Consider the following 111,317-nt stretch of genomic DNA (forward strand, 5'->3'; position numbering starts at 1 on the left):
CATTACGATTGATGGCTTCAAGTTCAACGGCTACCGGTTGTTTTGGCATCTTGTGCCTCCTCTTGGGGTAAGGGGTCACTCTCCACACGATAGCCGTGATGGATGCAGGCACGCTGCAGGTCACTCATAAAGCTTCCCAGCACGCGGGGCTGCTCAGAGAGTGGGACGGCTCCTGCCTGGCTGCGCCAGAAACAGCGACGCTTAGGGTCCACACAGATTTCATCCACGGGCTGGCTCATGGTGTGCCAGTCCTCGGCATTGGTGAGGGAGAGCAGTTGCCACTGCACGCCAGACCAACGCACTTGCAAGGTGACTGTGCGGGCTGGTGGGCTATCCGGTGTCAGGTGCAGCAGCCAGCGCTGACTACTGCGGGTAGGGGTTATCTTGGCGTTGGCGGCAACTTGTCCCAACCATTGACGTGAGTAGTGGGAGAGCGCTAATTCTTGGCTCATCGTGTCCTCCTAATCTCCTGCGACCGTGACGCTGAAACACTCCAACCGGCAGCAGGCAATGAAGTTGCTCTGCCAGATATCGAACAGCTCCCGCGCTTCGGCCAGTCGCAGTGGTCCCCAGCCCAACATGGTGTGTTCCCCATCGAGGAAGTTGAAATCGAGCTCTTTGCAGAGCTCGGCATCCTGGGCGAGCCCTTGGTAGCTGAAGTCGGTGACGTAATCGAACAGCCAGCCATCGAGCCCGCGGATCAGGCGGATCTCGACCGGGTGCACGCCGCCTTGCTCGGCGCTGTAGCCGGGATTGCGAAAGTTGAAGGTCAGTTGGGTTAAGCGCTCAAGATTGAGCTCGGTTTTAGCGACTTCCTGGTTAAGCTGAACCAGCAATGCTTGTGCAACGGGCATGGCAAAGCCGTCCCGGAAAAAGGGAATGGTCATGGTGTACTCCTTGTGGGGGTTAATCTTGGCCGAACAGCTCGCGCATTTTTTTGGCAACACGGGCACGGATCTGTTCATCAATAAAGGCGGTAATACTGGCGAGTGCCGCACTTAGCACCGCGATGTCATCGGTGAGCCCCATCGGCAACACGTCCGGGATCGCATCGATCGGTGAGATAAAGTAGGCCAGCGCACTGTAGATCAGCAGTTTGGCCCAGAGCGGTAAGTCATCCTTCTGGCTGGTGTAGTAGAGCAGCAAGCAGGTCTCGATAAAGGGCCGACCGGCACGTTTGGCAAAGGCCCAGAGTTTGTGCCAAAAGCCTGGGTGATCGAACGGCTCGCATTCAGGGGGAATGCAGGGGGGCATAGTGTGTCTCCTTCACAGGTGGGTGAATGGCAGAAATGAAAAGAGGAGGCAAATGCCTCCTCTTGGATGGGAATGGATGTGAGCTATTGGTCCCACATCAAGCAGTCAAACTCAGGGGTATTAGTGGCGGGCAGTACAGATGCGACCTCTTTGGTTGGCAGTGCCAGTTGCTTGCCGTCAGCCGTTAAAATGCTGATCGACTTGGCCTTGCGCAGCTTGCCCCACATGTCGAAGAAATTGTTCTCACCGACACGGGACTCGGTCTCATAGGGCGCATCGTATTGGCTGCCATCGACGATGATGGTGAAAGCCTGCCCAGCATAAGAGCCGTACTCCTTGCCCTGCACGGTAGCCGTCATGCTGACCTTGCGGGTGTCATTACAGGCGATATAGAGGTTGTTTTGCTCGTTGACCACCGCCGTGTATTCGCTGGTGCCCTGACCCCAGCCACTGCTCCAGCGTCCGGCCTCGCCATACGCAAAGGCGTTGCCGCACAGCAGCAGTGCTGTTGAGGTAATGAAGAGTTTTTTCATCCCTGTGACTCCTAAAGGCTCAAGGATTTAGATGAGCCATTAACGTGGTTATTTTTTGTAAAGCACGCTGAGTGAGTTATCCACCAAGTGCTTAACGATTTCATAGTCTGGATTGTAAGTGGCGAGATTATGTGCCGCGATAGTGACGGCAGATGCGATCCCGGCTAGACCGGTAATACCGCCAAAGACGCTGGCCCCTGCTGCGGCGATCCGACCCTTGGTATAGACCCGGCATTTCAGCCCAGCAGGTTCGATGCTGTTTTCAAGTTTTGTCACAGCGGCGCTCATTCGCCCCGATAGCCCCACGACTTCGAAAGATTTTCGTGCACGGATCAGTGAGGTCAGCTTGTCAGTACCCAGATCTTCATAAGTCAGTCTTTCCATGTTTTGTGTCCTTGGTCGTGTAGTAAGAGCGTCTTATGGAGCCCACCTGTTGCGAGTTAGTCACGATGGTTTATTGGCTGAGGGCCTCGCATCCGTGTCAAATCAGCATCAATTGCTGTCTGGTGGACTCATTAAGTCTTTAGTCTACCTTTTGAGTCCTTATCGTCAATGGGTCCATGGTCAACCATAGAGGTTGACTGGAGGACCCATGACAGATATCAACCTTGAGCTGTTAGCCAAGAGCGTTGGCAAGGCGATCAGCCACAAGCGTACTCAAGCCGGATTCACGCAAGAGCATGTGGCTGAACACCTCAATATCGGCATGGAAGCCGTCTCCCGGATGGAGCGGGGGATTGTGGTGCCGACCGTGGTGCGGCTGGCGGAGCTCGCTCAACTGTTTGGCTGTGAGCTGGCGGATTTCCTGCGCGAGACCAGTAACCGCCCGACCGAGCAGGGCATTGTGCTGAGCCAGCAACTGGCTCGGCTCGATGATGCTGACCGAACCCTGTTGCTGGAAACGGTAGAACGGTTGGTGGAGCGGTTGGCGCGTCCCAGCTGATCATCCACCATTCACTGGGGAGGTTATGGGTTCCCTTTCCCCAATTTATTGGTGAGTGGGCTCCTTCTTGGTTGCGGCCTCTGTGACGCTATGGTTGCTTGGCTTTGCGGTGCGTTACGCGAGGTAGCCGCCTCTGCCCCTGCGTTTCCATTCGCCGTCTCGTCGCTGTTGGCTTCGGGATAGAACTCCTCCAGCAGCATCGGCACCTCTTCATCGATATCCTCAAATTGGCCATTGCGCAGCAGGTCGCGAGCGGCCTGCTCCATCTGGTCGATGGCGAGCCCCGCCTCTTGATCACGCCGGGCGGCCTCCAGTGCTTGCCTGACTGCCTCAGTCAGGTTGGTTTCTTCCCGCAAGGTCAAATCCACGTAGTAGACCGGTGTGCGGTACGACTGGGTGGTGCTCTTGGCCCGCAACCGCAGGGTGAGCGGCAGATAGCGGGTATGGCCCCCGCTCACTGCCTCCAGGTACTTCAGTCGAGCCGCCAGAGTGCGCACCGAGTTGTAGCCGGTGGTGCGGAAGATAAAGCTACCCAGCTCATCCCCTTGCCCCTCCACAAACAGGTTCAGTCGTCCGTACAGCTTGCAGCCCTGTTGCCCTGCAAAGGCGCAGCGCTCTGGTCCAGGGCAGCTGACTTCCTCCATGCCTTGCGCCCCCACACGTCTCGCCACCTCCCCATTCCCGACACAGAGCGGCCTGCCGGTTTGCCGGTCAAAGGCGCTGTATTCCGCCCGCAGATTCAAGTCGCTGTCGTTGAACAGCACCCTCACTGGAATGGCGCGGATCTTGGTCTGCTCCTGCCCTTGGCCACTCTTTTGCGATGAGTAGTGTTGATGCAGGGGATGGAGCAACCATCCCCCCTTGTGCTGTATCTGGGTGGTGAGGGTGAAGCTGTCGTCCTTCTCCGGTACCCACTTATCCTGTTTTTGCACCAGCTTGCCGATGCAGATCCGCCCGATCACGGGCGGGGTGATCGCCAGTCCTTTGATCATGGTGTTTGCCTCAAGGGTTGAATGGTGAAACGGCGCACGCCGGGCACCGGTTTGACGTAACGGGTGAGCAGGTCGGGATGATCCTGACCGAGCTTTTCGAGATCCGGTGCTAGCCGGTCTTTGCTGCGCTTCCAGGTGATCTTGCCATCGGCAAACAGCCCGGCTGTCGCTTCACCCAAGGTCGCTTGCAGCCGCTGTTTGAGTTGTGACTCCTGCAGCTCGACAGCTTCCTTTTGCTGACGTAAGCGCAGTAGCTCCCCAAACAGCTGGTTAAACTCGGGAGAATCCGAGAGATCCAGCGTCTGACCATCATCGCGGGGAAAGAGCCAGCTCAGGGCATTGGCGGCATCGCTGGAGCCGTCAGGATCGGGCTGCTGGTCTTGTTGCACCATCTGCCAGAACTGCGCTTCCCGCTCGGTGAGATCCTGGATCTTCTCCTCATCGCGCTCGATGCGGTAAATCCGAAAATCCTGGCCGCCGATCAGCACTGCCACCTCAGCCCAGGCATGGCCGGTAACCGCCAATTGATGCAGTACCTGACACTGATAAGCCACCGGCACACCTTCCTCCCACTGGGGGGCGCTGTGATAGCTGGCGGTCTTGATCTCCAGAATGCCCGGCCCATCGGGATGGCCGACTACCTCCCGATCGAGGTTGGCGAGCATGAAGGGTTGCTCGGGGTGTTGCAGCACAGCATTGACCCGTCGCACACGAAAGCCGGTGCGTTTGGCATAGACCTGCGCTAACACAGGCTCCAGCTCAATGCCCCACAGCACGGCTTCCTTGTGTGAGATATCCTCCGGCTCCTTGCGACCGGTCTTCTCCAGCCAGAGGCTGAGCGGGCATTTGTAGGGGGAGAGCCCCACTGCGACGGCGGCATCGGAGGAACCAATGCCGAGTTTACGGATAGCGAGCCACTGCTCGCGGGTTAACTGGGTAGTAGAGGCTAGCCGCAGGGCTTGGCCATATTTGGCTTTTGCTTTCATGACTATTCCTTGTTGACGGCATAAATGGCTACGCCCGGATTGGCTTGCGCCAGTCCGGGTGAGGTCGTTATGCGATTTGAATGGGGAAGCGTAATTACTGCAGCAGAGTGAGTGCCTGATTCAGGGCTTGGGATTTGAGTTGGGCCCCCTGACCAAACCAGGCGGAGTCGAGCCGGTGATCTTGGCTGCGGGCACGGCGGTGGTGATCCACGTATTCAGTGACCGCATTGACCAGCCCCCAGGCGGTATTGCGGGAGCTCGCAAGTTCTGAGCCCATGCCTGCGCCCTGATAGAGCTCATGCAGCCGTTGTACCGGCTTGGTGAGAATGATGTTCTCCTCATCGAGCGGTTGCGCCAGCAAGTCGCTGAAAAAGCGCAGCGCCTCTTCGGGGGCTACGGGCCGCTGTGCCAGCGCCTTGGTCTGGATTTTGAACTCATCCCAATGGGAGAGCCCCAGCCCAAGCGACTCTTTGACAGCAGCGGCGTCGAACTGAGTGGAGTGGGGCACCTTGATGGCGCCGGTAGCGCCACGCAGTGCCATCTGCAGGGTGTTATTGCAAACCACCCGCAAAGAGGTGAACTGCGCCGTGGTGCAGAGCGTGCCGTCGCAGCTGGTCGCCAGCAGCAAATAGGACTTTACCAAGTCATTGCCTTTGAGCTTTAGGTCCTGACCTGTTTTAGCCAGAGCCCACAGCTTGCGGCCGCCTTTAAGCGAGCCTGCTGTTTCCAGCTCAAAGCCACCGGCTTCTACCAGATCTTGATAGAAGTGCAGCACCTCGTGAGGCTGTACCACGTTGTAGCGACTTGAGACCACCGATAGGGGGGCGAGGGTATCGGAGCGATACAGCACCTTGCTATCGCTGTAGGGACGGATATGCAGTGCATCGGAGGCGACGTTAAACATTACGTCACTCTGCTCAATGGTCCAATTCATCCCGGCTGCCTGCAGCCAGATATCGAGAGATTGTTGCGGGGGCAAGACATTGCCAAGGCCATGCCAAGGGGTTTGGCCGGTGTAGGCCATGGTGTCGATCAGGTGAGCCATATCTCCTCCAGGAATTGTGAAATGCAGACATCAGCCTGCTAACTCATGGAGGTGATGTAGGTTTGAAAGTTTATTGAATAGGATGTAGTCGTGTTTTTATTTGTGTGTGCTGTTAAGCAGCATACAGGTTGTTATGTTTGGACAATGCCCTTCATTGGAGATGTGGGTGCAGGATTGGTAAAAGAGGCTCAATCATGAAGGGTGTTTATAGCGTAGGCTAAAGCGTAGGCAGGTAAATAAATTTCAAAAAAACGCATTAAAATCAACATGTAAATACCCTTGCATCATGGGGGTGTGGGCGCTCAAGTTGGCGCCTGGCGCTTGGTATTGTGCTGTCATGTGCTATTCCAGAAGGTGCTCTTGCGGGCAAACGTCTGCCGTCATGGGTCTGAATCTGGGGGCCATTCTACATGCTCGAGGCAAGATGGTGAGGAGGAATCTCCGTCTTGGGGGCAAAGCCGGCGTCCCGTCGCGGATCTGTGCATCCGGCTGATGCTGACCAGAGTGGCCTGGGGGGAGCCTGGCCGAGAAGAGGCATGGGGGAGGAGAAATAGCATCCCCGCACGGATGCGGGGATGGGAGAGACGGGGAGAGTGTCGCCCTCAGTACATGGCTTCGTCGCCGCTCAGCATCTCGTGCAGTTTGGCTTTCTGCTCGGGCGTCAGCACCCGGCTCACCTCGAACAGGTAGTGGGCGCGATGGTAGCGGGCCTCGGCCTGTACGTCGCTGATGGTCTGCAACTGCTTTCTCGCCGCCACTTCATCCCATTTGCCGGACTTGATCATGTTGACGATGACGTCCTGGCCGATTGCGTCGAGCTTGATTGAGCCCAGCTCCCTGGTGGCCTGCTCGCGCAGCCCCTTGATCTGCTCCACCTGTGCGCTGGAGAGGTTCAGCTCCTGGGCCAGGGTGGTCTCGCTCTGCAGCTCGGCGGTACCCTCGGTGGCAAAGGCATGGGTGGCGATACACATTGCGAGGGCTGTCATGGCGACGTTGAACGGATGCTTCATCCGGCTTTCTCCTTGGTCTGATGGGATGGAAACCGCATGCATGGCGGTGTTGGAACATGATAACGAGCAGCCATGTACTGGAGCTTAAGCGACGACAACTTGCTGACGCAGTGGCCCCGGGGTCGGTTGCCCGAGGGGCGGGGCAACTGCATAATGAGCGCCATATTTCGCCTGGAAGAGGCCGGAAGAGGACGCGATGATGGGACTTGAAGCAGAGATCTCCCGCTTATCCCGGGAATTGGGCGAGGCACTGCTGGCCAGAGGCTGGCTGGCCGCCACGGCGGAATCCTGCACCGGCGGCGGGGTTGCCACTGCCATCACGGATACTGCCGGCAGCTCTGCCTGGTTCGATCGCGGTTTCGTGACCTACACCAACGAAGCCAAACAGCAGATGCTCGGCGTCAGCATCGACAGCCTGTTGCGCCACGGCGCCGTCAGCGAACCCGTGGTGCTGGAGATGACCCGGGGCTGCCTGGCCCGCTCCGATGCGGGTATCTGCGTGGCCATCAGCGGTATCGCCGGGCCTGGTGGTGGCAGAGAGGAGAAACCGGTCGGCACTGTCTGGTTTGCCTGGGCAGATCGTACCGGTCGTCACCACTCCCTGCTTGCCCGTTTCGATGGGGATCGCCATCAGGTGCGCCAGCAGGCGGTCAGACAGGCCTTGTCCGGACTCCTGGCACTGCTCAAATAAATTGGGCTTGATACTGTATGCATAAACAGTATACTTAGCCCAACTTCACTTCTTACTCACGATTCCCAGCGGAGATTGGCATGGATCAGAACAAACAGAAGGCACTGGCGGCTGCGCTGGGCCAGATCGAAAAGCAGTTTGGCAAAGGCTCCATCATGCGTCTGGGCGACAGCAAGACCATGGATATCGAAGCCATCTCCACCGGCTCTCTCTCTCTGGACGTGGCGCTGGGGATCGGTGGTCTGCCGTGCGGTCGTATCGTCGAGATCTACGGTCCGGAATCCTCCGGTAAAACTACGCTGACCCTGCAGGTGATCGCCGAAGCCCAGAAGAAGGGCAAGACCTGTGCCTTCGTCGATGCGGAGCACGCACTGGATCCTATCTATGCCGCCAAGCTGGGCGTCAACGTTGACGACCTGCTCATCTCCCAGCCGGATACCGGTGAACAGGCACTGGAGATTTGCGACATGCTGGTGCGCTCCAATGCCGTCGACGTCATCATCGTCGATTCCGTGGCGGCCCTGACCCCGAAAGCGGAAATCGAAGGCGAAATGGGTGACTCCCACGTCGGCCTGCAGGCTCGTCTGATGTCCCAGGCGCTGCGTAAATTGACCGCCAACATCAAGAACGCCAACTGCCTGTGTATCTTCATCAACCAGATCCGGATGAAGATTGGCGTCATGTTCGGCAGCCCGGAGACCACCACCGGTGGTAACGCGCTCAAGTTCTACGCCTCCGTGCGCCTGGACATCCGTCGTACCGGCGCCATCAAGGAGGGTGACGAAGTGGTCGGTAACGAGACCCGCGTCAAGGTCGTCAAGAACAAGGTGGCGCCACCCTTCAAGCAGGCTGAGTTCCAGATCTTCTATGGTGCCGGCATCTCCAAGGAGGGCGAGCTGGTGGATCTCGGCGTCAAGCACAAGCTGATCGACAAGGCGGGTGCCTGGTACAGCTACAACGGCGAGAAGATCGGCCAGGGCAAAGCCAACGTGATGAAGCTCTTCTCCGAAAACAAGGCACTGGCTGCCGAGGTGGAAGTGAAGCTGCGCGAGCTGCTGCTCTCTGGCGCCGCGCCGGTGGAAGAGAAGGCCACGGCTGCCGAATACGACGAGTTTGAAGCTGAAAACGAACAAGAGTTCGAATAAGGAATGAGGAAAGGCCGGGTTGATACCCGGCCTTGTTGTTTATGGCGGATGAATCTGTGAACGGAACGGGCGAGCCCGTCGAATTGGCCTTTGAAGAGCAGCTGGCGGCCGCCCGTGCCTACGCCATGCGCAGCCTGGCCCGTCGCGAGAGTGCCGAGTCGGAGCTGGCCAGACGCCTGCGTCAGAAGGGATTCGAGGAGGAGGTGGTTGCCGTTGTACTCGACCATTGCCGTGGCTATGGCTGGGTCAATGACGAGCGTTACGGTGCCATGGCGGTGCGTGCTGGTGCGGCCAAAGGCCATGGTCCGCTCAGGATCCGCTTCGACCTGCGTCGCAAGGGGCTGGATGACACCCAGATCGAGGCTGCCCTGGATCAACCCGAGCTCGACTGGTTCGAACTGGCGCTTGCGTTGTTGTCGCGTCGGGCAAAGGCGACCGACCTTGCCGACTTCAAACTGCGCATGAAGTGGCTCAAATATCTGATGGGGCGTGGTTTTACCCAGGAACAAGCCCGTTACGCCCTATCAGCCATGCAAGGTGAGCAATAGTGGCGCGCCGAGGTTGAACACCTATAGCAACTGGCGTGCGGTACGGCTGGTGGGGAATATCAGCCCTTCGCCGGGTCTGTCGATGGCGGCCCTGTGGTCGAGCGAGGCATCCTGAAGCCCCCCTGTTGTGACGTCCTTGCGGGTGCTGCTGCCAAACGCTGGCCCCTTGGGGGCTATTTCACCCGCCAAGGGTCCCCACGTTTTACTTTACCCTGCAGAAAACTTACATTAATGCGGTTAAAAGTCCGTATTCGAATCAAGCAGGATTTTCCATGTACATGTCCACGTCAGAGATTCGCGCTGCGTTTCTCGAGTATTTCCGCACCCAGGGACACCAGGTTGTCTCTTCCAGCTCGCTGGTACCGCACAACGATCCGACCCTGCTGTTCACCAACGCAGGGATGAACCAGTTCAAGGACGTGTTCCTTGGCGCCGACAAGCGTGCCTATCACCGTGCCACCACGGCCCAGCGTTGCGTGCGGGCTGGCGGCAAGCACAATGACCTGGAAAACGTCGGCTATACCGCCCGTCACCATACCTTCTTCGAGATGCTGGGCAACTTCAGCTTCGGTGACTACTTCAAACAGGACGCCATCCGGTTTGCATGGGAATTCCTGACCGGTACCCTCAAGCTGCCCAAAGAGCGCCTGTTGGTGACCGTCTACGCGACTGACGACGAAGCCTTCGACATCTGGGAAAAAGAGGTCGGCGTGCCGGCCGATCGCATCGTGCGCATCGGTGACAACAAGGGTGCTCCTTATGCATCCGACAACTTCTGGGCCATGGGCGATACCGGCCCATGCGGTCCCTGCACCGAGATCTTCTACGACCACGGCGATCACATCTGGGGTGGCCCTCCCGGTTCACCGGAAGAGGATGGCGACCGCTTCATCGAGATCTGGAACGTGGTCTTCATGCAGTTCAACCGTCAGGCTGACGGCACCATGGAGCCGCTGCCCCGTCCGTCCGTGGATACCGGCATGGGTCTGGAGCGTATCTCCGCCATCATGCAGGGGGTGCACTCCAACTATGAGATCGACATCTTCCAGGCGTTGATCAAGAAGGCGGCCGAGATTGTCGGCACCACGGATCTGAGCAACCAGTCCCTGCGCGTCATCGCGGACCACATCCGTTCCTGCGCCTTCCTGGTGGCTGACGGAGTCATGCCCTCCAATGAAGGTCGCGGCTACGTGCTGCGCCGCATCATCCGCCGCGCCGTGCGTCACGGCCGCAAGCTGGGTGCTACCGACGTCTTCTTCTACAAACTGGCTGCCGAGCTGGCCGTGCAGATGAAGGATGTGGCGGCGGAACTGATCGCCCAGCTGCCGCTGGTCGAGCGTGTGCTGCGCATCGAGGAGGAGCAGTTCGTCCGCACGCTGGACAGAGGTCTGCTGCTGCTGGAAGACGCCCTGGCCAACCTCGGTGATGCCAAGGTGATCCCGGGTGAAGTGGTGTTCAAGCTCTATGACACTTACGGCTTCCCGGCCGACCTGACCGCCGATGTGGTGCGCGAGCGCGAGATCGGCATCGACGAAGAGGGCTTCAAGGCCGAGATGGAAAAGCAGCGCGCCCGTGCGAAAGAGGCTTCCAGTTTCGGCGTGAACTACAACGACGTGCTGAAGCTCGATTTCGAGACCCCCTTTACCGGTTACAAGCAACTGAGCCAGAACACCCAGGTGGTCGGTATCTACAAGGATGGTGTCGAGGTCAATGGCCTCATCGCCGGTGAAGAGGCCGTGATCGTGCTGACGGAGACCCCCTTCTATGCGGAGTCCGGCGGTCAGGTGGGTGACAGCGGCATCCTCAAGGTGGATGACGGCATCTTCGCCGTCACCGACACCCAGAAAGCGGGCAAGGCGATCATCCACAAGGGCTATCTGGAACTGGGTACCCTGGAGAAGGGAGCCGAGGTCGAGGCCGTGGTCGATGGCGACCGTCGTCAGGCCATCGCCCTTAACCACTCCGTGACTCACCTGCTGCACGCGGCCTTGCGCCAGGCGCTGGGTGAGCACGTGACCCAGAAAGGATCCCTGGTGGGCGCCGAGCGCATGCGCTTCGACTTCTCCCACTTCGAAGGGCTGACCATGGCGACTATTCGCCGGATCGAGGAGCTCGTCAACGCCCAGATCCGTGCCAACCACGAGGTGGCCACCCAGCTGATGGGGCTGGAAGAGGCCAAGTCAGCCGGTGCCATGGCGCTGTTTGGCGAGAAATATGAAGACGATGTGCGTGTGGTTCGCATGGGCGACTACTCCACCGAGCTGTGCGGCGGTACTCACGCCAAGCGCACCGGTGACATCGGCTTCTTCAAGATCATTGCCGAGAGCGGCATCGCGGCTGGCGTGCGTCGTATCGAAGCGGTCACCGGCAAGAGCGCCATCGATCTGATGCACCAGCTGGGTGAACAGATCGAAGAGGCCGCCGCGTTGGTGAAGGGCGATCAGTTCTCCATCGCCGACAAGGTGCGCCAGGTACTGGACAAGGCCAAGATGATGGAGCGCGAGCTGGAACAGCTCAAAGCCAAGCTGGCGGCGCAGGCGGGTAACGACCTGCTGAGTCAGGTCATCGACATCAATGGCCAGAAGGTGCTGGTTGCCGCCCTGGAAGGGGTCGACCCCAAATCCCTGCGCGGCATGCTGGACGAGCTGAAGAACCAGATGAAATCCGGTGTCGTGCTGCTGGCAACCAGCAGTGATGGCAAGGTCAACCTGATCGCGGGCGTGACCAATGACCTGACCGGTAAGGTCAAAGCTGGTGAGCTGGTCAATCTGGTGGCCCAGCAGGTGGGTGGCAAGGGCGGTGGTCGTCCCGACATGGCACAGGCGGGTGGTACCCAGCCTGAGGCGGTGCCGGCGGCGCTGCAATCCGTTCACTCCTGGCTGGAAGAGCGCCTGTAAGCGGGCGAGGTGATCTGTGGCACTCTATGTACAGAAGTACGGTGGCACCTCGGTCGGCACGCTGGAGCGGATCGAGGCAGTTGCTGAGCGGGTTCAACTGACCCGTGCCCAGGGACATGACGTGGTGGTGGTGGTCTCCGCCATGTCGGGCGAAACCAACCGGTTGCTGGGCATGGCCCAGCAGCTGGACCAGGATGCCAACCGGCGCGAGATGGATGTGCTGATCTCCACCGGCGAGCAGGTCACCATTGCGCTGCTGGCGATTGCGCTCAACAAGCGCGGTTGCCCCGCAGTCTCGATGACCGGTGATCAGGTCCGCATCCACACCGACTCCGCCTATGGCAAGGCGCGCATCACCCGTATCGACACCGAGCAGGTGGAAGCCGCACTCGGTGCCGGCAAGGTGGTAGTGATTGCCGGTTTCCAGGGGCGCGATGAGCACAATGCCATCACTACCCTGGGCCGAGGTGGTTCGGATACCACCGCGGTGGCCGTGGCTGCGGCCATCAAGGCCGATGAGTGCCAGATCTTTACCGATGTGGACGGGGTGTATACCACGGATCCGCGCATCGAGCCCAAGGCGCGTCGCCTCGATACCATCACCTTCGAGGAGATGCTCGAGATGGCGAGTCTCGGTGCCAAGGTGTTGCAGATCCGTTCGGTCGAGTTCGCGGGCAAGTACCGCGTGCCGCTAAGGGTGCTGTCGAGTTTCGTCGACGGAGAGGGAACCTTAATCACATATGGAGGTGAGAGGATGGAAGCACCCCTGGTATCCGGCATTGCGTTCAATCGCAACGAGGCCAGCCTGACCATTCTGGGTGTGCCGGACAGGCCGACCGTGGCCGCGCAGATCCTGAATCCGATCAGCGACGCCAACATAGATGTCGACATGATAGTGCAGAACACCATGGGGGATGGCACCGCCGATTTCACCTTCACGGTGAATCGCGATGATTATCGCCGGGCCCGCGCCTTGCTGGAGGAGACCGCCAGCGAGCTGGGGGCCGCCTGCGTGCAGGGCAACGGAGAGATCGCCAAGGTCTCCATCGTCGGGGTCGGCATGTGGAATCATCCTGGTGTAGCACGCACCATGTTCAAGGTATTGGGTGAGGAAGGGATCAACATGCAGCTGATCTCCACCTCTGAAATCAAGATATCCGTGGTGATTGACGAGAAGTACCTGGAGCTGGCCGTGCGTTCGTTGCACTCGGCGTTCGGGTTGGATCAAGAGCCTCATGAGCAGCCCTTGGGAAACAATCCCTGATTGATTTAGTTTCAACCATTTACCATATCGGTATCTTTGTAAGATAATGGCGCATATCGATATAAATACAAAACAGGATACAGGAGCAAGCGAATGCTTATTTTGACTCGTCGTGTAGGGGAAACCCTGATGATTGGTGACGAAGTAACCGTTACCGTACTGGGCGTCAAAGGGAACCAGGTTCGTATCGGTGTGAATGCACCGAAAGAGGTTTCCGTACACCGCGAAGAGATCTACATGCGGATACAGGCCGAGAAAGTCCCGGGCCAACCGAATTTCTAAGCCATTTCATGGCTGCCTGAAGGCGACATCCTGGATGTCGCCTTTTGTTTTTCAGGGGCCTGCAAATCGGCCTGCAGAGCGCGAAACTACTGGGTAAGTGTCGATATTGCTTGAATATTCCACTCTTTGGCCAAATGCTGAGCGAACGCTCTGTTTTCTCCAAAAAAGTGTTTGACTAAAAATCCCTGTGAAGTATTATCAGCCCCGCAAACGGAGAGGTGGCCGAGAGGCTGAAGGCGCTCCCCTGCTAAGGGAGTATGCGGCTTATACCCGCATCGGGGGTTCGAATCCCCCCTTCTCCGCCATTTTGCGCCCGTAGCTCAGCTGGATAGAGTACCTGGCTACGAACCAGGTGGTCAGAGGTTCGAATCCTCTCGGGCGCACCACATTTGACTCTTGGAGTCATGTGTTGACCATAAGCAAGTCGGCACTAAAGAAGGCTTACTGTTGAGTAAGCTTTTTTTATCGTTTGAAAACAGGGCGCCCGTAGCTCAGCTGGATAGAGTACCTGGCTACGAACCAGGTGGTCAGAGGTTCGAATCCTCTCGGGCGCACCATTTCAAGCAATACAATGATTTATGAGCGCCCGTAGCTCAGCTGGATAGAGTACCTGGCTACGAACCAGGTGGTCAGAGGTTCGAATCCTCTCGGGCGCACCATGTTTCAAGCAGTGCAACAATTTATGAGCGCCCGTAGCTCAGCTGGATAGAGTACCTGGCTACGAACCAGGTGGTCAGAGGTTCGAATCCTCTCGGGCGCACCATATTTCAAGCAGTGCAACAAGTTGTGAGCGCCCGTAGCTCAGCTGGATAGAGTACCTGGCTACGAACCAGGTGGTCAGAGGTTCGAATCCTCTCGGGCGCACCATACAGACAGCCTCGACGTCAGTCGGGGCTGTTTTTTTATGGGCGATATTCTCCTCCTCATCATGGGGTTGTCTCTCTCGTGTCCTTCTCCCTGACCCCCCCCACGGGGGACGGTTCCCCCTGGCTGCACGTGCCCCTGGGTAACCACTCTCCACGTATCTTGCCTGGCAGGCTGCTGACGCATCCCGTGGCCGTGCCTGTGGATCTGGGTGCCCTTACCATAACGCACTATGCTGTGCGGGGCTGGCGCCCTCTGGCGGCCTGCTGAGGCATTTGGCGGGCAATAAAAAAGGATGCCGCGGCATCCTTTCATGTCTTCGTGGAAAGAATCAGCTTTTCAGCCACTTGCGGATGCGGTTGGCATCCCCGACAGGGGTGCGTTTGCCCACCGAGTTGAGCAGTACGATGGCGAGCTCCTGACGATCCGGTTTGGCACGCATCAGCAGGCAGCGGCCCGCTTCGTCGGTATAGCCTGTCTTGGAGAGGCGTACATCCCAGTCCGGGTTCTTCACCAGCGGGTTGGTATTGTTGAACATCAGGCTGTAGGCCGGCTTGTGAAAGCGCATCTCCCTGCTGGTGTCCTGGGTGAATTCACGGATCAGCGGCTGTCGATAGGCCGCAGAGAGAAGCTTGGCCAGATCCTGGGCGGTGGAGACGTTGCGGGTGGAGAGACCGGTGGAGTCATAGTAGCGGGTGTTGCGCATGCCGAGCTGTCTGGCCTTGTTGTTCATGGCGCGGATGAAGGCCTGGCGACCCCCCGGGTAGTGGCGGGCAAGCGCCGAGGCCATGCGGTTCTCGGAGGACATCAGCGCCAGATGCAGGGCGTCGCGGCGGCTGACCTGGGTGCCCATGCGCACCCGTGAATAGGTGTGCTTAATGTTGTCCCTGTCGTTCTGATCGATGGTCAGGGTCTGATTGAGGTTCTGGCGGGCATCCAGCACCACCAGCGCCGTCATCAGCTTGGTGAGGGAGGCGATGGGGCGCACCCGGGTGGGGTTTTTCTGATACAGGGTCTTGCCGGTGTTGACGTCCATCACCAGGGCACTGCCCGATTTGAGCTGCAGCTTGGCCGGGTCGGGGGCCGCCAGGGCTGTCTGCGAACCCAGCAGTCCCATCAATCCACCTACCAGCGCGATTGCGCGAATCCAACACCCCATACAACCAACTCCATCCACAGCGAAAAAAGGCGCTAGATTCACTCATTTTTGCCCCTGCTTTACAAGAGCGAGCAGGGAGAATTCGCCACTATTTTCCATAAAAAAGGGCCGCCTGTGGGCGCAATGCTGATCAGTTAAGGATCCATTGACCGATCCTTCTGCTGTAGGACAATCCGGAACCAATCACTAGTTCCGGATTTTTTATGTCTATTGCAAACGATCTGAACGATGTTGTTGAGGCATCTGGCGACATGCTGGCTCGGCTGGCCATTTTTGCCGACCATATTCCCGACGAATGGATTACTGCCGCTGCCGCCTTGTCTGAAAAGGCCACTATCCGCCGACGCCGCTTACCTTCTGATATGGTCTTGTGGCTCGTCGTGGGGATGGCCTTTTTCCGCAATGAGCCCATCTCCGAGGTCGCTCGGCGCCTCAACATCTGTGCAGAAGGGTTGGCCAATGATGCCTTGCTCGCGGACAGTGCCCTGTCTCAGGCCCGTCAGCGACTCGGCAAACAGCCGCTCGAGTGGCTGTTCAAACAGTGCGCCGATGTGTGGGGGCGGGAACGTTATCCTGAAGACCATTGGCACGGTTTACAGGTCTTTGCCATCGATGGGGCCCTGTTCCGAACCCAGGATATACCTGAACTCAGAGCACATTTCGGCTCGGGTAACACCTCAACCAACCGGCAGACACCCTACCCGATGCTGCGGTTGGTCACGCTCATGAATGTCCGCTCGCATGTCATTGCCAACGCGGCCATCAGCCCGTACCGCAAAGGGGAAATCCCCCTGGCCTGCGAGTTCATTCACTCATTGCCGGACAAGTCAGTGACCCTGCTGGATAAAGGCTTCTTCGGTGCCGACCTGTTGCTGCGTATTCAGGCCGAAGACACCGACCGTCACTGGCTCATCCCGGAACGCAAGGGGCTGGTATACACGGAACTTGAGCGCTATGGCGACGGTGACCGTCTGTTGCAAATGACGGTCTCGCCTCAGGCTAGCAAGAAAAACCCGGCGTTGCCGACACACTGGCAAGTTCGCGCAGTGACCTATGAGGTGGCAGGCAAGGAGAAAACGGTCTTTACCTCCCTGCCCGTGGCGCGATTCAGTGCAGCTCAGGTGGCGACCCTGTACCACGAGCGCTGGGAAATCGAGCTGGGATACCGGGATATCAAAAGCGCGATGCAGCACAACGCCATCACGCTGAGAAGCAAGAAAGTGAACTTGGTCTATCAGGAGCTGTGGGGATTGCTGCTTGGATACAATCTGGTCAGGCGGGAGGCCAGCCAGGCCGCCGTAGCCCATCAGCGAGCGCCCAATGAGGTGAGCTTTAAGTTTGCCTGTCAGTTCATCGCGAACCAGATGGCAGTGATGGCGGGCGCGTTATCGCCAGCCCATACGCCACGGAGGTTGGCGGAGTTGCGGGGCTGCATAGGCGTCATGTTCATAGAAAAACGCCCCAGGCCATCGAGACCCAGGGCGGTGAAGATATCAAAGACCCGTTTTCCGGTAAATCGCAATGCGGCTCCGCTTAAGTGAACAGCATTGCGCCTGTGGGCGACCCTGTGGTTTGTCTCACTCTCTGGAGACGCCGGGCTTGCGTCTGCTCCACCAGCGCCAGACCAGAGCGATGAGGCCGCCCACCAGCAGCATGACCGGCAGGTAGATAATGACGCTGAGAAATTGGGACTCATACTGCGCGGCCAGCTTGGTGTGGCTCAGGTAGTAACCCAGCCCGACCAGGGGGCAGATCCACATGATGGAGCTGATCAGGTTGACCACCAGGAAGCGCCCCTGGGGGATCTCGTTGGCGCCGACGATATAGGGGTAGGCGGTACGCACGAAGGCGATGTAGCGGGCGGTGATCAGGGTGATGATGCCGTACTTGTTGAGCAGGTAATGCACCTTCTCCTTGTGTTTGTCATCGAGGTGGGACATCAGCCTGTGATACATCCGGGTGTGGCCGAGGAAACGCCCCTGCATGTAGCCAAGCCAGGTGCCGACGAAGGTCGCCATGATCAGCAGCGGGACCACCGCCATCGGCAACACCCCCTGATAGATCAGCACGCCGGTCAGGATCAGCAGGGTATCCCCTGGCAGGAAGGCGGTGGGGATAAAGCCATTCTCGAGCACCAGGAAGGTCAGCAGGACGACATAGACCATGAAGACCATCTTGGGATCAGAGAGTGTCGCCAGATCCTGATGCATAAAGGCGTGAGCCAGGTGGTAAAACTGCTCCATACATGCAAACTCCGCAGGTTAGCTGGGTTGGTCGGTCAAGGGCATGGCAAGCACCTTGTCGATACGCAGGCCGTCCATATCCACGATTTCCAGTTGCCACTGTTCCAGGGTGACCAGGTCTCCGGTCTGGGGAAGGCGGCCAAGGAGCAGCATGATAAGCCCTCCAAGGGTGTGATAGTGATGTTTTTCTTCTTCCGGCAGACGAACCAGCTCCAGACAGTCCTTCAATTCTGGCAGCGGAATGAGGCCGTCGAGCAGCCAGCTGCCGTCGGCGCGCTGGAAGGCCCAGTTGTCTTCCCCATCTTCCTGCTGGAAGTCGCCGGCCAGGGTTTCCAGCAGATCCTGCTGGGTGACCAGCCCCTGCAGCTCGCCATATTCGTCCACCACCAGCACCATGTGCTCGGAGTGGGTACGGAAGTGGTTGAGCAGCTCCAGGCCGTTGAGGGTCTCCGGCAGCAGGCTGCCGTCCTGGGTCAGCGCCGCCAGATCGATGGGCTCTCCCTTGATGTAGGCGTGCAGCACCTTGCTGACGTTGAGGATGCCCACCAGATCCGACAGGCTGCCGTCACAGACAGGGAAGAAGCTGTGGCGATACTCCACCAGACGTTGGAGGTTCACTTCCAGCGGCAGTGACAGGTCCAGATAGCGGATGTCGCTGCGCGGCACCATCAGGGAGGCCAGGCTGCGTTCGTCGAGGCGGAACACGTTGCGCAACATAGTGTGCTCATGGTCCTCAATCACCCCCGCTTCGGAGCCCTCCACCAGCATGGCGTGGATCTCCTCCTGAGTGACGTTGTTGCTGCTGCGCTGATCGACCCGCAGCAGCCGCAGGCTGGCGTTGGTGGAGGCGGAGAGCAACCAGACGAAGGGACGGGTCAGGGTCGCCAGCCAGAGCATGGGGCGGGCTACCAGACAGGCAATGCGCTCGGCGCTGAGCTGTCCGAGGCGTTTGGGCACGAGCTCCCCTACCACGATGGAGAGATAGGTGACCAGCACGACCACGATGACGGTGGCGAGCAGGCTGCTGCTCTTGGGGGAGAGCCCCCACTCCTGCAGCCAGAGAGCGAAGGGCTGGGCCAGCAGGGACTCGCCATAGATACCGTTGAGCAGACCGATGCTGGTGATGCCGATCTGCACGGCGGAGAGGAAATGGGTCGGATCTTCCCCGAGCTTGAGGGCGATGGCGGCGGAGCGGCTCCCTTCGCTCGCCATTTTGGCGAGGCGTGCCTTGCGTGCCGTCACGATGGCGATTTCCGACATGGCGAAGACGCCATTGAGCAAAATCAATCCAAACAGGATCAATATTTCCATACTGCAGCAGCACTCCCGATAGAAAAGACCGCTGGCAGTGTAATGAATTTGCGGGCTCTGCGCTTGTGAAAGGAGGTGATTTGGCTCGTGAATTTTTGAATATCGTCCCGGCGGGAGGGATAAAACTGCGGGGCAGGAGAGGGAGAACTGAACCCATGACATGAAAGAGCCCCCGATAAACGGGGGCTTGTCATGTTGCGCAGTGGCTTAGAGCGCTGCGATCTCGGCCTGCTGGGCTTCCAGCTTGGTCAGCTGGAGACGGTAATCTTCCAGCTTCTCGCGCTCCTTGATGATGACCGCTTCCGGCGCCTTGGCGACGAAGGCTTCGTTGCCGAGCTTGCCTTCGATGCGGCCGCACTCGCCCACCAGACGGGCAACCTCTTTGGCCAGACGGACCAGCTCGGCATCCTTGTCGATGAGACCAGCCATGGGGATCATCAGCTCGGTAGCACCGATCAATTTTTTGACCGACAGCGGGGCGGTTTCACCGTCCGCCAGTACGCGGATGGATTCCAGACGGGCCAGCGACTTGAGGAAGGCCTCGTTGCCCTGGGCGCGCTGGGCATCCTTGGCATCGCACTGGAGCAGCACGTTGAGGGGGACGCTCGGGGCCACGTTCATCTCGGCGCGGATGTTGCGGATGCTGACGATGAACTCCTTCACCCACTCCTGATCCGCCATCGCGGCTTCGTCCACCTTGGCGGCGTCGAATTCCGGGAAGGCCTGAATCATGATGGTGTCGGCGTGTACGCCGGCCAGCGGGGCGACCGATTTCCAGATGGTCTCGGTGATGAACGGGATGATCGGGTGAGCCAGGCGCAGCAGGGTCTCGAGGACGCTGACGAGGGTGTGGCGGGCAGCGCGCTGCTCGGCCTCGGAACCCTTGGTCAGTACCGGCTTGGTCAGCTCCAGATACCAGTCACAGAACTGGTTCCAGATAAATTCGTACAAGACGCCTGCCGCGATGTCGAAGCGGTAGGTATCGAGGGCGGTACGGAAGTCCCGGATGGCAACTTGCAGCTGGGACTGGATCCAGCGATCCGCCAGGCTGAACTGCATCTCGCCACCGGCAAAGCCGCAATCCTGATCTTCGGTGTTCATCAGCACATAGCGGGAGGCGTTCCACAGCTTGTTGCAGAAGTTGTTGTAGCCATCCAGGCGCTTCATGTCCCAGTTGATGTCACGACCGGTAGAGGCCAGCGCCGCCAGGGTGAAGCGCAGGGCGTCGGTGCCGTGGGCATTGATCCCTTCCGGGAACTGCTTGGCGGTGCGCTTGGCGATCTTCTCGGCCATCTGCGGCTGCATCATGTTGCCGGTGCGCTTCTCCAGCAGGTCTTCCAGGGAGATGCCATCGATCATGTCGAGGGGGTCCAGCACGTTGCCCTTGGACTTGGACATCTTCTGGCCTTCTTCGTCACGGATTAGGCCGGTGATATAGACGGTCTTGAACGGGACTTGCGGCTGGCCGTTCTCGTCCTTGATGAAGTGCATGGTCATCATGATCATCCGGGCAATCCAGAAGAAGATGATGTCGAAGCCGCTCATCAGCACGTCGGTCGGGTGGAAGGTCTTGAGCGCCTCGGTGTTGTTCGGCCAGCCCAGGGTGGAGAAGGTCCACAGGGCGGAGCTGAACCAGGTGTCGAGCACGTCTTCGTCCTGACGCAGCACGGTCACGGACGGGATGCTGTGCTTGGCGCGCACTTCCTCTTCGTTGCGGCCCACGTAGACGTTGCCGGCATCGTCATACCAGGCCGGGATGCGGTGACCCCACCACAGCTGACGGGAGACGCACCAGTCCTGAATGTCGCGCATCCAGGAGAAGTACATGTTTTCGTACTGCTTCGGCACGAACTGGATGCGGCCATCTTCCACCGCCTCGATGGCGGTCTTGGCCATGGGGGCCACGCGCACGTACCACTGGTCGGTCAGCATGGGCTCGATGGGCACGCCGCCGCGATCGCCGTAAGGCTGTTGCAGCACGTGATCCTTGATCTCGGCCAGGAGGCCCAGCTCGTCCAGCTTGGCGACGATGGCCTTGCGGGCGGCGAAGCGCTCCATCCCGGCGAACTCGGTCGGCAGGGCGGCGTCATAGGCGGTGCTCGGGTTGCCATTGGTATCGACCACTTCGGCCTCGGCACGCACGTGGGCGTCAAGGGTGAAGATGTTGATCATCGGCAGGTTGTGGCGCTTGCCCACTTCGTTGTCGTTGAAGTCGTGGGCCGGGGTGATCTTCACGCAGCCGGTGCCCTTCTCCATGTCGGCATGTTCGTCGGCAACGATGGGGATCAGACGGTTCACCAGCGGCAGCAGGATATGCTGGCCGATCAGCGCCTTGTAGCGCGGGTCTTCCGGGTTCACGGCCACGGCGGTATCGCCCAGCATGGTTTCCGGACGGGTGGTGGCGACGATCAGGTGATCCTGGCCTTCGGCGGTCTTGGCGCCGTTGGCCAGCGGGTAGCGAAGGTGCCACATGTGGCCCTTGATCTCGCGGTTTTCCACTTCCAGGTCGGAGATGGCGGTGTTGAGCTTGGGATCCCAGTTCACCAGACGCTTGCCGCGGTACATCAGGCCGTCTTCGTACAGGCGCACGAACACTTCCTGGACGGCGGCGGAGAGGCCCTCATCCATGGTGAAGCGCTCGCGCTCCCAATCCACGGAGTCACCCAGACGGCGCATCTGACGGGTGATGGTGCCGCCGGACTCTTCCTTCCACTGCCAGATCTTGTCAATGAAGGCTTCCCGGCCGTAATCGTGGCGGGTCTTGCCCTCTTCTGCGGCGATCTTGCGCTCAACCACCATCTGGGTGGCGATACCGGCGTGGTCGGTACCCGCTTGCCACAGGGTGTTCTTGCCCTGCATGCGCTTGTAGCGGATCAGGGTGTCCATCAGGGTCTGCTGGAAGGCGTGGCCCATGTGCAGGCTGCCGGTGACGTTCGGCGGCGGGATCATGATGCAGAAGGAGTCTTTGCTGGTGTCGCCGTGGGGCTTGAAGTAACCCTGGGCTTCCCAGTGCTGGTAGAGCGCCTGTTCGATGGCGTTGTGATTAAAAGTCTTTTCCATGGTCTCGCCGTATTCTGGATGGATGGAGTCTGGTGTTGATTCGTCGTGGATCGAGGGTGGCACAGTCAGGGCTGCGCCGGATCCGGTGCGGCAAGGACGGGCTGATCCCTCATCTCGAGGGTATGGCCCGCCTGGCGATAATGCTTGTAGCGCTCGCGGGCTTGCTGCTTTTGCGTTTCGTCAGTGGGGACAAAATCTACCACTTGAGCGAAGTGTCCTGCAAACAAAGGTGTCTGCCGGGCCAGGTTGATGAGGCAGGCATAGCGCCGCCGTGGCTGCTGATGGCCTATCTCCACCGGGGCCTGACCGCTCTCCCCCTGCAACTGGTGCGGCACGAAGCGATCGGGCGGCAACTGCCACAACAGCTCGTCCAGACGCAGGGCCTGGGCCTCGTCCTCGCACAGCAGATAGAGGTGGCCTGCGCTCCAGCCATCGGCCGCAAGCTGGCAGGCGAGGCGCTCGACGGCGGAGGCATCCGCATCATCGGGCTGGCTCATCAGGTAAAAGGTCACTTGGCTCATCAGGTCGGTCCCGTTTGGCTGTGACGGACAGCGATTGGCCGTCTTCGGGAGCCGCGTCTGGCACGGACTTCCCGGATTCTCTCAATGAAACAAGGAAGAGGCAGGCCTCTTCCTTGTGATACAGGGTAACGCCTTCTCGCATCGCTCTTCGAGTCGATGGGGAAGGGGATCACTCCTTGTCTTCGACGTCCGCCACGCCGGCCCGGTTGAGCAGGAACTGGGTCAGCAGGGGCACAGGACGGCCGGTGGAGCCCTTCTCCTTGCCGCTCTTCCAGGCGGTCCCTGCGATATCCAGGTGAGCCCAGTTGTATTTCTTGGTGAAGCGCGACAGGAAGGCGGCGGCGGTGATGGTACCGGCCGGACGGCCACCGATGTTGGCCATGTCCGCGAACGGGCTTTCCAGCTGCTCCTGATACTCGTCGAACAGGGGCAGGCGCCAGGCGCGATCGCCGGCCTGTTCGGAGGCGTTGAGCAGCTCGTGGGCCAGGGGGTTGTGGTTCGCCAAGAGGCCAGAGGTATGGTGGCCCAGGGCGATGATGCAGGCACCGGTCAGGGTCGCCACATCGATCACGGTCTCGGGATCGTAGCGGTCCACATAGGTGAGGGCATCGCACAACACCAGGCGGCCTTCGGCGTCGGTGTTGAGCACCTCGACGGTCTGGCCGGACATGGTAGTGAGGATGTCACCGGGGCGGTAGGCGTTGCCCCCCGGCATGTTCTCGCAGCCCGCCAGCACGCCGATGACGTTGATGGGCAGCTGCAACTGGGCCAGGGCGTGCATGGTGCCGAGCACGGAGGCGGCGCCACCCATGTCGTACTTCATCTCGTCCATGCCGTCAGCCGGCTTGATGGAGATGCCGCCGGAGTCGAAGGTCAGCCCCTTGCCCACCAGCACGATGGGCTTGGCGTCGGCGTTGCCCTTGTACTCGATGATGGCCATCATGGCTTCGTTCTCGGAGCCACGGGCCACTGCCAGGTAGGAGTTCATGCCGAGCTCGGCCATCTCCTGCTCCCCTACCACCCTGGTGGTGATGTTGTCATAGGCATCCGCCAGACGGCGGGCCTGGGAGGCGAGGTAGGCGGGATTGCAGACGTTGGGCGGCATGTTCGCCACGTCGCGGCAGATGCGCACCCCTTTCGCCACGGCCAGGCCGTGGTTGATGGCGCGCTCGCCTATGGTCAGTTCCCGACGCGTCGGCACGTTGAAGACCAGCTTGCGCAACGGACGGCGCGGTTCGGCCTTGTTGGTCTTGAACTGATCGAAGCTGTAGAGGCCCGCCTTGGTGGTTTCCACCGCCTGACGCACCTTCCAGTAGGTATCCCGACCCTTGACGTGCAGCTCGGTCAGGAAGCAGACCGCTTCCATGGAGCCGGTTTCGTTCAGGGTGGTGATGGTCTTGTTGATGATCTGCTTGTACTGGCGCTCGTCGAGTTCGCGCTCCTTGCCGCACCCGACCAGCAGTACGCGCTCGCTGAGCACGCCCGGTACTTGATGCAGCAGCAGCATCTGGCCCGGTTTCCCTTCCAGGTCGCCACGGCGCAGCAGCGAGCTGAGGTAGCCGTCGCTGATCTTGTCCAGCTGTTCGGCAACCGGAGAGAGGCGGCGGGGCTCAAAAACGCCGACCACGACGCAGGCACTGCGTTGCTTCTCAGGACTGCCACTCTTTACACTGAACTCCATGGAATCTCCTACATCCTAAAGACAAAAGGCACCATTTATTGAATAATGCGGTGCTTGTTGGGGTATCAGAGGCGGAGCGAACAGTCACAGGCTCCGCAGTTCAAACTGGTAAAAATCCAATATAGGGCCCTATTTTTCAGGCATTCGACTAAAAACACAAGTTTACTTGGGAATGACTGTGATCGTTTTCCGATATTTGTTCAGGGAGACCCTGAAAACCCAGCTGGCGGTGCTGTTCGTGCTGCTGCTTATCTTCGTCAGCCAGCAATTTATCCAGATCATTGGCGATGCCGCCGATGGTGAGGTGCCGACGCGCCTGGTATCCACCCTCCTGCTGCTCAACCTGCCGAATATGGCGTTGTTGATGCTGCCTATCAGTCTGTTTTTAGCCATTCTGTTTGCTCACGGCCGTTTGTACGCGGAAAGCGAGATGACGGTGATGCATGCGGTGGGTTTCAGTCACCGTTTCATCATGGGCAGCGCTCTGGTGCTGGCCTTGCTGACCGCCGCCGTCGCGGCGTTCAACACCGGCTGGGTCGCCCCCCAGGCCAAGGAGCGGGAGTACCAGGTGATCGACGAGTTCAAGGCCGATCCCGGTATCTCTTTCCTGCAGGCCGGCCGCTTCATGGAGCTCGACAAGGGGCGCCTGGTGGCCTACATCCAGGATCTGAACGACAAGGGGTCGGAGTTGCAGAAAATCTTCGTGCTGCAACGGGCCGAGGGTGGCTCACCCCCGTCAGTGGTGGTGGCCAACGAGGGGCAGGTGACCGCCGACAGCAACGGCTTGCAGTGGCTGACCCTGAAGGATGGTTCGCGCTACGAGGGGCATTTCACCGGCAAGCAGTTCCAGGTCTCGGAGTTTCGTGAATACAGCCTGGTGATCCGCCAGCAGGAGATGGAGCGATCCAACCGCAAGGCGGCGGCCAAGCCGACCCTGGCATTGCTCGGCACCCAGGACAACCAGCTGATGGCCGAATTGCAGTGGCGCCTGTCGCTGCCCCTCTCCATCCTGGTGCTCACCTTCCTGGTGGTGCCGATGGCGCGGGTCAATCCCCGTCAGGGGCGTTACGCCAAGCTGCTGCCGGCCATCCTGCTCTATCTCTCCTATTTCCTGCTGCTCAGTGCCGCCCGGTCGGCCATCGACAGCGGGCGTCTGCCCCATTGGCCCGGGATGTTCCTGGTGCCCCTGGTCTATCTGCTGCTGATAGGGTTGCCTCTCAACCTGCAGGGCACCAGCTGGTGGAACGGGGTCAAAGGGCAATTGTTCAAGAGAAAGTCAGCATGATGCTGCAACCTGGGAGTCTCTGCTGATGTTCGGCATTCTCGATAGATACATAGGCAGGGTCATCTTCATGTCGATCCTGCTGTGCGAGCTGACCCTGGTCGGGCTGGCCGCGCTCATCAAGTACGTGGAGCAGTTGAAGGCGGTCGGGGAAGGCAACTACGACATGCTCAACGCCCTCTACTACGTGCTGCTCTCCATGCCCAAGGAGGCGGTGCTCTTCTTCCCCCTGGCGGCCCTGCTCGGTGGCCTCATCGGTCTGGGCCAGCTCGCGACCAGCTCCGAGCTGGTGGTGATGCAGGCGGCGGGACGCTCCAAGATCAGCATCGTCATGGCGGCGCTCAAGACCGCCATTCCCCTGATGCTGCTGGTGGGGCTGATGGGCGAGTACGTCGCACCGGCCGCCAAGCGGATGGCGGATGACATCAAGGCGGGGGCCATGTCGGAAGGGAGACTCACGGTCTCGGCCTACGGGGTCTGGGCACGGGATGGCAACAACTTCGTCAACATCAACGGGGTGCGCAACGATGGCGCCCTGACCGGCATCACCCTCTACCGCTTCACTCCGTCCCGCAATCTGATCGACGTGGTGCAGGCGAAGGAGGGGGTGTTTGAGGATCACCACTGGCTGCTGAAACAGGTGCACATCACCCGGTTTGACGATCCCACCCGGATCCAGGACGAACAGCATGCCCAGATGGCCTGGCAATCCGAGCTGACCCCCAAGCAGCTCGGGGTGGTCAGCATCGATCCCGAGAACCTGCCCATCTCGGGGCTGCGGGACTACATCGGTTATCTGGATGCCAACAAGCAGGATGCCGGACGCTACAAGCTGGAGATGTGGCGCAAGCTGCTCTCACCGCTCTCCGTGGTGGCCATGATACTGCTCGCCTCCTCCTTCATCTTCGGCCCGCTGCGCTCGGTGAGCATGGGGGCGCGGATGCTGATGGGGATCATGACCGGCTTCGCGGTCTATGTGAGCGACAGGGTGTTCGGCCCGGTCAGCCTGGTCTATGCGGTCCCGCCCATCCTCGCGGCCATCGCACCCAGCCTGCTGTTTGGCGGCATCTCCTTCTATATCCTGAGCCGCAAGCAGTAGCGGCCTGAAGGACGGCGGGCTGCTGACAAAAGGCGGCCATTGCTCTCGATGCACCGTTTCCGTCAAGGTTCTGGGCTGCAAGCAGTCAGTTCTGGTCAGCAAAAAGGGCACCTCTGGGTGCCCTTTTTCGTTGCCGCCTTGGGATCAGCGATTGAGCTGCTCCAGGTTTTCCGCCTTGCCGAGCACCACCACCTCGCACTCGGCCCAGATGTCCTGGAAGGCGCGGGGGCGGGCGCGATTGAACACACACAGCAGGTTGCCCAGGCCAAAGGCCGAGGTGGCGAGCCGGATCAGGGCCTGGGTGACGCGAATGTTGCTGCCGTCCAGGTTCTGGATGCGCAGGCGCCAGGCCCGCATGCCAATGGTCTGGCCGGCGCGGACCCAGAACCAGGTGTAGAAACCGCAGATGACGAAGGCCAGCCAGGCGCTGTAGAGGGGGCTGGTGAGCAGCCAGGCGGCATCCTTGCCCTCGGGAACGTGCGCCATGCCGGTGGCCAGCAGCAGGTGGGCCACCCCCATGCCGATGAAGCCGGCGATGATCAGCAGGGCAATCACCACCAGATAGTCATAGAGCAGGGCGCCGAGACGGCGCAGCAGACCGGCAGACGGATGCCGGGGAGCAGGCTGGAGAGGGGAGGGGGTCTTGCGCTTGGCCATGATGATTATTCCATTAATATGATGCGGGCATTCTATGTAACTGGCTTGGCATCGGCAAGGCGTTGAATAAATGAGCAAACAACGGTGGGCGCAAGAAAAACACCTTGCATGGCCAAGCGCCATTCGTATAATCCCTCGCAGCTGCCCGGGTGGCGAAATCGGTAGACGCAGCGGATTCAAAATCCGCCGTAGCAATACGTGTCGGTTCGAGTCCGACCCCGGGCACCATCAGATTCCATGACAAAAGGCCATCCTCGCGGATGGCCTTTTGTTTTTCCGGGCGGTGCGAAGAGGTGTACCCTCAGACCTTCAGACCTTCAGACCTTCAGACCTTCAGACCTTCAGACCTTCAGACCTTCAGACCTTCAGACCTTCAGACCTTCAGACCTTCAGACCCACAGGCTCTCAGGCCATCAGCCTCTCGGACTGCCATCCCCTCAGTCGATGTTCTGTGCGATGCGCCACAGCACGCCGGCGGGATCGTACAGACAGAATTCCTTCATGCGCCACGGCTGGGTGACGAGCTCCGTGACCCGGACGCCGTAGCGGGCGGCGATCTGGCTCGCCTCCACTTGGGCCCGCCAGGCGGCCACGTCCTCCACCAGGAGGTGCATCATGAGCTGCTCGGCCAGCCCCGGGGGGTTGCCATCCTGCAGCAGGAAGCTTGCGTTGCCGAGATGAAAATAGGCCACGCCGTCGCCATCGGAGGCCAGGGTAAAGCCGAGATCCTGATAGAACTGCTTTGACAGCGTGAAATCCCGGGCAGGCACGAAGGCCTTGATTTCGGTCACGTTGAGATTGGGCATGGGCTCCTCGCGGCGCTGGGAACAGGGGAAGATGGCTTGCCAGTATGACCGGGCATTTCGGGGCAAGCCAGACGAATGGCACGAGTTTGCACTCTTATCGTGCTTGTGCCCCTCGGGTGGGGGGATATTGGCCGTCAGCCTCATTTGATTTCACCATGGTATGGCCCATTTCATTTATTTCATAAATACCTTAGCGGGATAGATAAGCCTGCCAGGGTGACATCACCACGGGTTCGCCCTGTCATTGTGAGGCGATTGGGTCATCCTGGTGCATTTTCCCGGCAATGCACAGCCAAAGTGCGATTTTCCCCCTGTAACCGGGCATCGTGCGCCAAGATGGTGCGTGTTGAATGTGATAAAAACATAAATCAATGAAATAAAAGGATTATTTTTCTTGGCCTGCTTTATGCTTTCCCCATGTCATGTCGCCATGATGTCTCCGTGAGCCACACAGGTGCGGTGGGCAGGTGGCCAGGTTGGAAATGCATATCAGGAAATGGACCCGGATGCCGGGACGACAAGGAGAGGGCTGTATGTTCAAGAGACTCGTAATGACTGGCCTGCTGGCGCTGGCCGCCACCATGGCCGCCCCGGGCTGGGCCGAAGAGGTGGCCGCGCAGGCCGATGTGGTACAGGCGGCCGCGACCGTGACCATCAACAAGGGGGACAATACCTGGCTGATGGTGGCGGCGGCCCTGGTGATCCTGATGTCCGTGCCGGGCCTCGCCCTCTTCTACGGCGGCCTGGTGCGCGCCAAGAACATGCTGAGCGTGCTGATGCAGGTGTTCACCCTGTTCTGCCTCATCACCGTCCTCTGGGTGGTCTACGGCTACTCCCTGGCCTTCACCGAGGGCGGCGCCTTCTACGGCTCCTTCGACAAGGTGCTGTTGATGGGGGTGACGCCGGATTCCATCGCCGCCACCTTCAGCAAGGGGGTCGGGATCAGCGAGTTCATCTACGTGGTGTTCCAGGGTGCCTTTGCCGCCATCACCTGCGGGCTCATCGTCGGCGGCTTTGCCGAGCGGATGAAGTTCTCGGCGGTGCTGCTGTTCGCGGTGATCTGGTTCACCTTCGCCTATATCCCGATGGCGCACATGGTGTGGTACTGGGCGGGTCCGGATGCCTACACGGATGCGGCCGCCGCCGAAGCGGCCGGTGCCACCGCAGGCTATCTGTTCCAGCACGGCGCTCTGGACTTCGCCGGCGGCACCGTGGTGCACATCAACGCCGCGGTGGCCGGTCTGGTTGGGGCCTTCATGGTGGGCAAACGGGTTGGCTATGGCCGTGACCCCATGACCCCCCACAGCCTGACCATGACCATGATCGGGGCCGCCCTGCTGTGGTTCGGCTGGTTCGGCTTCAACGCCGGCTCCTCCCTCGAAGCCAACGGCACGGCGGCCCTGGCCTTCGCCAACACCTGGATCGCACCGGCCGCTGCCGCCCTCTCCTGGACCTTCGCCGAGTGGGCGATGAAGGGCCGTCCCTCCCTGCTTGGCGCTGTCTCCGGTGCGGTGGCGGGCCTGGTCGCCATCACCCCTGCCGCCGGTTTCGTCGGTGTGGGGGGGGCCCTCATCATCGGCCTGCTCAGCGGTGTGGCCGGTCTGTGGGGCGTGCACGGTCTCAAGCGTCTGCTGGGGGCCGATGACAGCCTGGACGTGTTCGGCCTGCACGGGGTGTGCGGGATCCTGGGTGCCGTGCTGACCGGGGTGTTCGCCAGCCCGGATCTGGGCGGCACCGGGGTGTGGGACTATGTGACCAACCAGGTGGCCGAGGGATACTCCATCCTGGCCCAGGTCAAGGTACAGGTCATCGGCGTGGGGGTGACAGTGGTCTGGACCGCCCTGGTCTCGGCCGTGGCCTACAAGCTGGTGGACCTGCTGATCGGTCTGCGGGTGAAGGAAGATGCCGAGCGCGAAGGGTTGGACGTGACCAGCCACGGCGAGAAAGCCTACAGCCATTGATCCTGCTGCCATGAATGTCATACCGCCGGCCCCGTCCGGCGGTTTTTTTATTGGGGCGGGCTGGCTAGGCTGCCCGGACCGGGCCGCTGGTGGCCGGGGTCGCTATTTGTGTTTGCAGGGTCTTTTATGCCTGCATTTTGGGCGGATCTCCGCTAAACTCTGCCACCCTTTATTCGGGGTCGCCGGGTCTGCCCCGTCGTCACCCTCTCTTTCATGCCTTCGGAGCCGCTCATGCCGTTAGTGGGACACCAACATCAGATCGATATTCTGGAACTGACCGACAAGGGGGATGGCAAGGGTCGCCTGTTCGATCGCCCCCTGTTTGTCGAGGGTCTGCTGCCCGGTGAGCAGGCGCTGGTCGAGTTGACCGAGGTCAAACCGAACTACCTGCACGGCAAGCTGGTCGAGTTGACCCAGCCCTCTGCCGATCGGGTGGCCGATTTTTGCCCCAACACCGAATGTGGTGGCTGCCAGGTGCGCCCGCTGGCCTATCCGGCCCAGCTTGCCCTCAAGCAGAGCCTGGTGCAGAGCGCACTGGAGCAGGTCGGGCTGGGTGAGGCCGTGGTCAACCCCATCCTCGGCATGGAGACGCCGTTTGCCTACCGCAACAAGGCCCAGTACGCGGTGCGTGGCAGCGAGGCGGGCGCCGAGATCGGCTTCTACCGCAAGCACTCCCATGACCTCATCACCGCCGATGACTGCGCGGTGCAGGACTCCCTGCACGTGGAGCTCAATGCCCGGGTACGCAACTGGATGCGCGAGCACGACATCGCGGCCTATGACGAGGTGGCCCACACCGGCTGCGTGCGCAACCTGATGACCCGCAAGGGCTTCAAGAGCGGCGAGCTGATGGTGGTGCTGGTGACCCTGGGCGAAGCGCTGCCGTTCGAAGCCGAGCTGCTGGTGGCCCTGGCGGATCTGCCGGTCACTACTCTGGTGCAGAACATCAACGAGGCGCGCACCAACCGCATCCTGGGTGACAAGAACCGGGTGCTGCTGGGCAGCGGGGTGATCCGCGACAAGATCCACGAGCTCGAATTCGAGATCTCGCCCCTCTCCTTCTTCCAGAACAACCCGAGCCAGACCGACGTGCTCTACTCCAAGGCGCTGGAGTATTGCGAGCTGACCGGCAGCGAGACGGTGTTCGACATCTATTGCGGCATCGGCACCATCTCCCTGTTCCTGGCAGGCAAGGCCGCCAAGGTGGTGGGGATCGAGTCGGTGGAGAGCGCCATCAGCGACGCCCGTCGCAATGCGGCCCTCAACGGCATCGAGCAGACCGAGTTCCACGTGGGCAAGGCGGAGCAGCTGATGCCTGCCCTGCATGCCGACGGGGTGAGTGCCGACGTGGTGGTGATGGATCCGCCCCGCAAGGGCTGTGACAAGGCGGTATTGCAGACCCTGGTGGCCATGGCGCCGCGCCGTCTGGTCTATGTCTCCTGCAACCCCCAGACCCTGGCCCGTGATCTCGCCTGGCTGGTCAAGCAGGGCTTCGTGCTGGACGAGGTGCAGCCGGTGGACATGTTCCCGCACTCCATGCACGTGGAAGCCGTTGCTCGCCTGAGCCTGCCAGCGAAAGCCTGATCGGGCCGAGGGCGTGGCGTTAGCCAGATGGCTCTGATAAAAACGACTCCTGAGGGAGTCGTTTTTTTTATGGTCGTGGTCGGCAGAACCACCAGGCAGGGAGGTCGGCGTGATGATTCGTATGGCAGGGGTGGAGGATGCGGCGGCGCTGGACAGCTTCTTCGGGCAACTGGACAGGGAGACCCGCTTCATGCTGTATGAAGCGGGAGAGCGCCCCTCGGACATCGAGGGGCAGCGCAGGCGGCTCGAGGCCATGGCCGCGGCCCCCAATCAGGCCATGTGGCTGCTGGAGCTGGCGGGGGAGGTACAAGGGTTTGCCGCGCTCCTTGGTGGCGGCCTGGCACGCAACCGCCACTGCGCCCTGGTGGTGATGGGGCTGCGTTCGGGGGCGCGCGGGCAGGGATGGGGGGAACGGTTGCTGCGTACCCTGATCGCGACCGCGAGGGATCTCGGTATCCACCGGCTGGAGCTGGGAGTGATGGCCCACAACGAGGTGGCCCACGCCTTGTATCGCAAGTGCGGGTTCGTGGAGGAAGGGGTGAGACGGCAGGCCTATCGGCTGGACGAGGGCTATGTGGACGAGATTTCCATGGGGCTGCTGCTGCCGCTGGACAGGCCATGACGCCGCTGGCCCCGAGATGCTGGTCTGGGGCGCTGGATTGGGGCAGGCTTGTGGGGAAACCATCAAGACAAGGAGGCGCCCATGAAGGGGATATTGCTGCGTTGGCTGGCTCGCTACGATGCCTGGTGCCAGGAGTGGGGACTCACACCGGAGAACCGGCGCTGCTGCGCGCCGGTACGCCATGATGAAGACGAGAAGCGCCCGGAGAAGGGCGACGACCTCACTGGAACTGGCGGGTCACGGCGCCAGTGACGCTGTTGTAGTCGAACGAGAGCCCGTCGGGGTATGCCGGGAAGCGGCCCACGGAGCTGCGCAGGGTATAGCGGCAGTTGTCGTGACGAAGGGCGCCGTCAGCCTGAGCGTCTGCCGGGATGAGCCGGGAGATGTAGTCACTGTCCGAATCCTGGTGCAACTCATCGGCCACCGTCAGATCGGTATCGAGCAGGGCGCCAAACAGGCTCTCGCAGTCGTCCCGGCTGCTGACGGAGATCTGATCGCTGTCGCCACCGGGGAAGACGGTATCGGGCCCCTGACCTCCCTAGTCCTCCTTGGTGCCAACCGGCCAGCCATGGCTGTTGATGTCGAGATCCTGCCTGCCCATGCCGCTAAAGTTGTAGAGTGCCAGGGGCTCCCCCTTCACCTTGACCGCCCAGCCGGCGTGGGCGAGCCGGGCGGCACTGGCAAAGCTGCCCGCCGTGGCCGAGACGCTGCTCTTGAGCCCGTCGTCCTGGATGTTGATGAAGCGGGGCTGGGCGGTCACGGCCAGGATCCCCAGCACGATGATGACCAGCACCAGTTCTATCAGGGTAAAGCCTCGGGAAACGTGTGTTGGCATGGAATGAACCCATTGAGTACGACAGACAGGTAAGCGCGACATGGAATTGATAGACACCCACTGCCACCTCGATTTTCCGGTCTTTGACGCCGATAGGGAGGCGCTGCTGACCCGGTGGCGCCAGCTGGGGGTGGGCGAGTATATCATCCCCGCCGTGGGAGAGGAAAACTGGGGGCGGGTGATGGCGCTGGCCGAGCGCCACGACGACATCCGCTATGGCCTGGGGATCCATCCCTGGTATGTGGGCAAGCAGCCCCGGGATGCACTGACCCGGCTGGAGACCCTGCTGGCGAGTCGGCCCCGTGGGCTGGTGGCCGTGGGGGAGTGCGGGCTGGATCTGCGCTCCCATGTGCCGCAGGGGGGGCAGGTCGAGATGTTCGAGGCGCAGGTGCGGCTGGCCATGGCGCATGCGCTGCCCCTCATCGTCCACTCGGTGCGTGCCAACGACACGGTCGCCAAGATCCTGCGGCGCTTCACTCCGCCACAAGGGGGGGTCATTCATGCCTTCAGCGGCTCCCTGCATCAGGCGGAGGTGTTCTGGCAACTGGGTTTCAGGCTGGGGATCGGGGGGGTCATCAGCTATGAGCGGGCCAACAAGACCCGGGAGGCGATACGCCAGATGCCGCTGGAGGCCTTGCTGCTGGAAACCGACGCTCCCGACATGCCGCTGCAGGGCCAGCAGGGGGAGGTGAACACGCCGGCCAGCCTGCCGACCATAGCCCGCTTGTTGGCACAATTGCGGCAGCAATCGCTGGAGGATGTTATTTCGGTGTTACATGACTCCACCCGGCGGCTGTTCCCCCCGGGAAATCATGAAATTAACATTTGATCATCAAATGATGACCGAGTGATAAAAAACAGGGCCCATAAAAATCGTTTGCGGTCTAATTAAACGATGTTCAGGCCGTTTGTGGCTTATAAAATGTGACCAGTATTCTATTTTGTCGCACCGTAATTAGTATAATGCGCACCCTTGATTAGCGGCTTCAATACACAAATCGTTAACAAGCTGGCAGGTGCTACTAAAGAGGAAGTGTTAATAATGAATCTGATAATGGGTCTGGTAGGGATGGCGACGCTCATCCTTATTGCGGTGCTGTTCTCCAGCAACCGCAAGGCAATCAAAATTCGTACCGTAGGTGGCGCCTTTGCCATCCAGGCCGGTCTGGGGGCCTTCGTGCTCTACGTGCCGGTCGGTCGTGACATCCTGGTGGGCGTGTCCGACGCCGTCTCCAGCGTCATCGGTTATGGCCAGAACGGCATCGAATTCCTGTTCGGTGGTCTGGTTGGCAACAAGATGTTCGAAGTATTCGGTGGCGGTGGCTTCGTCTTCGCCTTCCGCGTCCTGCCCGTCATCATCTTCTTCTCTTCCCTGATCGCGGTACTCTACTACCTCGGCATCATGCAGTGGGTGATCAAGCTGCTGGGCGGCGGTCTGCAGAAGGTGCTGGGCACCTCCCGTACCGAATCCCTCTCCGCCACTGCCAACATCTTCGTCGGTCAGACCGAAGCCCCGCTGGTGGTACGTCCCTTCATCTCCAAGATGACCGACTCCGAGCTGTTTGCCGTCATGTGTGGTGGTCTGGCTTCCGTTGCCGGCTCCGTGCTGGCCGGTTACGCCTCCATGGGCGTCAAGATGGAATACCTGATCGCCGCCTCCTTCATGGCTGCCCCGGGTGGTCTGCTGTTCGCCAAGCTGCTGGTACCGGAAACCGAGACCCCGAGCTACGACGAGAACACCGCAGAAGGTGAGCTGGACGACAAGCCGGCCAACGTGATCGACGCCGCTGCCGCCGGTGCCTCCGCCGGTCTGCAACTGGCCCTGAACGTGGGTGCCATGCTGCTGGCCTTCATCGGCCTCATCGCCATGATCAACGGCATCTTCTCCGGTGTGGGCGGCTGGTTCGGTTACCCGCAACTCTCCCTGGAGCTGCTGCTGGGCTGGCTGTTCTCCCCGCTGGCCTTCCTGATCGGCGTGCCCTGGAGCGAAGCGGTCGTGGCCGGTTCCTTTATCGGTCAGAAGCTGGTGGTCAACGAGTTCGTGGCCTACCTGAACTTCGCTCCCTACCTGAAGGATGAAGTGCTGATCAACGGTGTGGCCATGTCCGAGCACACCAAGGCGATCATCTCCTTCGCCCTGTGCGGCTTCGCCAACCTGTCCTCCGTCGCCATCCTGCTGGGTGGTCTGGGCTCCATGGCACCGAACCGTCGCGGCACCATCGCCAAGTTCGGTCTGAAGGCCGTGCTGGCAGGTTCCCTGTCCAACCTGATGTCTGCGACCATCGCAGGCTTCTTCCTGGCGCTGTCCGGCATGTAACATCGCCTGACTGACAGGATAAAGACGAACGCCACAGCGATTTGCTGTGGCGTTCTCGTTTGGGGTGGTGACAACCGTTTTCCTGTCAAGACTAATAATAAAGTGAGTCAAATCGGAGGTTCTATGAATGAAGTGCTACTGGCTATGGCGGCCGGCTTTATCGTTGGGGTGTTGTTTTCTTTCCTCAAGTTGCCGATACCGGCGCCGCCCGTCCTCTCCGGCGTCATGGGGATCGTGGGGGTCTATCTGGGGGGCATTGCCTACTCCTGGATCCTGACCCGCTTCTTCTCTTAAGCGCCTTCCAGCGCTGGATTTGCCGGGTGTGAGGTACCTCTGAAATTGGCAAATCCGGCTTGCAAACACGGGGTATCTCGGCTGAAATAGGCGATGCCAGCAGGGTGCTGGCATTGACTAATGCCCGGTGAATCCGGGTGTTGGCGGTCAAATGGAATTGATTGGGAAGTCGGGTCTGCGTAGTCGGCCTTTCTCAAGTCTTCATGGAACCAAGTCCGCACTTTTGTAAGAAAGTGACAGGGCTCTTGCCTTATTTGCAGCCGTATTGCCTGTGCATTTGCGCTGCAATTCCATATCCCGTTGCTCCGGGAACGTCTCTGCCGACCCTTGGTGTTCGGTGAAGCCGATCGCGGGTGATGGGGCTTAACAAGACTTTGGAGACATAGCATGACTGATCTGAAAGTGGCCGCCCAACGCGCCCTGAACCTGATGGACCTGACCACCCTGAACGATGACGACACCGATCAGAAGGTGATCGACCTGTGCCACAAGGCCAAGTCTCCGGCCGGCCTGACCGCCGCCGTCTGCATCTACCCCCGTTTCATCCCCATCGCGCGCAAGACCCTGCGTGACATCGGCGCCGCCGACGTGCGCATCGCGACCGTGACCAACTTCCCCCACGGCAACGACGACATCGAGATCGCCGTGGCCGAGACCCGCGCCGCCGTGGCCTACGGTGCCGACGAGGTGGACGTGGTCTTCCCGTACCGTGCCTTCATGGCCGGCAATGAACAGGTCGGCTTCGATCTGGTCAAAGCATGTAAGGAAGCCTGCGGCGCCAAGGTACTGCTGAAAGTGATCATCGAGACCGGCGAGTTGAAGGAAGAGGCGCTGATCCGTCGCGCCTCCGAGATCTCCATAGACGCCGGTGCCGATTTCATCAAGACCTCCACCGGCAAGGTGCCGGTGAACGCGACCCCGGAAGCTGCCCGCATCATGATGGAAGTGATCAAGGCCAAGAACCCGAAAGTGGGCTTCAAGCCGGCCGGTGGCGTGAAAGACGCCGCCGTGGCGGGTCAGTACCTGGCCATGGCCGAAGAGATCCTGGGCAAGGACTGGGTATCCGCCCGCACCTTCCGCTTCGGCGCCTCCAGCCTGCTGGCCAGCCTGCTGGCGACCCTGGGGCATGGCGACAAGCCTGCCAATACCAGCGGTTACTAAGCGGTGGCAGGGGGCGGTGCGCCGCCCCCTTTCGGATCTGGTTCGGTCTGTGTTCGTGCGTGATGCACGGAGGGAATGAAAGATGTTTTTGCCTCAAGAAATTATTCGCAAGAAGCGCAACGGTGAAGCGCTCAGTACCCAAGAGATTCAATTCTTCGTCCAGGGCATAACCAACAACACCATCGGCGAGGGGCAAATTGCGGCCCTGGCGATGGCGGTCTACTTCAAGGACATGACCATGGATGAGCGGGTTGCCCTGACCTGCGCCATGCGCGACTCCGGCATGGTATTGACCTGGGACCACCTCAACCTGGGCGGCCCCATCGTCGACAAGCACTCCACCGGCGGCGTGGGTGACGTTGTCTCCCTGATGCTGGGCCCCATGGTCGCTGCGTGCGGCGGTTTCGTGCCCATGATCTCCGGCCGTGGTCTCGGCCACACCGGCGGTACCCTGGACAAGCTGGATGCCATCCCCGGCTACCAGACCTCGGTCGACAACGATCGCTTCCTGAAAGTGGTGAAAGAGGCGGGGGTCGCCATCATCGGCCAGACCGGCGATCTCGCACCGGCCGACAAGCGTATCTACGCGGTACGGGATATCACCGCCACCGTCGAGTCCATTGCCATGATCACCGGCTCCATCCTCTCCAAGAAGCTCGCCTCCGGGCTGGAAGCGCTGGTGATGGATGTGAAAGTGGGCTCCGGCGCCTTCATGCCGACCTTTGAAGCCTCTGAAGAGCTTGCCAGGAGCATCGTCGCCGTGGCCAACGGTGCCGGCTGCCGCACCTCTGCACTCCTGACCGACATGAACCAGGTGCTGGCCTCCAGCGCCGGCAACGCCGTGGAAGTGCGCGAAGCGGTGCGCTACCTGACCGGTGAGTATCGCAACCCGCGCATCCACGAAGTGACCATGGCCCTGTGCGCCGAGATGCTGATCTCCGCCGGTCTTGCCAGCGATGACGGCGATGCCCGCACCAGGTTGCAAGCGGTGCTGGACAACGGCAAGGCAGCCGAGATCTTCGGGCGCATGGTGACCGGCCTCGGTGGTCCCGCCGACTTCATGGAGCGCTACGACGCCTACCTGCCCAAAGCCGCCATCGTGCGCCCCGTCTACGCGGCCCACAGCGGATTCGTCACCGCCATGGACACCCGTGAACTGGGCCTGGCCGTGGTCGCCATGGGCGGTGGTCGCCGCGCCGCCGCCGACAAACTCGATTATGCGGTCGGTCTGACCGACTTTATCCGCCTGGGTCAGAGCGTCGATGCTGACAAGCCGCTCGCCCTGATCCACGCTCAGACAGAAGCTCAATTTGCCGAGGCTGCCCGCATGGTGCAGGCTGCCGTGAAGATCGGCGACACCCGACCAGAGGCGCTGCCCGAGGTTTACCGTCGCATCGGTCTGGCTGATTTGTAACAAGGGGAAGTCCCATGAAACGTACCTTTATTCTGATGATGGACTCTTTCGGTATTGGTGCTGCCGCCGATGCCGACAAGTTCGGCGACGTGGGTGCCAATACCCTTGGCCATATCGCCAAGGCGTGCGCCGCCGGTGAGATCGAGGGCCGTGGCGCTCTCAACCTGCCAAACCTCAGCAAGCTGGGTCTGGGCCACGCGGGCGAACTCGCCAGCGGCGCCTTCCCGGCCGGACTGAACAAGGATGTCGAGGTGATCGGTGCCTACGGCTTTGCCCAGGAGCTCTCCTCCGGCAAGGACACCCCGTCCGGTCACTGGGAGATTGCCGGCGTGCCCGTCTTGTTCGAGTGGGGTTATTTCCACGACCATCACAACAGCTTCCCGCAGGAGCTGCTGGATGCCATCGTCGAGAAGGCCGGTCTGCCCGGGTATCTGGGCAACTGCCACGCCTCCGGCACCCAGGTGCTGGACGATCTGGGCGAAGAGCACATGCGCACCGGCAAGCCGATCCTCTACACCTCCGCCGACTCCGTGTTCCAGATCGCCTGCCACGAAGAGACCTATGGCCTCGAGAAGCTCTATGAGCTGTGCCACATCGTGCGCGAGCTGCTGGAGCCCTACAACATCGGCCGCGTCATCGCGCGTCCGTTCGTGGGCAGCGGCAAGGGCAACTTCAAGCGCACCGGCAACCGCCACGACTACTCCGTGCTGCCGCCGGCGCCGACCGTGCTGGACTACATGAAGGAAGCGGGTGGCCAGGTGGTCTCCATCGGCAAGATCGCCGACATCTATGCCCAGCAGGGCATCACCAAGCAGGTGAAGGGGACCGGTCTGACCGAGCTGTGGGACAGGACTCTGGAAGAGGTGAAAGCGGCCGGTGACCAGACCATCGTCTTCACCAACTTCGTGGACTTCGACTCCTCCTACGGTCACCGCCGTGACGTCAAGGGCTACGCCGATGCGCTGGAGTACTTCGACTCCCGCCTGCCGGAGCTGTTCGACCTGCTGCAGGATGGCGACGTGGTGGTGCTGACCGCCGACCACGGCTGTGACCCGACCTGGAGCGGTACCGACCACACCCGCGAATACATTCCGGTACTGTTCTACGGCAAGCCGGTCAAGGCGGGCTCCGTCGGTCGTCGCGAGACCTTCGCCGACATCGGCCAGAGCATCGCGGCCTACCACGGCCTGCCCAAGCTGCAATACGGTACCAGCTTCCTGTGATGGTGACCCCGGGCCGGTTCGCCTGCCCGGGGTGCCACTGGGCCCCGGTTTCCTGTAATGTACCGCCGCCGCGCAGGCAGCGGACAATCCATAAAGACAATAAAACTCAACCTAGTGTGAAGGAATAAAGAGAATGGCAACTCCTCATATCAATGCGAAAGATGGCGCCTTTGCTGATACCGTGCTGATGCCGGGCGACCCCCTGCGTGCCAAGTACATCGCCGAAACCTTCCTGGAGAACGTCGAGCAGGTGTGCGACGTGCGCAACATGTTCGGTTTCACCGGCACCTACAAGGGTCGTCGCATCTCCGTCATGGGCCACGGCATGGGCATCCCGTCCTGCTCCATCTACGCAAAAGAGCTGATCACCGACTACGGCGTGAAGACCCTGATCCGCGTGGGCTCCTGCGGTGCCGTGCGTGAAGACGTGAAACTGCGTGACGTGGTGATCGGCATGGGTGCCTGCACCGACTCCAAAGTGAACCGTCTGCGCTTCAAGGACCACGACTTCGCCGCCATCGCCGACTTCGACCTGGTGGCCAATGCCGTTCAGGCCGCCAAGAACAAGGGCGTGGCCGTGCGCGTGGGCAACATCTTCTCCGCCGATCTGTTCTACACCCCGGACCCCTCCATGTTCGACGTCATGGAAAAATACGGCATCCTGGGTGTCGAGATGGAAGCCGCCGGTATCTATGGCGTGGCCGCCGAGTACGGTGCCAAGGCGCTGACCATCTGCACCGTCTCCGACCATATCCGTACTGGTGAGCAGACCACCTCCGAAGAGCGTCAGCTGACCTTCAACGACATGATCGAAATCGCGCTGGACTCCGTCCTGCTGGGTGACAACTGATCCCCCTCGCGCATAAAAAAACGGCGGCCCTCGGGCCGCCGTTTTGCATTTTTGCGAAGCACGGTCAGAGATCGAGGGCGAAGCGCCCCTTGCCCGACTGCTTGGCCCGGTACATGGCGGCATCGGCCCGGTGCAGCAGATCGTCGATGTGACAATACTGGCCCGAGTGGCAGAGGGCGCCTCCTATGCTGCCGGCAAGGGGCAGCCGGTGACCGGCCACGTCTCCAGGAACCGCCATGGCCGCCAGCAGCCGCTCGCACAGGGCGGGCAGCTCCAGTTCCGGCTGGCGCAGGGCGGGCAGTATGATGGTGAACTCGTCGCCGGCCAGGCGCGCCACCATGTCCCCCGGGCGCACCTCGGCACTCAGCACCTGGGCGAAGCGTTGCAACAGGGCATCGCCGACGTGGTGTCCCAGCCTGTCGTTGATCCCCTTGAAGCCGTCGAGATCGAGGAACAGCAGGCCCAGGGGTTCGGCATTCTGGCGCACCCGCTCCAGCTCCCGGGAGAGGCGCAGGGTGAAGGCGCGCCGGTTGGGCAGGCCGGTGAGGGGGTCGTGAGCCGCCTCGTGTTCCAGCTGGCTTTGCAGCGCCTTGAACTCGGTGATGTCGCTGCCGAGGATGTAGACCCCGGGCTCGTCGCCCCGGCTCGGGATCATGGTGATCCTGAGGTCACGCTGGCCTATGGGCAGATCGAAGCGGCGCTCGAAACTCACCTGTTCACCGGCGAGGGCCTTTGCCACATAGGCCATGGCCCTGTCGTGGGCCTCCTCGCCGATGACGTCCCGCACGCTCATCTCCCGTATCTGTTCGGTATCGAGCCCGAAGTAGCGGCAATAGGCCTGGTTGGCGAAGAGGTAACGCCCCTCGGGTGACACCATGCTGATGGTGACCGGCAGGCCATCGGTGATGGCCCGCAGCCGGGCCCGGCCACGCTCGATCTCCGCGAGCACCTGGCGGCGGGCGGAGATGTCATGCAGGAAGAGGGCGAGGCGCACCTTGCCGTCGAACTGGTAGCGCTCTGCGATCACCTCGACCGGGATGTGCCGGCCTGTGCGGGTGATGATGTCGCATTCCAGCCGCCGTGGCGGACTCTGCGGGTTGCCTGACAGGCTCAGCAGGGGGTGATCGGCGCCAAGCAGCCCTGAGAGGGAGCGGCCCAGCATCTCGTCGGCGTGCCAGCCGAGCAGGGTGGTGGAGGCCGGGTTCCAGCCTGTGATGATAAAATCGGCATCGAGCTCGAGGAAGGCATTGCTGGTGTGCTCCAGCATGTGCTGCAAGCGGCGCTGCTCCTGCCACAGCTGCTGCTGCATGGCGCCGCGCTCGCGCATCTCCTGATGCAGCTGTTCCACCGTGCGGGAGAGCTCCCGGGTCCGTGACTGCACCTGCTGCTCGAGCCCTTGCTGCAGCCGCACGAGTTCGGCTTCGGCCTGTTTGCGCTCGGTGAGGTCGGCAAACACGGCGATCATGTGGGGGGCCATGGTGCGGCTCTGGCAGAGGGTCACGCTGAGCTGGACCCAGCACTGGGTACCATCGGCCCGGATCATCCGCTTCTCCAGCCGGTAATCCTGCCGTTGCCCCGCGATCAGGGCATCGAACAGGGGCTGCTCCCGTTGCAGATCTTCGGGATGGGTCATGGCGAGCCAGGTCCGGCTCAGCATCTCATGCTCGCTGTAACCGAGCAGCCGCTCCAGCCCCGGGTTGGCTCTCAACCATTTCCCCTCGAGGGAGGAGAGGGCCATGCCCACCGACGACTGGTTGAAGGTGAGGGTGAAGAGATGCTCCTTGTCTTCCAGCACCTGGTTGAGGGTGCGCACCTGGTGGCGCCGCTCCAGATCGTGCAGGGTGTTCTCCACCAGGCGGCCGAAGTCGTCGAGATCCCGGCAGGCATCTTCGTCGAGATGGCGCGGCACATGGTCCACCAGGCAGAGGGTGCCGAGCACCACGCCATCCAGCGCCCGCAGGGGGCGGCCGGCGTAGAAGACCACACCGGGATCATCGGTCACCAGCGGATTGTCGGCAAAGCGGAGATCCCGTCTGGCATCCGGTACCTGCATGATGTCGGGGCGCAAAATGGCATGACCGCAGAAGGAGTGCTCCCGGTTGATCTCGCACATATCGACCCCGGTGCGGGCGAGAAACCACTGCCTGTTCACGTCGGTCAGGGAGACCATGGCGATGGGGAGTGCGAAATGGCGGGTGATGAGCCGGGTGAGGCGATCAAGCTGATCGATGGGCTCGTGGTCGAGCAGGCCGAGGATGCGCAGTCGTTCCAGTCGACTGTGTTCATCCAGCGGCAAGGGGGGGGCAATCATGTGGCTCTCCTGCCAGTGATCTTGCCAGTGTTATATACAAGCCGGAGGATGTGATCCACTCCCGCTTATTGCGGAGCGGCGGGTTTGCTCTGTTTCTTGTGCTTGCGCACCCGCATGTAGTTGCGACGCACCCCGTAGGAGATGAGCAGGCCGGCCAGCAGCATCACCAGCAGCATCAGGCGCTGTTTCTCCTGGTTGACCTTGAGATGGGTATCTTGTGCGGCCAGCAGTTTCTGCTCTTCCAGGGTGATCCTCAGATAGCCCAGGGTCAGGTTTCCGTCCTGGATCTCCTGGACGAACTGGATGCGCCCCTTGCCCTGCTCCGGCAGGGATTTGTTGTCGCTGCCGATGGGCAGCAGACTGTCCAGCGGCAGGGCGTTGTCCGACTGGGCGAGGGGAATACCGCGGGCGTCATAGAGGGTGACATCCAGAATGTCAGGCTCGGCGGCCAGATCCTGCGCCAGTCTCTCCAGTTCGCTCTCCTTGTCCTCCTTGATCCAGCGGCGCATGTCCCGGGCGGCATAGGCGACCAGCGCCTGTGCTCTGTCCCGTGCCGCCGCGTGCAGGGCGGCCTGGCTCTCTCCCTGCATGTGAATGAGCAGCACCAGCACCCAGAGACCGAGCAGGACTCCCGCCGCCAGGCTGACAACACGTTTGATGGGAAGATGACGCACAGAACCGGGCCTCTGGTAATGGATGAGCGGGGCTGGCTGGTGCCCCGGTGTCGCGAAGCGGGAAACTGGGGGGTCTGTTTCCATGTCTGCCCGCACCGCAGGCGGGATCTTGGCGCTTGCCTGTACAAAAAGCAATACGCTACTCTGGGCCCGCATGATGAACCCCATGATTTCCAAGGAAGGCGTCTCTCTTATGTTGTTGTCCCAACTTCCCCGCTCCCTGCACGACTGGTCCGGGGCCCTGAGCTGTGCTCCCTGCTGGCAGCTCACCAACGAAGCCCTGCTGCCCGCGGCCAACGCCCACGACAGCGCCTGGATTGTCCTGTTTGGCAAGGGGCTGGAGGCCGGTCATCTGGCCCGCCTGGCCCAGCAGCTGGATGCCCTGGGGCTTGAGTCAAGCCTCTATCCCGCAGGGGAGCAGGCCGGTATTCCACTGCTGCTGCTTGGCACCAACCGCTTCTCCCCCGAGCTGGTGCAGGCGCTCAAAGCCCAGGAGTGGGACATCGACCTGTGTCATCTGGCCGCCCTGCCCACCCTGAGTGAGCCCGGTCTGCTGGTGATGGACATGGATTCCACCGCGATCAGGATAGAGTGCATCGACGAAATCGCGCGGCTGGCCGGGGTCGGTGAGCAGGTGGCGGCCGTTACCGCGGCGGCCATGCAGGGCAAGCTGGAGTTTGCCGACAGTCTGCGTGCCCGGGTGGCGCTGCTGGAAGGGGCGTCGGTCACCATCCTCGACGAGGTGGCGGCCGACATGCCCTGGATGCCGGGCCTGCCACTCATGGTCGATACCCTCAAGCAGGCTGGCTGGAAGGTGGCGATCGCCTCCGGTGGCTTCACCCGCTTTGCCGGCGAGTTGCAGCGTGCTCTGGGTCTGGATGCCATTTTCGCCAACGAGCTGGCGGTGGAAGGGGGCTTGCTGATCGGCAAGGTGAGCGGCCCCATCGTCGATGCCGCCGCCAAGGCCGAGGCACTGCAACAGCTGGCCTCGGAGTACGGGGTGGTTGCATCCCAGACGGTCGCGGTCGGCGATGGTGCCAACGATCTCAAGATGATGGGGGTGGCGGGGCTTGGCATTGCCATTCATGCCAAACCCCTGGTTCGTGCCCAGGCGGCGGCGACCCTCAATCACCACGATCTGGAAGGGGTGCTCTGCCTGCTCGGCGCCCTGGCTTGTCGCGACCGACGCTGGTGCTGATCCCGCTCAAGGAGGAGCCGATCACGAGATGGAACTGTTACAGCAATCCCTGTTTGTCCCCTGCGGTGAGCATCGACTCCATGTGCGCCATATCCAGCCCGGTGTCGCGGTGCATGCCGACCCCATCCTGATGGTGCACGGGGCCATCGAGAACGGCCGCATCTTCTACACCGAATCGGGCAAGGGGCTGGCCTGCTTTCTGGCTCGCCACGGGTATCAGGTCTATGTGGCGGATCTGCGTGGTCGGGGTCTGAGCACACCGACCATCGCCGAGCGGGCCGGCCACGGCCAGCATGAGCTGATCACCGAGGATCTGCCCGCCTTGCAGCGCTGGGTATCGACCCGCCATGCCGGTGCCCGGGTGCACTGGATGGCCCACTCCTGGGGCGGCGTCATCATGGCCTCGACCCTGGTGCGCTTCCCCGAGCTGGCGGAGCAGGTTGCCAGCCTGGTGTTCTTCGGCACCAAGCGGGGGGTCTCGGTGCAGAACCCGGAGCGCTGGTTGAAGGTGGATCTGATCTGGAACCGGCTCGCCCCCTGGCTGGCGCGCCGCCAGGGGTTTCTGGCCGCCCGCCGGTTGAAGATAGGGGCCGATGATGAGCCCCTGCGCTACCTGCAGGAGACCATCCCCTGGGTCAAGTGCGGGCCCTGGCAGGATCCCTTTGACGGTTTCGCCTATGACGAGGCGGCGAGCCGGGTCAACTGGCCCCCGCTTTGGATGATCTCCGCCAAGGCTGACAAGGTACTTGGCCACCCCGTCGACGTGCGCCGCTTCAGCGACGAGATGGGCTCGGCCGCCCGCCACACCCGCCTTGGGCGGGACAACGGCAACCGGCTCGATTACGACCACATCAACATGCTGACGGCGCCCCAGGCACAGGAGGATCACTTCCCCGACATCCTCGCCTGGCTGCGCAACCCCCAGGCTGCCTGATAGACAAAAAACGGGCACTTGCGTGCCCGTTTTTTGTTGTCTCCCTGCCCTGCTGGCTAGCGGGGCCCGGATGGTATGCCAAGGCGGAACAGGGTCGCCTCGGTGGTATCGGTCAGTTCACCCACGCCCACGACACTCCAGAGCTCCTCTTCCAGCTTCTTGGCCTTGTGAATGGCGAACTTGGCGATGTAGTCCAGTTCACCCGCGATGAAGCTGGTGTCCGGGCGGCCGGTGCGCGAAATACCCACCAGTACCGAATAGAACTCGCCCTGTTGCCGGGCCAGCTCGATGAAGCGGCGCTTTTGATCCGGTGAGCTGAAGCTGCTGGCCAGGTGGCTGCGAAACAGGGGTGTTCCCCCCTGGGAGTGGAGGGCGGCGATGTAGACCTCCTCCTCTTCCGGCTTGTCTTCCCGCTCGATGGCGCGCAGGGGATTGAGCAGCAGGGCCTTGAGCAGTGCCCCCTGGAACAGGGGATACAGGTTCAACTGCTGATCCTGCTCGGCACAGATGCGCAGCAGACGGGAAAGGCTGCGTGGTTGTGGCGAGAGGCCGGCCGCGGCCAGTTTCGGGGCGGCCTTGAGCTTGTTCACATAGACGGGGGTGTTGAACAGGTGGTGGGTGTAGAGGTTGCGCAGCGCCCTGGCCATGCCGCGATAGCGATTGAACTCCCGGGTGGTTTTGAGCTTGTTCTGGTTGCTTTCGATCAGCAGGCTGAAGAACTGGTGGCCGGTATGGCGCTCGGCCGTCCCCTCGATGCACAGATGCAGCACGGTTCTGCTCAGGTTGAGGCTGACCAGCCGATAGGGCAGGCGTTGCAGGTCCATGTTCCTGGCGAGTTCCTGCAAGCGGGGCAGAGCCACCGTGATGATGCCTCCCTTCTCCCCGTCGAACGGCTCCTCCAGCTCGATTTGCATGCCGTGGGCCGAGATGTCTCGGGTCCAGCCGACCCAGGATCGCTCCTTGTGATGCAAGACGATGGCCGTCTTGTGCATGTAGCGCGCCTCCTTGCGCAGTTGCACATAGTGCAGCGTCTCTATCTCGAAGGGGGCGGCATGGATGTCATGGCCAAAGCGCTGCAAGGCGTTGGCGTTGAGCGGCTCCTGACCCGTCTCTCGCTGGAACTCGTCGCGCTGGTTGTCCAGGTTTATCTCCTGCAGCATGCCCACGTATCCGAGCTGGGCCAGGCGCTCGCGCAGCAGCCTGTCCTGCAACTGGCTCGCCCCGCCCTGGGGGTTGTCGAGGTCGGCCTCCCGCAGGGTGCTGGCTTCCATGCTGAACTTGTATACCCGCCAGCTGGGGCGGCGGGCGCCGATCTGGAAGAAGAGCGCGGTCAGTCCGCTCTGTTCCAGCTCCTCCCGGGTCGCGGAGAAGAAGTAGAGGTGGCTGCGTACCGCATGGGTAAAGCTGTAGATCAGCGTCTCGCGCAGCCCCTCTTTGCCCGGGAGCAACGAGGGCATGCGGGCAGCGGTGAAGAGGCTGGCGAGCATGTCGCGGTTCTTGGCGTCGCGCCAGTATTCGAGAATGTGCTGGTTGTTCTCGGTGCGCAGGGCGATCTCGAGGGCGGGGATGCTGCCCTTGCCGAAATAGAGGGGCATGCCGGTCATGCGCGGCAGATAGAACTGCTCATACCCCTTGATGACTGCGGCGGAGAGCAGGTAGTCGACGCTGACGCGATAGCGGCTGCGGTTGCGCTCGATGAAGTCGCGCAGGAACTCGTCGAACACCGGATGCTCGCCGTTCTTGAGCAGCCTGAGCCAGAATTTGTCCTCTTTTCTCTCCTCCCCCAGGATCTGGTAGCTGACGGGGTCACGCAGCAGGGGATGGGGATGATCGCGTTCCAGTCCGGTGAAGAAGACGGCTATCAGGTCGCCTGTCTGGTAGTCGGGCAGATAGGGCACGGATACCCGGATGCCGCCGAGGGAGATGTCGGAGCTCTTGGCGAGGATCTTCTCGCCGTTGGCGAGCTGGAGCACCATGGGAGAGCTGAAGTGCATGCGCTCTTCCTGTCGCCCGTAATGGCTGGCGAAGGGGATGGCACTGACATCGAACGGACGAAACGGGCTGATGGGCAGTGCCAGATTGTCGCTGCGCCCCTGGTTGAGTTTGTACCAGGCTTGCAGCGCCTCGTAGACCCCCAGGGTGTAGCTGTCCCGGTAGAGGTAGCACTGGGATTGAAACAGCTCGATGGCCTCGGCGGGCATGAAGTGGGTCACCCCGTCGAACTCATGCACCTGACAGAGGGTGCCCAGCTCGTTGCGCATGTCGATGACGCGCCGACAGGGGGTGCACTTGCGTTTGAGTTCCATCTTCAGCAGGAACCGGCTGTTGGTATTTTCGTTCTGGGTCAGACGGTTGAAGATTTCGTCGAAGTCCTTTTCCCGGAGCAGGGGGACAAGTTGTTCTATCAGATGTAGTGGTTGTTCTGAATCCATGTATTCCTGCCGCGGAAAGTCACTTTTCCGATTCTGGGTTTGATCTGCCGGTCGCAAACAAGTATATCAAGCAGGAATTCATCCTGTCCCCGAGTTATCCATGGCCAAAAACAAAACCGCCTATGTTTGTTCCGAATGTGGAGCCGACTTCACCCGCTGGCAAGGCCAGTGCAGCGAGTGCAAGGAGTGGAACACCATCACCGAGGTGCGACTGGGGGTGACGACACCCGGCAAGAGCGCTCGTTATACCGGTTATGCGGGCGCCGTCGGCAGCCAGGTGCAGACCCTGGCGGAGATCGCCACCACGGAGATCCCCCGTTTCAGCTCGGGCTTCAAGGAGCTGGACCGCGTACTCGGTGGCGGCGTGGTCCCCGGTTCGGCCATTCTCATCGGCGGCAACCCCGGGGCCGGCAAGTCGACCCTGTTGCTGCAGACCATGTGCGGCCTGGCGCAGCGCATGAAGACCCTCTATGTGACCGGTGAGGAATCACTGCAACAGGTGGCGATGCGGGCCGGTCGGCTGGGTCTACCCACGGACAAGCTGCGCATGTTGTCCGAGACCAGCGTCGAGCAGATCTGCCTCATCGCCCAGCAGGAGCAACCTCAGATCATGGTCATCGACTCCATCCAGGTGATGCACGTGGCGGATGTGCAGTCTGCGCCGGGGTCCGTCTCCCAGGTGCGGGAGTCGGCGGCGCTGCTGACACGCTATGCCAAGCAGAATCATGTGGCCATCTTCATGGTGGGCCACGTCACCAAGGACGGCACTTTGGCGGGTCCCAAGGTGCTGGAGCACTGTATCGACTGCTCCGTGCTGCTGGATGGCGGGCACGACTCGCGTTTTCGCACCCTGCGCTCCCACAAGAACCGCTTCGGTGCGGTCAACGAACTGGGGGTCTTCGCCATGACCGGGCAGGGAATGAAGGAGGTGAGCAACCCTTCCGCGATTTTCCTCAGCCGCGGGGAGGAGCAGGCTCCGGGCTCAATCGTCATGGTGATCTGGGAAGGCACGCGCCCCCTGCTGGTGGAGTTGCAGGCGCTGGTGGATTACTCCCAGCTCTCCAATCCGCGCCGGGTGGCGGTGGGGATGGACCACAACCGTCTCGCCATGCTGCTGGCGGTGCTGCATCGTCACGGCGGGTTGCAGATGGCGGATCAGGATGTGTTCATCAACGTGGTGGGTGGCGTCAAAGTCGAGGAGACCAGCGCGGATCTGGCGCTGCTGCTGGCCATGGTGTCGAGCTTCCGGGATCAGGCCCTGCCCAAGGATCTGGTGGTCTTTGGTGAGGTGGGACTCTCCGGCGAGATACGGCCCGTGCCCTCGGGTCAGGAGCGACTGCAGGAGGCGGCCAAGCACGGTTTCCGCCGAGCCATCGTCCCGCATGCCAATGCGCCCAAACATCCCATCGAGGGGATGGAGGTGGTGCCGGTGAAGAAACTCTCCGATGCCCTCGAGGCCCTGTAACCAACCATGAAAAAGGAGCGTATGAACGCTCCTTTGTTTTTCTGCCCGCCCGCTCAGGATTCGGGGGGGACGTGGTCTCGGTGCTCTTGCAGCAACTGCTCCAGCTCGCGATGGAGCAGTTGCTCCTCTCCGATGTTCAGCTCGATCATCCGCTTGAGGTGAGTGGCGCTGTCGATGTCGATGTGGTGGCAGTAAAACCCCAGCTTCTTGCTGGCTTCGTGGGTCAGCTCGACCTGCATCTTGATCTCGATGTCGCTGCCCCCGAGCACGAAGCAGATTTCGTACTCCTTGTCCTCGCTGGCGACCCAATCCTCGGGTCTGAGCAGCAGGGCTCCCTGCAGGGAGACATCGACCAGCTGGGTGCGCCACTGGTGTTCACCCTGGGTGAGCTTGGCGGCGGTCAAATAGAAAATCCGAGTAAAGTGGCGGCGCTCGGCCATGGTCGTCTCCGGTCTGCGTGCGAGCAAGATGCTCATTCTTCATGTTGCAGAGTGTAATCCAGCTGGCACGCCAGGATATTGAACTGGCTCCGATATTGAATATCAGACCTGCTGATGGCTGAGGGATTCCACCACCTGCAGCGCCTTGACCAGCCGATCCTCCTGTTTGAACCTGTCCTCCAGCACGGGGCCGAGTTGGTTCAGATCCTCGTCCAGTTGCAGCAACTGGGCTTCGTCGGCGTTGCTGTACTTGTCGTTGAACTCCAACGCGAATTCGGTACAGGCACGGATATGGGGGTAGATGCGCTTGGCCAGCTCCAGTTTGTCGCCGCTGGCTTGCTCAAAGGCGGTGACGACGTGGTTGTAGATCTCGAAATGGCCTGCGCTGACGTAATCGACCAGTTGTTCGCAAAAACGTTGCAGTTCGACGTGACCTGGGAGGGTGCGTTGCTTGCACTTGGCGGGCATGAGGCCTGCCAGTCGCATGTACTCGACCAGCAACGCCTGTCTGGCATCCAGCCAGTCATCTATTGCTCTGTGCTTGCCTGCCAGTGCGCGCTTGGTTTTTTCCAGTTCAGTTAACATAGTCCCTCCATGGGTATGGCATGCGGCACTCGCGTCGCACGCCTCCGGTCATTCTCATCGACTGACGACACTCCTATAACTAGGGAAAATCCAGTTGACCGTCAATAGGAGTGTAGGGATATTGTTACATCAGGCGGGGATTTGCATGCCTCTCCCCACCTGTACTTCGCATCCTGTCGCCCATCCAGGGGACAAGGGGGCGATATATGTGACTATTTCCGCAGATCTTGATGAAAACCCCAGCATTCAAGCCAATCCGGCTGATAAAGCCTTTGCCTGAGTGTTTTTTTTTGAATAGAGTGGCCCGGTGCTAAATGCCCGATCATAAAGGAAATGTTATGAACAAAGCTCAACTTGTCGATGCAATTGCCGCCAAAGCAGACCTGAGCAAAGCTCAGGCCAAAGTCGCTCTGGAAGAGATCATCAATGGTATTACCCAGAGCCTGAAAGAGGGCGATGCCGTTCAGTTGGTGGGTTTTGGTACCTTCAAGGTCAACCATCGCGCGGGCCGTACCGGTCGCAACCCGCAAACCGGTAAAGAGATCCAGATTGCAGCTGCCAATGTGCCGTCCTTCGTGGCTGGCAAGGCGCTGAAAGACGCCGTCAAATAAGGTCGTCTTGTAATCAAATGAAACCCGGCTTGTGCCGGGTTTTTTCTTGCCATCTTCGTCAAAATTTGTTTCAGATACACTCAGGATATGGCATGCGCTGTAGCGAGGTGGATATGGAACAGAAAAATGCCATTCGGCAGGTAGCCGTCCCCTGGGCTCCCTCTCGTCAACTCCCTCCCGGCCTGGTCGTGGCCGAACTGCACCAGGATATCTGGAGCGACACCCTGACCGTCATGTTGGGGCGTGCTCGCAGCATCGATCTGCCTCCGTTGCCCCTGTGCCGGGTGAGTTTTCGCCACATCTTCGCGGTGCGGGTGATGGAGGATTGCGATCTGGCGGAGGGGCGTGACAGCCACGTCATCGAGGAGCAGATCCAGCTCATCACCCCGTCCCGTTTCGCCAGCTGGTTCCATCAGGAATCCGATGGGCTGCACCTGGATGAAGATTTGCAGCACTACCGCATCTCGACCTGGGATTACTGCGCCGATGTGCTGACCTCTTCTCCCCCTGAACTCCAGTTCATGGTTCAGGAGGAGTAAGCCAGACTGTCGGGTCGCCTTCGTGGTGACAAAAAAGCCGGCGCAGGGGGCCGGCTTTTTCTTGTTCGGGAGAGGTGGCGTTCAGCCCAGGATTTGGTCCCGGTGCAGCCCCAGCACGATCAGCAGCCCGATGAAATAGAAGGCGCTGAGCTTGATGCCGAGAATGGTGAGCAGGCCGGCGCACAGACGCACCAGGCCTTGTGCAGCCAGGATCCGGTGAAGCGGTACATGATCACTCCACCGCGTCGGCCGGCGCGAACTCCGGCACCTTGGCCATGGCGTCCAGCACCACTTGAATGTCGGCCCCCGGTTTGCAGGCATTCTCGCTCAGATGGCGACGCCAGGCGCGCGCCCCCTGCATGTTCTGGAACAACCCCAGCATGTGGCGGGTCATGTGGGAGAGGTAGTTGCCCTTGGCCAGCTCCTGTTCGATGTAGGGCAGCATCATCCGCACCACCTCGTGGCGGCTTGGCACGGCATGGTTCCCGCCGAACACCAGATTGTCCACCTGGGCCAGAATGTAGGGATTCTGGTAGGCTTCGCGGCCCATCATGACCCCGTCGAGGTGCTGCAGATGTTCAAGAGTCTGTTCCAGACTGGTCACCCCGCCGTTGATGGCAATGGTCAGATCCGGGTAATCCTGCTTGACCTGGTAGACGCGAGGATAATCGAGGGGCGGGATCTCGCGGTTCTCTTTCGGACTCAAGCCGCTCAGCCAGGCCTTGCGGGCATGGACGATGAAGGTATCGCAACCGGCGTCCCTAACCTGCTCGATGAAGGCCTGCAAGAACTCGTAGGAGTCTTGCTCGTCGATGCCGATACGGGTCTTCACGGTGACCGGAATGTCGACCACGTCGCGCATCGCCTTGACGCAATCAGCCACCAGCGCGGGTTCGCCCATGAGGCAGGCGCCGAAACGGCCGTTTTGCACCCGATCGGAAGGGCAGCCGACGTTGAGGTTGACCTCGTCATAGCCGCGCTCCTCGGCGAGCCTGGCGCAGCGGGCCAGGTCTGCCGGGTTGCTGCCACCCAGTTGCAGGGAGAGAGGGTGTTCCTGCTCGCTGTAGCCCAGATAGTCGCCCTTGCCGTGGATGATGGCGCCCGTGGTCACCATCTCGGTATAGAGCAGGGTCTGGCGGGTCATCAGACGGTGGAAATAACGGCAATGCCGATCAGTCCAGTCCAGCATGGGGGCAATCGAGAATGTCTGGCGGTGGGCAGGCTTGCCAGATATGGCCTCAGAGCCTGATTTCACGGGATTTTCACTGATTTGTTTCTGAGTCATTTGCGGGTGTTTCCAGACATTTGTTGATTGAACCTGCCCCATATCTGCCCCACCATTTCATGGGGCAGGTGTACTCCACGAGGTATCTATGGCCGGCTACACAATAGAAAAACGTAAGACCAGCAAAGGCGAGTTACGCTATCGCTCTACCGTCAGGGAACATAAAGGCGAAGAGGTAGTATACCGAGAATCCCGAACCTTTGGCAGACAGTCCGACGCCAAGAGCTGGGGAATGCAGATGGTGGCGATGATAGGGAAGGTGCGAACAAGTCCCTGATATGAGATCATGTTTGTCATCTGGAGCCATGGAACAGGGTTCATCATGAGTCATCAACTTACCTTCGCCGACAGTGAATTCAGCAGTAAGCGCCGTCAGACCAGAAAAGAGATTTTCTTGTCCCGCATGGAGCAGATTCTGCCATGGCAAAACATGGTGGAAGTCATCGAGCCGTTTTACCCCAAGGCTGGTAATGGCCGGCGACCTTATCCGCTGGAAACCATGCTACGCATTCACTGCATGCAGCATTGGTACAACCTGAGCGATGGCGCGATGGAAGATGCTCTGTACGAAATCGCCTCCATGCGTCTGTTTGCCCGGTTATCCCTGGATAGCGCCTTGCCGGACCGCACCACCATCATGAATTTCCGCCACCTGCTGGAGCAGCATCAACTGGCCCGCCAATTGTTCAAGACCATCAATCGCTGGCTGGCCGAAGCAGGCGTCATGATGACTCAAGGCACCTTGGTCGATGCCACCATCATTGAGGCACCCAGCTCGACCAAGAACAAAGAGCAGCAACGCGATCCGCAGATGCATCAGACCAAGAAAGGCAATCAGTGGCACTTTGGCATGAAGGCCCACATTGGTGTCGATGCCAAGAGTGGCCTGACCCACAGCCTAGTCACCACCGCGGCCAACGAGCATGACCTCAATCAGCTGGGTAATCTGCTGCATGGAGAGGAGCAATTTGTCTCAGCCGATGCCGGCTACCAAGGGGCGCCACAGCGCGAGGAGCTGGCCGAGGTGGATGTGGACTGGCTGATCGCCGAGCGCCCCGGCAAGGTAAGAACCTTGAAACAGCATCCACGCAAGAACAAAACGGCCATCAACATCGAATACATGAAAGCCAGCATCCGGGCCAAGGTGGAGCACCCATTTCGCATCATCAAGCGACAGTTCGGCTTCGTGAAAGCCAGATACAAGGGGTTGCTGAAAAACGATAACCAACTGGCGATGTTATTCACGCTGGCCAACCTGTTTCGGGCGGACCAAATGATACGTCAGTGGGAGAGATCTCACTAAAAACTGGGAATAACGCCTTAAATGGCGAAGAAACGGTCTAAATAGGCTGATTCAAGGCATTTACGGGAGAAAAAATCGGCTCAAACATGAAGAAATGAAATGACTGAGCCAGCCGAGAAGAATTTCCCCGCTTATTCGCACCTTCCTTAGAATACCACCTATGGGCAGTTGATCTCTCGCCACCTACTCAACCATGAGTGGTGCACTTATTATCTGAATTTGCGGTTAAAAACTGGCCTAACTCTTGTATTGCTGCTAGAGTATTAGATAGCTATCTAATGCATTGTTACAATAATAATAGGAGTTTTAAATGGCTTGTTGGCGCTTTATTAGTAGTTTTTGGAGGGGTTATGGCTGGATATCGTAAACTCTGGTGGGTATTAATCACCGTTTTAGCAATTACCTTTGGTGTGCTGGGTTATTTTGGTGCAGAAGTTTACCGCTCTGCTCCACCTATTCCGGCGAAAGTAGTTAACCAAGATGGTAAGGTGTTAATGACCAATGAAAGTATTTTAGATGGTCAAACTGCCTGGCAATCTGTCGGGGGTATGCAGCTAGGCTCTATTTGGGGTCATGGTGCTTACCAAGCACCAGATTGGACTGCAGATTGGTTACATCGTGAATTACTGGCTTGGTTAGAGCTTGCCGCTCAAGATCAATATAACAAAGCTTATGACAGTTTAACGCCAGCTGAGCAAAATGGCTTACAGTTTGCGTTAAAAGAAGCTTATCGTACTAACACTTATGATAAAGCCACTGACACCCTAGTGCTGTCAAGTCGCCGTATACAGGCCATTGCAACAACTGCTGATCACTATATTAAATTATTTGGTAATGATCCGTCGTTAAGCGAAACCCGTGCTAACTATGCAATGAAAAACAACACCCTGCCTTCACTAGAGCGCAGAGAGCAAATGGTACAGTTTTTCTTCTGGACGGCTTGGGCTGCTTCAACTGAGCGTACTCCAGATGCAGCCACTTATACCAACAACTGGCCCCATGAGCCGTTAATTGATAATAAGCCTACAGCTGAAAATTTAATTTGGTCTTTAATTAGTATTATTTTATTAATTGCTGGTGTTGGAGCCTTAGTTTGGGCTTGGGCATTCTTACGCAAACACGATGACGAAGAGCCGGTGTCACCAAAGTTCGATCCTATAGCTAACCTTAAACTTACCCCCTCACAAAAATCGTTGGGCAAGTATATTGTAGTGGTAGTTGCACTATTTACCCTGCAAGTGTTCTTAGGTGGCTTTACTGCTCACTATACCATTGAAGGTGATGGTTTCTATGGTTTAAATACAACCGAATGGCTACCCTACAGCCTAGCCCGTACATGGCACTTACAAGCGGCTATGTTCTGGATTGCGACGGGCTTTTTAGCCGCAGGTTTATTTTTAGCACCTATTATTAATGGCGGTAAAGATCCTAAGTTCCAAAAGCTTGGCGTAGATATTTTATTCTGGGCCTTAGTGGTTTTAGTGGCAGGTTCATTCGCCGGTAACTACTTTGCCATTATGCAAATTATGCCGCATGAATATAGCTTCTGGTTTGGCCATCAAGGTTATGAATACATTGATATTGGTCGCTTTTGGCAAATCATTAAATACATCGGCATTTTATTCTGGTTAGTGCTTATGCTACGCGCCATAGTGCCCGCCTTTAAAGCCCCAGGTGATAAAAACTTATTAGCTTTATTTGGTGCTTCGGTTATCTGTGTTGGTTTGTTCTATGGCGCCGGTTTATTCTACGGCGAACGGACTAACTTATCGGTAATGGAATACTGGCGCTGGTGGGTAGTTCATTTATGGGTAGAAGGCTTCTTTGAAGTGTTTGCTACTGTATCTTTAGCCTTTATTTTCCATAGTATGGGCTTAGTGTCACGCACTATGGCAACTAGTGCTAGCTTAGCCTCGGCATCCTTATTTATGCTAGGCGGTGTTCCTGGTACTTTCCACCACTTATATTTCTCGGGTACCACTACCCCGGTTATGGCCGTTGGGGCAACTTTTAGTGCCTTAGAAGTAGTGCCTTTAGTGGTATTAGGTTATGAAGCCTTTGAACAGTGGCGGATGAAAAACCGTGCGCCTTGGATGGCAGATTTAAAATGGCCATTAATGTTCTTTGTTGCCGTGTCATTTTGGAATTTGTTAGGCGCTGGCGTGTTTGGCTTTATGATTAACCCACCTATAGCGCTGTATTATATTCAAGGCTTAAACACCACGCCAACTCATGCTCATGCCGCATTATTTGGTGTTTATGGCTTCTTAGCCTTAGGCTTCTGTTTATTAATATTGCGCTACATTCGGCCACAGTTGCAGTTTGACGAAAAGCTAATGAAGACCGCATTCTGGTGGTTAAACGTGGGCTTAGTATTAATGCTATTCACTAGTTTATTACCAATAGGCTTTATCCAGTTTTATGCTAGTGCCACAGAAGGCTTATGGTATGCACGAAGTGAAGCCTTTATGCAAAGTGATTTACTGCATACACTACGTTGGATCCGCACTATAGGTGACGTGGTCTTTATCATAGGTGCCTTAGCGGTAAGCTGGCAAATTGTTAAAGGGGTGTTTGACACTAAAGCAGCTAAGCAAATTAGCAGCTAAGTTAAACAAACTAATAAAAAGCACTACAGCTTTGCTGTGGTGCTTTTTTCGCTTTAGTTCGAACTGAATTTAGTTGTTCTATGCTTAATCGTTATTCAGCGCTTAACCGATAATCTACCTATTAATGGTTGCATCGCTCCCCCCAAGATGGTCAATGTAAACCACAAATAGGTTTGATAAACTAAACAAAATAGTGATAGAGCTTGTTAAATATGAATATTGAATCTTATGCCGACTTAATCCGCGAAGCAAACGCTCAGACTGAGCCACAACGCTTAATGTTTGTGTTCGCCAAAGCAGAATTACCTAAAGGCTACACTGAAGAGCAACAGCAAAGGTTCCCCCGGTGTCAGAATAGTTGTCGCCTAATCTGAATAATCTAAATGTGAAGACCGGGGGCGGATAAAGAGTGTCGAATGGCTCGTTATTCAAGTGAGCGCAAGGCTGCTTTGCTCAAGAAGCTGCTGCCGCCCATCAATATGTCGGTGGCCGAGTTGGCTCGGCAGGAAAACATCAGCGAGGTCACTCTGTATAATTGGCGCAAACACGCCAAAGACGGAGGGTCTCCTGTGCCCGGGGACAACAAACTGACGGCGTTGTTGATCAAATCCGTCGCTGGATGGCCGTTCCCCAACCCGTTGATACCACTCAATTCACTGGCTGGCGAACAGGCATACCAAGCCCTATCAGCTTGTTCATCACCTTCACGCCAGCCAGGATTTCGCCCACCTGGGCGTTGTAGTTCCGCAGGCTCAGCGTTGGCCCGATGAGTTGCTTGAACCGGTACATGGCGGTCTCGGCTATCGAGCGCTGGTGATAGCCGGAGTCTTTCTTCCATTGCTTCAGTTCACCGGCCTTGAGCGCCGTCACCGCCTCGTTGCGGGGATGGTCTTCCTCCCACGGTGCCGCATTTTTTCTCGGCGGTATGGTGGCTTTCGCCCCCTTCTTCTTCAGTAGCGCATGACAGGCCTTGGTGTCATACGCACCATCGGCGCTGACCTGTTTTATCTTGCGTCGTAAGGGGTTGAGCAGCAGAGAGAGAAAGAAGTGCGTAGGCTAACTGCGATCACGAAGATGGAGGCTCGAAGATAAGCTTCTGGAAGGGCAAGCCCGCGAATCGCGGGCTTTTTTCATTTTTGGTCTTTGTCAGTGGCCTGGGTCAGGTGGTAGACGCTCCTGCTAGCACAGCAAACAGCTCAAGGAAGGCACATAGGCAGAACCGTATGATGCTGCTGCTACCCATGTTCCCTCCTATTCGCTCTTAAGATCTGGAGTGGGTATAATCAAATGGTCATCAACATAACCTGTTGATGATGTTGATTTTTGTCTTTAACGAACAAAGTTGTTGGGACATATTCGCAGAGTAGACAAGAAGAGTTGAAAGGCTTGAGAAAACCCCTGATTAAAGCCGTTTTGGCAGCCACCTGCCCCATATCTGCCCCATGGAAATTGAAGGCCACGCCTGGTAAGGGCTAGAGAAAAAATCTCACCAATCCAGCATGGGGGCGATGGAAAAGCGCTGCGCCTGCATAAAAATCATCCGGGTTGGCCAAACAAGGGGCGGGATTCTATCACAACGTGAGACAGCCCCAGAAAATGAATTTTGTCGCCGCGCACTGGGGGCCCTGTGATAGTATCCGGCTAATTGACAGGGTATCTGCGTGAACATGAATCAAGACCAACTTCTACAACGAGCGGAACGCCTCTGCGAGCAGCGAGGGATCCGTTTCACCCCGACACGGCGCCAGGTGTTCCGGCTGCTTGCCGCCCACGGCAATGCCATCAGTGCCTATGATTTGCTGGCCCAGTTGCAGCAGACCGAGGCTCATGCCAAACCGCCTACCGTCTATCGGGCGCTCGACTTCCTGCTCGAACAGGGCTTTGCCCACAAGGTGGAGTCGCTCAACGCCTTCATCTTCTGCTGCCACTTCGACCATGCCCACCCGATGCAACTGCTGATCTGCGATCGTTGCGGTGAGGTAGTGGAGCTGCACGATCCCGCCATCGACGGCGCCTTTTCCGAGCAGGCTCATCAGCATGGTTTTACTATTACCAACAAGACCATAGAAGCCCATGGTCAATGTGCCCGCTGTTCCGTTACCGTAGGAAGTCAAGATGAAGGCTGATTTTGTAAACCCGTTCCTGCTCTCCCTGCTCAACGTGCTCTCCACCATGGCACAGCTGGAACTCAAACCGGGCGCGCCCAAGCGCAAGACGGACGAGCTGGCTCGGGGAGATGTCTCCGGCCTGATTGGCATGGTGGGTCCGCAGACCCGGGGCTCCCTCTCCATCAGTTTCGAGAAGGGGCTGGCATTGGAGATCATGCGTCGCATGCTGGGGGAGGCGCCGGCCACCATCAACGAGGAAGTGACCGACATGGTGGGCGAGATCACCAATATGGTGACGGGCGGCGCCAAACGCATGCTGGGGGAGAAGGGCTATGAGTTCGACATGGCGACCCCGGTCATCGTCTCCGGTCCCAATCACACCATCACTCACCGGGCAGACGGCGCCAAGATCATGATGCCGTTCGAATCGGAGTATGGCCGTGCCACCATCGAGATCTGCTTCGAGTAATCGCCATGTGGAAGATGCTGAAATGGAGTGTCATCGGTGGGGTGGTGCTGCTTATCCTGTCGGATATCGAGATCAGCACCTCTCTCTACAAGTACGAAGACAACCGCGTGGAGATCAACTTCCCGCGCTGGCAGGCTGACCAGCCCTGGTGCACCCTGCGCTGGCATGAGGGCCGGTTTGAGCATCACTGGTACGGTCTTGCAGGCAAACCCAAGCCAGCAACCGTCCTCTGAAGAGCGCTCTCCACAACGGATGAACCAGATTGCACCAACAAAAAAGAGGCCAGCAAATGCTGGCCTCTTTTTTGGGTCAAGATCTGTTATCAGGCCGCTTCTGCAGCCAGCTTGCCATTGCCACGCACCATGACACCGAGGCCACAGGCCAGCAGGGTCGGCAGCAACCAGGCCAGGCCCTTGTCAAACAGCGGCAGGAAGGCGAAAGCATCCATCTTCATGCCGGCGGCGCCCAGGCCGTCCAGGCAGCCGAACAGGAAGGCGACCAGCAGCACGGAGCGGAACACCAGGCGGGGGCGACCGAAGTAACCCTTCAGGAAGGTGACCAGCACCAGCGCCACGGCAACCGGGTAGATGGCGACCAGCACCGGAATGGAGAGGCTGATGAGCTGGCTCAGGCCCACGTTGGCCACGACGCCGCAGATGACACCCAGCAGCACGACCAGCTTCTTGTAGCTCATGCCGGTCAGGTTGTGGAAGAAGTCGGAGCAGGCGGAGATGAGGCCGACGGCCGTGGTGAAGCAGGCCAGGGTGATGATGGCAGCCAGGATGAACTGACCCGGTTGGCCGAACAGGCTCAGCACGTAGGCGTTGACGATGGCACCGCCGTTGCTCACGTCGGTGGCGACGCCGGCAGCGGTGTTACCCAGCTGGAACAGGGAGACATAGACCACGGAGAGACCGATGGCGGAGATGATGCCAGCGATGGCCAGGTACTTGAACTGGCTCTGGTAGTCATGGATGCCTTTCTGGCGCAGCAGGTCGACGATCAGGGCGCCGAACATCAGGGACGCCAGGGTGTCCATGGTGTTGTAGCCTTCCAGAATGCCCTTCACGAAGGGGGTGCTTTGGTAGTCACCGGATGCGGCAGGCATGCTTCCTTGCGGTGCGACGAAGACACCGGTGGCCAGGGTCAGCAGCAGCAGCATCAGCAGCGGGGTCAGGTACTTGCCGATGGCATCCATCAGCTTGCCCTGGTTCAGGGAGACCAGGATGGCCACGCCGAAGAACAGTACTGTATAGGCAGCCAGACCGGATGGTCCCATGTCGCCAAGGAAGGGCTTGAGGCCCATCTCGTAGGCCACCAGGCCGGTACGGGGGGCGGCGAAGGCCGGGCCGATGATGATGTAGATGGCGACGGCCAGTGCGGTGGCCACGCCGGCCGGCAGCAGCTTGGTCATGCCGGCCCAGCCGTTGCCAGCCTTGGCGACGGCGATGATGGTGATGAGGGGCAGGCCCACGGCGGTGACCAGGAAGCCCAGCATGGCCAGGGAGAGGTGCTCACCCGCCATGAAGCCGGCCAGGGGCGGGAAGATGATGTTGCCTGCGCCCAGATAGAACGCAAAGGTCATGAAGCCCAATCCGAGTACATCGGACAATGTGAGTGATTTCGTCAAGTTCAACCTCGTCTGTCTTGTAAACTATTGCTTGTTATAGTTTTTTATTTGTCAGTGACCGGCACTTTCCGGAGGTAAAAAAAAGAGCCCCGCTGGTTTTTTCATCGCGACCAGTGGTTTGAACTGGTCTTGAGCGGGCGCTCATTTAGCAGTCAGCATAATGATGTGAAAAAATAGTTCAAGGCAAAATTTACATCTTCAAATAGAAGGGGCTGGTTAGTTGGATATATCTGTCGGAATAGCCTCCTGTGGCAGAATGGATCACAATTTCACCCCTCTCGCACTTGTTTAATCCTCTGCCAAGCAGCAATAAAACACGATTTGCCTCTTTCCCATCTCTGGTGGTAACAGCCAGATAACAACGTTCATACAGATCATAACTCGACGAAATGCATAAAATTTCATCCGCCATCGCCGTGGGCAGCACCAGGGCCAGTTGCCCGGTACGGCTCAGCAGGCGATCGCTGGCGGCCAGCAATCCCCTTGGGTCGAGCCCCCCGGTATGACGGGCCAGAGCCCTGGCCGGATCGCGAAGTGTCTGGCCTGCCGGGAAATAGGGCGGGTTGGAGACGATGAGATCGTAAGGGGGGGCGAGGTGATCCTGAATGGCGCTCTCTATGATGGTGACCCGCTCACGCCAGGGGGAGGCCGCCACATTCTCCTGGGCCTGCATGGCTGCATCCTTATCCAGCTCCACCCCGTCTATGTGGCAGTCGTTCGTGCTGCGCTGGGCCAGCATCAGGGCGATGAGGCCGCTGCCGGTGCCGATGTCCAGCACCCGGCGGGCGCTGTCGACCGGCGCCCAGGCTCCCAGCAGAATGCCGTCCGTACCGACCTTCATGGCGCAGCGGTCGTGATCGATGTGAAATTGCTTGAACGTGAAACCGTTGTTGCGCCCCATTCGGCCCTCCTCCTGTGCCTGCCCGCGGAAAATGGCCGGCGATTATAGCGGCTAAGCCACAGTCACCATAGGAGCCGGCGGCATAATCGCCTATAATCTGCCGCTTCCTTAATGACCGAGTATTGCCATGAGCCAGTCCTTTGATGATTTCGACCTGAATCCAGCCCTCAGTCGGGCCTTGGCCGAGATGGGATTCACCCGCCCCACCACCATCCAGCAGATGGTGCTGGAGCCAGCCCTGGACGGCCGCGATATTCTGGCTTCTGCGCCGACCGGAACCGGCAAGACCGCCGCCTTCCTGCTGCCCGCGATGCAGCACCTGCTGGACTTCCCGCGTCGCAAGCCGGGTCCGTGCCGCATGCTGATCCTGACTCCGACCCGCGAGCTCGCGCTGCAGGTGAGTGCTCACGCCAAGGCCCTGGCGGTGCACACCCATCTCAGCATCGAGACCATCATCGGTGGCGTCAGCCATGAAGAGCAGCTGCCTGCCCTGACCAAGACCACCGACATCGTGGTGGCCACCCCGGGCCGTCTGCTCGAGTACATCGAGAAAGAGGAGTTCGAGAGCCACGACATCGAGGTGCTGGTGCTGGATGAAGCGGACCGGATGCTGGACATGGGCTTCATCAAGGACGTGAACCGCATCGTGGAAGAGGCGCGCTACCGCAAGCACACCATGCTCTTCTCCGCCACCCTGGAAGGGGCCGGCCTCGAGAAGTTTGCGAGCGAGATCCTCAAAGACCCGGTTGAGCTGCACGCCGAGCCGCCCCGCAGCGAGCGCCGCCCCATCACCCAGTGGATCCACCTGGCCGATGATGCCGCCCACAAGTTGGCTCTGCTGGTGCACATCCTGAAAAACCCGGAGACCCAGAAGGCCATCATCTTCGTCAAGACCCGTGAGCGACTGGCGGAGCTTTCCGGCCAGTTGCAAGCGGCAGGCGTGCCCTGCGCCTGGATCCGTGGCGAGATGGAGCAGGCCAAGCGCATCGAGTCTATCCGCAAGTTCCATGAAGGGGAGGTGCCCTTCCTAATCGCCACCGACGTGGCCGCCCGCGGCATCGACCTGCCGAACGTCAGCCATGTCATCAACTACGACATGCCCTACGGCGCGGATGTCTATGTGCACCGCATCGGTCGTACCGGTCGTGCCGGCAACCGTGGCTGCGCCATCAGCCTGGTGGAAGCTCACGACATGGCCATGGTCGCCAAGATCGAACGCTACACAGAGGAGCGCCTCAAGCGTCGGGTGATCGATGAGCTGCGCCCCAGACACAAGGAAGCGCGGGTGCCGGTGAAGAAGAAAAAGCCGAAGGATGCCAAGAAGTCGGCAAAGAAGAAAAAGAAGTAATGCCCCCGAGCACAGTTGAAACGGCCATCCCAGGATGGCCGTTTTGCTGTCTGCTGCCTGGGGAGTGGCCTGAGAGAGGCGCAGAAAAAAGCCGACGCAAGGACGTCGGCCAACAAAAAGTGCTTACAACAGAGGATTCACAGAGTCAGACCCGAGGATCTCCGACTTGGTTCCCTTGAATGTGTAATTAATTTTCAGCGCGCTTGAACATCAGGGTATTGGCGTCGGACTCTTCCGGTACGAAGTAGTAGCCGTCGGCATTGAAACCGGTCAGCTGTTCCACCCGGGTGAGCCGATGCTTGATGATGTGGCGTGCCATCATGCCGCGGGCCTTCTTGGCGTAGAAGCTGATGATCTTGAACTGGCCGTTCTTCTCGTCCTTGAACACCGGTGTGATGATGCGCCCCTGCAGGGCTTTCGGGCGCACCGACTTGAAATACTCGTCGGAGGCGAGGTTGATCAGCACGTCGTCCCCCTGGGCCGCCAGCGCCTTGTTCAGGTGCGCAGTGATGATGTCGCCCCAGAACTGGTAGAGGTCCTTGCCGCGCGGGTTGTCGAGGCGGATCCCCATCTCCAGGCGGTAGGGCATCATGAGGTCAAGCGGCCGCAGCACGCCATAAAGGCCGGAGAGCATACGCAGGTGGGTCTGGGCGAAGTCGAGGTCGGCCTCGCTGAAATCTTCTACGGCCAGACCGGTGTAGACGTCCCCCTTGAAGGCCAGCAGCGCCTGGCGGGCGTTGGCCGGCGTGAAGTCAGGCTGCCACTCGGCAAAGCGGGCGGCGTTGAGGCCGGCGAGCTTGTCGCTGATCTTCATCAGGCTGGCGATCTGGTCCGGGCTCAGTTGACGAGCCCGGGTGATCAGTGCTGCGGAGTGGTCCAGCAGTTCGGGTTGGGTGAAACGGGGGGTCACCAGGGGTGACTCGTAATCCAGCGTCTTGGCCGGGGAAACCACAATCAGCATAACTGTCCTTTACTAGCGATGACGCACGCCCCTCATTCATCCAGGGTCACGTTGTCGAGAGTGCCTGCGCCCAGCTGCTCGCGACCCGACAGCTTGATGAGCAGTCGCAGGTCGTTGGCGGAGTCGGCATGGGCAAGGGCCTCACTGTAGCCAATTTGGCCGGTGCAGAACAGGGTGAACAGCGCCTGATCGAAGGTCTGCATGCCAAGCTCGCCGGATTTGGTCATCACCTCCTTGAGTCTGTGCATCTCTCCCTTGCGAATGATGTCGGTGACGAGCGGGGTGTTGAGCAGGATCTCGAAGGCGGCGACCCGGCGCTGCCCGTGAGCGGAGGGGAGCAGCTGCTGGGCGACGATGGCGCGCAGGTTGAAGGAGAGATCGAACAGGAACTGGCGGTGCTTCTCCTGGGGGACCAGATGCAGGATGCGATCCAGCGCCTGGTTGGCATTGTTGGCGTGCAAGGTGGCGAGGCAGAGGTGCCCCGTCTCGGCGAACTGGATGGCGAACTCCATGGTCTCCTGGGAGCGGATTTCACCGATGAGGATGACATCCGGGGCCTGGCGCAGGGAGTTTTTGAGGGCGACATCGAAGGATGCGGTGTCGATCCCCACCTCCCGCTGGGTCACCAGACAGCGATCGTGCTGATGGACGAACTCCACCGGATCCTCCACCGTCAGGATGTGGCCGTCACCGTGCTGGTTGCGAAAGCCTATCATGGCCGCCTGGGTGGTGGACTTGCCGGCGCCAGTGGCGCCGACGAAGAGCACCAGCCCGCGTTTGGCCATGGCGACCTCCTGCAGGATGGGAGGCAGCACCAGCTCGTCAAAGGTGGGGATGCGGGTCTCGATGCGGCGCAGTACCATGCCCGGCATATCCTGTTGCCAGAAGGCGCTGACCCGAAAGCGCCCCAGCGAGCCTCGCTGGATGGCGTAGTTGGCCTCGCGGGTGTGCAGGAAGCGCTCGAAGTGGGTCTCGTCCAGGCTTTCTCTGATCAACGCCAGCGCCGTCGTCTTGTCGAGGGGAGCCGGCCCGAGCGACACCAGACGCCCGTTGACCTTGAGGGTCGGGGGAGCATCGACCGTGATGAAGAGATCCGAGCCCTTTTGTTCAACCAGTGCGGCGAGCAGAACATCTATGTTCATGGCGACTCCTTGGGTGTGCGAGCTTAAATGGTATTGGGATCGACCGCCTTGGCCTTGGCATCGAGGGAGGCGACGACCCCCCGGTTGACCAGCTGCTTGAGGCTCTGGTCCATGGTCTGCATGCCGTGGGTCATCCCGGTCTGGATGACGGAATAGAGCTGGGCCACCTTGTCTTCCCGGATGAGGTTTCGCACCGCCGGGATCCCCAGCATGATCTCGTGGGCCGCCACCCGGCCGCCACCGATACGCTTGAGCAGGGTCTGGGAGATGACCGCCCGCAGGGATTCGGAGAGCATGGAGCGCACCATGTCCTTCTCCGAGCCGGGGAAGACGTCGATGATACGGTCGATAGTCTTGGCGGCCGAGGAGGTGTGCAGGGTGCCAAACACCAGGTGACCGGTTTCAGCGGCGGTCATGGCGAGACGGATGGTTTCGAGGTCCCGCATTTCACCTACCAGGATGATATCCGGGTCTTCCCGCAGGGCCGAGCGCAGGGCGTTGCTGAAGCTCTTGGTGTCGCGGTGTACTTCCCGCTGGTTCACCAAGCAGCGCTTGTTCTCGTGCACGAATTCGATGGGGTCCTCGATGGTGAGGATGTGGTGGTGGAAGTTGTCATTGATGTAATCGACCATGGCGGCCAGGGTGGTGGATTTGCCCGAGCCGGTGGGCCCAGTCACCAGCACCAGGCCGCGAGGGTACTCCGCTATCTTGCGAAATATCTCTGGCGCCCCCAGATCGTCCAGGGTCAGAACGGTGCTCGGGATGGTACGAAACACGGCGCCCGAGCCGCGCGCCTGCTGGAAGGCGTTGACCCGAAAGCGTGCCATGCCGGGTACTTCGAAGGAGAAGTCCACCTCGAAGTTCTCCTCCAGCTCCTTGCGCTGGTGGTCATTCATGATGTCGTAAATGAGAGCATGGACTTCCCGGTGATCCAGGGCGGGCAAATTGATCTTGCGAACCTCCCCATCAACCCTGATCATCGGGGGGACCCCGGCCGAGAGGTGTAGATCCGAGGCCTTATGCTTTACACTGAATGCCAATAACTCTGTGATATCCATAGATTTGTTATTCTCCCATCACAAGATTACGAACGAAATATGAGCCAGATTGCCCAGCACCTGCTTCAGGTAAAGGAACGTATTGTAGAGGCTGCCCGGCGTGTTGGCCGCAGCCCAGATCACATCCAGTTGCTTGCTGTCAGCAAAACCAAGCCGCTGGGGGACATTCAGGCTGCCTATGCCGCCGGTCAGCGGCGCTTTGGCGAATCCTACGCCCAGGAGGCCGCGCTCAAGATTGATGCCTTGCGCGAGCAGAACGCCTGTACAGACATAGAGTGGCACTTTATCGGCCCGCTGCAATCGAACAAGTCCAAGCTGGTGGCGGAGCGGTTCGACTGGGTTCAAAGTGTCGATCGCGACAAGCTCATCGAACGCCTCAACAACCAGAGACCGAGTGGGCTCGCGCCGCTAAATATCTGTCTGCAAATCAATATTAGCGGAGAGAGCAGCAAATCCGGTACGTCGGAGCAAGAGATTTTCCACCTGGCCTCCCTGGTGGCCCAAAGCGAGCGGCTGCGGTTGCGCGGTCTGATGGCCATCCCCGAGCATACCCGCGACGAGGGGGTGCTGGCGGCCCAGATGGCGCGCATGCAGGCTCTGTTCACCGAGCTTGCGCAACAATACCCGAGCGTCGACACCCTTTCGATGGGGATGACCGAGGATCTTGAGCCTGCCATTGCCCATGGCAGCACCATGGTGCGGGTCGGGACCGCCATCTTCGGGGCCCGTGACTATTCATGAGCAAGAGCCGGGGCGAGAAACACCCCGGTCGTGCTTTTTTCAGGTAAACAGGCGCGTGTGATGCTGTCAGCCCGCACAGGCTGGGTCGGCATCCGCTGCGATGTCAGTAACAGGAGTGTTTGATGCAGCAGAGAACCCTCGCCTTCATCGGGGCAGGCAACATGAGCCGCAGTATCATTGCCGGCCTCATCCAGGCGGGTTACCCGGCAGAGCGTATCATCGCCGCCAATCCCAGCCGCCCCAAGCTGGACGAACTGGCCAGCCAGTTCGGCATCCGTATCACCCAGGACAACGCCGAGGCGGCCCGTGAGGCCGAGGTGATCGTGCTGGCGGTCAAGCCCCAGCTGATGGCGGGCATGCTGACGGCGCTGGTGGCCGAGCTTGGCTCGCTGGATGGCAAGTTGCTCATCTCCATCGCTGCCGGCATTCGCGTCGTGCGCTTGCAGGAGATGGCGGGTGGTCACGATCGCATTATTCGTACCATGCCCAACACCCCCTCCTTGCTGGGGCTGGGGATGACCGGGCTCTATGCACCGCCCGCCATCGGGCAGGCCGATCGGGCGGTGGCCGAACAGATGATGCAATCCGTGGGCAAGACCCTCTGGGTGGATGAGGAGGCCGGCATCAACGGCGTCATTGCGGCGGCGGGCAGTGCCCCGGCCTACTTCTTCCTGTTCATGCAGGCGATTGCCGAGGAGGCCGAGGCCATGGGCTTTACGCCGGAGCAGGCCCGCCTGCTGGTGCAGCAAACCGCCCTGGGAGCGGCCGCCATGGTGGAGCAGAATCCCGAGCTGTCGCTGCAGACCCTGCGCGAGCAGGTGACCAGCAAGGGCGGGACCACGGCCGAGGCCGTCAAGACATTCCAGGAGCAGGGGCTGATGCCGCTGACCGCAAGAGCCATGCAGGCGGCCGTTACCCGGGCCGGCGAAATGGAAACCCTTTTCTGAATCCCTTTTAGCAAGGAGCCCGGATGAACACGGCTTACTTTTTGATTAACACTGTCTTTGATCTCTACCTTATGGTGGTGCTGCTGCGGGTCTGGCTGCAGTGGGCGCGGGCCGACTTCTACAACCCCATGAGCCAGATGGTGGTCAAGCTGACCAACCCGCTGGTGGTGCCCCTGCGCCGCGTCATCCCGGGTTTTGGCGGGCTGGACATGGCCTCTGTGCTGCTGGCGCTGCTGATCGCCTTTGGCAAATTGGTCCTGCTCAAGAGCATGAATGTGCTGCAGGCGGACTGGCTCACTCTCTGTCTGTTTGCGACGCTCACCGTGTTGAAGAAGGCGGGTTCCATGATCTTCTGGATCCTGCTGATCCGCGCCATCCTGAGCTGGGTCAGCCAGGGTCGCAACCCCATTGAATACGTGATGCACCAGCTCACTGAACCCTTCCTGGCCCCCATTCGCCGCATCCTGCCTGCATTGGGCGGGCTGGATCTCTCCGTGCTGGTCGCCTTCATCGCGCTGCAGGCCATCAACTACCTGATGGGGGATCTGTTCGGCCAGTTGTGGTGGATGATCTGATGCCCGCCGTCCTGCTGGAAAGGGACGAGCTGGTGTTGCATCTGATGATCCAGCCCAAGGCGAGCCGGGATCAGATCATCGGATTGCACGGTGACGAGTTGAAAGTGGCCATCACGGCGCCGCCGGTGGATGGTCAGGCCAACAGTCACCTGATCAAGTACCTGGCCAAGCAGTGCAAGGTGGCCAAGGGGCAGGTTCGCATCCTGCGGGGGGAGCTGGGTCGGCACAAGACGGTCGCCATCGACGCGCCAAAGCAGATCCCCGCCGAGATTGCCGCTCTGCTCGATAATCAGGGTTGATACGAGAGGGATGACATCATGAAAACAGCCTGGATGAGTTGCCTGCTGGCACTCCTGATGACGCTGCCGCTGCGGGCTGAGCAGATGCAGGAGCTGGGCCCCTGGAAAGTGCACTACAGCGCGTTCAACTCCAGCTTCCTCACCCCCAAGGTAGCCAGGACCTATGGCCTGGAGCGCAGCCGCTATAACGGCATCGTCAATATCGCGGTGCAGAACAAGCAGGGGGTGGCACAGGCGGTGGGGATCAGCGGCGAAGCCCGCAATCTGACCGGCACCCTTCGCACCCTGAATTTTCAGGAGGTGAAAGAGGGGAATGCGATCTATTACCTGGCAGTGCTGCCCTATCGCAATGAGGACACCTACCAGTTCACCCTGAAGATCATGGGGGAGGGGCAGCAGCAGACGCTGACCTTCCAGCAGACCTTCTACGTCGACTAGATTGCAGGGTGAATGCAGATGCCCTGCCCCTACGGGGGCGGGGCATTTTTTTGCCCGGTGAACCGGTACTCGACGTCAGTGGCTGGCCAGGGGATAGGTAAACAGGGCCAGGTGGGCGAAGTTGAACAGGAAGTGGAGCAGGATGGCGATACTGAGGCGCCCGCTCAGCTGGAACGCCAGGCCATAGCAGGCCCCCGCCAGCGCGGCGAACAACACCAGCAACGGGCCACCGGCAAGATGGGCTGCGCCGAACAGCAGGCTGGCGACCAGGAGACCTGCCCAGGGCGTGCTTCGGCTTGCCACCCCTTGCTGGATGCATCCCCGGAACAGCGCTTCTTCCGCCACACAGGTGAACAGCAGGTTGTTGAATGCGAACAGCCACCACCAGTGGGGCAGTCCCGCTTCGGGTTTGAGGGCGCCCAGTTGCCAGGCGGTGATGAGCAGGGCCGCGAGCGGCAGGATGAGCAGGGCCAGCGGCCGCCAGCGCATCGTTCCACCCGGGCCGAGCAGGCTGGGGATGGCCAGCAGCAGGGCGAAGAAAATGAGCGGCTTGTCCAGATTGAGGTAGAGGGTGAAGGGTACGCTGGCCGGGCCCGCCTGTACCTTGTCGAGCACCCTGAGATTGTCAAAGCCGGGCACCAGATGCAGCGTCAGGGCGAGGGACCACAGCAGGATCAGCGTCAGTGCGACGCCACGCCAGGGTGGGGGCAGGGTGGGGGTACGCCAGGCCAGCAGCAGACCGGCGAGGCTGACAAGAGCGGCGAGGGGCGCGAGTTGCTCAAGCCAGAGGGCGGTGAGCAGGGCTAGTCCCAACAGAAGCATGCCGGGCCTGGTTCGGCGGGCGAGGCAGCAGAGTACGGCGAGCCCCAGGACGAGCCAGATGAGGATATCGGGGAGTGGTAACATCGAGTCTCCTTGTATGAATGAAGGGCGCACCTTAACGATCCCCATGGTCTGGTTCAAGGAAAAGGGACTGGCCGGCAGAAGACGCGCAATGAAAAGCCGGAGCTGGGCTCCGGCTTGGGCGGCGGCAAGATGTCACCGAGAGAGGCGATGGCCTTCCCGTATCAGCGACCTGACTCGGCGATGACCCGGGCGATGATGTCGGCGCGTTTGCTGGCTTCCAGCTCGCCCAGGGCGATGAGACCGGCCTTGAAGATGACGTTCTTCGGCAGACTGACGTCATCCAGGGTGGTGATGGCCTCGACGTGCATGCCGTTCAGGCGGCTGGCATCGCGCGGGCTCAGGTTGACCTGGGTGTTCAGCACCTGCTTGCCCTTCTTCTTGGGCTGGGCGGGTTTCTTCGGTTGATCCAGCTCGTCTTCCGGCAGTTCGTCATCAAAATCGTAAATGGACATAGTCAATCCTGTTGGGTTGCAAGGGGCATGCTCGCCCGAATGGGGGTAATCAGCCCATATCCTCGTTGCGGATAAAGGCGCGCCAGGAGCCGAGTACCTGGGCAAAATCTTCCAGCCCGCACATGGCCAGCTGTTCATCATCGTAGTAGGCGAGATCGTCGAGATCCTCGTCCTGCTCGATATTGAGTACATTGGCCTTCACCTCGGCTTCCTCGTGGGTCAGCAGCAGGGAGTAGTCGCCCCCCAGCAGCCGGTATTCGGTGCGGGCCCGGCTGGAGAGCTGGTCGATGATGGCGAACAGCTCGTCGAGCTTCTCCTCGTCCTTGCCCACCTCGTCGATCAACCACTGGCCGATGGCTTCATGGCCCATGGAGAACCGGGCGCGATAGCCACCGAACGGGTCGCGGCGAAATTCATAATCCATAGCGGAGTCCATATCGGAGGGTGAAACCACCACGGCGCAAAGCGGCATGATGCCGGATCCTTGATCCATGGTGGGGCACTGATAGCGTAAAGTGGCCTATTCTAGCGATCCCCCCCGCGCTTGTCTTGATGATGTGGGATCTTTAACGGGTGATCCCGGTGATGGCGCACGCCGGGGACCCTGTCAACGAATGGTATGGAGAGGCAATGCAGCTCAACGACGCGCTCGCGCATCAGATAGTCAGCCGGGCGATGAAGATCCTCTCGTTCTCGGTCAACGTCATGGATGAGCGGGGACTCATCATTGCGTCCGGCAATCCGGAGCGGCTGCACCAGCGCCACGAGGGGGCTGTGCTGGCCCTGACCGAGAACCGGGTGGTGGAGATAAGCGAGGCCACCGCCCGGGAGCTCAAGGGGGTGAGGCCCGGCATCAACCTGCCCATCGCCTATCAGGGGGAGCTGCTCGGCGTCATCGGCATCTCGGGGGATCCGGACATCGTGCGTGCTTACGCCGAGCTGGTGCGCATGACCGCCGAGCTCATCCTGGAACAGGCGGCACTCACCGAGCAGTTGCAGTGGGACAAGCGCCACAAGGAGGAGCTGGTGTTGCAGCTCATTCGCGGCGAAGGGCGGGCCGATCAACTGCAACAGGTGGCCCGTTTCCTCGAGCTGGATCTCGCCCAGCCCCGGGTGGTGGCCGTGCTGGCGCTGGAGGAGGCCGAGCCCGCCCAGGTGAGGGAGCTGGTTCACCTGCTGGAAAACCCGGAGCGGGACAACCTGGTGGCCATCAACGGCCTGGACGAGATAGTGGTGCTCAAACCCGCCCAGCTCAGCGACGGCGTCTGGCAGTCGGCGCAGGAGCGCAGCCGGATCCGGCAGCTGCTCTCTCGTATTCCCCATTTCAAGGTTCGCATCGGGGTGGGTGATTACTTCGCCGGCATCCCCGGGCTGGCGCTCTCCTACCAGACGGCGCGAGACACCTTGCGCCGTGGCATGCGCCAGTCGCCCCGCAAGCAGGTCTATTTCTTCGAGGATTACCGGCTTTCAGTGCTGCTCGGCACCCTGGCGGACTCTTGGCAGGCGGATCAGCTGCGGGCTCCGCTGCAAAAGCTGGCGCAGGAGGACACAAAGGGAACGCTGCAAAAGACGCTGCGCCAATATTTCTTGCAGGATTGTGATCTGCATCCCTGTGCCGAAGCCCTGTTCATTCACCCCAACACCCTGCGTTATCGACTGACCCGGATAGAGCAGATAACCGGCTTGAATTTCAACAAGTTAGATGACAAGTTTTTGCTCTATCTCGGGCTCAGTCTCGATAGCTGATTTGTCTTTTCCAACAAAAATACAAGGCCGGCAAATGCTTTTTTTGGTTTTATGGCCAAAGCATTCCAGGCGGGGATCCCCATAATGGCGCCACTCATTACAACAACAAGGTGCCCGTCATGATCCCAGTCTCCGCGCTCGGCGCGCTCGCCGCGCTTTCCATCGCCATCTTCCTCATCCTGAAGAAGGTGCCGCCCGCTTACGGCATGATTGTCGGTGCCCTGGCCGGTGGCCTGATCGGTGGCGCCGACCTGACCCAGACCGTTGCCTTGATGATCGGCGGCGCCCAGGGGATCACCACGGCGGTGATGCGGATCCTGGCGGCGGGTGTGCTGGCCGGGGTGCTCATCGAATCGGGCGCCGCCACCACCATCGCCGAGACCATCGTCAAGAAACTCGGCGAAACCCGCGCCCTGCTGGCCCTGGCGCTGGCCACCCTGATCCTGACCGCGGTCGGCGTCTTCGTGGACGTGGCCGTCATCACGGTCGCCCCCATTGCGCTGGCCATCGCCCGCCGTGCCGATCTCTCCAAGGCGGCCATCCTGTTGGCGATGATAGGCGGTGGCAAGGCGGGCAACGTCATGTCTCCCAACCCCAACGCCATTGCGGCAGCCGATGCCTTCCACCTGCCTCTCACCTCGGTGATGGCGGCGGGCATTATTCCCGGCCTGTTTGGTCTGGTGATGGCCTACTGGCTCGCCAAGCGCCTCAACAACAAGGGCAGCAAGGTGGCCGCCGACGAGGTGGTGAGCTTTGACGGTGCCAAGTTGCCCGGCTTTGCCGCCGCCATCAGTGCGCCCCTGGTCGCCATCCTGCTGCTGGCCCTGCGTCCCATCGCCGGCATCGTGGTGGACCCGCTCATTGCGCTGCCCCTCGGCGGCCTGGTGGGGGCCCTGATGATGGGCAAGTTCACCAAGGTGAACCAGTTTGCCGTCTCAGGCCTGGCCCGCATGGCGCCGGTGGCCATCATGCTGCTGGGGACGGGGACCCTGGCGGGCATCATCGCCAACTCCGGCCTGAAAGATGTGCTCATCAGCGGCCTGACCGCCTCCGGTCTGCCCTCCTATCTGCTGGCCCCCATCTCCGGTGCCCTGATGTCGCTGGCGACCGCCTCGACCACGGCCGGGACCGTGGTGGCCTCCAACGTGTTCAGCGCCACTCTGATTGAACTGGGGATCAGCAGCCTGGCAGGGGCCGCCATGATCCACGCCGGCGCCACCGTGTTTGACCACATGCCCCACGGCTCCTTCTTCCATGCCACCGGCGGCAGCGTCCACATGGGCGTCGGCGAGCGACTCAAGCTCATCCCCTACGAAACCGCGGTCGGTCTGACCATCGCCGTTGTCTCCACCCTGATGTTTGGCGTGTTTGGCCTCGCCTAAGGAACTGATATGAAAATTGTGATCGCCCCCGATTCATTCAAGGAGAGCCTGAGCGCCATGGCGGTGGCCGATGCCATCGAGGCCGGTTTCAAGCAGGTGCTGCCGGATGCCACCTACGTCAAGCTGCCCATGGCCGATGGCGGCGAGGGGACGGTGCAGTCTCTGGTGGATGCCACCGGTGGTCGCATCCTGCCAGTCGAGGTGACCGCCCCCCTCGGCAACAGGGTGCAGGGCTTCGTGGGCCTACTGGGGGATGGCAAGCGGGCCGTCATCGAGATGGCGGCGGCCTCCGGCCTCCATCTGGTGGCGCCCGAGCTGCGCAATCCGCGGCTCACCTCCAGTGTCGGCACCGGGGAGCTGATCCTGGCTGCGCTGGAGATGGGGGTGGACCACCTCATCCTCGGCATCGGCGGCAGCGCCACCAATGACGGCGGTGCCGGCATGATCCAGGCACTCGGCGGCAAGCTCCTGAAAGCAGATGATACCCCCATCGCGCCGGGCGGTGCCGGTCTGGCCGAGCTGGCCACCATCGACCTGAGCGGGCTGGATCCCCGTCTGAGCGGACTCACCATCGAGGTGGCCTGCGACGTGGACAATCCGCTGTGCGGCCCGAAAGGGGCGTCCGCCGTGTTCGGTCCGCAGAAGGGGGCAACTCCCGAGATGGTGGCCGAGCTGGATGCCAATCTGGCCCGTTACGCGGACTGCATCGAGCAGGCGCTTGGCAAGCAGGTGAAGGAGATCCCGGGAACGGGGGCCGCAGGCGGCATGGGGGCAGCCCTGGTGGGGCTGCTCGGTGCCGAGCTCAAACCCGGCATCCAGATCGTGATCGAGGCGCTGAAATTGGCCGATGAAGTGGCCGATGCGGATCTGGTCATCACCGGCGAGGGCCGCATCGACAGCCAGACCATCCATGGCAAGACGCCCATCGGGGTAGCTCGTTGTGCCAAGCAGTTCGGCAAGCCGGTGATCGGCATCGCCGGATGCCTCACCGATGACTGCGGCGTGGTGCACGAGCACGGACTGGATGCGGTGTTCGCCGTGGTCAATCGGGCCATGTCCCTGCCGGAGGCGCTGGCCACCGCCACCACCAACCTGCAGCTCACGGCCCGCAACGTGGCGGCTCTCTACCTGCTGCGCAAATGACCCTCTCTCCTGGCCGATGCGGTGCATCGGCCTGACCTTGCCCCGTGCAGCAGAGTGAGCGGCCCGGCGTGGCACCTCTGACGCACTTGCCGATCCTTGGGTCGGCTTTTTTTATTATCCTGCTGTCTTTCATATGGTTTTTGTATTCTGACAAGGGGCTTTGCGGCATAGTGATCTCCCGACAGTGAGGGAGCCACGAGAAACAAGGCCCGCCTGAGGGAGGGCTTCCCATTCCGGGGGGCAATATGCGAGGAGCGAGCCATGATCCTGCTGACCCTGGGGGTGGTGTTGTTCACCCTGACTCATCTTTACCCCTGTTTCGCGGCACAGCACCGCGCCCGTCTGCGGGAGCGGCTGGGGGAGAACCGCTACAAGGGGCTCTTCTCGCTGCTGGTGTTCGTCGCCATCGGCTGCATCCTCGCAGGCTGGCGCAGTGCCAGCCCCATGCCCCTCTATTTTCTGCCTGTCTGGGGGCCCACCCTGGTGATGGGGGTCATGCCGATCGCCCTTGTCCTGCTGTGCGCGGGGCAGGGGGCTAACCATTTCCGCCGTTGGCTGGTGCATCCCCAGCTGCTCGGGGTGCTGCTCTGGTCGGGGGCCCATCTGGCGGTGAACAGCGAGGCGCGTTCTCTGGTGCTGTTTGGCGGGCTCGGTCTCTGGGCTCTCATCAGCATCGTCTGGATTTCGATGCGGGAGTGGGGTCGTCACCCCCGTGCCGCCGCCACCTGGCAGGGGACGGGGATCAGTCTGGGTGCGGGGCTGGCCCTCACGGCTCTGCTTATCTTCTGGGGACACGGCTGGCTGACCGGGATCCCCCTGCACTGATCCCTGAAACAGATTCCGGGGTCTTGCGTATGATGGACAAAACAATGGGAGTCACGTCGATGAAATGGTTCACCCTGCTGCTGATGCTCGGCTCGGGTGCGGTCTCTGCCGCCTGCCCCGATTACTTCAACGTGGAGATGCGGGAGCTCAACAGCACCCAGCGCCACAACCTCTGCCAGTTGACCGAGGGCAAGGTGGTGCTGGTGGTCAACACCGCCTCCTACTGCGGTTACAGCGGTCAGTTCCGGGATCTGGAAGCCCTCTATCAGGGCTACAAGGAGAAGGGACTGATGGTGCTGGGTTTCCCTTCCAACGATTTCTGGCAGGAGGCGGGCAACGAGAACAAAACCGCCGAGGTGTGCCGCCGGGACTACGGGGTGACCTTCCCCATGTTCAACCGGGTGGCGGTGCGGGGTTCGGATGCGGTGCCGCTGTTCAAGGGGCTGACCGCTGCTGCCGACGGTGATGCGCCCAACTGGAACTTCCACAAGTACCTGGTCGGGCGGGACGGCAAGCTGATTGCGAGCTATGGCGCCAACCAGAATCCGTCGGATGATCCTCTCAAACAGCAGATCATCGATGCCCTGGGGCACTGACCCTACCCCATGGCGGGCCGCTCTGGAATAATGCGGCCCCGCCATCCACTCCGGTGACACCGTGCTGCAACGTCTTCCCCAAATGGTGATCTTCGATGCCCTGGTTCGTGAACAGGGCATCTCGGCGGCTGCGCGCCGCCTCGGGGTTTCCAAATCCCACATCAGCAAGCAGCTCGCCCTGCTGGAAACCGCGCTCGGCGCCCAGCTGGTACAGCGCACTACCCGCCGTTTCGGGCTCACCGAACTGGGTCAGGAGTATGCCCGCCACTGCCGCGCTCTGGTGGCGGTGGCGCTGGAGGCGGAATCCATGGTGGCGGAGCGCCGTGGCAAGGTGAGCGGTGTGCTCCATCTGGGGGTTGGTCAATCCTTCGGGCGGTTGCACGTGATCCCGCGCCTCAAGGCGTTTCAGGCACGTTATCCGGATCTGGAGCTGGAGGTGTCCCTGTTCGATCACCGCACCAATCTGGTGGATGAGGGGCTGGATCTCTGGATCACCACCTACGAGGACAAACCCGAGTCCCTGGTAGGGCAGCGACTCGCAGACATCGGTTTCGTGCTGGTGGCCTCGCCGGATTATCTGCTGAGTCACGGCACGCCACTGCACCCCAGGGATCTGGCCCATCACAATTGCATCACCTACCAGAGCCGGGAGCGGCGCTACCACGAGTGGTCATTTCGCCAGGGCAAGGAGCGCCAGACGGTGCAGGTGGCGGGCAACTATCGGGTGGATCTGGCGGAAGCGGTGCGGGACGCCGCCCTGGCCGGGCTCGGCATCGCCTATGTGGCCAACTACCTGCTGGACAAGGAGCTGCAATCTGGTCAGCTCATCCCTCTGCTGCCCCAGTGGCAACCGAACCAGAAGATGGCGGTGCACGCCGTCTATGCCAGGCGAGAGCATCTGGATCCCAAGATCCGGCTGTTCATCGACTTCCTCAAGGAGAGCTTCGGACCCGGGCCCTACTGGGCGCAGCGACTCGCACCCTGGCTCGGGGGGAAATTGTCCGGCACCGAGGAATAATCGTTTCCATACAAGAACACTGGCGTGAGTGCGGTTTCAAAGTTGTTTCAAATCAGTCAGTTGGCGCAACCGATATCGTGCAAACGTTTTTGCTAACAGGGTTGTAACCCGGCAGGGTTGCGGCGGTGAGGGGAGGGGAGCAGAATCCGCGCCCATCTTCAGCCTCACTGGATGGAATCCCCATGATTGCCCTGCTTGGTATCCTGAGCATCCTGGCCCTGGCCGCACTCTGCTCTGATAATCGTCGTCGTATCCCGTTGCGAACAGTGGGCTTTGCCCTCTGCCTGCAAGTGCTCTTCGCCGCCCTGGTGCTCTGGCTGCCCGCCGGTCAGCAGGTCTTGAACGGTGTCAGCGAGAGCGTCAGCAGCGTCATCGGCTACGGCCAGGAGGGGATTGCCTTCCTGTTCGGGGAGCTGGCCAAGTTCAAGCTGGGCTTCATCTTCGCCTTCAACGTGCTGCCGGTGATCATCTTCTTCTCCGCGCTGATCGCCATCCTCTATCACATCGGCCTGATGCCCAAAGTGATCGCCCTGCTCGGCGGCGGCCTGCAGAAATTGCTGGGCACCGGCCGCGCCGAGAGCCTCTCTGCCACCGCCAACATCTTCGTCGGCATGGTGGAAGCGCCGCTGGTGGTCAAACCCTATCTCTCCAGGATGTCCGATTCCCAGTTCTTTGCGGTGATGAGCTGCGGGCTGGCCTCGGTAGCCGGCGGCACCCTGGTGGGCTACGCCAGCATCGGGGTCGAGTTGAAATACCTGATTGCGGCGGCCTTCATGTCCGCCCCTGCCGGGCTTGCCATGGCCAAGATCCTGGTGCCGCCCGCCGCGCAAGAGGAAGATCACCATGAAGACGTGGAGATCCCCCGCGCTACCAACGTCATTGAAGCGGCCGCCGATGGCGCCATGGCGGGTCTCAACATCGCCGTCGCCGTGGGGGCGACCCTGCTGGCCTTCGTCGGCGTGATCGCCCTGCTCAACGGCCTGCTGGGCTGGGCCGTCGACCTGGTGGGGCTGGAGCTGAGCTTCCAGATCATCCTGGGCTGGCTGTTTGCCCCCGTCTCCTGGCTCATCGGCGTCCCCTGGGATCAGGCCCAGGCGGCCGGTGCCCTGATCGGCACCAAGATCGTCATCAACGAGTTCGTCGCCTTCATTGCCCTGGTGCAGGATCAGACCTTGAACGAGTCGAGCAAGGCCATCGTCACCTTCGCCCTGTGCGGTTTCGCCAACATCTCTTCCATGGCGATCCTCATCGGCGGCCTGGGGGCCATGGTGCCGGAGCGCAAGTCCTTCATTGCCCGCTACGGCATGCGCGCCATCCTGGCGGGGGTGCTGGCAAACCTGATGAGCGCCTCCCTGGCAGGCTTGTTCCTCGCCCTCTGATAGACCCTGGAAGTCAGCACCTTCCGGTCATTGCCCGCTTCGGCGGGCTTTTTTGCACCCGCTTGCAGGCAAAAAAAGCGCCTCTGGGGAGGCGCGGGGAAAAGACAGATTGGAAGCGTCACATGGGTGCCACCTGAATGAGGGATGAGCCGTCCCATCCAAGTGTGAAGCCATGATGCCTGATGCTCTCTGAAGCGCTTCTGAGGCGATTCTTCATACTGTGTTCATTTTCAAAATGCTGCTGCAATGTGATTTTTAAATGATTGATGCTGAAATGAAATAAATAATCAGTGATTTATTTTATTGTGCGGCTCAAAGGAAAGATGAATCGGGGTGGTGGGCATGCTCCTGCCATGGGGCGGTTCCGTCGGAATATTATCCCGATGCCTGCTCAACGCATCACGTAACCATGCTGCAAGATGGCAAGCAACCAGCATGTGATTGGGGTGTTGCCCGTCATGAGCAGTGCAACGCGGTCTGCTATTGGGACCAGCAACTCGTATGTGATGGAGATGCCGCTCGTCAGAGGATCCGCGCGAGTGGCCTGTGGTCTGTGGTGCCAGCACCCGCAACCCGCATTTGACAGGAGGCGCACCCTCTCATGGGGTCAGCGCGAAGTGGTCTGCGGTCTCCTGCTCCAGTGCCAGCAACCAGCGCTTGATGGGGATGCCTCCCCCGTAGCCGGTCAGTTCACCGCTGCGCCCTATGACCCTGTGGCAGGGCACTATGATGCTGAGGGGATTGCGGCCGTTGGCGGCGCCCACCGCCCGCACGGCCCTGGGGTTGCCGATGGCCTCTGCAATCTGGAGGTAGCTGACGGTCTCGCCGTAGGGGATGTCGCACAACGCCTGCCACACGGCCTGCTGGAATGGTGTGCCCGTGGCGGCCAGGGGGAGATCGAAGCGCCGCAGGCGGCCGGCAAAGTAGGCGGAAAACTGCTCGACGAAGGGGGCCAGGGCGGCATCATCCCGCTGCCACTCCGGTTGCGGCAGGACGGGGCGCTCCCCTTGCATGAATTCCACGTGGCGCAGCCCGGCCCCATCGATGGCGATGAGCAGGGGCCCCTTGGCGCATTCACAAAAGCTGTACTGCATTCTCTTGTCCTCGGGCATGTGGCAGGTCACTCCAGTACGGGCTTGCCGCGGGTGGATTTGATCTCTCCCTTGCGTTTCTTGGCATCGACCCGCTTGCGTTGGGAGCTGCGGGTCGGCTTGGTGGCGTGGCGGGCCTTGGGGCGCCACGCGGCTTTTTTCAGCAGCTCGGTCAGGCGGCTCATGGCCTCCTTGCGATTCATGTCCTGGCTGCGATGGGTCTCGACCCTGATCTGGATGAAGCCGTCGTGAACCCGGCTGTCGCTGAGCCGCTCCAGTCCCTCCTTGTAGAGCGGCGGCAGGCTGGGGGAGTCGCGATAATCGAAGCGCAGCCAGACGGCGGAGTCGGTCTTGTTGACGTGCTGGCCGCCATTGCCCTGGGCCCGCATGGTCTGGAATTGCAGTTCATGCCAGGGGATGATCACGCTGTTGGAGATGACTAACATGGGGTGATGCTCTCATTTGGTGCATCAAGGGAGTCTGGTGCAGCTTGGTGCCTCATTATGGGGCGAGATGCGCTTCCTTGGTGATCCTGAGCCTTTCTGGCTCAGAGTGTCATATCTATCTATATGAAAATAAACGATAAAAATACTTGGCACAAGAATTGATGACCCATTCGTGACATACCATGGATTGGGAGCAACCAGATGAAGCTGATTACTGCGATTATCAAACCTTTCAAGTTGGACGACGTGCGCGAGGCCATCGCCAACCTGGGGGTGGAAGGCCTGACCGTCTCCGAAGTGAAGGGTTTTGGTCGCCAGAAGGGGCACACCGAATTATACCGGGGGGCCGAGTACCAGGTCGACTTTCTGCCGAAGGTAAAGCTGGAGATCGCCACCGCAGACGAGAACGTCGAAGGGGTGATCGAGGCCATCTGCAAGGCTGCCTATACCGGCAAAATCGGTGACGGCAAGATTTTCGTCTATGACCTGCTGCAAGCGGTGCGTATTCGTACTGGTGAGAGCGACGACGAGGCGCTCTGAGTACGCTCCTTTGCCCGGCCGGGTCGGGCAAAGGTCCGGGCAGGTTCTGCCGACAGTGTGAAGGGGTGGTCGTCGAAAGACCGGATGGGATTCCATCCGGTCTTTTTGTTTGGCCGCTGATTAAATAGATCGTTCCAACCCAGCAAACAGCCTTGATCCTCTCCTCCCGATTCATGCAGAATGCAAACGAAAATGGTTATCACTCTTTACGCAGACAAGGAACGGATGATGAAAATGAAGATGTTGGCACTGGCTTTCTCCACGCTTGTCGCCCAGTCGGCGTTCGCCGCCCAGGAGGTAAACGTCTATTCGAACCGTCAGGATGAGCTGATCAAGCCCATCATCCAGCAGTTCGAGAAGGAGACCGGGATCAAGGTCAATGTGGTGTTTGCCAAAGAGGGGCTGAACGAGCGTCTGGAACGGGAAGGCAAGCTCTCTCCGGCCGATCTGATGCTGACCGTGGACATCAGCCGTCTGACCGAGCTGGTGGACAAGGACCTGGTGCAGCCGGTGGACAGCAAGACGCTGCAGGAGAACATCCCCGCCATCTATCGCGATCCGGACAACCGCTGGTTCGCCTTGACCACCCGGGTGCGTGCCATCTACTCCAGCAAGGAGCGTCTTGGCAAGCTCGACACCATCCGCTACGAAGATCTGGTCAAGCCTGAATTCAAAGGAAAAATTTGTACCCGTAGCGGCAAGCACGAGTACAATGTGACGCTGGTTTCGTCCATGATTGCCCATCACGGCATGGCGGACACCAAGACCTGGCTGGAAGGGGTCAAGGCCAACCTGGCGCGCAAGCCCCAGGGCAACGACCGTGATCAGGTCAAGGCGATCAAGGACGGCATCTGTGATGTCTCCCTGGGCAACAGCTACTACCTGGGTGCCATGTTGAAGGACCCGGCGCAGAAGTCCTGGGCCGACGCGGTGGAAATCAACTTCCCGAACCAGGGTGATCGCGGTGCCCACGTCAACGTGAGCGGCGTGGCCATGACCAAGTATGCCAAGAACAAGGACGCAGCACAGAAGCTGATGGAGTTCCTCTCCGGGGATACCGCCCAGCACATGTATGCGGATGTGAATGCCGAGTACCCGGTCAAGGCGGGGGTCGAGCCTTCTGCCATGGTCAAGTCCTGGGGCACGTTCAAGTCTGACCCCATGCCGGTCAGCGATTATGCCAAGCACCGCAAGGACGCCTTGCAACTGCTGGATGAAGTGAAATTCGACTTGTAATCAGATGGGGCCAACGGCCCCATCAACTTCTGTGGACTCATGAAACATTTTGGATGGATTGCCGGCAGCTGGGCCACCGCCCTGCTGCTGGGTTTGCCGGTACTCGCCCTGGTCTTCTCCGCCTTCTCGGCTGATGGGGAACTGTTTGCCCACCTCGCCGATACCGTACTGCCGGACTATCTGCGAAACACGTCCGGCCTGGTGCTGGGGGTGGTCTGCTTCAGCCTGCTGTTCGGAGTGCCCACCGCCTGGCTGGTGGCCATGTGCGAGGTGCCGGGGCGCCGCGCCCTGCAATGGGCGCTGATGCTGCCCATGGCGATGCCCTCCTATATCGTTGCCTACGTCTATACCGACCTGCTCGACTACTCGGGCCCGCTGCAGGCGGGGCTGCGTGCCCTGTTTGGCTGGCAGGGACCGACCGACTACTGGTTCCCGGCCATTCGCTCCCTCGGGGGCGCCGCCTGGGTGCTGGCGCTGGTGCTCTTCCCCTATGTCTATCTGCTGGCACGGGCCTCCTTCCTGGAGCAGTCGGTCAGCCTCATTCACTCCAGCCGTCTGCTCGGCTGCACCCCCTGGCAGAGCTTTCGCCGCCTGAGCCTCCCCCTGGCCCGCCCGGCCATCATGGTGGGGGCATCTCTGGTCGCGATGGAAACTCTGGCGGACTTTGCCACCGTCCACTTCTTTGCCATCAACACCCTGACCACCGCCATCTACGACACCTGGCTCGGCTACGGCAGCCTGGCGACCGCCGCCAAGCTCTCCTGTCTGATGCTGCTGGCGGTGGTGCTGCTCATCGCGCTGGAGCGCCGCTCCCGCCAGCGCCAGCAGGTGTTCCAGAAGTCCATGGGCTTCGAGCAGCCCCTGCGTTACCCCCTCGGGGGCCTGAGGGGCGTGCTGGCCGGGCTCTGGTGCTGGGGCCTGGTGCTGGCGGGGTTTGCCCTGCCGTTCGTCATCCTGCTCGATTACGGGGTGCGTTACTTCGCGCTGTCGTGGACGCCCGAATTCGTGCGCTTTGCGGGCAACAGCCTCGCCATCTCGGCCCTGACCGCCCTGCTGGCCATGGCCATTGCCCTGCTGCTCGGCTTCTTCCGTCGCCTCGATGGGGGGACTCGCAGCCTGCTGCCCCTGCGCCTCGCCGCCATGGGCTATGCCATGCCGGGGACCGTGCTGGCCATCGGCGTGCTGGTGCCGCTCACGGCCCTTGATTTTGGCATCAACGATCTGGCCGAGTGGCTCGGGATGCCGGGCCCCGGTCTGCTCCTGACCGGCACCCTCACCGCCATCGTGTTCGGCTATCTGGTGCGCTTCGTCGCCATCGCCATCGGGTCGGTGGAGAGCAGCATGAGCAAGATCTCCCCCAGCCTCGACATGGCGGCCCGCTCTCTGGGGCAGGGGGCGGGCGGCATGCTGCGTCGCATTCACCTGCCGCTGGTACGCCGCGGCCTCTTTGCCGGCGCCATGCTGGTGTTCATCGAATCCATGAAGGAGCTGCCCGCCGCCCTGCTGCTGCGGCCGTTCAACTTCGAAACCCTGGCGACCCACGTCTATCAGTTCGTCTCGGACGAGATGCTGGAGCGGGGGGCGCTCGGTGCCATCGTCATCGTGCTGGTGGGGCTGATTCCCCTGCTGTGGATAAACCGTACCCTGGATGGTCCAGGCCATTGAGCGGCCCCGTCCGGCATCACTACGCGAGAGGAAAAGAACCTTGTCCTGCCTGAATATCGAGAAGGTCAGCTGTCACTACAATGGCCGCCCCGTGCTGGAGCAGCTCTCCCTGCAGGTGGCCGACAACGAGATCGTCTGTCTGCTGGGGGCCAGCGGCTGTGGCAAGACCACGCTGCTCAAGGCGGTGGCCGGTCTGCTGCCCCTGGCCCAGGGGGAGATCCGGCTGGGAGAGACCCTGCTCGATGCCCCCGGCGTGAGTGTGCCGCCGGAGGCCCGCCATATCGGCATGATCTTCCAGGATTACGCTCTCTTTCCTCACCTGACGGTGGCCGAGAACGTCGGCTTCGGCCTGACCGGGCAGGATCGCGGCAGCCGCCTGCAGCAGGTGGAAGAGGCGCTGGCGCTGGTCAACCTGCAGGGATTGGGGGAGCGCTATCCCCATCAGCTCTCCGGCGGCCAGCAGCAGCGGGTGGCCATCGCCCGCGCCCTGGTGTGCAAGCCGCGCCTGATGCTGCTGGACGAGCCCTTCTCCAACATCGACACCCAGGTGCGGATGAAGCTGATCCTCGAGATCCGCACCCTGCTCAAACAGCAGGGCATTGGCGCCATCTTCGTCAGCCACAGCAAGGAAGAGGCCTTCGCCTTCGCCGATCGGCTGGCCCTGTTTCGCGCCGGTCGCATCGAGCAGGTGGGGGAGCCGGAGCAGCTCTATCGCCGCCCCGGGAACCGCTTCGTGGCGGAGTTTCTCGGCGGGGTCAACTATCTGGCGGCCGAGGTGGTGGACAGCCACTGCGTGCAGACCCTCCTTGGAACCATCTGCGGTCAGGAGCCCCATGGCCGCGCGGTGGGGGAGCGGCTGCAGCTCATGCTCAGACCCCAGCAGTTGGCGCTGACGGCGGCGGATGACGGTGAGCTCCGGGTGCGTGAGCAACAGTTCCTGGGCCATCACTGCCGGGTACTGGTGGAGTGTGGCGGCCAGCAACTGGAAGCCAGCATCGGTGAGCCTCTGGAAGGGGAGCGCGCGCGGGTGACCGTGGCGCCTCATGCCCTGGTGTTGTTTGACCCCTTGCCCTGAGTGCGTGGTATTGTCGTGAAATCAATGAACTGGAAGCGCGCTGGTTTATAATCGCGCCACGCCCATAGCCAACGCACTTGGAGAGAGACATGAAAGCCCAAGCCGGGATCTGCGCAGAGCCGAATCTGCACGCCCTCTATCTGATGTTCAATCGCACCGGTGACGCCGCTGCCCTGACCTCCCGCCTGGCCAGCCTGCCAGCACTCTGGGAGGCGGTGAGCGCCGACTTCCCCGATGCTGCCTTCAGCGGTCTGGTCGCCGTCGGGGCCGACGCCTGGGATGATCTCTATCCTGCCGCCCGGCCGCCCCAGTTCCGCGGTTTCATGGCGCAATCCGCCAACGGTCAGGAGGCCCCCAATACCCCGTTCGATCTGTTCGTGCAGTTGCGTGCTGATCGGGTGGACGTGCTGCATCATGCCGGTCATCGCGTCATGGCCCTTCTGGCCGGGCTTGTTGAATTGGCCGAGGAAGTCCGCGGTTTTCGCAACCAGGATTGCCGGGATCTGACCGGTTTCGTCGACGGCACCGAGAACCCGCAGGATGAGCACCGCGCCGTGGTGGCGTTGCTGGACGGCGGCGAGTTCGCCGGTGGCTCCTACATCCACGTGCAGCGCTGGGTCCACGCCATGAGCGACTGGGAGAAGCTGGCCCTGAAGGAGCAGGAAGACATCATAGGCCGCACCAAAGTCGACAACATCGAATACGAGTCCGCCGACAAGCCGCTCACTTCCCACATCAAGCGGGTCAACCTCAAGACCCCGAAGGGGGAGTCCATGGAGATCCTGCGCCAGAGCATGCCCTGGGGCACCATGAGCGAGCAGGGGCTCTACTTCATCTCCTGCTGCCGCACGCCGCTGCACTTCAACGCCATGCTGGCCAGCATGTACAAAGGGGAAGGCAGCCACTTCGATCACCTGCTGCGCTTCACCCGGGCGGTGACCGGCGCGGCCTTCTTCGCCCCTTCCGTCGATTTTCTGGTGGCCGAGGGCAAATAAGCCCGGCCTGCCGACCGCTCAAAACAAAAAATCCCGGCCAAGGCCGGGATTTTTGTGCGGATCGCCCAAGGCGACCGGATCAGGGCGTCTGCTCGAACAGCTCGAGGGCGGAGAGGTAGAGCTCCTCGATGTCGGTATCGCTGGTCGGGGTGATGAAGATGGTGTCATCACCGGCGATGGTGCCGAGGATCCCTTCGGCCTTGCCGAGGGAGTCAAGCAGGCGGGCGATCAGCTGGGCTGCGCCGGGGCTGGTGTGGATCACCACCAGAGCGCCGTTGTGGTCGACATCCAGCACCAGGTTCTTGAGGGGGCTGGAGGTGGTGGGCACGCCCAGCTCCACCGGCAGACAGTAGACCATCTCCATCTTGGCATTGCGGGTGCGAACGGCGCCGAAGCGGCTCAGCATGCGCGAGACCTTGGATTGGTTGATGTTCTCGAAGCCCATCTCTTGCAGGGCAGTCACTATCTCTGCCTGGGAGCCGAAACGCTCCTCTTTCAGCAAGGCTTTAAAGGCCTTGGCCAGTTTTTCTTGCTTGTCGTTATGTTTCATCTTGGACTCACGAATGAGGGGAGTGACCGCCTGTCACGCTCAGGCGGCAGATACGAACAGCGCTGCTATTTTGCATTCATATGCCTGTTTTGGCAAGGAAGCGGCGCTTGTTCTGCATATTGATTCAAATATAGCTTGCATCAACTTATGCTGGCGCTAGAATCAGGACGAAATTTTGAAAACTTATTCAATTGGGCTGTATGGGTATCGAATTAATCGGCATCGAAAAATCCTGGCACAAGGTGCCGGTACTGCAGCAGGTGAGCTTTCGGACTGCTCCCGGCGAGACCTTGGTATTGCTGGGCCCGAGCGGGGCAGGCAAGAGCTCTCTGCTGCGCATGATGAACTTGCTGGACACGCCGGATGCCGGTGTGTTGCGCATCGCAGACTGTGAATTTTCTTTCCCGTCCAGCCTCTCTACTGCCGAATTCAACCGTCAGGCACAGGCGCTGCGCCGCAAGGTGGGCATGGTGTTCCAGCAGTACAATCTGTGGCCGCACCTCACCGTGATGGAGAATCTGATTGAAGCGCCCGTCAAGGTGCTCGGCATGAGCCGCGACGCGGCCATCGAGAAAGGGGCCTATTTGCTGGCCCAGCTGCAACTGGCCGACAAACGGGACGCCTGGCCCGCACGGCTTTCCGGTGGCCAGCAGCAGCGGGTCGCCATTGCCCGGACCCTGATGATGGATCCCCAGGTGCTGCTGTTTGACGAACCGACGGCTGCCCTGGATCCCGAAATTACCAAAGAGGTGGCGGAGATCATCCGCACTCTGAGCCAGACCGGCATCACCCAGGTGGTGGTGACCCACGAGGTGGAGTTCGCCCGCAAGGTGGCCAGTCAGGTGATCTATCTGGAGAAGGGGCGGATCATCGAATCCGGCACCGCCGCCATCTTCCAGTCCCCGCAAACCAGCCGGTTTGCCGAATTCTTGATGCATTGATATTGAGTCGATAAGGAAGCTGTCATGAAAAAGAGTCTGTTGCTGATCGCCGCCATGGGTCTGCTGAGCACTTCTGTGCTGGCCAAAGAGATCAAGTTCGCCACCGAGGCAACCTATGCGCCGTTCGAATACCTGGATGACAAGAACGAGTTCCAGGGCTTTGACATCGATCTGGCCCGCGCTGTCTGCGAGCAGGCCAAGCTGGAGTGCAGCTTCCACAACCAGGCCTTCGACAGCCTGATCCCCAGCCTCAAGTTCCGTCGCTATGATGCCGTCATCGCCGCCATGGACGTGACGCCGGAGCGGGCCGCCCAGGTCGACTTCTCCGACATCTATTACGAGAACTCCGCGGTGTTCGTCGCCAAGAAAGAGACCTTCAAGGGGCCGGACGATCTGGTGGACAAGACAGTCGGCGTGCAGAACGGCACTTCTCACCAGTCCTATCTGGTGGACAACTGGGTGAGCAAGGGTCTGCTGACCGTGCCCTACGCCAGCTACCAGAGCGCCTTCCTGGACATGATGAATGGCCGTACTGACGGCGTGTTTGCCGATACGGCGGTGGCCGCCGACTGGCTCAAGCAGCACAAGGAATACGCCGTGGTCGGTACCCCGGTGACCGACGCCAAGTACTTCGGTACCGGTTTTGGCATCGCGGTGGCCAAGGGCAACCAGGAACTGCTGACCCAGCTGAACAAGGGGCTGGCCGAGATCAAGGCCAACGGCACCTATCAGAAGATCTATGACAAGTACTTCGCGCAGTAAGCCATGTTGAGCCTGTTGTTGGATGCAGCCTGGATGACCCTCGGGCTGGCCCTGGCATCCCTGGTCGGTGGCATGGTGCTGGCACTGGCATTCAGTGCGGCTGAGTTGAGCAAGCAGCGTTGGCTGGTGTGGCCCGTGGCCACCCTGACCACCTTGATTCGTGGTCTGCCCGAGTTGCTGGTGGTGCTCTTCATCTACTTCGGCTCGACCCAGGTGCTGTTCCTCATCACCGGGGAGTATGTGGAGTTCAGCCCGTTCGCCTGCGGTGTGCTGGCGCTCTCCCTGCTGTTTGCGAGCTACGCCACCCAGACCCTGCGTGCCGCCCTCAATGCGGTGCCCCCTGGGCAGCGGCTGGCGGCGCAGGCGCTCGGCCTGGGCAAGGGGCACACCTTCTTTCGCATCGTGCTGCCCCAGGCCTGGCGTCACGCCCTGCCCGGGCTCGGCAACCAGTGGCTGGTGCTGCTGAAAGACACCGCTCTGGTCTCCCTCATCGGGGTGAACGAGATGATGCGTCAGGCACAGATGGCTTCGGCCAGCACCTATCAACCCTTCACCTGGTACGCCGCTGCCGCCCTCATCTATCTGGCTATTAGTCTGGTGAGTGAATTCGGTTTGAAGCAGGCGTCCCGCTATACCCGCCGTTACGGAGGCTGACCATGCAGGATTACCTGATGACCCTGCTGGGAGGGCTGGCGATCACCCTGCAGCTCACCGCGTTCAGCTTGTTGCTGGGCGTGCTGATGGCGGCCGGCATGACCTGGGTGCTGGAGCGTCGCATTCCGGTGGCGACCCAGCTGGTGCAGCTCTGGGTACTGGTCTTTACCGGTACGCCGCTGCTCATCCAGATCTTCCTCATCTACTACGGGCCTGGCCAGTTTGAATGGCTCAAGGCGGGGCCGCTCTGGCCGCTGCTCAAGCAACCCTGGTTCTGCGCCGTGCTGGCGCTCGGTTTCAATACCGCAGCCTACTCCACCCGGCTGTTCAAAGGGGCGCTCGACGCCATCCCCGCCGGTGAAGTGGAGGCCTGCCGTGCGCTCGGCTTCTCGGCCGGACAGACCCTGTGGATGAAGACCCGCCATGCCGCCCGTCGGCTGGTCCCCGCCTATTCCAACGAGGTGATCCTGGTGCTCAAGGGGAGTTCGCTCGCCAGTACCATCACCATCATGGACATCATGGGGCTGGCCCAGCGTCTCAACGCCCAGACCTATGACACCCTGGCGGTGTTCACCGTGGCCGGAGCGCTCTATCTGACCATGAATGGATTGTTAACAATTGGTTTCCGCTGGTGTGAGCGTCGGGCACTGGCTTTCCAGTCCTGAAGCAGTCACATTTACCTCTTAATGATGAGGGAAGCACAGGAAATCTGTGTCTTTCCTCCCATTTATCGCATATTCCTCTCCGCTTTCATCGCCGCTTGTTCCCTGGCTCACAGAACCCGTGATTACAACTGTTATCAGATTGTTTTTTAGGAGGGGATCCTTTAAGGTGAGGCGCACAATAAGAATCAGCGTTAACCCAACTAGAAACAACCTTAAACCTACGCTTAGACATGGAGTTGATCATGAAAGTTGCCGTTCTGGGTGCCGCCGGTGGCATCGGCCAAGCCCTCGCTCTGCTGTTGAAAAACCGCCTGCCTGCCGGTTCCGAACTGAGCCTGTATGACATTGCCCCGGTCACTCCGGGCGTGGCGGCGGACCTGAGCCACATCCCGACTGACGTGAAAGTAAAAGGTTTCTGCGGTGAAGATCCGAGCCCTGCTCTGGTCGGCGCCGATGTCGTGCTGATCTCTGCCGGCGTGGCGCGCAAGCCCGGCATGGACCGTTCCGACCTGTTTAACATCAACGCCGGTATCGTCAAGAACCTGGTGGAAAAGTGTGCTGCTTCCTGCCCGAAAGCACTGATCGGCATCATCACCAACCCGGTCAACACCACGGTCGCCATCGCCGCCGAAGTGCTGAAGAAAGCCGGTGTCTATGACAAGCGTCGCCTGTTCGGCGTGACCACCCTGGATGTGATCCGTGGCGAGACCTTCGTGGCCGAAGCCAAGGGCCTGAACGTTGACAAGGTACGTGTCAACGTCATCGGCGGTCACAGTGGCGTGACCATTCTGCCGCTGCTCTCCCAGGTTGAAGGCGCCAGCTTCACCGCTGAGGAAGTGGCTGCCATGACCAAGCGCATTCAGAATGCCGGTACCGAAGTGGTGGAAGCCAAGGCCGGTGGCGGTTCCGCCACTCTCTCCATGGGTCAGGCAGCCTGCCGTTTCGGTCTGTCGCTCATCAAGGGTCTGCAAGGGGAAGCCAACGTCATCGAGTGTGCCTATGTGGAAGGCAACGGTGAGCACGCCACCTTCTTCGCGCAGCCGGTGCTGCTCGGCAAGAACGGTGTCGAAACCGTGCTGGACTACGGCAAGCTGAGCGCCTTCGAGCAGGAAGCGATGGACAGCATGCTGGCCACCCTGAAGGCTGACATCCAGCTGGGCGTCGACTTCGTCAAGTAAGTCTATACGTCGACCGCAAGGGGAGCCCAGGCTCCCCTTTGTCATTTTCGGGGTTGGGTGTAGCGGGCTAAGGAGATGGCCCTGGCTGCCGATAACAGAAGGCAGCAGGAGATCCCTATGATAAAACCAAGAACCCTCATCGCCATTATCGGTGTGTGCAGCTTCCCCTTGCAGGGTGCGGAGCCCACCTCGGCCGCCGCGCCCACCCAGGCGGTGGCGGTTGCAGCCGCGCCGCCATCCGCGGCGTCTGCACCCTTGTCACCGGCCTCATCATCAGCCCAGCCAGCCCTGACGCCAGCCTCTTCTGTCGCCACGCCATCCCTCCCTGTGTCAGCTGCGCCAGCCAGGGCGCCATCCGAATCTGAACCTGTACCGTCCGCACCGGCAGCTGCGCCGCTGCCCAGGGCGACGACACAGGCATCCGCTGCTGCGGGAGAGTTGCAGGCCGTGCCGCTCTATCGCCAGGACGAACTGCTCAACTGGATAGAGCAGGGGCGCCATCTGGCCCGGGTGAAGCAGGACAGGTGCCAGCTCACCCAGGATATCGAGGCGCGGGCCTCGGTGATGAAGATCCCTGCCTATCAGTTCCTCTGGGGGGACATGCTGGCCTGGGGGGTTTGCACCAAGCCGGACGCCCAGATCGGGGTGCAGTACATGTGGGAGGCCGCCAACCAGGGGCTGGCGCCGGCGCTGGAACAGCTTGGCCGCTATTACTGGAAGGGGATCCTGGTTCAGAAGGATCTGGTGAGGGCCGAGACCCTGATGCGGGAAGCCGCGAGCCTCGGCTTCTTGCGGGCACAGATGGAGTGGGTGGAGATGTTGCTGCAGGGCATGGGGAGTCCCCTGGATTACGAGGAGGCGTATCACTGGCTGCACGGCGCCGTCATCGGCGACAAGGCCATGCACCAGAAGGCGGCGAGCCTGCTCAGCCGGCTCGGCAACCGGATGCCCGCCAATGCCATCGCCCGTGCCAAGGCGATGCACTGAGTTCTGGTAGCCCGCTTTGATATTACAAGGCCCACGAAGCTGTGCTTGTGGGCCTTGTGCATTTTCCCGGTCAGGGGAGGGATCAGAGGCCCTGATGGGGGCCGAAGACCTCGTAATGCATCCGCCCTGCAGGCACGCCCACATTCTCCAGCTGAGCTTTGACTGCTTTCATGAACGGGACAGGGCCGCAGAAATAGTAGTGGGCGTTGGCCGGAATGAGGTCGGTGACCTGCTCCAGTGCCAGAGTGCCGCTGAAGTCGTAATCCTCTCCTTTGACATCCTGCTCCCTCGGCTCCCGATACCAGATCCGGCTCTCCAGTTTTCCGTGTTGCCTGCTCTTTGCCCGGATCTCGTCCCTGAACGCGTGGTGGGCGCCGTGTTCGCAGGCGTGAAGCCAGCGAATATCCATATCCGGGCCCTCGGCCAGCAAGTGGTTGAGCATGCTCAGCATGGGGGTGAGGCCGACACCGGCGGAGATCAGCACCACAGGCGTGTCTGTCACCTCTTGCAGGAAGAAGTCGCCGGCCGGCGGCATGATGTCGACCGTGTCACCGATGTGAAGATGATCATGCAACAGGTTGGAGGCCTGCCCCCTGGGTTCGCGCTTGACGCTGATGCGGTAGTCGCGGCCATTGGGGGCGTCCGAGAGGGAGTACTGGCGGATCTCCTGATGCTCGAGGGCGGGATGAACCAGCTTGATACTGAGATATTGCCCCGGTTTGAAACGCAACACGGGGTTGCCATCGAGGGGTGCCAGGGCGAAAGAGGTGATGAGTTCACTCTCTTGACGCTTCTCCTTGATGATGAAAGGGCGGGTTCCCTGCCAACCACCGTCCTGGCTTGCCTTCTCCCGATAGAGCTCGCTCTCCCGGCCGATAAAGATGTCGGCCAGCACACCGTACGCCTTGCCCCAGGCGGTAAGGACCTCCTCCGTGACAGCGTTGCCACCCATTTCTTTGAGCGTGGCCAAGAGATGACTACCCACAATGTGATATTGTTCCGGCTGGATCAGGAAACCCGTGTGTTTGTGGGCGATGCGTTCAACGGCTCCGGCCAGGGCCCCCAGATTGTCGATGTTCCTGGCATAGGCCGCCACCGCACTGAACAGTGCCAAGGGCTGTCCCCCGCTACGCTGGTGAGCCAGGTTGAAGAGATCCTTCAACTCGGGATTGTGGCTGAACATGCGCTGATAAAAGTGCCGTGTGAGGTCAGGGCCCGCCGATTCGAGCAAAGGAATGGTGCTCTTGATGACGGCGATGGTGGCTTGGTCTAACATAGGAGGTCCTTTCTAATTGAACATCTGGAATGTTACTTATTAAGTTGCATCCTAAATGTTTAATTGATCTGGATCAATCATCAATTCTTCGCGCTAGGCGCTACAGGCACTATGAGACTAACGAGCTATACCGATTTTGGATTGAGGGCCCTGCTCTATCTGGCTACCCTGCCGGAGGGGGAACTGTCGAGCGTGGCCAAGGTATCCGCCTTGTACGACGTATCCCGCAACCACATGGTGAAGGTGGTGAACCAGTTGGTAAAACTGGGCTATCTGCAGTCACAACGCGGCAAGAATGGTGGCATCCGCATGGCGCGCTCCCCCGACGAGATCAATATCGGGCAAGTGATCCGGGCGTTGGAAGGCAATCTGGACGGGATCGACTGCAGCTCCCCGGTCTGCCATATCGTCTCCGTCTGTCTGCTCAAGAGTGCCTTGAAGGAGGCGATGAACGCCTTCCTCGCGGTGATGGATGGTTATACGCTGCAGGATTTGCTGGCAAACCGTGACGAGTTGCAGCAGGTGTTCGGTGAGCTCATCCCCACTCTGGTGCTGGAGCCGGATGACGAGAGCGAGTGAAACAAAAAGGCTGCCATTGGCACAATGCTGTTCACTTAAGCGGAGCCGCATTGCGATTTACCGGAAAACGGGTCTTTGATATCTTCACCGCCCTGGGTCTCGATGGCCTGGGGCGTTTTTCTATGAACATGACGCCTATGCAGCCCCGCAACTCCGCCAACCTCCGTGGCGTATGGGCTGGCGATAACGCGCCCGCCATCACTGCCATCTGGTTCGCGATGAACTGACAGGCAAACTTAAAGCTCACCTCATTGGGCGCTCGCTGATGGGCTACGGCGGCCTGGCTGGCCTCCCGCCTGACCAGATTGTATCCAAGCAGCAATCCCCACAGCTCCTGATAGACCAAGTTCACTTTCTTGCTTCTCAGCGTGATGGCGTTGTGCTGCATCGCGCTTTTGATATCCCGGTATCCCAGCTCGATTTCCCAGCGCTCGTGGTACAGGGTCGCCACCTGAGCTGCACTGAATCGCGCCACGGGCAGGGAGGTAAAGACCGTTTTCTCCTTGCCTGCCACCTCATAGGTCACTGCGCGAACTTGCCAGTGTGTCGGCAACGCCGGGTTTTTCTTGCTAGCCTGAGGCGAGACCGTCATTTGCAACAGACGGTCACCGTCGCCATAGCGCTCAAGTTCCGTGTATACCAGCCCCTTGCGTTCCGGGATGAGCCAGTGACGGTCGGTGTCTTCGGCCTGAATACGCAGCAACAGGTCGGCACCGAAGAAGCCTTTATCCAGCAGGGTCACTGACTTGTCCGGCAATGAGTGAATGAACTCGCTGGCCAGGGGGATTTCCCCTTTGCGGTACGGGCTGATGGCCGCGTTGGCAATGACATGCGAGCGGACATTCATGAGCGTGACCAACCGCAGCATCGGGTAGGGTGTCTGCCGGTTGGTTGAGGTGTTACCCGAGCCGAAATGTGCTCTGAGTTCAGGCATATCCTGGGTTCGGAACAGGGCCCCATCGATGGCAAAGACCTGTAAACCGTGCCAATGGTCTTCAGGATAACGTTCCCGCCCCCACACATCGGCGCACTGTTTGAACAGCCACTCGAGCGGCTGTTTGCCGAGTCGCTGACGGGCCTGAGACAGGGCACTGTCCGCGAGCAAGGCATCATTGGCCAACCCTTCTGCACAGATGTTGAGGCGCCGAGCGACCTCGGAGATGGGCTCATTGCGGAAAAAGGCCATCCCCACGACGAGCCACAAGACCATATCAGAAGGTAAGCGGCGTCGGCGGATAGTGGCCTTTTCAGACAAGGCGGCAGCGGCAGTAATCCATTCGTCGGGAATATGGTCGGCAAAAATGGCCAGCCGAGCCAGCATGTCGCCAGATGCCTCAACAACATCGTTCAGATCGTTTGCAATAGACATAAAAAATCCGGAACTAGTGATTGGTTCCGGATTGTCCTACAGCAGAAGGATCGGTCAATGGATCCTTAACTGATCAGCATTGTGCCATTGGCAGCCTTTTTTCAATCCTCGTACCCTGAATCGTCCCGGTACAGGTGCGGCATGATCCTCGCCATCTTCACCATGTTGTTCTCCACTTCGAGAATCTCGATAGGGTAGCCCGCCAGCCTGACACTGATGTTGGGTTGGGGGATCTCCTCAAGGTACTCCAGGATGGCGCCATTGAGGGTCCGTGGGCCGTCCATGGGCAGGTGCCAGTCCATCTCCTTGTTCAGCTCGCGGATGCTGGCGGAGCCTTCGACCAGGAAGGAGCCGTCCGGCTGGGGATGGATCTCGTCACTCGGGGTCGGTGTCATGGAGGTGGTGAAGTCACCGACAATCTCTTCCAGGATGTCGTCCAGGGTGATCAGCCCCTGAATATCGCCATATTCGTCGACGATAAGGCCAATTCGCTCCTTGTTGCGCTGGAACTTGGCCAACTGCACGTTGAGGGGGGTCCCCTGGGGGATGAAATAGATGGGGTCGACTTCCCGCAGCAGGCTGGACTTGCTGAACTGATCCCGGGCGACCAGTCTCAGGGCATCCCGTGAGTGCAGGAAGCCGACGACGTCATCGATGTTGTCGCGATAGAGCAGGATTTTGGTGTGGGCGCAGTGGGCCAGCTGGCGCAGTATGATCTTCCAGTCGTCATTGATGTCGATGGCGGAGATCTCGCTGCGCGGGACCATGATGTTCTCCACCGTCATCTTGTCGAGATCCAGGATGCTTATCAGCATCTCCTGGTGGTGCTTGGGAATGAGATTGCCCGCCTCGTTGACGATGGTGCGCAGCTCTTCGGAATTGAGGGAGTCATCCTTGTTGTGCTCTAGACGCAAGAGTTTCAGCAGCAGGTTCGTGATGCTGTTGATGAGCCAGACAAGGGGAGCGAACGGCACCATCAGCCCCTTGAGGATCCAGGAGGCAGGATAGGCTATCCGCTCGGGGAACATGGCCGCCAGTGTCTTGGGGGTGACTTCCCCGAATACCAGCACCACCAGGGTCAGCCCGAAGGTGGCAATGGCGACGCCGAGATCCCCGAACAGCCGGATGCAGACGATGGTCGCGATGGCGGAGGCCAGGATGTTGACCAGATTGTTGCCGATGAGAATGAGGCCAAGCAGGCGGTCCGGCCTGGCCAGCAGCTTCTCGACCCGGCGGGCAGCTTTGTGCTTGGTCTGGGCCAGATGCCGCAGCTTGTAGCGGTTGAGCGACATCAGACCGGTTTCGGAACTGGAGAAGAAGGCTGACAAAAGGATCAAGATAACGAGAACAATCAGCAATGTACTCGTTGAGATACTGTCCAAGAAGGGCTCCTGTAAGGGTGGTTGGGGAATGTGCGTGTGTCAGCTAAGCAGCACTTCCTTGACGAAGCGGCTGCCAAAATAGGCCAGTGTCAGGATGAAGCTGCCGATGAGGCTCAGCATGATGACCTTGCGGCCGCGCCAGCCACGGGTATGGTGACCCCAGAGCAGCAGAGCGTAGACGCACCAGGCCAGGATAGAGAGGATGGCCTTGTGGGACTTGCCCTGGGCAAACATGTCTTCCAGGAAGAACAGGCCGGATGCGATGGAGAGAGTCAGCAGCAGCAGACCTGCGGAAATGAGCTGAAACAGGCGCTTCTCCACCGTCATCAGGGGTGGCATGGCTGGCAGGTGACTGATCTTTCTGGATTTCAGTTGCCTGTCCAGGCAGGCAAGCTGGAGGGCAAACAAGCAGGCGATCATCAGTACCGAATAGGCCATCAGCGCGAGGCCTATGTGCAGCAGCAACTGGGGGTGCGCTTCCAGATGGGTGATGTAGCGCCCGGGAATGAGCGCGCTGGCCGCCAGCAGCAGGGCTGAAAAACTGTAGACGACGGGCAGCAGGATCCAGCCGTTGAAGCGTCGGGTGACGCAGGTCATGAAGCAGCTGATGATAAGGCTGACCAGGGACGCCACGTTCAACATGCTGAGATTCTGGCCGGAATGGGTGACCAGCACTTCGCTGCCCACCGCCATGCCATGGGCGGTCAGGGCCAGGCCGACACAGGCGAACAGCGATACTTGCCCGACGGGCTTGGCGCTGAGCAGCATGTGCAGTGAGGCGATGATGGCCAGCAGGTAAAACGCCAGGGCCAGAACAGAGATCACGATCATAACCAGGTCGTTGTCAAACAAGCTTTATGGATAAGAGGGGCAGTATACCTTGCACAAGATATGCTCGCCAGTTGTGCCAGAGGCTAACTGCCCACATATAAGTAGGCGTTGATGGTCACCGTGCGGCGAATAATCGTCCTCCGGCGTTGACTGGGGTATACTGCCCTCCATTTGTTGACCTGCCCGTTCGATGGCAGGCCGCCGCGGCAAGCGGCGAGTAATCGTCCCTAGAGTGCTGACCGGGGTATAATGCCCCCAGTGTCACGCCAAGAACCGGAAAGCGTCATGTTTGAGAATTTGACTGAACGACTCTCGCGCACCCTGCGCAACGTCAGCGGCCGCGGCCGTCTGACCGAAGAGAATATCAAGGATACCCTGCGCGAAGTCCGCATGGCGTTGCTCGAGGCGGACGTCGCCTTGCCGGTGGTGCGCGATTTCGTGGCGCGCGTCAAGGAACGAGCCGTGGGCCAGGAAGTGGCCAAATCCCTTAGCCCGGGCCAGGCCTTCATCAAGATCGTCCATGGCGAACTGGTCACCGTGATGGGGGAGGCCAACGAACAGCTCAACCTGGCTGCCCAGCCGCCGGCCATCATCCTGATGGCAGGTCTTCAGGGGGCCGGTAAGACCACTACGGTCGGCAAACTGGCCAAACTGCTCAAGGAGCGCAGCAAGAAGAAGGTGCTGGTGGTCAGTGCGGACGTCTACCGTCCGGCGGCGATCAAGCAGCTTGAGACCCTTGCGGGCGACATCGGTGTCGACTTCTTCCCGAGTGATGCCAGCCAGAAACCGATCGCCATTGCCACTGCAGCCATCGATCAGGCGCGCAAGAAGTTCTATGACGTGGTGATCGTCGATACTGCCGGTCGTCTGCACGTCGATGGTGAAATGATGGCGGAGATCCAGGATCTGCACGCCACCATCAAGCCGGTCGAAACCCTGTTCGTGGTGGATGCCATGACAGGCCAGGATGCTGCCAATACCGCCAAGGCCTTCAACGAGGCGCTGCCGCTCACCGGTGTGATCCTTACCAAGGCAGACGGTGATGCCCGCGGTGGTGCCGCACTGTCGGTGCGCCACATCACCGGCAAACCGGTCAAGTTCATCGGTATGGGCGAGAAGACCGACGCGCTGGAGCCGTTCCACCCGGATCGTCTCGCCTCCCGCATCCTCGGTATGGGGGATGTGCTCTCTCTCATCGAAGAGGTGGAGCGCAACGTCGATAAAGAGAAGGCGGCCAAGCTGGCCAGCAAGGTCAAGAGTGGCAAGGGCTTCGACCTGGAAGACTTCCGTGAGCAGCTGGCCCAGATGCGCAACATGGGTGGCATGATGGGGATGCTCGACAAGCTGCCTGGCATGTCCGGCCTGCCGGACAACATCAAGGATCAGATGGATGACAAGCTCACCGTGCGGATGGAGGCCATTATCAGCTCCATGACGCCGAAAGAGCGTGCCCATCCCGATCTCATCAAGGGCTCCCGCAAGCGCCGCATCGCTGCGGGCTCCGGCATGCAGGTCCAGGATGTGAACAAGCTGCTCAAGCAGTTCACCGAGATGCAGCGCATGATGAAGAAAATGTCCGGCAAGGGCGGCATGCGCAAGATGATGGGCCAGATGAAGAACATGCTGCCCCCCGGATTCGGTGGTGGCAGTCGCGGTCCGTTCTGATTTTCCTGCTGGTCAGGTAGAAAGGCTCACCCTGGTGAGCCTTTTTCATGCCAATCCCTGCGCAAAAAATAGCTGGCTTGGTTGCAATTATTACGAATCCAAGTAGAATTACGCGGCTTATTTTAAGCTAGGGTCTGCGTATTTGCAGGCCTTGTTCATTAGATGTTTATGAGGACGATATGGTAACCATTCGTTTACAACGTGGTGGCGCGAAAAAGCGTCCGTTCTACCAGGTAGTAGTTGCTGACAGCCGTAACGCCCGTGACGGTCGTTTCATCGAGCGCGTCGGTTTCTTCAACCCGGTTGCTGCTGGTAACGCTGAAAAGCTGAACCTGGACCTGGCTCGTATCGAGCATTGGGTTGCTACTGGTGCCGCTGTTTCTGACCGCGTTGCCAAGCTGATCAAAGACGCTGCCAAAGCTGCTTAATCAGCCAAACGGTAGGGAGTTAAGGTGGAAAAACCTGTAGTTCTGGGCACCCTGGGAACCGTTTACGGGATCAAGGGCTGGCTTAAAGTGAACTCCTTCACCGATGTTGCCGAAGCGATTTTCGATTACAACCCCTGGCTGATCAATCAGAACGGGGCGTGGCGTGAAATCCGGGTGTCATCCTGGAAGCGTCACAACAAGGGTCTGATCTGCAAACTCGATGGTATCGATGTGCGTGAGGATGCCCTGGCATTGACCAACGTCGAGATTGGCGTCCCCGCCGATCTGTTGCCTGCGTTGCCCGAAGGGGAGTTCTACTGGCGTGACCTCATTGGTTGCACCGTGGTAACCACCAAGGGATACGACCTGGGCAAGGTGACCGAATTGATGGAAACCGGCTCCAACGATGTGTTGGTGGTTGAGGCCAATGTAAAAGATGCCTTTGGTGCAAAGGAGCGGTTGATACCGTTCCTGGAAGAGCAGGTGATCAAGAATATTGATCTGACTGCTCGAACAATCGAAGTTGATTGGGATCCTGGTTTCTAGTTTCCCGCGCTAACACGGGTGCCGGAGGTTTCTTATGTGGATTGGGGTCATTAGCCTCTTCCCGGAAATGTTCCGAGCCATTACCGAGCACGGGGTAACGGGTCGGGCCGTCAAGAGTGGCCTGCTGCAAATTGAGTGCTGGAACCCTCGGGACTTCACCCACGACAAACACCGTACGGTCGATGATCGTCCTTATGGTGGTGGGCCCGGCATGTTGATGATGGTTCAGCCGCTGCGTGATGCCATTCATGCAGCCAAGCAAGCGGCGGGAGACGGGGCGAAAGTCATCTATCTCTCTCCTCAGGGACGCAAGCTGACTCAAGCGGGCGTGACCGAGTTGGCGACGAATCAGAAACTGATTCTGGTCGCCGGTCGATACGAAGGTATCGATGAGCGCGTGATACAAACCGAAGTCGACGAAGAGTGGTCTATCGGGGATTACGTGTTAAGTGGTGGTGAGTTGCCTGCCATGACCCTGATCGATGCGGTTTCGCGTCTGGTCCCGGGGGTCTTGGGCGATCAGGCCAGTGCCGAGCAGGACTCCTTCACGGATGGGCTGCTGGATCATCCCCACTATACTCGGCCGGAGGTGTTGGATGGGCTGACGGTGCCCGAGGCGCTGACAAGCGGCAATCACGAAGTGATTCGGCGCTGGCGACTCAAGCAATCGCTCGGACGAACCTGGCAGAGAAGGCCGGAACTTATTAACAACCTAGCTCTGACTGACGAGCAAGAATCACTTCTTGCCGAGTATGTCCGCGAAGTGCGTGACAGCGTTAAGTAGAGTTTTCAGTTTATCCTAGGTAAGGAAAGACAATGAGCAAGATTATTCAGCAGCTTGAACAAGAGCAACTGCGTACCGACATCCCGGCTTTTGCCCAGGGCGACACCGTACGTGTTCAAGTTCGTGTTAAAGAAGGTGGTAAAGAGCGTCTGCAGGCTTTCGAAGGCATCGTGATTGCCAAGCGTAACCGCGGTCTGCACTCTGCTTTCACCGTTCGCAAGATCTCCAACGGCGAAGGTGTTGAGCGTGTATTCCAGACTCACTCTCCGCTGATCCACAGTGTAGAACTGAAGCGTCGTGGTGATGTTCGCCGCGCCAAACTGTACTACCTGCGCAACCTGTCCGGCAAAGCTGCTCGTATCAAAGAGAAGCTCAACTAATTCGATTCGAATTGGTGTCGGTATGTCGGCGAAAAGCTCGACAGGTAGTGAAAAGGCTCGCCAATGGCGAGCCTTTTTTGTATCCGCTTTCGGGTGTTCCAGCTCAACCTGGCTGGCTGACCCGCACCACCGAGTTGTCACGCCCGAAGGGGCCAGGCACATAGTCGTCCGCCTCCCAGTCGTTGTCATAAAGGGTTTCACCATCGGGTTGCACTAGCTGATAGCAATACTCGAAATGGCTGGGGCCATCGGTCGGCAGGTTGAGTGTCGCCTTGAACTCCCCGTTTTTCATCCTCTTCAGTTCAATGGGCTGCCACTGGCTAAATTCACCCAGCAGCAAGACCTGCTCGGCATCACCGGCGGCCTCCTTTTCGACGGCAAAGGTCACCTTGACCTCGGGACGCGATTTGAGGAATTGCTTGTTGATCGGCATATGGACTCCTTGTCACTGGCTGCGAAGAAAGTAGCGCTGGTTATTTTTATATCACTTTATGACAAGGATGTTGATAAACAGGATCAAAGGGGGAGGGCAAAATGGCGCTGCAGGAGTTGATGGGTGAACTCGATCTTGAGGTAGAAGCCCCGTGGTAGCGTCATGATGGGTTGGCCATTGCGGCCGATGGCGCGGGTCAGCGCTTTGCTGTTGGCCGCCTTGGGGCGCAGCTGCAATACCTGGCCGTGGCGGGCGCTGATCTGCTCCACTTCCCCCAGCACTATCATGTCCATCAGCTCTTCCCAGTCCTGGCGCAGCAGTCCTTCTTCCTCTTCATTCGGGCTCCATAGCAGCGGCATGCCGACGCGACGGTCACCGACAGGGATGTCGCGGCTGCCTTCCACTGGGATCCAGAGCACCCGCGACAGCTTGTTGCGCACGTTTGACTCCTCCCAGCGCTGGCCGCTGACCCCGATGAGGGGGGCCACGCAGACAAAGGTGGTTTCCAGCGGGCGCCCTTGAGGATCGACGGGGATCGTCTTGAGCTCGATACCGAGATCCGGAAAATCCTGCTCGGGACGGCTACCTGCACTGGCCCCCAGCTGCCACTCGATCAACTGCCCTGTCCAGCCCTTGTCACGCCTGAGATCCCGCGGTACGGGGATGCCCGCCGTTGCGGCAAGCTGGGCCAGAGTGAAGCCAGCCATGGCGTAGGCTCGACTGAGCAGCTCTTGTTCTGACTGGGGATTGGCGGGCATGAGGGCTCCTCTGGAGATAATAGACATCGCAATACGGATCCTTGCATGGTATCGCTGATTTTATAACCGATCCTCGCCCGACTATACACAGGGAGACATGGGTGACAGAATTAAACATATCTAAATGATTTTAAAGGGTTTTACTTTATTTATCCAGTATGTTGGCCCGCCGGATCCCCGCATAAACGAGTTGTCCAAGGGTTTGTGCGAGCTGTTGCACACAGTTATCCACAGAAATCTTGGATAACTGGCGTAAAGTGGTGAAAGGAAGCGTGGCACCAGAAATAAATGTGAGAGTACGCTGATTTTCAGCGCCATTTCGGTGCAGATAATGCGCCATATCTGTGGATAAATCCGTCTTGGTGGATCTTTGAGCAGTCGAACTTGTTCACAATTGACAGGCTGGATCCTCTTAGGCAAAAGACATGGATTTTGATCCAGCAATTAAACTATAACCTTATGTATTTAAATGTATATTTTGTTTTTAAGTGAATCGGGTATGATATGCTTCCGTGCAATGCCACAGTATAAAACTACTGTATATACCTGCTTTATCACAGGTTTATGCACAGTCTGGGTGGGCAACTTGCCTAGCATGAACCTTCAATTTGTTTATAACTTTTCTTGAAAAGCCAAGTTATTCATGAATGGAAGATGACAGTCCCTGTTTGCCGCCACGGGGTGAATGTGGAACAATCTCGTTATAGATTCAGCCTTTATAAGGTGATCACGTGATAGATGGTGACGGATTTCGTCCCAATGTCGGCATCGTGATCTGTAACCGTGACGGACAAGTATTGTGGGCTAAGCGCTATGGGCAGCACTCCTGGCAGTTTCCGCAGGGGGGGGTTGATGATGGTGAATCGCCGGAACAGGCCATGTATCGTGAGCTGTATGAGGAGATAGGCCTCAAGCAGGACGATGTGACCATACTGGCGACCAGTCGCAACTGGCTGAAGTATCGCTTACCCAAACGACTCGTCCGCTGGGACAGTTCACCGGTCTGTATTGGCCAGAAGCAGAAATGGTTTTTGTTGCAGCTCGATCCTGGCAAAGAGTCCAGGATCCAGTTTGGCTGTCATGGTCACCCGGAATTTGATGATTGGCGTTGGGTCAGCTTCTGGTACCCGGTTCGTCAGGTCGTCTCCTTCAAGCGGGAGGTTTACCGCCGGGTGATGAAGGAGTTTGCCCCGCTGGCCATGCCAGTCCCCGTGGTGCAGGCTAACCGAAAAGATGGGCGGCGCAACCGCTCGCGTTAAGGAGCACAACTAGTTGCTGACGGAACTCAGACGCATCGTGGAAAGCATGGCCGAGGCCAACACCCTCGAACAGGCCTTGCAAGCATTGGTGAGCCAGACCCGGCTCGCCATGACGGTGGACTGCTGCTCCGTCTATGTGGCCGAGCCGGACATGCGCCGCTATCGACTGGCTGCGACCGATGGTCTGGCCGAATCGGCCGTGGGCAAGGCCACCCTGCCGTTCGAGCAGGGTATCGTCGGCCTGGTGGGTCAGCGTGAAGAGCTGATCAACCTTGCCGATGCCCCCTCTCACCCCAGTTTCAAGTTCCTGCCCGATGTGGCTGAAGAGGCGTTTCGCTCCTTCCTCGGCGCTCCCATCATGCATCAGCGTCAGGTGGTGGGGATTCTGGTCGTGCAGCAGAAGGAGAGCCGCCTCTTCGATGAGGGGGAGGAGTCCTTCATGGTCACCCTGGCGGCTCAGCTGGCTGCCCGCATCGCCCAGGCCCAGGCCAAGGGGTGGCTGCAGAAGACCGACTGGAGCAAGCCGCTGCGCGGTATTGCCGGGGCGAGTGGCATCGCCATCGCCAAGGCCTGGGTGTGGCGTCCGCGCAAGGCGCTCAATACCATCACGCCGCGCAAGGACGAGGATCATGCCAAGCAGCTTGCCCGTCTCGAGCTGGCGGTGGAGGAAGTGCGCCACGATCTGGAGAGCCTGGCACTGCGTTTTCGCGAGAGCTACAGCCAGGACTCGGTCGCCATCTTCGACATCTATCTGCACCTGTTGAACGATCCCGGCTACATCAAGCCCATCCGCAACAAGGTCAGCAAGGAACACTGGACGGCGATCTCGGCGGTCAAACTCATCAGCGATCGGCTGATAGAGCAGTTCAAGGGGATGAAAGATCCCTATCTGCGGGAGCGCTCCACCGATGTGAAAGACATCGCCCAGCGGCTCATCAGCCGGCTGGTGCAGGACGAACCCGAGCAGCTCACCATCGGCGAACCCGTGGTGCTGGTCGCCGATGAAGTGACAGCCACCATCCTTGCGGAGATCCCGAGGGAATTTCTGAGCGGTGTGGTGTCGCTCAAGGGCGGGACCAACTCCCATGCCGCCATCCTGGCCCGTGCCATGGGGGTGGCGGCCATCATGGGGGTGGATCTGCCCCTCGGTGACATAGGCGGGCGCACTCTGGTCATCGATGGCTACAGCGGCGATCTCTTCATCGAACCCAACCAGGTGATCCTGACCGAGTACCGGCAACTGCTGAGCGAGGAGCGGGCACTCGACACCCTGGTGCGCAGCGTCGACAACCAGCCCTCCGAGACTGCCGACGGCACCAAGGTCTCTCTGCTGCTCAACGCAGGGCTGAGTGCGGATACCGAGATCTCCCTCAATCATCTGGCGGACGGGGTCGGGCTCTATCGCACCGAGATCCCCTTCATGCTGCAGGACAGCTTCCCTTCGGAGTGGGAGCAGACTGCCCGCTATCGCGGGATCCTGGAAACCTATCGGGATCGCCCGGTTTGCATGCGGACTCTGGACGTGGGGGGGGACAAGCAACTGCCCTATTTCCCCATCGTGGAGGAAAATCCCTTCCTTGGTTGGCGGGGGATCCGGCTCACCCTGGATCACCCCGAGCTCTTCCTGGTTCAGCTCAAGGCCATGTTGCGGGCCAGCGAAGGGCTGGACAATCTGGCGATCATGCTGCCGATGATCAGCAGCGTCAGTGAAATCAAGGCCTCCCGTCGTCTGCTGGATCAGGCGTGGCGCGAGGTGTCGGAAGAAGCGGCCAGCCGCGATGCGGTGATCCGCTACCCCAGTCTCGGGGTGATGATCGAAGTCCCCTCCGCGCTGTACATCCTGCCGGAGATGGCGCCGCTCATCGACTTCTGGTCGGTGGGCAGCAACGACCTGACCCAATACCTGCTGGCGGTGGATCGCAACAATGCCCGTGTCGCCAGCATCTACGATGCCTTCCATCCCGCTGTGATCCGCGCTTTGCAACTGCTGGTCGATGCCTCCCGGCGCTATCACAAGCCGGTCTCTGTTTGTGGCGAGCTGGCTGGCGATCCGGTCGGTGTGCTACTGCTGCTGGCCATGGGCTATCGCCGTTTCAGCATGAATACCCACAACATCTCCCGTATCAAATACGTGCTGCGGCAATCCGACCTTGGTGAGTTGAAGGCGCTGATGGCGGATGGTCTCAAGCATGACAATCCTCACGTGCTGCGCGGCCTGTTTGCCCGCTATCTGGAAGAACACGGTCTGGGCGGATTGCTGCGGGCTGGGCACAAGGTCAGGCTGCCCGATTGATATTCCACCTTGTTACTGCGTAAGAATGATCGGAGAATGCGGCTTTTCTTATGATTGGGGCCGCCTATGCAGCACGACGGATATTGGGTTTTCTCGCAGATTGATCCCGTAGCATTCAGTTTGGGACCATTATCGGTACGCTGGTATGGTCTCATGTACCTGTTCGGTTTTGCCTTCGCCATGTGGCTGGCTGGTCGCCGTGCCGATGCACCCAATAGCGGCTGGACCCGCAACGAGGTATCCGACCTGCTGTTTTATGGCTTCCTCGGGGTGATCCTGGGCGGGCGCATCGGTTACGTGCTGTTCTACAACTTCGATCTCTTCCTCGCCGACCCGACCTATCTGTTCAAGATATGGACCGGTGGCATGTCGTTCCACGGCGGCCTCATCGGGGTGATCACCGCCATGATCTGGTTTGCCCACAAAACCCAGCGCCACTTCTTCACCGTGGCGGATTTCGTGGCGCCGCTGATTCCGTTCGGCCTCGGTGTTGGCCGCATCGGCAACTTCATGAACGGCGAGTTGTGGGGGCGGGTCACCGATGTCCCCTGGGCCATCATCTTCCCCGAGGCGGGTCCCGAGCCGCGTCACCCGTCCCAGCTCTATCAGTTCGCGCTGGAAGGGGTGGTGCTCTTCATCATCCTGAACCTGTTCTGGCGCAAGCACCCACCCCGTGGCGCCATTTCCGGGATGTTCCTGCTGTTCTACGGTCTGTTCCGCTTCCTGGTGGAGTTTGTTCGTCAACCAGACAGCCAGCTGGGTCTCTACTTCAATGAGATCAGCATGGGTCAGATCCTTTCTACCCCGATGATAGTGGCGGGGGGGCTCATGGTCTGGGCCGCCTACAAGCAGCCCCGTCTGTTCGGCAATGCACCGAAGGAGGCGAAGTAATGCGTGCCTATCTCGACCTGATGCAGAAAATTCTGGATGAAGGGACCGTCAAATCCGATCGCACCGGCACCGGGACAGTCTCCTTGTTCGGTCATCAGATGCGCTTCAATCTGGCGGAAGGATTCCCGCTGGTGACAACCAAGAAGTGCCACCTGCGCTCCATCATTCATGAGCTGCTCTGGTTCCTCAATGGCGATACCAACACCGCCTATCTGAAAGAGCACGGTGTCAGCATCTGGGATGAATGGGCCGACGAGCACGGTGATCTGGGGCCTGTCTATGGCGCCCAGTGGCGCTCTTGGTCGGCGGCTGATGGGTCTGTCATCGACCAGATCCAGAAAGCGGTGGATGACATCCAGCACAACCCGGATTCCCGCCGCATCATCGTCTCCGCCTGGAACGTGGGCGAGCTGGACAAGATGGCGCTGGCACCCTGCCACGCCTTCTTCCAGTTCTATGTGGCGGATGGCAAGCTCTCCTGCCAGCTCTACCAGCGCAGTTGTGATGTTTTCCTTGGCCTGCCGTTCAACATTGCCAGCTATGCGCTGCTGACCCACATGATGGCGCAGCAGTGCGATCTGGAAGTGGGGGACTTTGTCTGGACCGGTGGCGATGTGCACCTCTATTCCAACCACATGGAGCAGACCGCACTGCAACTCACCCGCGAACCGCGCCCTTTGCCGCAACTGGTGATCAAGCGCAAACCTGACTCCATCTTCGATTACAGATTCGAGGATTTCGAGATCCAGGGCTATGATCCCCATCCTGGGATCAAGGCGCCTGTCGCTATTTGAGTAAGTAATGAGCCTGGGGCGAGTCCCGCCTCTCAGGTGACGATGAATTGACACTCAGCTGTTAGAGGCGCCTGCGGGCGCCTTTTGCATTTTATGTGAATTTATATGCGATGTTCCGGGTGGAGAGAAGGCTCTTGAAAGAGGGTAGTAATCGGCTTATAGCAGGCATTATCTGTTTTGCTTTCGGTTTTTTCGTTGTTATCGGCCGTTAGAAACGATTTTTCATTGAGCTACTCGGGCCCTAGACTGAAAAAATGGAATCTTATGGGTAGTTAGATATGAGCGATGTATTCAAGCGTTTTCTCAAACTGGAGTCTGCTTCCGGGATCATTCTGATCCTGGCCGCCCTGCTTGCCATCGGCCTGGCCAATTCGGCACTGGCGCAACACTATCAGAGCTTCCTCAATACCGAGGTGCAGGTTCGCATCGCGGCGCTCGACATCAACAAGCCGCTGCTGCTCTGGATCAACGATGGCTTCATGGCGATCTTCTTCCTTCTGGTGGGTCTCGAGGTGAAGCGAGAGATGCTAGAGGGGGCGCTTTCCTCCCGGGTGCAGGCAACCTTCCCGGCCATTGCCGCCGTGGGTGGGATGTTGGCACCGGCCCTCATCTATAGCTTCTTCAACTACGGAGACGAAGCTACCCGTGCTGGCTGGGCGATTCCGGCCGCAACCGACATCGCCTTCGCTCTCGGGGTCATGGCGCTGCTGGGCAAGCGGGTACCGACCAGCCTCAAGGTCTTCTTGCTGGCGCTGGCCATCATGGACGATCTGGGGGTCATCATCATCATTGCCCTCTTCTACACCCAGCAACTGTCGCTGACTGCGCTGGCGATAGGTGTGGTGGCCACCCTGACCTTGCTCTGGATGAATCGCCGTGGTGAGGACAGGATTGGACTCTATATGCTGGTCGGCCTGGTGCTCTGGGTTGCCGTGCTCAAGTCCGGTGTCCATGCGACCCTGGCGGGGGTTATCGTGGGCTTCATGATCCCCCTCAACGGCAAGCGTTACGCATCGCCACTCAAGCATCTGGAGCATGGGCTGCACCCCTGGAGCGCCTTCCTGATCCTGCCGCTTTTCGCTTTCGCCAACGCCGGGGTATCGCTGGAGGGGATCAACTTCTCGGCTCTGCTCAATCCGCTCCCCATGGGGATCATCCTGGGGCTCTTCGTCGGCAAGCCGCTCGGGATTTTCACCATCAGCTGGCTGGCTGTGAAATCAGGCATTGCCCAATTGCCGCAAGGAGTGAACTTCAGACAGATCTTTGCCGTCAGCATCCTGTGTGGCATCGGCTTCACCATGTCGATGTTTATCGCATCGCTGGCATTCGAGCATGGCGGACTGGACTACGGCAGCTACTCGCGCCTCGGGATCCTGGCAGGTTCCACACTCGCGGCCGTGATCGGTTACATCGCCCTGCGGATATCGCTGCCCAATCGGGAGGCGAATCAAAGTACGGAGGGGTTATGAGAAAACTAGGATGGTTAGTCATGCTGGCGAGCCCTGCACTCTGGGCAGATAGTCTGGCCGATTGTCAGCGGGATGCCACCTCGGCAAGTTGTTCTGCCTATCTCAACGGGGTGGTCGACAGCGCACTCATGCTGGGGGACTCTCAGGTAAAAGCCCGGTTCGGAGAGACCTTCGCCGAACGGGCACTGAGCAGTCGTGCCGGCGAGCGAGTCAAGCTGTCCAACAAGCGCTACTGCACCGAGCGAATGCCGGATGCCGGTCGTCTCAAGGCCCATCTGCAGGCACAGTTCGACGCGAACAAGGTTGACTCGATCAGCGACATGTATGACATTCTGGCGGTTGAACTCAGCTGCTACCGGAGCCCGCCTGGCGCGGGAACCCCATCGGATGTCACACCTTAACTACAACCATCTCTACTATTTTTGGATGACTCAGAAGAAGGGCTCCGTCACGCAGGCGGCGGAAGCCCTCTTTTTGACCCCACAGACCGTGACCGGTCAGATCAAACTGCTTGAGCAGCGTCTTGGCGGCAAGTTGCTGATCAGAAAGGGGCGCTCCCTTGAGGCCACCGAGCTTGGCCAACTGGTATTTCGCTATGCGGACAAGATGTTCAGCCTCTCCTACGAGATGCTGGATATCGTCAACTACCGCAAGGAGAGCCAGATCCTGTTCGACGTCGGCATCGCCGATGCACTCTCCAAGCGTCTTGCCAGCCGGGTGCTGCTCTCCGTGATCCCCAATGATGGTTCCATTCACCTGCGCTGCTTCGAGTCGACCCATGAACTGCTCCTAGAGCAGTTGAGCGAGCACAAGCTCGACATGATCCTCTCTGATTGCCCGGTGGACTCCAGCCAGCATGCCGGGTTGCTGTCCAAGCGTCTGGGGGGATGCGGCGTCAGTTTCTTCTGCAAGGCGCCTCTGCCCTCCCAGCCTTTCCCTGCCTGCCTGGAAGAGCGCAAGCTGCTCATCCCGGGCCGTCGCACCGCCATGGGTCGTCAACTGACCCAGTGGTTCGAGCAGCAGGGAATTTCCCCCAGCATTCTGGGAGAATTCGACGATGCGGCGCTGATGAAGGCGTTCGGCTTCTTTAACCAGGGCATCTTCATGGCACCGACCATTTATCGGGAGGAGATCCTGGAGGGGGAGGAGGTGATGCTGCTGGGTGAAACCCAGGATCTGATGGAGGAGTATTACGTCATCTTTGCCGAGCGGATGATCCAGCATCCTGCGGTCAAGCGGGTATGCGAGAGTGATTTCTCCTTCCTCTTTGCGGGGCAGGAGGATTTCACGGCCATTCAGCCGGCAAGCCTCTCGTTTTAAATCGAGGGTGACGGCGCTATGATGCCAGTCTTGGAAGATGAGGGTGAGATGCGATTGGAAGAGATGGAAGCGAATGCCGGGCGTGCCGTCACCCTGCTCAAGGCATTGGCCAATGAGCGACGGCTGTTTATCTTGTGCCAGTTACTGGATAGGGAGCTGTCGGTCGGCGAGCTGAACGAGGTCTTGGGATTGAGCCAGTCAGCCATGTCGCAGCATCTGGCGGTGTTGCGCCGGGATGAGCTGGTGGCGACGAGGAAGGAAGCCCAGACGGTCTATTACTCCCTGCGCAGCCATGAGGTGCGCGAGATGATCGGATTGTTGCACAGACTGTACTGTAGCGACCCCAAATAAAAAACCGGCACTAGGCCGGTTTTTTCAGCTTTCATCAGCGGATGCTGATTAAGCCATGGCTTTGATCTGGGCAGACAGGCGGCTCTTGTGACGAGCAGCTTTGTTCTTGTGGATCAGGCCTTTGGTCGCCATACGATCCATGATCGGCTGAGCAACAGCGAAAGCGGCAGTGGCAGCAGCCTTGTCACCAGAGGCGATGGCAGCGATCACTTTCTTCAGGTAGGTACGGGTCATGGAACGACGGCTGGCGTTGTGCTGACGACGTTTCTCTGACTGAAGAGCACGCTTCTTAGCAGATTTGATGTTAGCCAAGGTAAAACTCCTAAAACTGTCTTAGCGAGTGTATTGAAAAGGCCCGGAAATATGCCTTCCCAACCACATATTGTCAAATGATTTGTGCAAATAAACACCGCCCCCCGGTGGTGTGTCAGATGGGAGACGGTTAAACTGTCGGCCGATTCTAACAGCATTCTTTTCTTTCCGACAGTTCCAGAGGCCTCGTCTTGAGTAAGAAATTGATCAAATCCGGCATGATAGTGTCCGGAATGACGCTGGCATCCCGTGTGATGGGCTTGGTGCGCGATGTGGTCATCGCCAATTTGCTCGGTGCCGGGGTGGCCGCAGACGTCTTCTTCTTCGCCAATCGCATTCCTAACTTCTTGCGCCGGCTCTTTGCCGAAGGGGCATTCAACCAGGCCTTCGTGCCCGTGATGACGGAGTACAAGAAAAATGGTGACGAG

Annotated in this window: 112 protein-coding genes, 7 tRNA genes and 3 pseudogenes (2 of these 122 cut by a window edge); 78 read left to right on the forward strand and 44 right to left on the reverse strand. The window is 60.0% G+C overall.

The genetic code is table 11. The features are described from left to right. The 6 genes from C3F36_RS13070 to C3F36_RS13095 form a co-directional block, all read right to left on the reverse strand. Positions 1 to 49, reverse strand: partial view of a hypothetical protein gene (locus tag C3F36_RS13070; RefSeq protein ID WP_042048606.1) — the 5' portion only. The gene continues 227 nt to the left of window position 1, outside the view; only the first 49 of its 276 coding nucleotides appear in the window; it begins with the start codon at positions 47 to 49; its stop codon lies off the left edge, out of view. Next, a complete protein-coding gene (locus C3F36_RS13075) occupies positions 24 to 452 on the reverse strand; it encodes a hypothetical protein (protein ID WP_058395398.1) in 429 nt (142 codons plus the stop codon). The genes C3F36_RS13070 and C3F36_RS13075 overlap by 26 nt, the downstream gene beginning before the upstream one ends. Before the next feature lie 9 nt (positions 453 to 461). Then, on the reverse strand, positions 462 to 887 hold the full coding sequence (locus C3F36_RS13080; protein ID WP_043852261.1) for a DUF2787 domain-containing protein: 426 nt from the start codon (positions 885 to 887) through the stop codon (positions 462 to 464). Between the two features lie 19 nt (positions 888 to 906). Next, positions 907 to 1,254, reverse strand: a complete 348-nt coding sequence (locus tag C3F36_RS13085) for a YkvA family protein (RefSeq protein ID WP_043852260.1) — start codon at positions 1,252 to 1,254, stop codon at positions 907 to 909. Positions 1,255 to 1,337: 83 nt separating this feature from the next. After that, positions 1,338 to 1,787 (reverse strand): hypothetical protein, encoded by a 450-nt coding sequence (locus tag C3F36_RS13090; protein WP_043852259.1) that lies wholly within the window; start codon positions 1,785 to 1,787, stop codon positions 1,338 to 1,340. Between the two features lie 48 nt (positions 1,788 to 1,835). Continuing rightward, a complete protein-coding gene (locus tag C3F36_RS13095; protein WP_025202118.1) occupies positions 1,836 to 2,171 on the reverse strand; it encodes a hypothetical protein in 336 nt (111 codons plus the stop codon). A 208-nt stretch (positions 2,172 to 2,379) separates the two neighbouring features. Here C3F36_RS13095 and C3F36_RS13100 point away from each other — a divergent pair, with 208 nt between their 5' ends. Beyond that, positions 2,380 to 2,730: a helix-turn-helix domain-containing protein gene (locus C3F36_RS13100; protein WP_043852258.1), complete on the forward strand. Its 351-nt coding sequence runs from the start codon at positions 2,380 to 2,382 to the stop codon at positions 2,728 to 2,730. 23 nt (positions 2,731 to 2,753) lie between these two features. On the opposite strand, the gene C3F36_RS13105 is transcribed toward C3F36_RS13100, so the two are convergent. The 4 genes from C3F36_RS13105 to C3F36_RS13120 all read right to left on the reverse strand — a co-directional run bounded on the left by C3F36_RS13105 (position 2,754) and on the right by C3F36_RS13120 (position 6,763). Beyond that, positions 2,754 to 3,722: a recombination directionality factor gene (locus C3F36_RS13105; RefSeq protein ID WP_058395397.1), complete on the reverse strand. Its 969-nt coding sequence runs from the start codon at positions 3,720 to 3,722 to the stop codon at positions 2,754 to 2,756. After that, the gene (locus tag C3F36_RS13110) at positions 3,719 to 4,708 is read right to left on the reverse strand and encodes a YqaJ viral recombinase family nuclease (protein WP_042081036.1); all 990 of its coding nucleotides are present in this window, start codon (positions 4,706 to 4,708) and stop codon (positions 3,719 to 3,721) included. Before C3F36_RS13110 ends, C3F36_RS13105 begins: the two co-directional genes overlap by 4 nt. Before the next feature lie 94 nt (positions 4,709 to 4,802). Then, a complete protein-coding gene (locus C3F36_RS13115) occupies positions 4,803 to 5,753 on the reverse strand; it encodes a DUF932 domain-containing protein (RefSeq protein WP_043851987.1) in 951 nt (316 codons plus the stop codon). 602 nt (positions 5,754 to 6,355) lie between these two features. After that, positions 6,356 to 6,763 (reverse strand): Spy/CpxP family protein refolding chaperone, encoded by a 408-nt coding sequence (locus tag C3F36_RS13120; RefSeq protein ID WP_010672817.1) that lies wholly within the window; start codon positions 6,761 to 6,763, stop codon positions 6,356 to 6,358. A 199-nt stretch (positions 6,764 to 6,962) separates the two neighbouring features. On the opposite strand from C3F36_RS13120, the gene pncC reads away from it, so the two are divergent. From pncC to C3F36_RS13180, 12 genes are all read left to right on the forward strand, one after another. After that, a complete protein-coding gene (gene pncC, locus C3F36_RS13125; protein ID WP_104456052.1) occupies positions 6,963 to 7,454 on the forward strand; it encodes a nicotinamide-nucleotide amidase in 492 nt (163 codons plus the stop codon). A gap of 80 nt (positions 7,455 to 7,534) precedes the next feature. Further along, positions 7,535 to 8,599, forward strand: a complete 1,065-nt coding sequence (gene recA / locus C3F36_RS13130; RefSeq protein ID WP_010672819.1) for a recombinase RecA — start codon at positions 7,535 to 7,537, stop codon at positions 8,597 to 8,599. Positions 8,600 to 8,640: 41 nt separating this feature from the next. Next, the gene (locus C3F36_RS13135; RefSeq protein WP_104455205.1) at positions 8,641 to 9,147 is read left to right on the forward strand and encodes a regulatory protein RecX; all 507 of its coding nucleotides are present in this window, start codon (positions 8,641 to 8,643) and stop codon (positions 9,145 to 9,147) included. Positions 9,148 to 9,419: 272 nt separating this feature from the next. Continuing rightward, a complete protein-coding gene (gene alaS / locus C3F36_RS13140; RefSeq protein ID WP_104455206.1) occupies positions 9,420 to 12,044 on the forward strand; it encodes an alanine--tRNA ligase in 2,625 nt (874 codons plus the stop codon). Positions 12,045 to 12,060: 16 nt separating this feature from the next. Further along, complete coding sequence (locus C3F36_RS13145) at positions 12,061 to 13,308, forward strand: aspartate kinase (protein ID WP_010672822.1); 1,248 nt, start codon at positions 12,061 to 12,063, stop codon at positions 13,306 to 13,308. 93 nt (positions 13,309 to 13,401) lie between these two features. Then, a complete protein-coding gene (gene csrA / locus C3F36_RS13150) occupies positions 13,402 to 13,590 on the forward strand; it encodes a carbon storage regulator CsrA (RefSeq protein WP_005315760.1) in 189 nt (62 codons plus the stop codon). Positions 13,591 to 13,802: 212 nt separating this feature from the next. Further along, a tRNA-Ser gene (locus C3F36_RS13155) sits at positions 13,803 to 13,895 on the forward strand. A 4-nt stretch (positions 13,896 to 13,899) separates the two neighbouring features. Continuing rightward, positions 13,900 to 13,976: transfer RNA gene (locus tag C3F36_RS13160), tRNA-Arg, on the forward strand. A gap of 94 nt (positions 13,977 to 14,070) precedes the next feature. Beyond that, positions 14,071 to 14,147 (forward strand) — tRNA-Arg (locus tag C3F36_RS13165). A gap of 25 nt (positions 14,148 to 14,172) precedes the next feature. Continuing rightward, positions 14,173 to 14,249: transfer RNA gene (locus C3F36_RS13170), tRNA-Arg, on the forward strand. Positions 14,250 to 14,276: 27 nt separating this feature from the next. Continuing rightward, a tRNA-Arg gene (locus tag C3F36_RS13175) sits at positions 14,277 to 14,353 on the forward strand. Positions 14,354 to 14,380: 27 nt separating this feature from the next. Next, positions 14,381 to 14,457 (forward strand) — tRNA-Arg (locus C3F36_RS13180). 328 nt (positions 14,458 to 14,785) lie between these two features. Here C3F36_RS13180 and pbpG read toward each other — a convergent pair. Beyond that, positions 14,786 to 15,571 (reverse strand): D-alanyl-D-alanine endopeptidase, encoded by a 786-nt coding sequence (gene pbpG, locus C3F36_RS13185; protein ID WP_407161201.1) that lies wholly within the window; start codon positions 15,569 to 15,571, stop codon positions 14,786 to 14,788. Between the two features lie 245 nt (positions 15,572 to 15,816). Between pbpG and C3F36_RS13190 the strand changes: the two genes are divergently transcribed. Then, positions 15,817 to 17,154 carry an IS4-like element ISAeme15 family transposase gene (locus C3F36_RS13190; protein WP_104455208.1) on the forward strand — a complete coding sequence of 446 codons (1,338 nt, stop codon included), beginning with the start codon at positions 15,817 to 15,819 and terminating at the stop codon, positions 17,152 to 17,154. A gap of 36 nt (positions 17,155 to 17,190) precedes the next feature. Here the strand turns inward: C3F36_RS13190 and C3F36_RS13195 are convergent, their stop codons facing one another. The 5 genes from C3F36_RS13195 to pepA form a co-directional block, all read right to left on the reverse strand. Next, a complete protein-coding gene (locus C3F36_RS13195) occupies positions 17,191 to 17,856 on the reverse strand; it encodes a DedA family protein (protein WP_104455209.1) in 666 nt (221 codons plus the stop codon). A gap of 18 nt (positions 17,857 to 17,874) precedes the next feature. Beyond that, positions 17,875 to 19,167 carry a hemolysin family protein gene (locus C3F36_RS13200; RefSeq protein ID WP_029313724.1) on the reverse strand — a complete coding sequence of 431 codons (1,293 nt, stop codon included), beginning with the start codon at positions 19,165 to 19,167 and terminating at the stop codon, positions 17,875 to 17,877. A 207-nt stretch (positions 19,168 to 19,374) separates the two neighbouring features. Then, complete coding sequence (locus C3F36_RS13205; RefSeq protein WP_158656114.1) at positions 19,375 to 22,227, reverse strand: valine--tRNA ligase; 2,853 nt, start codon at positions 22,225 to 22,227, stop codon at positions 19,375 to 19,377. Between the two features lie 65 nt (positions 22,228 to 22,292). Next, positions 22,293 to 22,748, reverse strand: coding sequence for a DNA polymerase III subunit chi (locus tag C3F36_RS13210; protein WP_104455211.1), 456 nt, complete (start codon positions 22,746 to 22,748; stop codon positions 22,293 to 22,295). Positions 22,749 to 22,917: 169 nt separating this feature from the next. Next, entirely contained in the window at positions 22,918 to 24,429 is a 1,512-nt protein-coding gene (gene pepA / locus C3F36_RS13215) for a leucyl aminopeptidase (RefSeq protein WP_010672960.1), read from the reverse strand. 172 nt (positions 24,430 to 24,601) lie between these two features. Here pepA and lptF point away from each other — a divergent pair, with 172 nt between their 5' ends. Both lptF and lptG read left to right on the forward strand, forming a co-directional pair. Then, on the forward strand, positions 24,602 to 25,714 hold the full coding sequence (gene lptF, locus C3F36_RS13220; protein WP_029313726.1) for an LPS export ABC transporter permease LptF: 1,113 nt from the start codon (positions 24,602 to 24,604) through the stop codon (positions 25,712 to 25,714). 25 nt (positions 25,715 to 25,739) lie between these two features. Beyond that, positions 25,740 to 26,810: an LPS export ABC transporter permease LptG gene (gene lptG, locus C3F36_RS13225; protein WP_041210919.1), complete on the forward strand. Its 1,071-nt coding sequence runs from the start codon at positions 25,740 to 25,742 to the stop codon at positions 26,808 to 26,810. 144 nt (positions 26,811 to 26,954) lie between these two features. Here lptG and C3F36_RS13230 read toward each other — a convergent pair whose 3' ends face one another. Beyond that, positions 26,955 to 27,467, reverse strand: coding sequence for an RDD family protein (locus C3F36_RS13230; RefSeq protein ID WP_161470421.1), 513 nt, complete (start codon positions 27,465 to 27,467; stop codon positions 26,955 to 26,957). Between the two features lie 143 nt (positions 27,468 to 27,610). On the opposite strand from C3F36_RS13230, the gene C3F36_RS13235 reads away from it, so the two are divergent. Then, a tRNA-Leu gene (locus tag C3F36_RS13235) sits at positions 27,611 to 27,695 on the forward strand. Between the two features lie 209 nt (positions 27,696 to 27,904). Here the strand turns inward: C3F36_RS13235 and C3F36_RS13245 are convergent. Next, complete coding sequence (locus C3F36_RS13245; protein WP_104455214.1) at positions 27,905 to 28,273, reverse strand: VOC family protein; 369 nt, start codon at positions 28,271 to 28,273, stop codon at positions 27,905 to 27,907. 533 nt (positions 28,274 to 28,806) lie between these two features. Here C3F36_RS13245 and amt point away from each other — a divergent pair. The 4 genes from amt (at position 28,807) to C3F36_RS23610 (ending at position 32,692) form a co-directional block, all read left to right on the forward strand. Beyond that, entirely contained in the window at positions 28,807 to 30,234 is a 1,428-nt protein-coding gene (gene amt / locus C3F36_RS13250; RefSeq protein WP_010673021.1) for an ammonium transporter, read from the forward strand. 231 nt (positions 30,235 to 30,465) lie between these two features. After that, complete coding sequence (rlmD, locus tag C3F36_RS13255) at positions 30,466 to 31,818, forward strand: 23S rRNA (uracil(1939)-C(5))-methyltransferase RlmD (protein ID WP_104455215.1); 1,353 nt, start codon at positions 30,466 to 30,468, stop codon at positions 31,816 to 31,818. A gap of 112 nt (positions 31,819 to 31,930) precedes the next feature. Next, a complete protein-coding gene (locus tag C3F36_RS13260; protein WP_199769718.1) occupies positions 31,931 to 32,440 on the forward strand; it encodes a GNAT family N-acetyltransferase in 510 nt (169 codons plus the stop codon). Between the two features lie 81 nt (positions 32,441 to 32,521). Beyond that, positions 32,522 to 32,692, forward strand: coding sequence for a DUF5363 family protein (locus C3F36_RS23610; protein ID WP_164882078.1), 171 nt, complete (start codon positions 32,522 to 32,524; stop codon positions 32,690 to 32,692). On the opposite strand, the pseudogene tppF reads toward C3F36_RS23610, so the two are convergent. Continuing rightward, a pseudogene (gene tppF, locus C3F36_RS13265) lies at positions 32,661 to 33,275 on the reverse strand (type IVa pilus pseudopilin TppF). The gene C3F36_RS23610 and the pseudogene tppF sit on opposite strands and share 32 nt — an antisense overlap. A gap of 40 nt (positions 33,276 to 33,315) precedes the next feature. On the opposite strand from tppF, the gene C3F36_RS13270 reads away from it, so the two are divergent. The 7 genes from C3F36_RS13270 (at position 33,316) to deoD (ending at position 40,534) form a co-directional block, all read left to right on the forward strand. Further along, positions 33,316 to 34,104, forward strand: a complete 789-nt coding sequence (locus tag C3F36_RS13270) for a TatD family hydrolase (protein ID WP_104455217.1) — start codon at positions 33,316 to 33,318, stop codon at positions 34,102 to 34,104. Positions 34,105 to 34,317: 213 nt separating this feature from the next. Beyond that, on the forward strand, positions 34,318 to 35,592 hold the full coding sequence (locus C3F36_RS13275; protein WP_010673026.1) for a NupC/NupG family nucleoside CNT transporter: 1,275 nt from the start codon (positions 34,318 to 34,320) through the stop codon (positions 35,590 to 35,592). A 123-nt stretch (positions 35,593 to 35,715) separates the two neighbouring features. Next, positions 35,716 to 35,886: a XapX domain-containing protein gene (locus C3F36_RS13280; protein ID WP_010673027.1), complete on the forward strand. Its 171-nt coding sequence runs from the start codon at positions 35,716 to 35,718 to the stop codon at positions 35,884 to 35,886. A gap of 387 nt (positions 35,887 to 36,273) precedes the next feature. Then, complete coding sequence (deoC, locus tag C3F36_RS13285; RefSeq protein ID WP_039039946.1) at positions 36,274 to 37,047, forward strand: deoxyribose-phosphate aldolase; 774 nt, start codon at positions 36,274 to 36,276, stop codon at positions 37,045 to 37,047. 82 nt (positions 37,048 to 37,129) lie between these two features. Continuing rightward, positions 37,130 to 38,461, forward strand: coding sequence for a thymidine phosphorylase (gene deoA, locus C3F36_RS13290; RefSeq protein WP_041210927.1), 1,332 nt, complete (start codon positions 37,130 to 37,132; stop codon positions 38,459 to 38,461). Positions 38,462 to 38,475: 14 nt separating this feature from the next. After that, complete coding sequence (locus tag C3F36_RS13295) at positions 38,476 to 39,684, forward strand: phosphopentomutase (protein WP_104455218.1); 1,209 nt, start codon at positions 38,476 to 38,478, stop codon at positions 39,682 to 39,684. A 133-nt stretch (positions 39,685 to 39,817) separates the two neighbouring features. Continuing rightward, on the forward strand, positions 39,818 to 40,534 hold the full coding sequence (deoD, locus tag C3F36_RS13300; protein WP_005341325.1) for a purine-nucleoside phosphorylase: 717 nt from the start codon (positions 39,818 to 39,820) through the stop codon (positions 40,532 to 40,534). A gap of 64 nt (positions 40,535 to 40,598) precedes the next feature. Here the strand turns inward: deoD and C3F36_RS13305 are convergent, their stop codons facing one another. Both C3F36_RS13305 and C3F36_RS13310 read right to left on the reverse strand, forming a co-directional pair. Then, positions 40,599 to 42,845, reverse strand: a complete 2,247-nt coding sequence (locus C3F36_RS13305) for a sensor domain-containing diguanylate cyclase (protein ID WP_104455219.1) — start codon at positions 42,843 to 42,845, stop codon at positions 40,599 to 40,601. 65 nt (positions 42,846 to 42,910) lie between these two features. Next, positions 42,911 to 43,519 carry an AhpA/YtjB family protein gene (locus C3F36_RS13310; RefSeq protein WP_010673032.1) on the reverse strand — a complete coding sequence of 203 codons (609 nt, stop codon included), beginning with the start codon at positions 43,517 to 43,519 and terminating at the stop codon, positions 42,911 to 42,913. A 193-nt stretch (positions 43,520 to 43,712) separates the two neighbouring features. Here C3F36_RS13310 and serB point away from each other — a divergent pair, with 193 nt between their 5' ends. Together serB and C3F36_RS13320 are read left to right on the forward strand one after the other, a co-directional pair. Further along, a complete protein-coding gene (serB, locus tag C3F36_RS13315; RefSeq protein ID WP_104455220.1) occupies positions 43,713 to 44,717 on the forward strand; it encodes a phosphoserine phosphatase SerB in 1,005 nt (334 codons plus the stop codon). A 28-nt stretch (positions 44,718 to 44,745) separates the two neighbouring features. Further along, positions 44,746 to 45,651, forward strand: a complete 906-nt coding sequence (locus tag C3F36_RS13320; protein ID WP_103260861.1) for an alpha/beta fold hydrolase — start codon at positions 44,746 to 44,748, stop codon at positions 45,649 to 45,651. A gap of 56 nt (positions 45,652 to 45,707) precedes the next feature. Here C3F36_RS13320 and C3F36_RS13325 read toward each other — a convergent pair whose 3' ends face one another. Beyond that, on the reverse strand, positions 45,708 to 48,083 hold the full coding sequence (locus C3F36_RS13325) for a PilZ domain-containing protein (protein ID WP_104455221.1): 2,376 nt from the start codon (positions 48,081 to 48,083) through the stop codon (positions 45,708 to 45,710). A gap of 100 nt (positions 48,084 to 48,183) precedes the next feature. Here C3F36_RS13325 and radA point away from each other — a divergent pair, with 100 nt between their 5' ends. After that, positions 48,184 to 49,548: a DNA repair protein RadA gene (gene radA, locus C3F36_RS13330; RefSeq protein ID WP_010673036.1), complete on the forward strand. Its 1,365-nt coding sequence runs from the start codon at positions 48,184 to 48,186 to the stop codon at positions 49,546 to 49,548. Between the two features lie 53 nt (positions 49,549 to 49,601). Here radA and C3F36_RS13335 read toward each other — a convergent pair whose 3' ends face one another. Next, positions 49,602 to 49,988 carry a PilZ domain-containing protein gene (locus C3F36_RS13335; protein WP_029313755.1) on the reverse strand — a complete coding sequence of 129 codons (387 nt, stop codon included), beginning with the start codon at positions 49,986 to 49,988 and terminating at the stop codon, positions 49,602 to 49,604. Between the two features lie 102 nt (positions 49,989 to 50,090). Further along, on the reverse strand, positions 50,091 to 50,573 hold the full coding sequence (locus C3F36_RS13340) for an Rsd/AlgQ family anti-sigma factor (RefSeq protein WP_029313757.1): 483 nt from the start codon (positions 50,571 to 50,573) through the stop codon (positions 50,091 to 50,093). Positions 50,574 to 50,911: 338 nt separating this feature from the next. Here C3F36_RS13340 and hupA point away from each other — a divergent pair, with 338 nt between their 5' ends. Together hupA and C3F36_RS13350 are read left to right on the forward strand one after the other, a co-directional pair. Further along, positions 50,912 to 51,184, forward strand: coding sequence for a nucleoid-associated protein HU-alpha (gene hupA, locus C3F36_RS13345; RefSeq protein ID WP_005305063.1), 273 nt, complete (start codon positions 50,912 to 50,914; stop codon positions 51,182 to 51,184). A 113-nt stretch (positions 51,185 to 51,297) separates the two neighbouring features. After that, positions 51,298 to 51,723, forward strand: a complete 426-nt coding sequence (locus C3F36_RS13350) for a hypothetical protein (RefSeq protein WP_029313758.1) — start codon at positions 51,298 to 51,300, stop codon at positions 51,721 to 51,723. Between the two features lie 232 nt (positions 51,724 to 51,955). Here C3F36_RS13350 and dusA read toward each other — a convergent pair whose 3' ends face one another. After that, positions 51,956 to 53,008, reverse strand: a complete 1,053-nt coding sequence (dusA, locus tag C3F36_RS13360) for a tRNA dihydrouridine(20/20a) synthase DusA (RefSeq protein ID WP_104455222.1) — start codon at positions 53,006 to 53,008, stop codon at positions 51,956 to 51,958. 322 nt (positions 53,009 to 53,330) lie between these two features. Between dusA and C3F36_RS13370 the strand changes: the two genes are divergently transcribed. From C3F36_RS13370 to C3F36_RS13385, 3 genes and pseudogenes are all read left to right on the forward strand, one after another. After that, the gene (locus tag C3F36_RS13370) at positions 53,331 to 54,311 is read left to right on the forward strand and encodes an IS5-like element IS5 family transposase (protein WP_026141915.1); all 981 of its coding nucleotides are present in this window, start codon (positions 53,331 to 53,333) and stop codon (positions 54,309 to 54,311) included. A 200-nt stretch (positions 54,312 to 54,511) separates the two neighbouring features. Continuing rightward, on the forward strand, positions 54,512 to 56,920 hold the full coding sequence (locus C3F36_RS13375) for a nitric-oxide reductase large subunit (protein WP_233759652.1): 2,409 nt from the start codon (positions 54,512 to 54,514) through the stop codon (positions 56,918 to 56,920). Between the two features lie 416 nt (positions 56,921 to 57,336). Continuing rightward, positions 57,337 to 57,510: pseudogene (locus C3F36_RS13385) on the forward strand (transposase); the annotation flags it as partial. 58 nt (positions 57,511 to 57,568) lie between these two features. On the opposite strand, the pseudogene C3F36_RS13390 reads toward C3F36_RS13385, so the two are convergent. After that, a pseudogene (locus tag C3F36_RS13390) lies at positions 57,569 to 57,961 on the reverse strand (IS5 family transposase); the annotation flags it as partial. Between the two features lie 626 nt (positions 57,962 to 58,587). Between C3F36_RS13390 and zur the strand changes: the two are divergent. Genes zur through C3F36_RS13405 form a run of 3 tightly spaced genes read left to right on the forward strand, consistent with a single transcriptional unit; the run spans position 58,588 to position 59,730 of the window. Then, entirely contained in the window at positions 58,588 to 59,046 is a 459-nt protein-coding gene (zur, locus tag C3F36_RS13395) for a zinc uptake transcriptional repressor Zur (protein ID WP_049636537.1), read from the forward strand. Continuing rightward, positions 59,036 to 59,497, forward strand: a complete 462-nt coding sequence (locus C3F36_RS13400) for a chemotaxis protein CheX (protein WP_010673043.1) — start codon at positions 59,036 to 59,038, stop codon at positions 59,495 to 59,497. The genes zur and C3F36_RS13400 overlap by 11 nt, the downstream gene beginning before the upstream one ends. A 5-nt stretch (positions 59,498 to 59,502) precedes the next feature. After that, positions 59,503 to 59,730 carry a hypothetical protein gene (locus C3F36_RS13405; RefSeq protein ID WP_049636474.1) on the forward strand — a complete coding sequence of 76 codons (228 nt, stop codon included), beginning with the start codon at positions 59,503 to 59,505 and terminating at the stop codon, positions 59,728 to 59,730. 89 nt (positions 59,731 to 59,819) lie between these two features. On the opposite strand, the gene brnQ is transcribed toward C3F36_RS13405, so the two are convergent. Both brnQ and C3F36_RS13415 read right to left on the reverse strand, forming a co-directional pair. Next, the gene (gene brnQ / locus C3F36_RS13410) at positions 59,820 to 61,127 is read right to left on the reverse strand and encodes a branched-chain amino acid transport system II carrier protein (RefSeq protein ID WP_104456053.1); all 1,308 of its coding nucleotides are present in this window, start codon (positions 61,125 to 61,127) and stop codon (positions 59,820 to 59,822) included. 190 nt (positions 61,128 to 61,317) lie between these two features. Beyond that, positions 61,318 to 62,028, reverse strand: coding sequence for a tRNA1(Val) (adenine(37)-N6)-methyltransferase (locus C3F36_RS13415; RefSeq protein ID WP_104455224.1), 711 nt, complete (start codon positions 62,026 to 62,028; stop codon positions 61,318 to 61,320). Positions 62,029 to 62,155: 127 nt separating this feature from the next. Between C3F36_RS13415 and srmB the strand changes: the two genes are divergently transcribed. After that, complete coding sequence (gene srmB, locus C3F36_RS13420) at positions 62,156 to 63,376, forward strand: ATP-dependent RNA helicase SrmB (protein WP_041210934.1); 1,221 nt, start codon at positions 62,156 to 62,158, stop codon at positions 63,374 to 63,376. A 187-nt stretch (positions 63,377 to 63,563) separates the two neighbouring features. Here srmB and yaaA read toward each other — a convergent pair whose 3' ends face one another. The 3 genes from yaaA to tapT are packed head-to-tail and all read right to left on the reverse strand — an operon-like array spanning position 63,564 to position 66,537. Continuing rightward, positions 63,564 to 64,337: a peroxide stress protein YaaA gene (gene yaaA / locus C3F36_RS13425; RefSeq protein ID WP_104455225.1), complete on the reverse strand. Its 774-nt coding sequence runs from the start codon at positions 64,335 to 64,337 to the stop codon at positions 63,564 to 63,566. A 32-nt stretch (positions 64,338 to 64,369) separates the two neighbouring features. Next, positions 64,370 to 65,479: a PilT/PilU family type 4a pilus ATPase gene (locus C3F36_RS13430; protein WP_104455226.1), complete on the reverse strand. Its 1,110-nt coding sequence runs from the start codon at positions 65,477 to 65,479 to the stop codon at positions 64,370 to 64,372. A 23-nt stretch (positions 65,480 to 65,502) separates the two neighbouring features. Further along, the gene (gene tapT, locus C3F36_RS13435) at positions 65,503 to 66,537 is read right to left on the reverse strand and encodes a type IVa pilus ATPase TapT (RefSeq protein ID WP_010673050.1); all 1,035 of its coding nucleotides are present in this window, start codon (positions 66,535 to 66,537) and stop codon (positions 65,503 to 65,505) included. A 39-nt stretch (positions 66,538 to 66,576) separates the two neighbouring features. On the opposite strand from tapT, the gene C3F36_RS13440 reads away from it, so the two are divergent. From C3F36_RS13440 to C3F36_RS13460, 5 genes are all read left to right on the forward strand, one after another. Next, positions 66,577 to 67,278 (forward strand): YggS family pyridoxal phosphate-dependent enzyme, encoded by a 702-nt coding sequence (locus C3F36_RS13440; protein ID WP_039039960.1) that lies wholly within the window; start codon positions 66,577 to 66,579, stop codon positions 67,276 to 67,278. 122 nt (positions 67,279 to 67,400) lie between these two features. After that, positions 67,401 to 68,225: a pyrroline-5-carboxylate reductase gene (gene proC / locus C3F36_RS13445; protein ID WP_104455227.1), complete on the forward strand. Its 825-nt coding sequence runs from the start codon at positions 67,401 to 67,403 to the stop codon at positions 68,223 to 68,225. Positions 68,226 to 68,248: 23 nt separating this feature from the next. Further along, positions 68,249 to 68,800, forward strand: coding sequence for a YggT family protein (locus tag C3F36_RS13450; RefSeq protein WP_010673053.1), 552 nt, complete (start codon positions 68,249 to 68,251; stop codon positions 68,798 to 68,800). Further along, complete coding sequence (yggU, locus tag C3F36_RS13455) at positions 68,800 to 69,099, forward strand: DUF167 family protein YggU (RefSeq protein WP_104455228.1); 300 nt, start codon at positions 68,800 to 68,802, stop codon at positions 69,097 to 69,099. The genes C3F36_RS13450 and yggU overlap by 1 nt, the downstream gene beginning before the upstream one ends. A gap of 18 nt (positions 69,100 to 69,117) precedes the next feature. Further along, complete coding sequence (locus C3F36_RS13460) at positions 69,118 to 69,537, forward strand: DUF4426 domain-containing protein (RefSeq protein WP_104455229.1); 420 nt, start codon at positions 69,118 to 69,120, stop codon at positions 69,535 to 69,537. A gap of 75 nt (positions 69,538 to 69,612) precedes the next feature. Here the strand turns inward: C3F36_RS13460 and C3F36_RS13465 are convergent, their stop codons facing one another. From C3F36_RS13465 to C3F36_RS13475, 3 genes are all read right to left on the reverse strand, one after another. Next, a complete protein-coding gene (locus C3F36_RS13465) occupies positions 69,613 to 70,443 on the reverse strand; it encodes a CPBP family intramembrane glutamic endopeptidase (RefSeq protein WP_104455230.1) in 831 nt (276 codons plus the stop codon). 161 nt (positions 70,444 to 70,604) lie between these two features. After that, positions 70,605 to 70,895: a hypothetical protein gene (locus C3F36_RS13470; protein WP_039039963.1), complete on the reverse strand. Its 291-nt coding sequence runs from the start codon at positions 70,893 to 70,895 to the stop codon at positions 70,605 to 70,607. A 49-nt stretch (positions 70,896 to 70,944) separates the two neighbouring features. After that, complete coding sequence (locus tag C3F36_RS13475) at positions 70,945 to 71,319, reverse strand: YacL family protein (RefSeq protein ID WP_039039964.1); 375 nt, start codon at positions 71,317 to 71,319, stop codon at positions 70,945 to 70,947. Positions 71,320 to 71,525: 206 nt separating this feature from the next. Here C3F36_RS13475 and C3F36_RS13480 point away from each other — a divergent pair, with 206 nt between their 5' ends. The 7 genes from C3F36_RS13480 to C3F36_RS13510 all read left to right on the forward strand — a co-directional run bounded on the left by C3F36_RS13480 (position 71,526) and on the right by C3F36_RS13510 (position 78,984). Continuing rightward, the gene (locus C3F36_RS13480; RefSeq protein WP_039039965.1) at positions 71,526 to 72,641 is read left to right on the forward strand and encodes a sugar diacid recognition domain-containing protein; all 1,116 of its coding nucleotides are present in this window, start codon (positions 71,526 to 71,528) and stop codon (positions 72,639 to 72,641) included. Positions 72,642 to 72,760: 119 nt separating this feature from the next. Further along, positions 72,761 to 74,023, forward strand: a complete 1,263-nt coding sequence (locus C3F36_RS13485) for a GntP family permease (RefSeq protein ID WP_104455231.1) — start codon at positions 72,761 to 72,763, stop codon at positions 74,021 to 74,023. A 9-nt stretch (positions 74,024 to 74,032) separates the two neighbouring features. Then, positions 74,033 to 75,166: a glycerate kinase gene (locus tag C3F36_RS13490; RefSeq protein ID WP_104455232.1), complete on the forward strand. Its 1,134-nt coding sequence runs from the start codon at positions 74,033 to 74,035 to the stop codon at positions 75,164 to 75,166. Positions 75,167 to 75,427: 261 nt separating this feature from the next. After that, entirely contained in the window at positions 75,428 to 75,991 is a 564-nt protein-coding gene (locus C3F36_RS13495; protein ID WP_104455233.1) for an NnrU family protein, read from the forward strand. 59 nt (positions 75,992 to 76,050) lie between these two features. Next, positions 76,051 to 76,587 (forward strand): glutathione peroxidase, encoded by a 537-nt coding sequence (locus tag C3F36_RS13500; protein WP_103857976.1) that lies wholly within the window; start codon positions 76,051 to 76,053, stop codon positions 76,585 to 76,587. Between the two features lie 82 nt (positions 76,588 to 76,669). After that, the gene (locus C3F36_RS13505; protein WP_010673064.1) at positions 76,670 to 77,605 is read left to right on the forward strand and encodes a LysR family transcriptional regulator; all 936 of its coding nucleotides are present in this window, start codon (positions 76,670 to 76,672) and stop codon (positions 77,603 to 77,605) included. A gap of 182 nt (positions 77,606 to 77,787) precedes the next feature. Continuing rightward, complete coding sequence (locus C3F36_RS13510; RefSeq protein WP_104455234.1) at positions 77,788 to 78,984, forward strand: NupC/NupG family nucleoside CNT transporter; 1,197 nt, start codon at positions 77,788 to 77,790, stop codon at positions 78,982 to 78,984. A gap of 599 nt (positions 78,985 to 79,583) precedes the next feature. Here the strand turns inward: C3F36_RS13510 and C3F36_RS13515 are convergent. After that, a complete protein-coding gene (locus tag C3F36_RS13515; RefSeq protein ID WP_103857996.1) occupies positions 79,584 to 80,078 on the reverse strand; it encodes a methylated-DNA--[protein]-cysteine S-methyltransferase in 495 nt (164 codons plus the stop codon). Positions 80,079 to 80,104: 26 nt separating this feature from the next. Continuing rightward, positions 80,105 to 80,521, reverse strand: coding sequence for an alternative ribosome rescue aminoacyl-tRNA hydrolase ArfB (gene arfB / locus C3F36_RS13520; RefSeq protein ID WP_010673067.1), 417 nt, complete (start codon positions 80,519 to 80,521; stop codon positions 80,105 to 80,107). A 201-nt stretch (positions 80,522 to 80,722) separates the two neighbouring features. On the opposite strand from arfB, the gene glnK reads away from it, so the two are divergent. The 5 genes from glnK (at position 80,723) to C3F36_RS13545 (ending at position 86,032) form a co-directional block, all read left to right on the forward strand. Continuing rightward, positions 80,723 to 81,061 carry a P-II family nitrogen regulator gene (glnK, locus tag C3F36_RS13525; RefSeq protein ID WP_005332325.1) on the forward strand — a complete coding sequence of 113 codons (339 nt, stop codon included), beginning with the start codon at positions 80,723 to 80,725 and terminating at the stop codon, positions 81,059 to 81,061. Between the two features lie 228 nt (positions 81,062 to 81,289). Beyond that, positions 81,290 to 82,297: a Fe(3+) ABC transporter substrate-binding protein gene (locus C3F36_RS13530; RefSeq protein ID WP_104455235.1), complete on the forward strand. Its 1,008-nt coding sequence runs from the start codon at positions 81,290 to 81,292 to the stop codon at positions 82,295 to 82,297. Between the two features lie 39 nt (positions 82,298 to 82,336). Further along, complete coding sequence (locus C3F36_RS13535) at positions 82,337 to 83,962, forward strand: ABC transporter permease (RefSeq protein ID WP_103857974.1); 1,626 nt, start codon at positions 82,337 to 82,339, stop codon at positions 83,960 to 83,962. A gap of 40 nt (positions 83,963 to 84,002) precedes the next feature. Beyond that, positions 84,003 to 85,037 carry an ABC transporter ATP-binding protein gene (locus tag C3F36_RS13540; protein ID WP_104455236.1) on the forward strand — a complete coding sequence of 345 codons (1,035 nt, stop codon included), beginning with the start codon at positions 84,003 to 84,005 and terminating at the stop codon, positions 85,035 to 85,037. Between the two features lie 89 nt (positions 85,038 to 85,126). Beyond that, positions 85,127 to 86,032 (forward strand): Dyp-type peroxidase, encoded by a 906-nt coding sequence (locus C3F36_RS13545; protein ID WP_039039974.1) that lies wholly within the window; start codon positions 85,127 to 85,129, stop codon positions 86,030 to 86,032. Between the two features lie 79 nt (positions 86,033 to 86,111). On the opposite strand, the gene argR is transcribed toward C3F36_RS13545, so the two are convergent. Then, on the reverse strand, positions 86,112 to 86,582 hold the full coding sequence (gene argR, locus C3F36_RS13550; protein WP_005308670.1) for a transcriptional regulator ArgR: 471 nt from the start codon (positions 86,580 to 86,582) through the stop codon (positions 86,112 to 86,114). Between the two features lie 200 nt (positions 86,583 to 86,782). Here argR and C3F36_RS13555 point away from each other — a divergent pair, with 200 nt between their 5' ends. The 6 genes from C3F36_RS13555 (at position 86,783) to C3F36_RS13585 (ending at position 91,769) form a co-directional block, all read left to right on the forward strand. Further along, positions 86,783 to 87,523 (forward strand): ATP-binding cassette domain-containing protein, encoded by a 741-nt coding sequence (locus C3F36_RS13555; RefSeq protein WP_041210949.1) that lies wholly within the window; start codon positions 86,783 to 86,785, stop codon positions 87,521 to 87,523. 24 nt (positions 87,524 to 87,547) lie between these two features. After that, on the forward strand, positions 87,548 to 88,285 hold the full coding sequence (locus C3F36_RS13560; protein WP_010673073.1) for an arginine ABC transporter substrate-binding protein: 738 nt from the start codon (positions 87,548 to 87,550) through the stop codon (positions 88,283 to 88,285). Positions 88,286 to 88,288: 3 nt separating this feature from the next. Then, entirely contained in the window at positions 88,289 to 88,939 is a 651-nt protein-coding gene (artQ, locus tag C3F36_RS13565) for an arginine ABC transporter permease ArtQ (protein ID WP_010673074.1), read from the forward strand. 2 nt (positions 88,940 to 88,941) lie between these two features. Continuing rightward, on the forward strand, positions 88,942 to 89,604 hold the full coding sequence (artM, locus tag C3F36_RS13570) for an arginine ABC transporter permease ArtM (RefSeq protein WP_010673075.1): 663 nt from the start codon (positions 88,942 to 88,944) through the stop codon (positions 89,602 to 89,604). A 242-nt stretch (positions 89,605 to 89,846) separates the two neighbouring features. Next, positions 89,847 to 90,782, forward strand: coding sequence for a malate dehydrogenase (gene mdh, locus C3F36_RS13575; protein WP_010673076.1), 936 nt, complete (start codon positions 89,847 to 89,849; stop codon positions 90,780 to 90,782). A gap of 396 nt (positions 90,783 to 91,178) precedes the next feature. Beyond that, positions 91,179 to 91,769, forward strand: coding sequence for a tetratricopeptide repeat protein (locus tag C3F36_RS13585; protein WP_029313773.1), 591 nt, complete (start codon positions 91,179 to 91,181; stop codon positions 91,767 to 91,769). Positions 91,770 to 91,851: 82 nt separating this feature from the next. On the opposite strand, the gene hmpA is transcribed toward C3F36_RS13585, so the two are convergent. Then, the gene (gene hmpA, locus C3F36_RS13590; protein ID WP_104455238.1) at positions 91,852 to 93,045 is read right to left on the reverse strand and encodes an NO-inducible flavohemoprotein; all 1,194 of its coding nucleotides are present in this window, start codon (positions 93,043 to 93,045) and stop codon (positions 91,852 to 91,854) included. Positions 93,046 to 93,156: 111 nt separating this feature from the next. On the opposite strand from hmpA, the gene C3F36_RS13595 reads away from it, so the two are divergent. Beyond that, positions 93,157 to 93,624 (forward strand): Rrf2 family transcriptional regulator, encoded by a 468-nt coding sequence (locus tag C3F36_RS13595; protein ID WP_039039978.1) that lies wholly within the window; start codon positions 93,157 to 93,159, stop codon positions 93,622 to 93,624. 31 nt (positions 93,625 to 93,655) lie between these two features. Here C3F36_RS13595 and C3F36_RS13600 read toward each other — a convergent pair whose 3' ends face one another. The 3 genes from C3F36_RS13600 to C3F36_RS13610 form a co-directional block, all read right to left on the reverse strand. Further along, on the reverse strand, positions 93,656 to 94,993 hold the full coding sequence (locus C3F36_RS13600) for an IS4-like element ISAeme15 family transposase (RefSeq protein ID WP_104454934.1): 1,338 nt from the start codon (positions 94,991 to 94,993) through the stop codon (positions 93,656 to 93,658). 101 nt (positions 94,994 to 95,094) lie between these two features. Continuing rightward, entirely contained in the window at positions 95,095 to 96,375 is a 1,281-nt protein-coding gene (locus C3F36_RS13605; protein WP_010673081.1) for an HlyC/CorC family transporter, read from the reverse strand. 39 nt (positions 96,376 to 96,414) lie between these two features. Then, positions 96,415 to 97,206: a cytochrome C assembly family protein gene (locus C3F36_RS13610; RefSeq protein ID WP_104456054.1), complete on the reverse strand. Its 792-nt coding sequence runs from the start codon at positions 97,204 to 97,206 to the stop codon at positions 96,415 to 96,417. A gap of 285 nt (positions 97,207 to 97,491) precedes the next feature. Here C3F36_RS13610 and ffh point away from each other — a divergent pair, with 285 nt between their 5' ends. The 5 genes from ffh to rplS all read left to right on the forward strand — a co-directional run bounded on the left by ffh (position 97,492) and on the right by rplS (position 101,009). Continuing rightward, positions 97,492 to 98,871, forward strand: coding sequence for a signal recognition particle protein (ffh, locus tag C3F36_RS13615; RefSeq protein ID WP_104455239.1), 1,380 nt, complete (start codon positions 97,492 to 97,494; stop codon positions 98,869 to 98,871). Positions 98,872 to 99,050: 179 nt separating this feature from the next. After that, complete coding sequence (gene rpsP / locus C3F36_RS13620) at positions 99,051 to 99,299, forward strand: 30S ribosomal protein S16 (protein ID WP_010673084.1); 249 nt, start codon at positions 99,051 to 99,053, stop codon at positions 99,297 to 99,299. 24 nt (positions 99,300 to 99,323) lie between these two features. Then, positions 99,324 to 99,845 carry a ribosome maturation factor RimM gene (gene rimM, locus C3F36_RS13625; protein WP_039039979.1) on the forward strand — a complete coding sequence of 174 codons (522 nt, stop codon included), beginning with the start codon at positions 99,324 to 99,326 and terminating at the stop codon, positions 99,843 to 99,845. Between the two features lie 34 nt (positions 99,846 to 99,879). After that, a complete protein-coding gene (trmD, locus tag C3F36_RS13630) occupies positions 99,880 to 100,629 on the forward strand; it encodes a tRNA (guanosine(37)-N1)-methyltransferase TrmD (protein ID WP_010673086.1) in 750 nt (249 codons plus the stop codon). A 32-nt stretch (positions 100,630 to 100,661) separates the two neighbouring features. Then, positions 100,662 to 101,009 carry a 50S ribosomal protein L19 gene (gene rplS, locus C3F36_RS13635; protein WP_005313505.1) on the forward strand — a complete coding sequence of 116 codons (348 nt, stop codon included), beginning with the start codon at positions 100,662 to 100,664 and terminating at the stop codon, positions 101,007 to 101,009. A 103-nt stretch (positions 101,010 to 101,112) separates the two neighbouring features. On the opposite strand, the gene C3F36_RS13640 is transcribed toward rplS, so the two are convergent. Further along, complete coding sequence (locus tag C3F36_RS13640; RefSeq protein ID WP_010673087.1) at positions 101,113 to 101,442, reverse strand: isoamylase early set domain-containing protein; 330 nt, start codon at positions 101,440 to 101,442, stop codon at positions 101,113 to 101,115. 83 nt (positions 101,443 to 101,525) lie between these two features. Further along, positions 101,526 to 102,200, reverse strand: a complete 675-nt coding sequence (mutH, locus tag C3F36_RS13645; protein ID WP_042014896.1) for a DNA mismatch repair endonuclease MutH — start codon at positions 102,198 to 102,200, stop codon at positions 101,526 to 101,528. Between the two features lie 731 nt (positions 102,201 to 102,931). On the opposite strand from mutH, the gene rppH reads away from it, so the two are divergent. From rppH to C3F36_RS13685, 8 genes are all read left to right on the forward strand, one after another. Next, complete coding sequence (gene rppH / locus C3F36_RS13650; protein WP_010673089.1) at positions 102,932 to 103,459, forward strand: RNA pyrophosphohydrolase; 528 nt, start codon at positions 102,932 to 102,934, stop codon at positions 103,457 to 103,459. A 13-nt stretch (positions 103,460 to 103,472) separates the two neighbouring features. Further along, a complete protein-coding gene (gene ptsP, locus C3F36_RS13655) occupies positions 103,473 to 105,752 on the forward strand; it encodes a phosphoenolpyruvate--protein phosphotransferase (protein ID WP_041214477.1) in 2,280 nt (759 codons plus the stop codon). Between the two features lie 66 nt (positions 105,753 to 105,818). Further along, a complete protein-coding gene (gene lgt / locus C3F36_RS13660) occupies positions 105,819 to 106,643 on the forward strand; it encodes a prolipoprotein diacylglyceryl transferase (protein ID WP_043153049.1) in 825 nt (274 codons plus the stop codon). Beyond that, positions 106,643 to 107,437 (forward strand): thymidylate synthase, encoded by a 795-nt coding sequence (gene thyA, locus C3F36_RS13665; RefSeq protein ID WP_104455240.1) that lies wholly within the window; start codon positions 106,643 to 106,645, stop codon positions 107,435 to 107,437. Before lgt ends, thyA begins: the two co-directional genes overlap by 1 nt. A gap of 278 nt (positions 107,438 to 107,715) precedes the next feature. Further along, entirely contained in the window at positions 107,716 to 108,906 is a 1,191-nt protein-coding gene (nhaA, locus tag C3F36_RS13670; protein WP_104455241.1) for a Na+/H+ antiporter NhaA, read from the forward strand. 20 nt (positions 108,907 to 108,926) lie between these two features. Beyond that, entirely contained in the window at positions 108,927 to 109,307 is a 381-nt protein-coding gene (locus C3F36_RS13675) for a hypothetical protein (RefSeq protein ID WP_175429470.1), read from the forward strand. Continuing rightward, positions 109,294 to 110,226 (forward strand): transcriptional activator NhaR, encoded by a 933-nt coding sequence (gene nhaR / locus C3F36_RS13680; RefSeq protein ID WP_010673095.1) that lies wholly within the window; start codon positions 109,294 to 109,296, stop codon positions 110,224 to 110,226. The genes C3F36_RS13675 and nhaR overlap by 14 nt, the downstream gene beginning before the upstream one ends. 48 nt (positions 110,227 to 110,274) lie before the next feature. Beyond that, the gene (locus tag C3F36_RS13685) at positions 110,275 to 110,577 is read left to right on the forward strand and encodes an ArsR/SmtB family transcription factor (RefSeq protein WP_042878863.1); all 303 of its coding nucleotides are present in this window, start codon (positions 110,275 to 110,277) and stop codon (positions 110,575 to 110,577) included. A 48-nt stretch (positions 110,578 to 110,625) separates the two neighbouring features. Here the strand turns inward: C3F36_RS13685 and rpsT are convergent, their stop codons facing one another. Continuing rightward, positions 110,626 to 110,889: a 30S ribosomal protein S20 gene (gene rpsT, locus C3F36_RS13690; RefSeq protein WP_005308808.1), complete on the reverse strand. Its 264-nt coding sequence runs from the start codon at positions 110,887 to 110,889 to the stop codon at positions 110,626 to 110,628. A gap of 191 nt (positions 110,890 to 111,080) precedes the next feature. Here rpsT and murJ point away from each other — a divergent pair, with 191 nt between their 5' ends. Beyond that, positions 111,081 to 111,317, forward strand: partial view of a murein biosynthesis integral membrane protein MurJ gene (gene murJ / locus C3F36_RS13695; protein ID WP_104451887.1) — the start only. It continues 1,326 nt past the right edge of the window; only the first 237 of its 1,563 coding nucleotides appear in the window; its start codon is at positions 111,081 to 111,083; its stop codon lies beyond the right edge, outside the window.

It is taken from the genome of Aeromonas sp. ASNIH2, assembly GCF_002934795.1.
Classification (GTDB): domain Bacteria; phylum Pseudomonadota; class Gammaproteobacteria; order Enterobacterales; family Aeromonadaceae; genus Aeromonas; species Aeromonas caviae.

Coding starts and splice junctions, on each gene's coding strand:
- artM (WP_010673075.1), top strand. CDS start 88,942: ATGCAGGATTACCTGATGACCCTGCTGGGAGGGCTGGCGATCACCCTG.
- rlmD (WP_104455215.1), top strand. CDS start 30,466: ATGCCGTTAGTGGGACACCAACATCAGATCGATATTCTGGAACTGACC.
- zur (WP_049636537.1), top strand. CDS start 58,588: ATGAATCAAGACCAACTTCTACAACGAGCGGAACGCCTCTGCGAGCAG.
- C3F36_RS13320 (WP_103260861.1), top strand. CDS start 44,746: ATGGAACTGTTACAGCAATCCCTGTTTGTCCCCTGCGGTGAGCATCGA.
- C3F36_RS13335 (WP_029313755.1), bottom strand. CDS start 49,988: ATGGCCGAGCGCCGCCACTTTACTCGGATTTTCTATTTGACCGCCGCC.
- yaaA (WP_104455225.1), bottom strand. CDS start 64,337: ATGCTGATTGTGGTTTCCCCGGCCAAGACGCTGGATTACGAGTCACCC.
- C3F36_RS13685 (WP_042878863.1), top strand. CDS start 110,275: ATGCGATTGGAAGAGATGGAAGCGAATGCCGGGCGTGCCGTCACCCTG.
- C3F36_RS13555 (WP_041210949.1), top strand. CDS start 86,783: ATGGGTATCGAATTAATCGGCATCGAAAAATCCTGGCACAAGGTGCCG.
- C3F36_RS13135 (WP_104455205.1), top strand. CDS start 8,641: ATGGCGGATGAATCTGTGAACGGAACGGGCGAGCCCGTCGAATTGGCC.
- C3F36_RS13430 (WP_104455226.1), bottom strand. CDS start 65,479: ATGAACATAGATGTTCTGCTCGCCGCACTGGTTGAACAAAAGGGCTCG.
- csrA (WP_005315760.1), top strand. CDS start 13,402: ATGCTTATTTTGACTCGTCGTGTAGGGGAAACCCTGATGATTGGTGAC.
- C3F36_RS13495 (WP_104455233.1), top strand. CDS start 75,428: ATGATCCTGCTGACCCTGGGGGTGGTGTTGTTCACCCTGACTCATCTT.
- C3F36_RS13595 (WP_039039978.1), top strand. CDS start 93,157: ATGAGACTAACGAGCTATACCGATTTTGGATTGAGGGCCCTGCTCTAT.
- recA (WP_010672819.1), top strand. CDS start 7,535: ATGGATCAGAACAAACAGAAGGCACTGGCGGCTGCGCTGGGCCAGATC.
- C3F36_RS13090 (WP_043852259.1), bottom strand. CDS start 1,787: ATGAAAAAACTCTTCATTACCTCAACAGCACTGCTGCTGTGCGGCAAC.
- C3F36_RS13110 (WP_042081036.1), bottom strand. CDS start 4,708: ATGAAAGCAAAAGCCAAATATGGCCAAGCCCTGCGGCTAGCCTCTACT.
- C3F36_RS13505 (WP_010673064.1), top strand. CDS start 76,670: ATGGTGATCTTCGATGCCCTGGTTCGTGAACAGGGCATCTCGGCGGCT.
- C3F36_RS13370 (WP_026141915.1), top strand. CDS start 53,331: ATGAGTCATCAACTTACCTTCGCCGACAGTGAATTCAGCAGTAAGCGC.
- C3F36_RS13510 (WP_104455234.1), top strand. CDS start 77,788: ATGATTGCCCTGCTTGGTATCCTGAGCATCCTGGCCCTGGCCGCACTC.
- mdh (WP_010673076.1), top strand. CDS start 89,847: ATGAAAGTTGCCGTTCTGGGTGCCGCCGGTGGCATCGGCCAAGCCCTC.
- C3F36_RS13230 (WP_161470421.1), bottom strand. CDS start 27,467: ATGGCCAAGCGCAAGACCCCCTCCCCTCTCCAGCCTGCTCCCCGGCAT.
- C3F36_RS13200 (WP_029313724.1), bottom strand. CDS start 19,167: ATGGAAATATTGATCCTGTTTGGATTGATTTTGCTCAATGGCGTCTTC.
- alaS (WP_104455206.1), top strand. CDS start 9,420: ATGTACATGTCCACGTCAGAGATTCGCGCTGCGTTTCTCGAGTATTTC.
- C3F36_RS13475 (WP_039039964.1), bottom strand. CDS start 71,319: ATGGATTATGAATTTCGCCGCGACCCGTTCGGTGGCTATCGCGCCCGG.
- lptG (WP_041210919.1), top strand. CDS start 25,740: ATGTTCGGCATTCTCGATAGATACATAGGCAGGGTCATCTTCATGTCG.
- C3F36_RS13485 (WP_104455231.1), top strand. CDS start 72,761: ATGATCCCAGTCTCCGCGCTCGGCGCGCTCGCCGCGCTTTCCATCGCC.
- C3F36_RS13500 (WP_103857976.1), top strand. CDS start 76,051: ATGAAATGGTTCACCCTGCTGCTGATGCTCGGCTCGGGTGCGGTCTCT.
- C3F36_RS13675 (WP_175429470.1), top strand. CDS start 108,927: ATGCTGGCGAGCCCTGCACTCTGGGCAGATAGTCTGGCCGATTGTCAG.
- C3F36_RS13490 (WP_104455232.1), top strand. CDS start 74,033: ATGAAAATTGTGATCGCCCCCGATTCATTCAAGGAGAGCCTGAGCGCC.
- pncC (WP_104456052.1), top strand. CDS start 6,963: ATGGGACTTGAAGCAGAGATCTCCCGCTTATCCCGGGAATTGGGCGAG.
- C3F36_RS13280 (WP_010673027.1), top strand. CDS start 35,716: ATGAATGAAGTGCTACTGGCTATGGCGGCCGGCTTTATCGTTGGGGTG.
- C3F36_RS13515 (WP_103857996.1), bottom strand. CDS start 80,078: ATGCAGTACAGCTTTTGTGAATGCGCCAAGGGGCCCCTGCTCATCGCC.
- yggU (WP_104455228.1), top strand. CDS start 68,800: ATGCCCGCCGTCCTGCTGGAAAGGGACGAGCTGGTGTTGCATCTGATG.
- C3F36_RS13560 (WP_010673073.1), top strand. CDS start 87,548: ATGAAAAAGAGTCTGTTGCTGATCGCCGCCATGGGTCTGCTGAGCACT.
- C3F36_RS13080 (WP_043852261.1), bottom strand. CDS start 887: ATGACCATTCCCTTTTTCCGGGACGGCTTTGCCATGCCCGTTGCACAA.
- tapT (WP_010673050.1), bottom strand. CDS start 66,537: ATGGATATCACAGAGTTATTGGCATTCAGTGTAAAGCATAAGGCCTCG.
- C3F36_RS13480 (WP_039039965.1), top strand. CDS start 71,526: ATGCAGCTCAACGACGCGCTCGCGCATCAGATAGTCAGCCGGGCGATG.
- C3F36_RS13105 (WP_058395397.1), bottom strand. CDS start 3,722: ATGATCAAAGGACTGGCGATCACCCCGCCCGTGATCGGGCGGATCTGC.
- pbpG (WP_407161201.1), bottom strand. CDS start 15,571: ATGGGACTGCTGGGTTCGCAGACAGCCCTGGCGGCCCCCGACCCGGCC.
- C3F36_RS13350 (WP_029313758.1), top strand. CDS start 51,298: ATGGAACAGAAAAATGCCATTCGGCAGGTAGCCGTCCCCTGGGCTCCC.
- C3F36_RS13275 (WP_010673026.1), top strand. CDS start 34,318: ATGAATCTGATAATGGGTCTGGTAGGGATGGCGACGCTCATCCTTATT.
- C3F36_RS13085 (WP_043852260.1), bottom strand. CDS start 1,254: ATGCCCCCCTGCATTCCCCCTGAATGCGAGCCGTTCGATCACCCAGGC.
- C3F36_RS13205 (WP_158656114.1), bottom strand. CDS start 22,227: ATGGAAAAGACTTTTAATCACAACGCCATCGAACAGGCGCTCTACCAG.
- deoA (WP_041210927.1), top strand. CDS start 37,130: ATGTTTTTGCCTCAAGAAATTATTCGCAAGAAGCGCAACGGTGAAGCG.
- lptF (WP_029313726.1), top strand. CDS start 24,602: ATGACTGTGATCGTTTTCCGATATTTGTTCAGGGAGACCCTGAAAACC.
- C3F36_RS13120 (WP_010672817.1), bottom strand. CDS start 6,763: ATGAAGCATCCGTTCAACGTCGCCATGACAGCCCTCGCAATGTGTATC.
- amt (WP_010673021.1), top strand. CDS start 28,807: ATGTTCAAGAGACTCGTAATGACTGGCCTGCTGGCGCTGGCCGCCACC.
- C3F36_RS23610 (WP_164882078.1), top strand. CDS start 32,522: ATGAAGGGGATATTGCTGCGTTGGCTGGCTCGCTACGATGCCTGGTGC.
- lgt (WP_043153049.1), top strand. CDS start 105,819: ATGCAGCACGACGGATATTGGGTTTTCTCGCAGATTGATCCCGTAGCA.
- C3F36_RS13600 (WP_104454934.1), bottom strand. CDS start 94,993: ATGTCTATTGCAAACGATCTGAACGATGTTGTTGAGGCATCTGGCGAC.
- C3F36_RS13465 (WP_104455230.1), bottom strand. CDS start 70,443: ATGTTACCACTCCCCGATATCCTCATCTGGCTCGTCCTGGGGCTCGCC.
- C3F36_RS13405 (WP_049636474.1), top strand. CDS start 59,503: ATGTGGAAGATGCTGAAATGGAGTGTCATCGGTGGGGTGGTGCTGCTT.
- ffh (WP_104455239.1), top strand. CDS start 97,492: ATGTTTGAGAATTTGACTGAACGACTCTCGCGCACCCTGCGCAACGTC.
- trmD (WP_010673086.1), top strand. CDS start 99,880: ATGTGGATTGGGGTCATTAGCCTCTTCCCGGAAATGTTCCGAGCCATT.
- C3F36_RS13400 (WP_010673043.1), top strand. CDS start 59,036: ATGAAGGCTGATTTTGTAAACCCGTTCCTGCTCTCCCTGCTCAACGTG.
- C3F36_RS13100 (WP_043852258.1), top strand. CDS start 2,380: ATGACAGATATCAACCTTGAGCTGTTAGCCAAGAGCGTTGGCAAGGCG.
- C3F36_RS13340 (WP_029313757.1), bottom strand. CDS start 50,573: ATGTTAACTGAACTGGAAAAAACCAAGCGCGCACTGGCAGGCAAGCAC.
- argR (WP_005308670.1), bottom strand. CDS start 86,582: ATGAAACATAACGACAAGCAAGAAAAACTGGCCAAGGCCTTTAAAGCC.
- C3F36_RS13190 (WP_104455208.1), top strand. CDS start 15,817: ATGTCTATTGCAAACGATCTGAACGATGTTGTTGAGGCATCTGGCGAC.
- srmB (WP_041210934.1), top strand. CDS start 62,156: ATGAGCCAGTCCTTTGATGATTTCGACCTGAATCCAGCCCTCAGTCGG.
- rplS (WP_005313505.1), top strand. CDS start 100,662: ATGAGCAAGATTATTCAGCAGCTTGAACAAGAGCAACTGCGTACCGAC.
- hupA (WP_005305063.1), top strand. CDS start 50,912: ATGAACAAAGCTCAACTTGTCGATGCAATTGCCGCCAAAGCAGACCTG.
- C3F36_RS13460 (WP_104455229.1), top strand. CDS start 69,118: ATGAAAACAGCCTGGATGAGTTGCCTGCTGGCACTCCTGATGACGCTG.
- serB (WP_104455220.1), top strand. CDS start 43,713: ATGTTGTTGTCCCAACTTCCCCGCTCCCTGCACGACTGGTCCGGGGCC.
- C3F36_RS13075 (WP_058395398.1), bottom strand. CDS start 452: ATGAGCCAAGAATTAGCGCTCTCCCACTACTCACGTCAATGGTTGGGA.
- proC (WP_104455227.1), top strand. CDS start 67,401: ATGCAGCAGAGAACCCTCGCCTTCATCGGGGCAGGCAACATGAGCCGC.
- deoD (WP_005341325.1), top strand. CDS start 39,818: ATGGCAACTCCTCATATCAATGCGAAAGATGGCGCCTTTGCTGATACC.
- C3F36_RS13545 (WP_039039974.1), top strand. CDS start 85,127: ATGAAAGCCCAAGCCGGGATCTGCGCAGAGCCGAATCTGCACGCCCTC.
- dusA (WP_104455222.1), bottom strand. CDS start 53,008: ATGACTCAGAAACAAATCAGTGAAAATCCCGTGAAATCAGGCTCTGAG.
- C3F36_RS13610 (WP_104456054.1), bottom strand. CDS start 97,206: ATGATCGTGATCTCTGTTCTGGCCCTGGCGTTTTACCTGCTGGCCATC.
- C3F36_RS13440 (WP_039039960.1), top strand. CDS start 66,577: ATGAGCCAGATTGCCCAGCACCTGCTTCAGGTAAAGGAACGTATTGTA.
- C3F36_RS13305 (WP_104455219.1), bottom strand. CDS start 42,845: ATGATTGCCCCCCCCTTGCCGCTGGATGAACACAGTCGACTGGAACGA.
- C3F36_RS13115 (WP_043851987.1), bottom strand. CDS start 5,753: ATGGCTCACCTGATCGACACCATGGCCTACACCGGCCAAACCCCTTGG.
- pepA (WP_010672960.1), bottom strand. CDS start 24,429: ATGGAGTTCAGTGTAAAGAGTGGCAGTCCTGAGAAGCAACGCAGTGCC.
- C3F36_RS13245 (WP_104455214.1), bottom strand. CDS start 28,273: ATGCCCAATCTCAACGTGACCGAAATCAAGGCCTTCGTGCCTGCCCGG.
- radA (WP_010673036.1), top strand. CDS start 48,184: ATGGCCAAAAACAAAACCGCCTATGTTTGTTCCGAATGTGGAGCCGAC.
- glnK (WP_005332325.1), top strand. CDS start 80,723: ATGAAGCTGATTACTGCGATTATCAAACCTTTCAAGTTGGACGACGTG.
- C3F36_RS13470 (WP_039039963.1), bottom strand. CDS start 70,895: ATGTCCATTTACGATTTTGATGACGAACTGCCGGAAGACGAGCTGGAT.
- C3F36_RS13535 (WP_103857974.1), top strand. CDS start 82,337: ATGAAACATTTTGGATGGATTGCCGGCAGCTGGGCCACCGCCCTGCTG.
- hmpA (WP_104455238.1), bottom strand. CDS start 93,045: ATGTTAGACCAAGCCACCATCGCCGTCATCAAGAGCACCATTCCTTTG.
- C3F36_RS13640 (WP_010673087.1), bottom strand. CDS start 101,442: ATGCCGATCAACAAGCAATTCCTCAAATCGCGTCCCGAGGTCAAGGTG.
- artQ (WP_010673074.1), top strand. CDS start 88,289: ATGTTGAGCCTGTTGTTGGATGCAGCCTGGATGACCCTCGGGCTGGCC.
- C3F36_RS13325 (WP_104455221.1), bottom strand. CDS start 48,083: ATGGATTCAGAACAACCACTACATCTGATAGAACAACTTGTCCCCCTG.
- deoC (WP_039039946.1), top strand. CDS start 36,274: ATGACTGATCTGAAAGTGGCCGCCCAACGCGCCCTGAACCTGATGGAC.
- C3F36_RS13195 (WP_104455209.1), bottom strand. CDS start 17,856: ATGGAGCAGTTTTACCACCTGGCTCACGCCTTTATGCATCAGGATCTG.
- C3F36_RS13095 (WP_025202118.1), bottom strand. CDS start 2,171: ATGGAAAGACTGACTTATGAAGATCTGGGTACTGACAAGCTGACCTCA.
- arfB (WP_010673067.1), bottom strand. CDS start 80,521: ATGTTAGTCATCTCCAACAGCGTGATCATCCCCTGGCATGAACTGCAA.
- nhaR (WP_010673095.1), top strand. CDS start 109,294: ATGTCACACCTTAACTACAACCATCTCTACTATTTTTGGATGACTCAG.
- rpsP (WP_010673084.1), top strand. CDS start 99,051: ATGGTAACCATTCGTTTACAACGTGGTGGCGCGAAAAAGCGTCCGTTC.
- C3F36_RS13415 (WP_104455224.1), bottom strand. CDS start 62,028: ATGGGGCGCAACAACGGTTTCACGTTCAAGCAATTTCACATCGATCAC.
- C3F36_RS13295 (WP_104455218.1), top strand. CDS start 38,476: ATGAAACGTACCTTTATTCTGATGATGGACTCTTTCGGTATTGGTGCT.
- mutH (WP_042014896.1), bottom strand. CDS start 102,200: ATGCCCGCCAATCCCCAGTCAGAACAAGAGCTGCTCAGTCGAGCCTAC.
- C3F36_RS13530 (WP_104455235.1), top strand. CDS start 81,290: ATGAAAATGAAGATGTTGGCACTGGCTTTCTCCACGCTTGTCGCCCAG.
- nhaA (WP_104455241.1), top strand. CDS start 107,716: ATGAGCGATGTATTCAAGCGTTTTCTCAAACTGGAGTCTGCTTCCGGG.
- C3F36_RS13270 (WP_104455217.1), top strand. CDS start 33,316: ATGGAATTGATAGACACCCACTGCCACCTCGATTTTCCGGTCTTTGAC.
- C3F36_RS13260 (WP_199769718.1), top strand. CDS start 31,931: ATGATTCGTATGGCAGGGGTGGAGGATGCGGCGGCGCTGGACAGCTTC.
- C3F36_RS13450 (WP_010673053.1), top strand. CDS start 68,249: ATGAACACGGCTTACTTTTTGATTAACACTGTCTTTGATCTCTACCTT.
- thyA (WP_104455240.1), top strand. CDS start 106,643: ATGCGTGCCTATCTCGACCTGATGCAGAAAATTCTGGATGAAGGGACC.
- C3F36_RS13210 (WP_104455211.1), bottom strand. CDS start 22,748: ATGAGCCAAGTGACCTTTTACCTGATGAGCCAGCCCGATGATGCGGAT.